The 111,717-nt window shown below is 57.4% G+C and carries 114 protein-coding genes, 3 tRNA genes and 1 pseudogene (1 of these 118 running past the window's edge); 59 read left to right on the top strand and 59 right to left on the bottom strand.

Annotation, left to right across the window (positions count from 1 at the left end):
• A protein-coding gene (locus BM352_RS14260; protein ID WP_090218081.1) for an Lrp/AsnC family transcriptional regulator crosses the window boundary here: on the top strand, positions 1-356 show its 3' portion. 100 nt of this gene lie to the left of the window's left edge; only the last 356 of its 456 coding nucleotides appear in the window; its start codon lies off the left edge, out of view; it ends in the stop codon at positions 354-356.
• Entirely contained in the window at positions 353-805 is a 453-nt protein-coding gene (locus BM352_RS14255; RefSeq protein WP_090218079.1) for an Lrp/AsnC family transcriptional regulator, read from the top strand. The genes BM352_RS14260 and BM352_RS14255 overlap by 4 nt, the downstream gene beginning before the upstream one ends.
• Here the strand turns inward: BM352_RS14255 and BM352_RS14250 are convergent.
• Complete coding sequence (locus BM352_RS14250) at positions 802-1,158, bottom strand: hypothetical protein (protein WP_090218076.1); 357 nt, start codon at positions 1,156-1,158, stop codon at positions 802-804. The genes BM352_RS14255 and BM352_RS14250 overlap by 4 nt on opposite strands.
• A 230-nt stretch (positions 1,159-1,388) precedes the next feature.
• Here BM352_RS14250 and BM352_RS14245 point away from each other — a divergent pair, with 230 nt between their 5' ends.
• Positions 1,389-2,516 carry an aminotransferase class V-fold PLP-dependent enzyme gene (locus BM352_RS14245; RefSeq protein ID WP_090218075.1) on the top strand — a complete coding sequence of 376 codons (1,128 nt, stop codon included), beginning with the start codon at positions 1,389-1,391 and terminating at the stop codon, positions 2,514-2,516.
• Positions 2,517-2,521: 5 nt separating this feature from the next.
• On the opposite strand, the gene BM352_RS14240 is transcribed toward BM352_RS14245, so the two are convergent.
• Together BM352_RS14240 and BM352_RS14235 are read right to left on the bottom strand one after the other, a co-directional pair.
• Positions 2,522-3,706: a UbiH/UbiF family hydroxylase gene (locus BM352_RS14240; protein ID WP_175500698.1), complete on the bottom strand. Its 1,185-nt coding sequence runs from the start codon at positions 3,704-3,706 to the stop codon at positions 2,522-2,524.
• Between the two features lie 39 nt (positions 3,707-3,745).
• Positions 3,746-4,393 (bottom strand): pyrimidine 5'-nucleotidase, encoded by a 648-nt coding sequence (locus tag BM352_RS14235; protein WP_090218071.1) that lies wholly within the window; start codon positions 4,391-4,393, stop codon positions 3,746-3,748.
• Positions 4,394-4,507: 114 nt separating this feature from the next.
• Here BM352_RS14235 and BM352_RS14230 point away from each other — a divergent pair, with 114 nt between their 5' ends.
• A complete protein-coding gene (locus BM352_RS14230; protein ID WP_090218068.1) occupies positions 4,508-5,158 on the top strand; it encodes a GntR family transcriptional regulator in 651 nt (216 codons plus the stop codon).
• On the opposite strand, the gene BM352_RS14225 is transcribed toward BM352_RS14230, so the two are convergent.
• Both BM352_RS14225 and carA read right to left on the bottom strand, forming a co-directional pair.
• Positions 5,078-7,066, bottom strand: a complete 1,989-nt coding sequence (locus tag BM352_RS14225) for a glycosyltransferase (RefSeq protein ID WP_090218066.1) — start codon at positions 7,064-7,066, stop codon at positions 5,078-5,080. The two genes, BM352_RS14230 and BM352_RS14225, sit on opposite strands and share 81 nt — an antisense overlap.
• 60 nt (positions 7,067-7,126) lie before the next feature.
• Complete coding sequence (carA, locus tag BM352_RS14220) at positions 7,127-8,281, bottom strand: glutamine-hydrolyzing carbamoyl-phosphate synthase small subunit (protein WP_090218064.1); 1,155 nt, start codon at positions 8,279-8,281, stop codon at positions 7,127-7,129.
• A gap of 168 nt (positions 8,282-8,449) precedes the next feature.
• On the opposite strand from carA, the gene BM352_RS14215 reads away from it, so the two are divergent.
• Entirely contained in the window at positions 8,450-8,908 is a 459-nt protein-coding gene (locus tag BM352_RS14215) for a GatB/YqeY domain-containing protein (RefSeq protein ID WP_090218062.1), read from the top strand.
• Between the two features lie 94 nt (positions 8,909-9,002).
• Here BM352_RS14215 and BM352_RS14210 read toward each other — a convergent pair whose 3' ends face one another.
• The 5 genes and pseudogenes from BM352_RS14210 to lipB form a co-directional block, all read right to left on the bottom strand.
• Positions 9,003-9,383: a VOC family protein gene (locus BM352_RS14210; protein ID WP_090218059.1), complete on the bottom strand. Its 381-nt coding sequence runs from the start codon at positions 9,381-9,383 to the stop codon at positions 9,003-9,005.
• Between the two features lie 68 nt (positions 9,384-9,451).
• Positions 9,452-10,192, bottom strand: coding sequence for a helix-turn-helix domain-containing protein (locus tag BM352_RS14205; protein WP_090218057.1), 741 nt, complete (start codon positions 10,190-10,192; stop codon positions 9,452-9,454).
• Positions 10,193-10,285: 93 nt separating this feature from the next.
• A complete protein-coding gene (locus BM352_RS14200; RefSeq protein WP_090218055.1) occupies positions 10,286-10,825 on the bottom strand; it encodes a DUF2244 domain-containing protein in 540 nt (179 codons plus the stop codon).
• A gap of 6 nt (positions 10,826-10,831) precedes the next feature.
• The gene (ctaD, locus tag BM352_RS14195) at positions 10,832-12,502 is read right to left on the bottom strand and encodes a cytochrome c oxidase subunit I (RefSeq protein ID WP_090218052.1); all 1,671 of its coding nucleotides are present in this window, start codon (positions 12,500-12,502) and stop codon (positions 10,832-10,834) included.
• A 333-nt stretch (positions 12,503-12,835) separates the two neighbouring features.
• Positions 12,836-13,498, bottom strand: a pseudogene (lipB, locus tag BM352_RS14190) (lipoyl(octanoyl) transferase LipB); the annotation flags it as partial.
• A gap of 110 nt (positions 13,499-13,608) precedes the next feature.
• Between lipB and BM352_RS14185 the strand changes: the two are divergent.
• From BM352_RS14185 to BM352_RS19310, 3 genes are all read left to right on the top strand, one after another.
• Positions 13,609-14,973, top strand: coding sequence for a peptidoglycan-binding domain-containing protein (locus tag BM352_RS14185; protein WP_175500697.1), 1,365 nt, complete (start codon positions 13,609-13,611; stop codon positions 14,971-14,973).
• 129 nt (positions 14,974-15,102) lie between these two features.
• Positions 15,103-15,189: transfer RNA gene (locus BM352_RS14180), tRNA-Leu, on the top strand.
• 187 nt (positions 15,190-15,376) lie between these two features.
• Positions 15,377-15,871: an integrase core domain-containing protein gene (locus BM352_RS19310; protein WP_090218045.1), complete on the top strand. Its 495-nt coding sequence runs from the start codon at positions 15,377-15,379 to the stop codon at positions 15,869-15,871.
• A gap of 47 nt (positions 15,872-15,918) precedes the next feature.
• Here the strand turns inward: BM352_RS19310 and BM352_RS14170 are convergent, their stop codons facing one another.
• Both BM352_RS14170 and BM352_RS14165 read right to left on the bottom strand, forming a co-directional pair.
• Entirely contained in the window at positions 15,919-16,488 is a 570-nt protein-coding gene (locus BM352_RS14170; RefSeq protein WP_090218043.1) for a helix-turn-helix transcriptional regulator, read from the bottom strand.
• Between the two features lie 73 nt (positions 16,489-16,561).
• Positions 16,562-17,077, bottom strand: coding sequence for a hypothetical protein (locus BM352_RS14165; protein ID WP_090218040.1), 516 nt, complete (start codon positions 17,075-17,077; stop codon positions 16,562-16,564).
• Between the two features lie 344 nt (positions 17,078-17,421).
• Between BM352_RS14165 and BM352_RS14160 the strand changes: the two genes are divergently transcribed.
• The gene (locus tag BM352_RS14160) at positions 17,422-17,688 is read left to right on the top strand and encodes a hypothetical protein (protein ID WP_090218038.1); all 267 of its coding nucleotides are present in this window, start codon (positions 17,422-17,424) and stop codon (positions 17,686-17,688) included.
• Positions 17,689-17,917: 229 nt separating this feature from the next.
• Here the strand turns inward: BM352_RS14160 and BM352_RS14155 are convergent, their stop codons facing one another.
• Entirely contained in the window at positions 17,918-18,574 is a 657-nt protein-coding gene (locus tag BM352_RS14155) for a hypothetical protein (protein ID WP_139229838.1), read from the bottom strand.
• A 403-nt stretch (positions 18,575-18,977) separates the two neighbouring features.
• On the opposite strand from BM352_RS14155, the gene BM352_RS14150 reads away from it, so the two are divergent.
• On the top strand, positions 18,978-19,481 hold the full coding sequence (locus BM352_RS14150) for a helix-turn-helix transcriptional regulator (protein WP_090218032.1): 504 nt from the start codon (positions 18,978-18,980) through the stop codon (positions 19,479-19,481).
• 261 nt (positions 19,482-19,742) lie between these two features.
• On the opposite strand, the gene BM352_RS19305 is transcribed toward BM352_RS14150, so the two are convergent.
• From BM352_RS19305 to BM352_RS14140, 3 genes are all read right to left on the bottom strand, one after another.
• Positions 19,743-20,351: a phage integrase central domain-containing protein gene (locus tag BM352_RS19305; protein WP_425434558.1), complete on the bottom strand. Its 609-nt coding sequence runs from the start codon at positions 20,349-20,351 to the stop codon at positions 19,743-19,745.
• Positions 20,352-20,470: 119 nt separating this feature from the next.
• Positions 20,471-20,620: a hypothetical protein gene (locus BM352_RS19300; protein WP_425434537.1), complete on the bottom strand. Its 150-nt coding sequence runs from the start codon at positions 20,618-20,620 to the stop codon at positions 20,471-20,473.
• A gap of 221 nt (positions 20,621-20,841) precedes the next feature.
• Positions 20,842-21,822, bottom strand: a complete 981-nt coding sequence (locus tag BM352_RS14140) for an autotransporter outer membrane beta-barrel domain-containing protein (RefSeq protein WP_090218030.1) — start codon at positions 21,820-21,822, stop codon at positions 20,842-20,844.
• A 280-nt stretch (positions 21,823-22,102) separates the two neighbouring features.
• Between BM352_RS14140 and BM352_RS14135 the strand changes: the two genes are divergently transcribed.
• The gene (locus tag BM352_RS14135) at positions 22,103-22,711 is read left to right on the top strand and encodes a Hint domain-containing protein (RefSeq protein WP_175500695.1); all 609 of its coding nucleotides are present in this window, start codon (positions 22,103-22,105) and stop codon (positions 22,709-22,711) included.
• On the opposite strand, the gene BM352_RS14130 is transcribed toward BM352_RS14135, so the two are convergent.
• Genes BM352_RS14130 through BM352_RS14100 form a run of 7 tightly spaced genes read right to left on the bottom strand, consistent with a single transcriptional unit; the run spans position 22,677 to position 29,016 of the window.
• A complete protein-coding gene (locus BM352_RS14130; protein WP_090218027.1) occupies positions 22,677-23,606 on the bottom strand; it encodes an AEC family transporter in 930 nt (309 codons plus the stop codon). The genes BM352_RS14135 and BM352_RS14130 overlap by 35 nt on opposite strands.
• Positions 23,607-24,401, bottom strand: a complete 795-nt coding sequence (locus BM352_RS14125; protein WP_090218024.1) for an MBL fold metallo-hydrolase — start codon at positions 24,399-24,401, stop codon at positions 23,607-23,609. It abuts the gene before it with no gap.
• Positions 24,398-25,183, bottom strand: a complete 786-nt coding sequence (locus BM352_RS14120; protein ID WP_090218022.1) for a TatD family hydrolase — start codon at positions 25,181-25,183, stop codon at positions 24,398-24,400. Before BM352_RS14120 ends, BM352_RS14125 begins: the two co-directional genes overlap by 4 nt.
• Positions 25,184-25,194: 11 nt before the next feature.
• Positions 25,195-26,319, bottom strand: a complete 1,125-nt coding sequence (locus BM352_RS14115) for a DNA polymerase III subunit delta' (protein WP_090218019.1) — start codon at positions 26,317-26,319, stop codon at positions 25,195-25,197.
• On the bottom strand, positions 26,316-26,945 hold the full coding sequence (gene tmk, locus BM352_RS14110) for a dTMP kinase (protein WP_090218016.1): 630 nt from the start codon (positions 26,943-26,945) through the stop codon (positions 26,316-26,318). The genes BM352_RS14115 and tmk overlap by 4 nt, the downstream gene beginning before the upstream one ends.
• Complete coding sequence (locus BM352_RS14105) at positions 26,942-28,111, bottom strand: D-alanyl-D-alanine carboxypeptidase family protein (RefSeq protein WP_090218013.1); 1,170 nt, start codon at positions 28,109-28,111, stop codon at positions 26,942-26,944. The genes tmk and BM352_RS14105 overlap by 4 nt, the downstream gene beginning before the upstream one ends.
• A gap of 20 nt (positions 28,112-28,131) precedes the next feature.
• Positions 28,132-29,016: an SPOR domain-containing protein gene (locus BM352_RS14100; protein WP_090220283.1), complete on the bottom strand. Its 885-nt coding sequence runs from the start codon at positions 29,014-29,016 to the stop codon at positions 28,132-28,134.
• A 240-nt stretch (positions 29,017-29,256) separates the two neighbouring features.
• On the opposite strand from BM352_RS14100, the gene BM352_RS14095 reads away from it, so the two are divergent.
• The 10 genes from BM352_RS14095 (at position 29,257) to BM352_RS14050 (ending at position 39,825) form a co-directional block, all read left to right on the top strand.
• Positions 29,257-29,346 (top strand) — tRNA-Ser (locus BM352_RS14095).
• Between the two features lie 396 nt (positions 29,347-29,742).
• Positions 29,743-30,984, top strand: a complete 1,242-nt coding sequence (locus tag BM352_RS14090) for an MFS transporter (RefSeq protein WP_090218011.1) — start codon at positions 29,743-29,745, stop codon at positions 30,982-30,984.
• A gap of 270 nt (positions 30,985-31,254) precedes the next feature.
• Positions 31,255-33,321 carry a type VI secretion system Vgr family protein gene (locus BM352_RS14085; protein ID WP_090218009.1) on the top strand — a complete coding sequence of 689 codons (2,067 nt, stop codon included), beginning with the start codon at positions 31,255-31,257 and terminating at the stop codon, positions 33,319-33,321.
• A gap of 17 nt (positions 33,322-33,338) precedes the next feature.
• Positions 33,339-33,713 (top strand): PAAR domain-containing protein, encoded by a 375-nt coding sequence (locus BM352_RS14080; RefSeq protein WP_090218005.1) that lies wholly within the window; start codon positions 33,339-33,341, stop codon positions 33,711-33,713.
• 3 nt (positions 33,714-33,716) lie between these two features.
• Positions 33,717-34,622 (top strand): hypothetical protein, encoded by a 906-nt coding sequence (locus tag BM352_RS18815; RefSeq protein WP_139229837.1) that lies wholly within the window; start codon positions 33,717-33,719, stop codon positions 34,620-34,622.
• 13 nt (positions 34,623-34,635) lie between these two features.
• A complete protein-coding gene (locus tag BM352_RS14070; RefSeq protein WP_090218001.1) occupies positions 34,636-35,127 on the top strand; it encodes a hypothetical protein in 492 nt (163 codons plus the stop codon).
• 12 nt (positions 35,128-35,139) lie between these two features.
• Positions 35,140-36,225: a DUF4123 domain-containing protein gene (locus BM352_RS14065; protein WP_090217999.1), complete on the top strand. Its 1,086-nt coding sequence runs from the start codon at positions 35,140-35,142 to the stop codon at positions 36,223-36,225.
• A gap of 138 nt (positions 36,226-36,363) precedes the next feature.
• A complete protein-coding gene (locus tag BM352_RS14060) occupies positions 36,364-37,296 on the top strand; it encodes a TAXI family TRAP transporter solute-binding subunit (RefSeq protein WP_217643022.1) in 933 nt (310 codons plus the stop codon).
• A gap of 57 nt (positions 37,297-37,353) precedes the next feature.
• Positions 37,354-39,234 carry a TRAP transporter permease gene (locus tag BM352_RS14055; RefSeq protein ID WP_090217996.1) on the top strand — a complete coding sequence of 627 codons (1,881 nt, stop codon included), beginning with the start codon at positions 37,354-37,356 and terminating at the stop codon, positions 39,232-39,234.
• Positions 39,235-39,243: 9 nt separating this feature from the next.
• Positions 39,244-39,825, top strand: coding sequence for a cupin domain-containing protein (locus BM352_RS14050; protein WP_139229836.1), 582 nt, complete (start codon positions 39,244-39,246; stop codon positions 39,823-39,825).
• Here the strand turns inward: BM352_RS14050 and BM352_RS14045 are convergent.
• Positions 39,822-41,186 carry a hypothetical protein gene (locus BM352_RS14045; protein WP_090217994.1) on the bottom strand — a complete coding sequence of 455 codons (1,365 nt, stop codon included), beginning with the start codon at positions 41,184-41,186 and terminating at the stop codon, positions 39,822-39,824. The genes BM352_RS14050 and BM352_RS14045 overlap by 4 nt on opposite strands.
• A 59-nt stretch (positions 41,187-41,245) precedes the next feature.
• On the opposite strand from BM352_RS14045, the gene BM352_RS14040 reads away from it, so the two are divergent.
• A complete protein-coding gene (locus BM352_RS14040; protein WP_217643021.1) occupies positions 41,246-41,812 on the top strand; it encodes a cupin domain-containing protein in 567 nt (188 codons plus the stop codon).
• Here the strand turns inward: BM352_RS14040 and BM352_RS14035 are convergent.
• The 8 genes from BM352_RS14035 to BM352_RS14000 form a co-directional block, all read right to left on the bottom strand.
• A complete protein-coding gene (locus tag BM352_RS14035) occupies positions 41,794-42,291 on the bottom strand; it encodes a GlcG/HbpS family heme-binding protein (RefSeq protein WP_090217990.1) in 498 nt (165 codons plus the stop codon). The genes BM352_RS14040 and BM352_RS14035 overlap by 19 nt on opposite strands.
• An 11-nt stretch (positions 42,292-42,302) precedes the next feature.
• The gene (locus tag BM352_RS14030) at positions 42,303-43,658 is read right to left on the bottom strand and encodes a TRAP transporter large permease (protein WP_090217988.1); all 1,356 of its coding nucleotides are present in this window, start codon (positions 43,656-43,658) and stop codon (positions 42,303-42,305) included.
• Entirely contained in the window at positions 43,655-44,290 is a 636-nt protein-coding gene (locus BM352_RS14025) for a TRAP transporter small permease (RefSeq protein ID WP_090217985.1), read from the bottom strand. Before BM352_RS14025 ends, BM352_RS14030 begins: the two co-directional genes overlap by 4 nt.
• Positions 44,291-44,358: 68 nt before the next feature.
• Positions 44,359-45,384, bottom strand: a complete 1,026-nt coding sequence (locus BM352_RS14020) for a type 2 periplasmic-binding domain-containing protein (RefSeq protein WP_090217982.1) — start codon at positions 45,382-45,384, stop codon at positions 44,359-44,361.
• A 69-nt stretch (positions 45,385-45,453) separates the two neighbouring features.
• Positions 45,454-46,956: a malonate--CoA ligase gene (locus BM352_RS14015; protein ID WP_090217980.1), complete on the bottom strand. Its 1,503-nt coding sequence runs from the start codon at positions 46,954-46,956 to the stop codon at positions 45,454-45,456.
• Positions 46,953-48,257, bottom strand: a complete 1,305-nt coding sequence (locus BM352_RS14010; RefSeq protein WP_090217978.1) for a malonyl-CoA decarboxylase domain-containing protein — start codon at positions 48,255-48,257, stop codon at positions 46,953-46,955. Before BM352_RS14010 ends, BM352_RS14015 begins: the two co-directional genes overlap by 4 nt.
• Positions 48,258-48,337: 80 nt before the next feature.
• Positions 48,338-48,997 carry a GntR family transcriptional regulator gene (locus tag BM352_RS14005; protein WP_245780996.1) on the bottom strand — a complete coding sequence of 220 codons (660 nt, stop codon included), beginning with the start codon at positions 48,995-48,997 and terminating at the stop codon, positions 48,338-48,340.
• A gap of 26 nt (positions 48,998-49,023) precedes the next feature.
• On the bottom strand, positions 49,024-49,410 hold the full coding sequence (locus BM352_RS14000; RefSeq protein ID WP_090217973.1) for a YciI family protein: 387 nt from the start codon (positions 49,408-49,410) through the stop codon (positions 49,024-49,026).
• 86 nt (positions 49,411-49,496) lie between these two features.
• Between BM352_RS14000 and BM352_RS13995 the strand changes: the two genes are divergently transcribed.
• From BM352_RS13995 to BM352_RS13960, 8 genes are all read left to right on the top strand, one after another.
• The gene (locus BM352_RS13995; protein WP_090217970.1) at positions 49,497-50,381 is read left to right on the top strand and encodes a fumarylacetoacetate hydrolase family protein; all 885 of its coding nucleotides are present in this window, start codon (positions 49,497-49,499) and stop codon (positions 50,379-50,381) included.
• Entirely contained in the window at positions 50,378-51,043 is a 666-nt protein-coding gene (locus BM352_RS13990; protein WP_090217967.1) for a malonic semialdehyde reductase, read from the top strand. Before BM352_RS13995 ends, BM352_RS13990 begins: the two co-directional genes overlap by 4 nt.
• Before the next feature lie 24 nt (positions 51,044-51,067).
• The gene (locus BM352_RS13985) at positions 51,068-51,514 is read left to right on the top strand and encodes an OsmC family protein (RefSeq protein WP_245780995.1); all 447 of its coding nucleotides are present in this window, start codon (positions 51,068-51,070) and stop codon (positions 51,512-51,514) included.
• 44 nt (positions 51,515-51,558) lie between these two features.
• Entirely contained in the window at positions 51,559-52,632 is a 1,074-nt protein-coding gene (locus BM352_RS13980; protein WP_090217962.1) for a C4-dicarboxylate TRAP transporter substrate-binding protein, read from the top strand.
• Between the two features lie 28 nt (positions 52,633-52,660).
• Complete coding sequence (locus BM352_RS13975) at positions 52,661-53,209, top strand: TRAP transporter small permease subunit (protein ID WP_090217960.1); 549 nt, start codon at positions 52,661-52,663, stop codon at positions 53,207-53,209.
• Positions 53,209-54,513 carry a TRAP transporter large permease gene (locus tag BM352_RS13970; protein WP_090217957.1) on the top strand — a complete coding sequence of 435 codons (1,305 nt, stop codon included), beginning with the start codon at positions 53,209-53,211 and terminating at the stop codon, positions 54,511-54,513. The genes BM352_RS13975 and BM352_RS13970 overlap by 1 nt, the downstream gene beginning before the upstream one ends.
• Positions 54,514-54,524: 11 nt before the next feature.
• Positions 54,525-55,391 carry a dioxygenase family protein gene (locus BM352_RS13965; protein WP_090217955.1) on the top strand — a complete coding sequence of 289 codons (867 nt, stop codon included), beginning with the start codon at positions 54,525-54,527 and terminating at the stop codon, positions 55,389-55,391.
• Positions 55,392-55,518: 127 nt separating this feature from the next.
• The gene (locus tag BM352_RS13960; RefSeq protein ID WP_090217952.1) at positions 55,519-55,797 is read left to right on the top strand and encodes a hypothetical protein; all 279 of its coding nucleotides are present in this window, start codon (positions 55,519-55,521) and stop codon (positions 55,795-55,797) included.
• A gap of 3 nt (positions 55,798-55,800) precedes the next feature.
• Here BM352_RS13960 and BM352_RS13955 read toward each other — a convergent pair whose 3' ends face one another.
• A complete protein-coding gene (locus BM352_RS13955) occupies positions 55,801-56,697 on the bottom strand; it encodes a hydrogen peroxide-inducible genes activator (RefSeq protein ID WP_090217950.1) in 897 nt (298 codons plus the stop codon).
• A gap of 168 nt (positions 56,698-56,865) precedes the next feature.
• Between BM352_RS13955 and katG the strand changes: the two genes are divergently transcribed.
• Positions 56,866-59,040, top strand: a complete 2,175-nt coding sequence (gene katG, locus BM352_RS13950) for a catalase/peroxidase HPI (protein WP_090217948.1) — start codon at positions 56,866-56,868, stop codon at positions 59,038-59,040.
• A gap of 62 nt (positions 59,041-59,102) precedes the next feature.
• Here the strand turns inward: katG and BM352_RS13945 are convergent, their stop codons facing one another.
• On the bottom strand, positions 59,103-59,957 hold the full coding sequence (locus tag BM352_RS13945) for a universal stress protein (protein ID WP_090217946.1): 855 nt from the start codon (positions 59,955-59,957) through the stop codon (positions 59,103-59,105).
• Between the two features lie 137 nt (positions 59,958-60,094).
• Between BM352_RS13945 and BM352_RS13940 the strand changes: the two genes are divergently transcribed.
• Together BM352_RS13940 and BM352_RS13935 are read left to right on the top strand one after the other, a co-directional pair.
• A complete protein-coding gene (locus tag BM352_RS13940) occupies positions 60,095-61,051 on the top strand; it encodes a DnaJ C-terminal domain-containing protein (RefSeq protein ID WP_090217944.1) in 957 nt (318 codons plus the stop codon).
• A complete protein-coding gene (locus tag BM352_RS13935) occupies positions 61,048-61,350 on the top strand; it encodes a chaperone modulator CbpM (RefSeq protein ID WP_090217941.1) in 303 nt (100 codons plus the stop codon). Before BM352_RS13940 ends, BM352_RS13935 begins: the two co-directional genes overlap by 4 nt.
• A gap of 5 nt (positions 61,351-61,355) precedes the next feature.
• Here BM352_RS13935 and BM352_RS13930 read toward each other — a convergent pair whose 3' ends face one another.
• Positions 61,356-62,012, bottom strand: coding sequence for a DUF2238 domain-containing protein (locus BM352_RS13930; protein WP_245780994.1), 657 nt, complete (start codon positions 62,010-62,012; stop codon positions 61,356-61,358).
• A gap of 52 nt (positions 62,013-62,064) precedes the next feature.
• On the opposite strand from BM352_RS13930, the gene BM352_RS13925 reads away from it, so the two are divergent.
• The gene (locus tag BM352_RS13925) at positions 62,065-62,769 is read left to right on the top strand and encodes an endonuclease/exonuclease/phosphatase family protein (RefSeq protein ID WP_090217939.1); all 705 of its coding nucleotides are present in this window, start codon (positions 62,065-62,067) and stop codon (positions 62,767-62,769) included.
• A 12-nt stretch (positions 62,770-62,781) separates the two neighbouring features.
• Here BM352_RS13925 and BM352_RS13920 read toward each other — a convergent pair whose 3' ends face one another.
• The gene (locus tag BM352_RS13920) at positions 62,782-63,492 is read right to left on the bottom strand and encodes a VIT1/CCC1 transporter family protein (RefSeq protein WP_090217937.1); all 711 of its coding nucleotides are present in this window, start codon (positions 63,490-63,492) and stop codon (positions 62,782-62,784) included.
• A gap of 122 nt (positions 63,493-63,614) precedes the next feature.
• Between BM352_RS13920 and BM352_RS13915 the strand changes: the two genes are divergently transcribed.
• The 3 genes from BM352_RS13915 (at position 63,615) to BM352_RS13905 (ending at position 65,028) form a co-directional block, all read left to right on the top strand.
• Complete coding sequence (locus tag BM352_RS13915; RefSeq protein WP_090217933.1) at positions 63,615-63,971, top strand: phasin family protein; 357 nt, start codon at positions 63,615-63,617, stop codon at positions 63,969-63,971.
• A gap of 206 nt (positions 63,972-64,177) precedes the next feature.
• A complete protein-coding gene (locus BM352_RS13910) occupies positions 64,178-64,519 on the top strand; it encodes a protein tyrosine phosphatase family protein (protein ID WP_090217930.1) in 342 nt (113 codons plus the stop codon).
• Positions 64,520-64,605: 86 nt separating this feature from the next.
• Positions 64,606-65,028 (top strand): potassium channel family protein, encoded by a 423-nt coding sequence (locus BM352_RS13905; RefSeq protein WP_245780993.1) that lies wholly within the window; start codon positions 64,606-64,608, stop codon positions 65,026-65,028.
• 81 nt (positions 65,029-65,109) lie between these two features.
• On the opposite strand, the gene BM352_RS13900 is transcribed toward BM352_RS13905, so the two are convergent.
• The 5 genes from BM352_RS13900 to BM352_RS13880 all read right to left on the bottom strand — a co-directional run bounded on the left by BM352_RS13900 (position 65,110) and on the right by BM352_RS13880 (position 70,683).
• Positions 65,110-66,477 carry a TRAP transporter large permease gene (locus BM352_RS13900; RefSeq protein ID WP_245780992.1) on the bottom strand — a complete coding sequence of 456 codons (1,368 nt, stop codon included), beginning with the start codon at positions 66,475-66,477 and terminating at the stop codon, positions 65,110-65,112.
• Positions 66,441-67,070, bottom strand: a complete 630-nt coding sequence (locus tag BM352_RS19170; RefSeq protein WP_090217925.1) for a TRAP transporter small permease subunit — start codon at positions 67,068-67,070, stop codon at positions 66,441-66,443. Before BM352_RS19170 ends, BM352_RS13900 begins: the two co-directional genes overlap by 37 nt.
• Positions 67,071-67,178: 108 nt before the next feature.
• Positions 67,179-68,279, bottom strand: coding sequence for a TRAP transporter substrate-binding protein (locus BM352_RS13890; protein WP_090217923.1), 1,101 nt, complete (start codon positions 68,277-68,279; stop codon positions 67,179-67,181).
• A 137-nt stretch (positions 68,280-68,416) separates the two neighbouring features.
• Positions 68,417-69,085, bottom strand: a complete 669-nt coding sequence (locus BM352_RS13885) for a TerC family protein (RefSeq protein ID WP_090217921.1) — start codon at positions 69,083-69,085, stop codon at positions 68,417-68,419.
• The gene (locus BM352_RS13880; protein ID WP_090217918.1) at positions 69,082-70,683 is read right to left on the bottom strand and encodes a GMC family oxidoreductase; all 1,602 of its coding nucleotides are present in this window, start codon (positions 70,681-70,683) and stop codon (positions 69,082-69,084) included. The genes BM352_RS13885 and BM352_RS13880 overlap by 4 nt, the downstream gene beginning before the upstream one ends.
• Before the next feature lie 145 nt (positions 70,684-70,828).
• Here BM352_RS13880 and BM352_RS13875 point away from each other — a divergent pair, with 145 nt between their 5' ends.
• The 5 genes from BM352_RS13875 (at position 70,829) to BM352_RS13855 (ending at position 80,726) form a co-directional block, all read left to right on the top strand.
• On the top strand, positions 70,829-71,602 hold the full coding sequence (locus BM352_RS13875; RefSeq protein ID WP_090220270.1) for an IclR family transcriptional regulator: 774 nt from the start codon (positions 70,829-70,831) through the stop codon (positions 71,600-71,602).
• A 523-nt stretch (positions 71,603-72,125) separates the two neighbouring features.
• Positions 72,126-75,692: an Ig-like domain-containing protein gene (locus tag BM352_RS13870; protein ID WP_090217915.1), complete on the top strand. Its 3,567-nt coding sequence runs from the start codon at positions 72,126-72,128 to the stop codon at positions 75,690-75,692.
• A gap of 71 nt (positions 75,693-75,763) precedes the next feature.
• Complete coding sequence (locus BM352_RS13865; protein ID WP_090217913.1) at positions 75,764-77,257, top strand: TolC family protein; 1,494 nt, start codon at positions 75,764-75,766, stop codon at positions 77,255-77,257.
• A complete protein-coding gene (locus BM352_RS13860) occupies positions 77,254-79,557 on the top strand; it encodes an ATP-binding cassette domain-containing protein (RefSeq protein WP_090217910.1) in 2,304 nt (767 codons plus the stop codon). Before BM352_RS13865 ends, BM352_RS13860 begins: the two co-directional genes overlap by 4 nt.
• The gene (locus BM352_RS13855; RefSeq protein WP_090217909.1) at positions 79,557-80,726 is read left to right on the top strand and encodes an HlyD family type I secretion periplasmic adaptor subunit; all 1,170 of its coding nucleotides are present in this window, start codon (positions 79,557-79,559) and stop codon (positions 80,724-80,726) included. Before BM352_RS13860 ends, BM352_RS13855 begins: the two co-directional genes overlap by 1 nt.
• A 9-nt stretch (positions 80,727-80,735) precedes the next feature.
• Here the strand turns inward: BM352_RS13855 and BM352_RS13850 are convergent, their stop codons facing one another.
• Positions 80,736-81,980, bottom strand: coding sequence for a glycerate kinase type-2 family protein (locus BM352_RS13850; RefSeq protein WP_090217907.1), 1,245 nt, complete (start codon positions 81,978-81,980; stop codon positions 80,736-80,738).
• Between the two features lie 365 nt (positions 81,981-82,345).
• Between BM352_RS13850 and BM352_RS13845 the strand changes: the two genes are divergently transcribed.
• From BM352_RS13845 to BM352_RS13820, 6 genes are all read left to right on the top strand, one after another.
• Positions 82,346-82,972: an ATP-dependent Clp protease proteolytic subunit gene (locus tag BM352_RS13845; RefSeq protein WP_090217905.1), complete on the top strand. Its 627-nt coding sequence runs from the start codon at positions 82,346-82,348 to the stop codon at positions 82,970-82,972.
• A 156-nt stretch (positions 82,973-83,128) separates the two neighbouring features.
• A complete protein-coding gene (gene clpX, locus BM352_RS13840; protein WP_090217902.1) occupies positions 83,129-84,394 on the top strand; it encodes an ATP-dependent Clp protease ATP-binding subunit ClpX in 1,266 nt (421 codons plus the stop codon).
• Positions 84,394-84,783 (top strand): RidA family protein, encoded by a 390-nt coding sequence (locus tag BM352_RS13835; RefSeq protein ID WP_090217900.1) that lies wholly within the window; start codon positions 84,394-84,396, stop codon positions 84,781-84,783. Before clpX ends, BM352_RS13835 begins: the two co-directional genes overlap by 1 nt.
• Before the next feature lie 70 nt (positions 84,784-84,853).
• A complete protein-coding gene (locus BM352_RS13830; protein WP_090217898.1) occupies positions 84,854-85,237 on the top strand; it encodes an NADH:ubiquinone oxidoreductase subunit NDUFA12 in 384 nt (127 codons plus the stop codon).
• A gap of 25 nt (positions 85,238-85,262) precedes the next feature.
• Entirely contained in the window at positions 85,263-85,712 is a 450-nt protein-coding gene (gene mlaD, locus BM352_RS13825; protein ID WP_090217895.1) for an outer membrane lipid asymmetry maintenance protein MlaD, read from the top strand.
• Positions 85,709-86,209, top strand: coding sequence for a DUF2155 domain-containing protein (locus BM352_RS13820; protein WP_090217892.1), 501 nt, complete (start codon positions 85,709-85,711; stop codon positions 86,207-86,209). Before mlaD ends, BM352_RS13820 begins: the two co-directional genes overlap by 4 nt.
• Here BM352_RS13820 and aat read toward each other — a convergent pair.
• The 9 genes from aat to BM352_RS13775 form a co-directional block, all read right to left on the bottom strand.
• On the bottom strand, positions 86,115-86,753 hold the full coding sequence (aat, locus tag BM352_RS13815; protein ID WP_090217890.1) for a leucyl/phenylalanyl-tRNA--protein transferase: 639 nt from the start codon (positions 86,751-86,753) through the stop codon (positions 86,115-86,117). The two genes, BM352_RS13820 and aat, sit on opposite strands and share 95 nt — an antisense overlap.
• Positions 86,754-86,793: 40 nt before the next feature.
• The gene (gene accC, locus BM352_RS13810) at positions 86,794-88,137 is read right to left on the bottom strand and encodes an acetyl-CoA carboxylase biotin carboxylase subunit (protein WP_090217887.1); all 1,344 of its coding nucleotides are present in this window, start codon (positions 88,135-88,137) and stop codon (positions 86,794-86,796) included.
• Positions 88,138-88,143: 6 nt separating this feature from the next.
• A complete protein-coding gene (gene accB / locus BM352_RS13805) occupies positions 88,144-88,644 on the bottom strand; it encodes an acetyl-CoA carboxylase biotin carboxyl carrier protein (RefSeq protein ID WP_090217884.1) in 501 nt (166 codons plus the stop codon).
• 127 nt (positions 88,645-88,771) lie between these two features.
• A complete protein-coding gene (locus tag BM352_RS13800; protein ID WP_090217881.1) occupies positions 88,772-89,107 on the bottom strand; it encodes a hypothetical protein in 336 nt (111 codons plus the stop codon).
• A 138-nt stretch (positions 89,108-89,245) separates the two neighbouring features.
• Positions 89,246-90,001: an ABC transporter ATP-binding protein gene (locus BM352_RS13795; RefSeq protein WP_090217879.1), complete on the bottom strand. Its 756-nt coding sequence runs from the start codon at positions 89,999-90,001 to the stop codon at positions 89,246-89,248.
• 11 nt (positions 90,002-90,012) lie between these two features.
• Complete coding sequence (locus tag BM352_RS13790) at positions 90,013-90,771, bottom strand: ABC transporter ATP-binding protein (RefSeq protein WP_090217876.1); 759 nt, start codon at positions 90,769-90,771, stop codon at positions 90,013-90,015.
• 12 nt (positions 90,772-90,783) lie between these two features.
• A complete protein-coding gene (locus BM352_RS13785) occupies positions 90,784-91,977 on the bottom strand; it encodes a branched-chain amino acid ABC transporter permease (protein ID WP_090217873.1) in 1,194 nt (397 codons plus the stop codon).
• 4 nt (positions 91,978-91,981) lie between these two features.
• Positions 91,982-93,013 carry a branched-chain amino acid ABC transporter permease gene (locus BM352_RS13780; RefSeq protein ID WP_090217871.1) on the bottom strand — a complete coding sequence of 344 codons (1,032 nt, stop codon included), beginning with the start codon at positions 93,011-93,013 and terminating at the stop codon, positions 91,982-91,984.
• A gap of 130 nt (positions 93,014-93,143) precedes the next feature.
• Positions 93,144-94,502, bottom strand: coding sequence for a substrate-binding protein (locus BM352_RS13775; RefSeq protein ID WP_090217867.1), 1,359 nt, complete (start codon positions 94,500-94,502; stop codon positions 93,144-93,146).
• Between the two features lie 250 nt (positions 94,503-94,752).
• Here BM352_RS13775 and BM352_RS13770 point away from each other — a divergent pair, with 250 nt between their 5' ends.
• The 5 genes from BM352_RS13770 to BM352_RS13750 all read left to right on the top strand — a co-directional run bounded on the left by BM352_RS13770 (position 94,753) and on the right by BM352_RS13750 (position 100,672).
• Positions 94,753-96,081: a short-chain fatty acyl-CoA regulator family protein gene (locus tag BM352_RS13770; RefSeq protein ID WP_090217864.1), complete on the top strand. Its 1,329-nt coding sequence runs from the start codon at positions 94,753-94,755 to the stop codon at positions 96,079-96,081.
• Positions 96,082-96,119: 38 nt separating this feature from the next.
• On the top strand, positions 96,120-96,503 hold the full coding sequence (locus BM352_RS13765; protein WP_090217862.1) for a response regulator transcription factor: 384 nt from the start codon (positions 96,120-96,122) through the stop codon (positions 96,501-96,503).
• Positions 96,504-96,511: 8 nt separating this feature from the next.
• Complete coding sequence (locus BM352_RS13760; protein ID WP_090217859.1) at positions 96,512-96,862, top strand: hypothetical protein; 351 nt, start codon at positions 96,512-96,514, stop codon at positions 96,860-96,862.
• On the top strand, positions 96,862-99,546 hold the full coding sequence (locus BM352_RS13755; protein WP_090217857.1) for an ATP-binding protein: 2,685 nt from the start codon (positions 96,862-96,864) through the stop codon (positions 99,544-99,546). The genes BM352_RS13760 and BM352_RS13755 overlap by 1 nt, the downstream gene beginning before the upstream one ends.
• A gap of 97 nt (positions 99,547-99,643) precedes the next feature.
• Positions 99,644-100,672: a FliM/FliN family flagellar motor C-terminal domain-containing protein gene (locus BM352_RS13750; RefSeq protein ID WP_090217855.1), complete on the top strand. Its 1,029-nt coding sequence runs from the start codon at positions 99,644-99,646 to the stop codon at positions 100,670-100,672.
• Positions 100,673-100,761: 89 nt separating this feature from the next.
• Here BM352_RS13750 and glnA read toward each other — a convergent pair whose 3' ends face one another.
• Together glnA and BM352_RS13740 are read right to left on the bottom strand one after the other, a co-directional pair.
• A complete protein-coding gene (glnA, locus tag BM352_RS13745) occupies positions 100,762-102,168 on the bottom strand; it encodes a type I glutamate--ammonia ligase (protein ID WP_090217852.1) in 1,407 nt (468 codons plus the stop codon).
• Between the two features lie 37 nt (positions 102,169-102,205).
• On the bottom strand, positions 102,206-102,544 hold the full coding sequence (locus BM352_RS13740; RefSeq protein WP_073139156.1) for a P-II family nitrogen regulator: 339 nt from the start codon (positions 102,542-102,544) through the stop codon (positions 102,206-102,208).
• 166 nt (positions 102,545-102,710) lie between these two features.
• On the opposite strand from BM352_RS13740, the gene BM352_RS19275 reads away from it, so the two are divergent.
• Both BM352_RS19275 and BM352_RS19270 read left to right on the top strand, forming a co-directional pair.
• Entirely contained in the window at positions 102,711-103,508 is a 798-nt protein-coding gene (locus BM352_RS19275) for an NAD(P)H-hydrate epimerase (protein WP_175500694.1), read from the top strand.
• Complete coding sequence (locus BM352_RS19270; RefSeq protein WP_175500693.1) at positions 103,505-104,362, top strand: NAD(P)H-hydrate dehydratase; 858 nt, start codon at positions 103,505-103,507, stop codon at positions 104,360-104,362. Before BM352_RS19275 ends, BM352_RS19270 begins: the two co-directional genes overlap by 4 nt.
• A gap of 77 nt (positions 104,363-104,439) precedes the next feature.
• On the opposite strand, the gene BM352_RS13730 is transcribed toward BM352_RS19270, so the two are convergent.
• Positions 104,440-104,949 (bottom strand): Hint domain-containing protein, encoded by a 510-nt coding sequence (locus tag BM352_RS13730; protein WP_175500692.1) that lies wholly within the window; start codon positions 104,947-104,949, stop codon positions 104,440-104,442.
• Between the two features lie 252 nt (positions 104,950-105,201).
• On the opposite strand from BM352_RS13730, the gene BM352_RS13725 reads away from it, so the two are divergent.
• From BM352_RS13725 to BM352_RS13715, 3 genes are all read left to right on the top strand, one after another.
• Positions 105,202-105,286 (top strand) — tRNA-Leu (locus BM352_RS13725).
• Between the two features lie 21 nt (positions 105,287-105,307).
• Positions 105,308-106,645 carry a trigger factor gene (tig, locus tag BM352_RS13720; RefSeq protein WP_090217848.1) on the top strand — a complete coding sequence of 446 codons (1,338 nt, stop codon included), beginning with the start codon at positions 105,308-105,310 and terminating at the stop codon, positions 106,643-106,645.
• Between the two features lie 163 nt (positions 106,646-106,808).
• Positions 106,809-107,390: a hypothetical protein gene (locus tag BM352_RS13715; protein WP_090217846.1), complete on the top strand. Its 582-nt coding sequence runs from the start codon at positions 106,809-106,811 to the stop codon at positions 107,388-107,390.
• Positions 107,391-107,565: 175 nt separating this feature from the next.
• Here the strand turns inward: BM352_RS13715 and rplI are convergent, their stop codons facing one another.
• The 4 genes from rplI to BM352_RS13695 all read right to left on the bottom strand — a co-directional run bounded on the left by rplI (position 107,566) and on the right by BM352_RS13695 (position 109,690).
• Positions 107,566-108,192, bottom strand: a complete 627-nt coding sequence (gene rplI / locus BM352_RS13710; protein WP_090217844.1) for a 50S ribosomal protein L9 — start codon at positions 108,190-108,192, stop codon at positions 107,566-107,568.
• 13 nt (positions 108,193-108,205) lie between these two features.
• Complete coding sequence (rpsR, locus tag BM352_RS13705; protein WP_085865547.1) at positions 108,206-108,433, bottom strand: 30S ribosomal protein S18; 228 nt, start codon at positions 108,431-108,433, stop codon at positions 108,206-108,208.
• Between the two features lie 30 nt (positions 108,434-108,463).
• Positions 108,464-108,814, bottom strand: coding sequence for a 30S ribosomal protein S6 (gene rpsF / locus BM352_RS13700; RefSeq protein ID WP_090217842.1), 351 nt, complete (start codon positions 108,812-108,814; stop codon positions 108,464-108,466).
• A gap of 153 nt (positions 108,815-108,967) precedes the next feature.
• Complete coding sequence (locus BM352_RS13695; RefSeq protein WP_090217840.1) at positions 108,968-109,690, bottom strand: hypothetical protein; 723 nt, start codon at positions 109,688-109,690, stop codon at positions 108,968-108,970.
• A 164-nt stretch (positions 109,691-109,854) separates the two neighbouring features.
• On the opposite strand from BM352_RS13695, the gene BM352_RS13690 reads away from it, so the two are divergent.
• Positions 109,855-110,424 (top strand): YceI family protein, encoded by a 570-nt coding sequence (locus tag BM352_RS13690; protein ID WP_090217838.1) that lies wholly within the window; start codon positions 109,855-109,857, stop codon positions 110,422-110,424.
• A 78-nt stretch (positions 110,425-110,502) separates the two neighbouring features.
• On the opposite strand, the gene BM352_RS13685 is transcribed toward BM352_RS13690, so the two are convergent.
• Positions 110,503-111,699, bottom strand: coding sequence for a cytochrome b/b6 domain-containing protein (locus tag BM352_RS13685; RefSeq protein WP_090217835.1), 1,197 nt, complete (start codon positions 111,697-111,699; stop codon positions 110,503-110,505).
• Positions 111,700-111,717: the final 18 nt, after the last annotated feature.

Raw genomic sequence — 111,717 nt, 5'->3', positions numbered from 1 at the left:
CTGCCGCGCGGCGGTTGGAGAAGCTTAGCGCGAAGGGGATCCTCAAGGGGCAAAATGCGGTGATCGACTGGACGAAGCTGGGTTTCGCGGTGGAGGTCTCGTTGCGCTTCACGCTGGATAAAACTGCGCCGCGCGCCTTTGACGAATTCCAACACGCCGCGCGGAAAATCCCTGAAATCATCGCCATTCAGACTTTCCTCGGGCGTGTGGACCTGCGCCTGTCGGTGATTGCCCGCGATATGGGGCATTACCAGAGCCTGTACCGCAACCAGATCCTGACCCTGCCGCATATCGCGGAGGTGGAGGCACTGATGCATGTGGCCACCATCAAGACGACAGAGACGCTACCGATATGAGTTGGGACGCCACCGATTTCGCCATCCTGCGCGCGCTGAGTACGGATGCCACGTTGAGTGCTGGCGCGTTGGGGCGTGACCTTGGCCTCAGCCAGCCCGCTACATGGCGGCGTATCAAGCGGTTGCAGGACGAGGGTGTGCTGGCAGGTCGCCGCGTTGATCTGGATGCGGAAGCGTTGGGGTTTGGGGTGACGGTGTTCCTAGGCGTGAAGCTCGCCACAAAGGGGCGCGTCAGCCTTGAGGATTTCGAGCGCGCGGTGACGGCCATCCCAGAAGTGCAAACCGTGCAGCACGTGCTGGGGCTGTATGATTACCGCCTGCGCGTGGTCGCCCGCGACCTGTCCGACTTCGAGCGCGTGTTGCGCCGCCGGATCATGACCTTGCCGGGGGTCGGGGATGTGGAGGCCAACGTACTGCTGAGCGAGGAGCGGTTGGCGGGGCCGCTTTAGCAGACAGGATTCCACTTGCAGTACCACTTAACCTCATTGGCGGTGGCATCTTGAACGGCTTTGTCTGCGCCCCAGTTGAACCAACCTTGCTGTTGGGGTTCTACTGCGACCTCGGCCGCATTGTTGAAAGGCCAAAAATCGAACCAACTGCCAAACCAGCCTGTCATGCTGTCTATAATATAAGTTGAGATGAGCAGCACGATTATCCCGAGAATAATGTAGAACGCTACGCGACCCAAAGACTTGCCACCTTCGCTCGCTGCATTGAAAGTGAATAGCTTGAGCGACCGCGCTAAGACTTCGCCCCAAGGCTTTTTGGATACGCAATCGTCATTTTGATTAGTGTGGGCCATGCGGTTAGCTTTCAGTCGATGATGTCATCACCCGATATATTCAGGGGAATACGGCATTATTGTGCGCCAAATGCTGCTAAACGTAGATATTGCTTCATTTGAATCCTTGATGATCTTCAGGTTTCGATCTGCTGGTTTGCCATGAAGATCGGTCTAAGATTCGAGAAATTAACCCGTGCATCCCCCTACAATCCCCCCTAATTTCCTCCTGAAACTCAGGAGGCTTACCCATGTCCGCATTGCTCGAAAACGTCGATCCAGAAGGTCTGCGCGAATTTTCGGTGGTGTTCACCGATCGCTCGCTCAACTCTATGTCCAAGGCCTTCCAGAAGGTGATGACAGACATTTCGGGGATATTGAAAGAGGTTTACAACGCCGATAGCGTTGCCCTTGTTCCCGGTGGCGGCACCTACGCGATGGAGGCTGTGGCCCGTCAGTTTGCCCGCGACCAGCGGGCGCTGGTGGTGCGCAACGGTTGGTTCTCTTACCGCTGGAGCCAGATCATGGAAGCGGGCGGCTTGCCGTCCGAGGCGACCGTGATGAAGGCCCGCCAGACCGGCAACGACACCCGCGCGCCCTTCGCGCCGTGCCCGATTGACGATGTGGTGACCCGCATCCGCGACGAAAAACCCGCCGTGGTCTTCGCGCCGCATGTGGAAACCTCCGCCGGGGTGATCCTGCCCGACGACTACATCAAGGCCATGGCCGACGCCGCCCACGAGGTTGGCGCGTTGATGGTGCTGGACTGCATCGCGTCGGGCTGCGCTTGGGTCGATATGAAGGCGACGGGCGTGGACGTGTTGATCTCGGCGCCGCAAAAGGGCTGGTCGGCGACGCCTTGCGCAGGCTTGGTGATGATGTCGGAGCGCGCGCGCAAGAAGATCGACGAGACCACCTCCGATAGCTTTGCGATTGATCTGAAGAAGTGGCTGACCATCATGGAAACGTATGAGGGCGGTGGGCATGCCTACCACGCGACCATGCCAACAGACGGCTTGCGCGCCTTCCGTGACACGATGATCGAGACTCAAGACTACGGCTTCGAGCGCTTGCGCGAGGCACAGTGGAAATTGGGCAATGGCGTGCGCCAGATATTGAAGGCCAAAGGCGTCACCTCGGTGGCGGCAGATGGCTTCGGCGCACCGGGTGTCGTGGTCAGCTACACGGATGATCCCGCGGTGCAAAACGGCTCCAAATTCGCAGCGATTGGGGTGCAGATTGCCGCTGGCGTTCCGCTACAATGCGACGAGCCCGATGACTTCCGCACCTTCCGCATCGGATTGTTCGGGCTTGATAAACTTTATGATGTCGATGGCACCCTTGCGGCGTTGCAAGAGATCATGGACGAAGTTCTCTAACGTCATTATCGGGCGCCAAGTCCCAGTTTCATAAGAGATTTCCGGATCGGGGCGGCGTCATGGATCGCCCCGATCCCCGCTGAACGCAGGCTTCTGATCCATTCGGTCTGCGACATGGATGTTCGGTTGAGCAGGTCAATTCCTGCGACCCTCGCACGCACGGCCAAGCGCCGTTTTTTGTCATAGGCGTCCAGCATGTCTTTGCTGCCCAGCGGGTGCAGGTGGCTCAACTCCAGCAATTCTGACAGGTCGGTTAAAGACATGTTCAGCCCCTGCGCGCCAATCGGTGGGGCGACATGGGCAGCTTCGGCGACCAAGGCCACGCGTTCCGCGCTAAAGCGGTCCGCGATTTGTGCAATAATCGGCCAGATGGTGCGTTTGGACGCCAGCGCGAGCGGGCCGAACAGGTGGCAGGACCGCTCCGACATTTCCGCGTTGAAGGCGTCATCTGGCAGTGCGTTTAGACGCGCGGCTTCGGGGCCTTTCTCCATCCACACCACGGCGGAGCTTGGCAGGCCGTTAAAGTCGGGTAATGGAACCAAGGTGAACGGTCCGCCTGTGCGGTGAATTTCGGTCGAGACATTGGCGTGCGGGATCGGGTGGGTCACGGCAAAAGCCAGCGCCTTTTGCCCGTAACGCGTTGTTTTCACGCCGATCCCGACACTTTCGCGGATCAGAGAAGTGCGTCCGTCAGCGGCAATCACTAGGTGCGCCATGCGGGTTGTCCCGTCGCTGAGCCAAAGTTTGGCAGAGGCGGAACGCGTGAAGATCTTTGTGCAGGCGGTGCCGGGCAAGAACTCGACATTTGGCAGTTCTGTCAGCCGTGCGACCAGTTCGCGGCGGATGAGCCAGTTGGGCAGGTTCCAGCCAAATGGCAGATCCGATATGTCGGAGGCGTTGAAATCGCGCGTGGAACGCGGCTCCGCCGTTTCGCCGCCCGCATCGACAATCCGCATCGTTTGTAGCGGCATCGCGTGGGGGCTGAGCTTGTGCCAGACACCTGCCATTTCAAGCACAGGAATTGCCGGTTGCAGAAACGCGGTTGAGCGCAGGTCTGCCCCGTCGGCATCGCGTTCAGTTACGGGCGGGGCAGGGTCCACGCAGGTCACGCTGAAGCCTTGGCTGCCAAACAGGCAAGCTGCGGTCAGACCCGCGACGCCCCCCCCGGAAATGAATATCTCTGTGCTCATATCTTTCAATCTAGGTGTGGCGCGGGCGCAGGCCAAGTGTCAGCGGATCAGCTGGGTCAGAAAGCCGCGCAAATCGTCGGTGTGGTGGTGGATGTGGTCGTGCACCAGCGGGGCGGGTGCCACATGCACCGTGCGCATCCCCATGGCGTGCGGGATCGCGAGGTTGCGTGGATCGTCCTCAAACATCGCGGATTCAGAAGGGTTCAGGCCGTCGGTTTTGAAGACTTGTTCGAACGCGGCACGGTCGGGTTTAGGGTGAAAATCTGCATGTTCCACTCCATAAATTGCATCAAATATGCCTGACAACCCTCTGGCCTGTATCACATTTTCTGCGTAGGGCGCCGTGCCGTTTGTGTAGATGATCTTGCGACCGGGAAGCTCTGATATGGCCTCGCGAAGTTCGGGGTCCGGGGCCAAAACGGAAAAGTCGATGTCATGCACGTCGATCAAATACTGATCCGGCGCCACCCCGTGCACTCGCATCAACCCCGCTAGTGTTGTGCCGTGCTCGCGCCAGTATTTGGCTCGTAGTCGGTCGGCCTCTGCGCGGTCTACGCCAAGCTCCGTCATCACCCAATTGATCATGCGGATTTCGATCTGGGCGAAAAGCTGCATCTCGGGCGGATAAAGGGTGTGGTCTAGGTCAAAGACCCAAGTGCGGACGTGGGAGAAGTGTTCAGCAGGCATGTCCGAGAACCTAGCGTGACTGCGGCAATGCGCAACCACGAAAGCCCTGTCAATAACTTGCACCAAAGAGGGGGGGCGGCTAGCGTGTTGGGACGAAATTGGAAACGGTGAAGAATGTCGATTGAATTGCCTGCGACCAACGATGCTTACGGTTTGATCCTGCACGCGATCGACACCGGCATTTACAAACCTGGTAACCGATTGGTGGAAAGCGAATTGGCGGACAGGTTCGGAGTATCGCGCACCCCGATCCGCGAGGCGCTGCAGCGGCTGGAAACCCAATCCATGCTTACCCGCGACGGGCGATCGTTGATCGTGGCATCTCTGGATCACAACCAGATGGCAGAGCTTTACACCGTGCGCACCGCGCTGGAAGGTCTGGCGGCGGAACTCGCCGCGCAACATGCCGCCGTGGAAGAGGTTAAGGTGCTGTACGCCATGGTCGAGGAAGACCACGCGTTCCTGTCCGACCCGTCAAAGCTGTCGCAAGCAAACCGGCGGTTTCACCGGCAAATCCATCTGGCGTCGCATAACCAGTTTCTGGTGCAGCAGTTGGACCTTGTTTACCGCTCCATGGCGCTGCTTGCCACGACGTCGCTGGCGGCCGAAGGGCGCGGCGAAGTGGCTTTGGCGGAACATCTGGCGATTGTGCAAGCCATCGAGGCGCGGGACGGGGCTGCGGCGTCAAAGGCGCTGCGGGACCATTTGTCCATCGCCTTCCAGACGCGGCTGCGGATCGACGCCGGGGCGATCAATGCCGAGTGACGCTTCGCTGGCCCCGCCGAACATGCCGTGTTCGGTTTTGTCCCAGTAGAACGGGTTGAACAGCAGCTCTGCTAGTCCTTTATATGCGGCTACCGTGCCGAAGATGAAGTACACGGGCAGGGTTAGAATCCATCCGATATGTGGACGTTTTGCGATACTTGCGGTGGCTGTGACAAAGACCGCCAAAGTCACGAGTTCTGCCAGCAAAAAGAACCCAGATGCCCCCACAACCAAGGCTTTGGGCATCGGATCGAACACGGGGTTCGGCCAGTTGAACAGAAACGTCAGCAAGCTCCACCACAAAACGGGGGCCAAGAAGAACGACATGAGCGTACTGAGAAACAGGATTTGAAACCCGATGAACTTCCACGTCCCCAACTCGCGCCACAACAAGACAGGCTTGCGCATGTGGACGCACCACGTCACCGCATAACCTTTGAGCCAGCGGGAGCGTTGTTTGACCCATGGCCAGACATGGCTGTTTGCCTCTTCTTGAGTGACCGACTGCATCATTTCACACCGGTATCCGCGCCGAGCGAGACGCATGCCCAGATCGGCGTCCTCGGTCACGTTATGGGCGTCCCATGCACCGAGTTTGACCAATACGTCTCGGCGGAAAAACAGCGTGGTGCCACCAAGCGGGATGGCGAAGCCAAGTTTTTGCAACCCCGCTAGCATGACCCGAAACCAGCCCGCATATTCGAAGAAAAAACAACGCGATAGCCAGTTTGTTTTGGCGTTGTAGAAGCTGAGGATACCTTGCACGCAGGCCAGATCCGCACCACCTTCGGCAAATTTTCGGGCGACCTGATGAAGCTGGTCGGCATCCGGCGCGTCTTCTGCGTCATAGACCCCCACAAGCGAGCCGGAGGTGAAATCCAGCGCGTAATTTAAGGCGCGGGGCTTGGTTTGAACACCACCTTTTGGCACCCGCACGACCCGCATCCAGCGGGGCAAGCCGCCTTTGGTGAGAGCGTTTTCGGTGACCGTGTCTGAGGCCTCCACCACCAGACAGATTTCCAACAGTTCGTGCGGATAGGACAAGCGGGCGAGGCGTTTGACCAAGGCACCGGCAATGTCGCGCTCGCGAAACAGCGGCACGAGAATGGAAATTTTAGGGAGGCGGAGCGCGGGGCGAGGTCCCTCCGCCGGAGCAGGGTACGGGCGCTTTTTCAGCGCGATAACGGCACAGGCAGCTTTGAGCGTGCTGTTGAGGGCCAGCGCCAGACTTGCGGCCCCGAAGACGGACCAGATGAGCCATACCGGCGCGAAAAGCGCGCCTGCAACCGAAAGTGCCGCCACCGTCAACAACACGAGCCGCATCGCGCCTGTTGACCAGTTTCGGCAGCTGTCTTGCGGCGCTGTGCGGTGCTCGGCTTGCGCGGCGAGGGTGTCGCCGTATTGGGTGTGGATTGCATTCTGGACATCGCTATGGGCGGCCAGCACGAATTTAGCATCGCTCATCTCGGGCGGCAGCTTCACGCGAATGCTGGCAATCCGTTCGGGATGGGCTGTGGCGATCACCACGCGGTCGCCGCGTCTTCGCCACGGCATGAAGCCCAGCCGCAAACAGTCCTCTGCAACAAGGAGCGCCGCAAGCCTTGGGTCAGGTGGGGAAGCTTCGATATTTACCAGATGGGTGCCGTGCTGTTTGGCAAGAATGCGCAGGATGTCCTCTTCCGCGACATGGCCTTGCGCGATCAGGATTTCGCCCAAGGGCACGTTTTGGCGCGCTTGCAGGGCAAGGGCGATGAGCAGCTGCGGAGGAGTTATAAGCCCTTGATCTACCAGCAATTTGCCCAGCAGGGGATGGCTGCTATCACCCCCGTCAGGAAGGGTCGCGTCAAGAAAGACCCGCTGATCGGAATGCGCGTCGATCCGAACAGGGGCTTTGAGTGGCGCATTCATCTCGCGGTCTCCGGCGCAGCATATACACCGGAACTCTGGATGATCTAGGTTAAGGGTCGGTTAAGCGGAGACGTTGGCCTTTTCCGCCATGGCCGCTGCGAACCGCTCGAACAGGTAGTAGCTGTCTTGCGGTCCGGGGGAGGCCTCGGGGTGGTATTGCACCGAAAATACCGGACGATCAGCCATGCGGATACCACAGTTTGACCCGTCGAAAAGCGAGATATGGGTCTCCAGCACACCTTCGGGCAGGGTCTGGCTGTCCACAGTAAAGCCGTGGTTCATCGAGGTGATTTCAACCTTGCCAGTTTCCAGATCCTTGACAGGGTGGTTGGCGCCGTGGTGGCCGTGGTTCATCTTGATGGTTTTCGCGCCAAGGGCCAAAGCCAGCATTTGGTGGCCAAGGCAGATGCCAAACACGGGCAGATCTTTTTCCAGAACACCCTTGATCATTGGCACGGCATAAGTGCCTGTCGCCGCCGGATCACCGGGGCCGTTCGACAGAAACACACCGTCAGGGTTAAGGGCCAGAACATCTTCTGCCGTTGCAGTCGCGGGCAAAACGGTGACGTCACACCCAGCGGAGGCGAGACAGCGCAAGATATTGCGTTTCGCGCCGTAATCGATGGCGACAACCTTGTGGCCCGGTGTTGAGCGTTTGGTAAAGCCTTCGGGCCATGCCCAACGTTGCTCGTCCCATGTGTAGGATTGCGCGCAGGTGACTTCCTTGGCGAGGTCCAGACCTTCCAGCCCAGCGAAGCTACGCGCCGCGGCAACGAGCGCTTCCAGATCGAAATTGCCCTCAGGGTCATGCGCCATCGCCACATGCGGCGCACCTTGGGCGCGGATGGCGCGGGTCAGGCGGCGGGTATCGACGCCTCCCAATCCGATGCGACCGCGTTTCGCTAGCCAGTCGGTTAGCTCACCCGTGGCGCGCCAGTTGGACGGCTGGGTCGGGTCCCATTTGACCACCATGCCTGCAGCAACGGGGTCGGCGGTTTCGTCATCTTCGTCAGTCACGCCTGTATTGCCAATATGGGGGAAGGTGAATGTCACGATCTGCCCCGCGTAGGACGGATCGGTCATGATTTCCTGATAACCAGTCATCGCGGTGTTAAAGCAAAGCTCGGCGGTGGTCTGGCCGGTTGCCCCAAAACCGTGGCCGTAGAACACGGTGCCATCGGCCAGAACAAGACAGGCTGTCGGTTTGGAGGTCATGGCAGCGTCTCCCACAAAGCTGATTTTAAACTCGCCGATATCTACGGGGGGGCGCGGGGGGCGTCAACCACAGCGGGGGCCTTTTTTGCAACGCGCAAAGCGGCGGTTGTGATGTGACGGCGATTTGGGTAAAAGACGCGCCTCACAAGGTTTCAGGGAAGGCACCTTATGTCCAATGATTTGCGCGCACGCATTACAGACGCGCTTAAAGAAGCGATGAAAGCCAAGGACGCCGCGCGTCTGGGCACATTGCGTCTGATTAATGCTGCGATCAAAGACCAAGATATCGCCCTGCGGGTCGACGGCAAAAGCGTCGGCGACCCCGAGATTCTGGCGATTCTTGGCAAGATGGTGAAGCAGCGCCAAGAAAGCGCACGGGCCTACGAAGAAGGTGGGCGGCTGGAGCTCGCCGAACGCGAACTGGCCGAGGTTAAAGTGATCGAGGATTTCCTGCCAGCTCAACTGAGTGAAAAAGAAGCGGAAGCAGCAGTGGCTGCGGCGATCAAAGATGTCGGTGCCGAAAGCATCCGCGACATGGGGCGCGTCATGGGCGTGCTGAAGGGTAAATACACCGGCCAGATGGATTTCGGTGCGGTTGGCCCGATCGTAAAGGCACGACTGGGTTAGGGGCTTGGCCCTTCTGACATCCACAAAACGCGTCACGGGCAACTGTTGGTGTTGCCCGTGATCTTGAGGCTCAGGCTTGATGCGGCCCTCCGATCTATTTCAGTGAGTTAATGCCGAACATGTTGCCTTCGCTGTCTTGGCACAGGGCGACAAAGCCGAACTCCCCGATCGAGAACTTCGGCTTGATGACCACGCCGCCAGCTCCGGCCACGCGTGCTTCAGGCTCGGCGCAATCGTCAGCCATAAAATAGACGATCGTGCCGCCGACTCCCGGGCCTGCGTGAGGGGATTTCGTCAAAGCGCCCGCCGCACCGTAAGCGCTCATGTCGGCGGGGAAGGCCATCATTTGGGTTTCGCCGGTCGGGTCACCCATCTGCTCCAGCTTTGCGCCCAACACTGTTTCGTAAAAGGCGACCGCCCGATCAAGGTCGTCTACAAAGATGTCGAACCATCCAACTGCATTCATTTTTGACATATTCAGCTCCATTGCTTGTCGTTATGCCAATCACCTAACAAGCAGCAGGTGGTCCTGTATTGTAGATTTCAGACATCGAACTTTCGCGCGTATTTTCCGGGGGTGTATCCTGTCGCTTTTCGGAAGGAATGGATGAAATGGGACTGATCTGCATAAGACCATGTGTCATTCCCGTTCAGCGACTGCTGTAAACGAAGAATCTTGAGGAAATCATGCGGTGCAAAACCGGTGGTGCGCTTGAGCGTTCGTTGCAACTGGCGCGGTGATAGATGCGAAATCTCCGCCATGTCTGCCACGGACTGAATGTCGTCGAGATGCTGGAATATCTTCTCGGTTACGGGGTTCACATCGACTAGTTTGCGGTTGATCAGCTCTTCGACGAGTGTGGTTAGGGTGTTTTGCTGGTCGGCGAAGTCGCGACCTGCAAGCTCTTGGTTTACCTCGATCAAGGGCAGTTCGCCTGTGTAGGCCGCATCAACCATGCCGTGGGACACCGGCTCGACACTGCTTTGCCAGACACCAGGCAGGAACCGGATGTTCACGAAATGGAAAGAGCGTCCAAGGTTGAATTCCTCGGATGTGGCCCGCAACTTGGAGACGCCGGTGATATTGCGGTCGCGCTGGTCGAAAACGACATAGGCGCAGGCGTCGGGCAGGGCGTGGAAGCGGTAGTCTTCGGGCAGCACTCCGTCAGTCTTCAGTTCCAGATACCGATGCACAATTCCGCGCAAGTGGCTCGGTGGTTCGGCCTCGACGAAGTGGACTGTTTGGACGGCCTTGTCTTTGCCGTTGCCTTTGGGATCGTACATACCTGCGGTGCTTCTCGTATAGTCAGTCTGGGCCGGTAAGTCGTTGTAGCGAGACAATGTGGTTTGGCAAAGCGAAGGCTTGGCTTTGAGCCGTCAACGCGGCTCGACCGCGAGAAAGCGCAGTTTGTCTTCCAGCTCTTCCTTAAGCTCTATGCGTTCCTCAGGAGTTAGGAAGGCACCCATTTCCACTTCGCGCGGCCCGCCGCGCAGGGTCAGATACGCTTCAACAGGTTTGTCGTGGGATATGACTTCGACCCAGTACGGGTTTGCCTCCCAGTCTTGGCGCGTACCATCAGGGTTGCGGCGCACCAAAGTCATGTGGTCTGGCCAAAGGCTAAGTTCCTCCACCAACTGGCCCGAGCGGTAGCTGCGCATGATGAACACCCAAAGCAGGGCGACGGTGAGCACCAGAAACGGCAGCAAGACCCAGATAGCGGCGGTGCCGATCAGGGGAAGCAGCGGGAAGGTGAGCATGATGCAGGTGATCGCGATGAAGAATACGAAACCGCCGCGGGGTAGGGAGCGGTGCGGCCAAAGGAGCACGCGATACATCGGTGCTTTGCCTTCGTAAGAAGAAAGGGCCTCGGGATAGTCCGAGGCCCCTTTCGATAGGTTTATATGCTGGATTGGCATGGCCGGTTAATGGCTATGGCCTTTGTCCCAGTCCGACTGCTTAGGCAGGATCTCGAACGTGTGTTCCGGTGGAGGGCAGGGCAGGGTCCATTCCAGCGTGTCAGCATATTCGTTCCATGGGTTTGCTTCTGTCACGCGGCGACCTTTGGTTAGCGTGTAGAACAGAACACCGATGAAGAAGATGAACGATGCAAAGGACAAGAAGGCGCCCCAGCTCGACACGTAGTTCCAGTAGGCGAAGGCCTCCGGGTAGTCGATATAACGACGTGGCATACCTTGGCGGCCCAGGAAGTGCTGTGGGAAGAACGTCAGGTTGGCCCCGATGAACATTGCCCAGAAGTGCAGCTTGCCAGCCCATTCAGGATACATGCGGCCCGAGAACTTCGGCAGGTAGAAGTAGATGCCTGCGAAGATACAGAACACAGCGCCCAAGCTCATCACGTAGTGGAAGTGTGCCACAACGTAGTAGGTGTCGTGATAGGCTCGGTCGATGCCAGCTTGCGACAGCACGATGCCGGTCACGCCGCCCACGGTGAAGAGGAACAGGAAGCCGAAGGCCCAGAGCATTGGCGTTTTCATCTCGATTGAGCCGCCCCACATGGTGGCGATCCACGAGAAGATCTTGATGCCTGTTGGCACCGCGATCACCATCGTGGCCATCATGAAGTAGGACTGCTGCGACAGGCTCATGCCAACTGTGTACATGTGGTGCGCCCACACGACGAAGCCAAGCGCGCCGATTGCAACCATTGCATAGACCATCGGCAGATAGCCAAAGATCGGCTTCTTGGAGAAGGTCGCGATGATGTGGCTGATGATGCCGAAGCCCGGAACGATGATGATATACACCTCGGGGTGACCGAAGAACCAAAGCAAGTGTTGGTACAGGATCGGGTCGCCGCCGCCTTCAGGTTGGAAGAAGGTGGTGCCGAAGTTCCGGTCTGTCAGTAGCATGGTGATGGCGCCAGCCAGCACAGGCAGGGACAGCAGGATCAGCCACGAGGTGACGAAGATCGACCAGCCGAACAGTGGCACTTTGTGCAGGGTCATCCCCGGCGCGCGCATGTTCAGGAAAGTGGTGATCATGTTGATCGCGCCCAAGATGGACGATGCGCCGGACATGTGGACTGCGAAAATCGCGAAGTCCATCGACATGCCTGCCTCGGAAGTGGACAGCGGCGCGTACAGCACCCAGCCAACGCCGGAGCCAAGCTGGTCGTTGCCACCCGGGGTCAGCAGGGAAGCCACCGCCAGCGAACAGCCAGCGACATACATCCAGTAAGACAGGTTATTCATCCGAGGGAACGCCATGTCTGGTGCGCCGATTTGCAATGGCATCAAGTAGTTACCAAAGCCGCCGAACAGGGCAGGGATCACGACGAAGAACATCATCAAGATGCCGTGGCCGGTGATCAGCACGTTCCAGAGGTGGCCGTTCGGGGTACAATCCGCAACGGCTGCTGCCGTCAGGCGTGCGCCCTCAAGGCACATGTATTGAACGCCGGGCTCCATCAGCTCCATCCGCATGTAGACGGTGAAGATGACGGATACCAAGCCCATCAGGCCGGCGGTGAAGAGATACAAGATCCCGATATCTTTATGGTTCGTGGACATGAACCAGCGGGTGAAGAATCCCCGCTCGTCGTGGTCGTGCCCTTGGATGGCTGCGTCGGCCATGCGATTCTCCCGTTTCCACTCGTTTTTGCACAGAGCTGTTGGTCCCTGCACGAAGATCGGGGCAGAGTCGCCCCGTTATTGTTCATCTGTTTTAGAGACGATAGGCGGGCGGGGCAATGTTTCAACCGCCTGTTATACGCGCAAAATGTCGCATTTTCTGCGAATGTCAGGTGGCTGCCCAGCCTTTGAGATCCGTTATCTGTTAGCCAGGCCGCAACCTGTCAAGTTGGCGGCTGTGCAAATGGTCCTTAGACATCAGTTGGGGCAGAGCACCAAAGACACAAGCCTATCGCCAATCAGCAGGCGGGTTCTGCGGGAGCTGGCGTTAAACAGCTAGTCGTCCATGCCGAATGCCGTGTCGAACTGGGTCCGGAGCGCGACATCAAGATCGGCCATGGTCACGGGCAAACCCAAATCGATCAGGGAGGTCACTCCGTGTTCCGAGATGCCGCAGGGGACGATGCCGCTGAAATGTTCCAGATTGGGTTCGACATTAATCGACAGCCCGTGAAACGTCACCCATTTGCGGACCCGAACGCCGATCGCGGCGATTTTGTCCTCGGCCAATTCACCGCTGGGCTGGAGCGGTTTGTCCGGCCGTTCGACCCAGACACCAACGCGACCTTCGCGAATGTGACCCGTGACGTTGAACTCTGCCAGAGTGGCAATCACCCAATGCTCAAGTTGCTGGACGTATTTGCGCACGTCGCGTCCGCGCCGGTTCAGGTCCAACATCGCATAGGCCACCCGCTGGCCGGGCCCGTGATACGTGTATTGCCCGCCACGTCGTGTCTCGTGGACAGGGAAACGGTCGGGTGCAACCAGATCGGCGACATTGGCGGAGGTTCCGGCAGTGTAAAGCGGCGGATGCTCGACCAACCAGATGCACTCTGAGGCTTCGCCGCGATGGATCGCGTCAGCGCGGTTTTCCATGAACGCGACTGCTTCCGCATAGTCGGTTAAGCCGTCGGTTGTGATCCAGTCCACCATGGTTTGTGCCTTTGTTTCAAAGGGCTCTCGCCAGACGTTGCATGTTTTTTCTAGGCCCGAATTCGCTCGGCGTGCTACGCTGTGAGGGTATTTAGCTGTGTTTAAGGATGAATTGCATGTTTTTTAAAAATATTACAATGGCTTGTGCTGCGGCGGCAATGCTGACCGTTCCAGCGACTCGTGTTTCGGCAGATAGTGGAGACTTCGCTGCGGGTATCGTGGCGGGCGTTGTCGGTTCCGCAATTGTTCGGAACGCAGGCAAACAAAAACGCGTTGTGCGGAAAAGAACTTACACCCCGAAAAAAGCGGCTGTGCCGTCTTACATCCGGCAAGAGCGCCGTGAAATCCAGACCTCTTTGAACTACTTCGGTTTCCCGGCTGGTACGCCAGATGGCGTTTTGGGGCGCAATTCGCGGGCTGCCATTTCCAACTATCAGGCCCATATGGGCTATCCTGCCACGGGGCAGCTAACGGATTACGAAAAGAACTTCTTACTGCAAAGCTATAACCGCGCACTTGCTGGCGGAGCGGCCACAAGTCAGCTGATCGCGGCCAGCCCAACTGGTCCACGCGGTCTTCTGACCCGCTACCGGAACGAGGCCGCTGGCGTCGCCACGGCTGGTGCCGTGGCATCTGCGCCTGCAACGACCGTTGTCGTGGCACCGCAGCCGCAAGTTTTGCAGCCTCAGGTTCTTGGCGGAACGACCACGACAACTACCACTGTGACGGCCTTGGCCGGAGCCGGGGCGGCTGCATTGGGCACACCGCAGACGGGCTCGCTTCCAAGCTTCATGGCGCAGACCGCTGACGTCTCTTTGGCCTCGCACTGCAATCAGGTGTCGTTGCTGACGTCGACGAATGGCGGCTTCATGACCACTGAGACCATGGTGGACAGCAATCTGGCCCTGAATGAGCAATTCTGCCTTGCGCGGACCTACGCCATCGCCGAAGGCGAGCAACTGGCATCGAAAATCCAAGGCTTCACACCGGCGCAGATCGCGCAGCAATGTGAAGGCTTCGGCCCTGCTTTGAAAGAGCATGTCGCCGCCATGTCACTGAAACCGCACACCGCCGTGTTGCAAGACGTTTCCGGCTTCGTTTTGGGCACAGGCATGTCGCCGGTCCAACTGGCTGGCACTGCAAAGATCTGCCTCTCGGTCGGGTATCGCACGGATAACATGGATGTGGCCGTCGGCTCTGCCTTGCTCTTGGCGGTGCTGGGTGAGCAGGTCTATGCCGAGCTCATGGGCCACCATTTGGCGCAAGGGTTTGGCGTGTCCAAGCGGACCGATCTGGCGCTGGCATGGTACGACATGGGTCTCACGGCAATCGAGAACGGCGCAACACCGGTCTTCGCACCCGGTCAGCCAGAGCGTAACGCGCTTTTGCGCAAGGCGTCCTTCTCGCTGGGAAGCAACGCGGCAATCGTTCCGCAGGTGCAGCCCGCATCGGCCCTGCCAATCTTTAAGGTCGAGCCATAAGCGACCCGACACGCAACAAATTGAAGGCCGGAGATGGACACCATCTCCGGCCTTTTTCAATCCATGCGTTTTTGCGCTTCACAAGGGCGGGGGGGCAGGCTAGAACGCCGCCCACATCCCTATGATTTTGCGGTCGTGGCGGAATTGGTAGACGCGCAGCGTTGAGGTCGCTGTTCTGTAACAAGAGTGAGGGTTCGAGTCCCTCCGACCGCACCAAATCTTCCAAAGTTATTAATTTAATTCAATGAATTGAGCGGATTTACTTTAGCCTAGGCCACCCTTTTAGCTCCAATCAGTTGAAATTTTGGGGGTGCCAATTGAAGCGTGGTAAGCGCGCTCTGAGGGTTATGCCTGATCTCAGAAGTGCTTTGCAGGATGTTCTTGCAATGTTCTATTTTGAGCTATGCCAGCAGCGCGCCCATCAGCTAACCCACTCCGAAATCACCGAATGCGAGAAGCGGCGAACCCGAACCGATTGCTCGCGGTCCGGTGCAACCTATGCCGCCGAACTGTCATTTTTTGGGCGGGCGACTTGGTTCAGGTGGTTGGGCGTGACCACCAAGTGCATTTGCCACCATTCCCCTATTCCCAATGCAGAACAGGTGAATACCTCAATGTCGTTTGTACAATCCCGTCAGCGTCAGAGCTAGAAATCTTGTCCGTTCGTCGTCCAGTGAAGAGGATTGGCACGTGGATTTGGCGAAACGAGAAGGGGCTCTTTCTTGACAACATCTTTGTCGAGCGACTGTGGCGGTCTTTGAAATGCGAGTGCGACTATCTGCATGCTTGGCAGATCAGGCCAAAAGCTAAAGCTGGCGTCAGAAAGTGGATCGAGTTTGATAATCACAAGCGACCGCTATCTGCCTTTGGCAGTCAACCACCTGCCGTGTTCGATTGACAGAGAAACGAAACAACCAGCCCCGATCAGCAGGTGCAAAGAGTAGCTTAATTTACGCCAGATACCGTCCAACTAATGGGGGGTAGCTCAGCTGCATTGGTTTTCTTTTCTTCAACCGTGACACCCGCCAGCAACTCTTCGACGAGAAATGAAATGATCTGTTGACGGTTCATGAAGTTCGATTTGCGATAAATCGCAGTCATTTGGCTTTTGACCGTGGAGGCCGATGTGCCGCGCAGATCTGCGATCTCGGAATTCGAAAAGCCCTTCATTGCAAAAATTGCGATCTCGCGCTCAGAGTCTGAAAGACCCCAGTTGATAAACTGCGTCTCCAAGTAGGCGCGATAGTTGCCTGATACATTCGCAATCTGCTGGTCGAGTGCCGAAATACGCTGTTGGCTACGACGTAGAAAGACAGAGGTTACAACAACTCCCGTGATCAGTCCGACACTAGCCGATATTTGGATAATTTCCTGGATGTTCCACGGCAAAGGCCGCGACCTCAACCCAAGGACTTCTCCCCAGAGCTCACCAAGAAAGAACAAAGCGCTGACTGATTGAAAAATCAGTGCGACATAAATGAAAAGCAGAGAGGGTCGTACATTGTTCAAGCTCATATGCCTTCCTACCTTTACAACTCAACGATTTGACAAAATAACCGGCATGAAACTCATACTCTTTCGTTAGATTTCAGAGCCCAAGCCCATCAATAGCGCTCTCGATTGCGCCACCGACATTTCCGACAACACCGCCTGCTGTCCCGGTAAGGCCCCCCGAAGTGCCGACAGAGGCTCCAATACCGTTACCAACACCTACCGAAACTTCAGAATTCAAGCTTGCTCCAGAAGAAGACGAACTAGAGTTGGTCTGGCTCTCTTCTACTTGGGTCGAACCGCTACTAGAGATAATAGCGTCTCGTTTAATCTCTCCCGTAGAACGGCTGATGATGATCTCGCGTAGGTTGTTGTTTTTGAGAGCCAATACCCGGATGCGACCGAGCAAGGATTTTTTGACAGAGACGATCTTAAAACCCTCACTGCGCAGTTTCTGAACTGTATGTTGGTAGCTTTTGCCAGCGACCTCAGTCCTGACCACCTGCGATCCAATAGCGTCAAGGCTTTGCGATTGGGCGACCGAGGCCCCAGAGATACTCACAGCAAGGGCCGTACCAAGCACTGCAATGCACCGAGAGTTGAATGCTATCATAATTGCTACCTTTCAAGGAACATGAGTAGCCACCCTTTCAGGCAGAGATGTGACCGTAATCTGACGTAATTTATGCTTTAGATGAATCCACCCTTGGGTAGCTACTCGCATTCTACTACCAACGTATGATGCCAGGTTTTTGAACGATAGCTAAGGCCCAAAGGTGGACTGGATCAGATCTTCACAGGGCTGGATTAGAGAGATCTAAAGATCATCCTCCTTTGGGTGGAAACGCTGATTTTCCACCCTCGAGGGCGTGTTACGAACGGGAGATTTGTTCAACGATTAACTCAGCTGGCCGCTGCGGCCGCGCGTTAAATTCTGAGTTACCGTGAGGAACCATCATGTACCATGACCGTTACAACGAACTTGATGATAGCACGCCAATTGGCATCACTGGCCCCACTCTAAGTAAGACTGAGGTTATCAGCCTATTCGCAAAAGACCTTGCGGCGCATGCCTTGGTAAGGCCTGCCGATAGACGTCGACTTGGGCTGGTCGCCACTCAACCTTCCTACCGGAACTTCGACAAAGTCATGCGTCGCGGTCGTTTAGCGGCACTAAAATCGAATATCGATGCCCGTAACCCGGTGCCGAACCAGCTATCATGATTTTTGTCTGATTTCAGATTGATCATGAACACTGTCCAGGCCGGCAATCAGGTATCGCGATTTTGAAGCCAGTTCTGGGGAGGTATTCGAAAGAACACTGGGTGACCAAACACGCGCTGAGCCTACGGTGTCCGCTTGCCCAAGGTTACTGTCAAATGGGAAAAGCTGACCAGACGGTTGTTCCATCCGGTCAGCTTCAAAAAGTGTAGCTGCTAGTCTTCAAATCCAATCACAGCGATCTTCGGATTTTTCTTACGCTGGTATTCAAGCTTATCCCACTTGAACTCACGTTGGACATCGGGAGCTTCATCCGGATCTCAGCCACTTCGTCGAACAACCCAGCATCGAGCGCAATTGTAATGTCGACGTAACGCTTATCAAAGGAATTTACAGCCTTGACGACACCGACAGCCTTGTTGCCTCGTGCGACCACTTCCATACCGACGAGGTCGCTAGCAACCAACCTCACCAATTTCTTGGCTTGCCCACCGCTAGCTGCGCGTGTTGCCAAGCGGGCCACTGGTGCTTGAGAAGTTGCCTGTTGCGAACATGAAGCGCTTCCAACGCACACTTCCGCCGTCACATTTGTGGGGGTCGTGCCGTTGCCGATTGTTGCATTTACGGTTTCGGTTGCGACAGTCCCGCCTCCTAAACTGACATTGCCAGTTTCGCTAACGCTGGCAACACTATCGCTGCCACCTAAGCTGCCAGAAACCGACTCTGTTGCGCTGCCTACGCCGCCGACGCTTGCGCTGGCAGTTTCCGTAACGCCACCAGAAACACCACCAACAGCGCCGCCCAATCCACCGCCGCCTCCTAAATCGATTGCGGCTGCTGGCGATGCGAGCAGGGCTAGCGTCACGGCCAGCGACTTGGTGTTCTTCAAATGAAACATGACAATCTCCTGTTTTTTCTAATTCTATCTGCGACTCCATGAACCCAGAGAATGGAGGCCATGATTTGGTGTAAATACGGCAAAAATTTGAGCTTTTTGACTGGTTGGTAAACTATCGGTTTAAAGTCCTTTGATGCCATCATCTTAGCGGCCGAAGGACTTGCAAAACTGTTTGATAAATTGTTGATTGCTTAGATGGTTTCGACATACAGTGCGGAACTCACAAGTTTCGACACACTTTTTCAAAGATGCGACTCGTTTGTGAAAACCAAGAAGTTTGGAAATGCATTACCTTTTCTTAGCGATGGCGAAGAAAAGGTGCGCAGCTTGATCGTTTGACCGCTATCGCGTCGAAGATTAGGCCTTACTGATAATATTTGAGGTCAACATACTCATGCTACGTATCTGGTTTTCAGGGATAGTATTGGTGACAGTAGTTGGGATTGTTGGAACTTTTAGCGTCTTGTACTTTGTTTTCCCGTTAGCCGCGATTGGCCTAACGAGAGTATTCGGGCTTTTTGCTCTGTTCTTCGGGCTATCAGGAGTCGTAGCGTGCGTCAGCTTCGCTTTGTCCAAGGCCTACTCAGACAATCATTTCAAGCAGCGATTAGCGCCTAGAGTAGAAGAACCAGAGGAGAAAACGGCAGTCATTTTACGCAACGCACTCAAGTGGGGTCTGTCACGGGCAGAAGCTGACGTCGCTATTTTTGTGGCCAAGGGGTTTTCCAATAGCGAGATCGCTGACATGCGGGGCTGCGCGGTTGCGACAGTGAAATCTCAGCTTGGTAAAATCTACCAGAAATCGGGCCTCGGTTCACGCTATCAACTCATTACTTTTGTCGCCGATGAAGTCTACATTTCGCATGGCGAACCGAAAGACAGTAAATCAGAATTATAAACCCGTGACGCGCTTCCACTGGCTGGAAGTGTCAAGGGAGCTCCATGAAGTGGGGTTGAGGTTTGCTAACTGCTACCTCAACTTGCGAGTGTCGAGGCTTAGATCGTTGTCGCACCACGACCGGCTTGAGCTTGATTATAGGTCCGGTTCAGGCCGATTTTTATGGGTTGCTTCCTAGACTTTCCGATGCCCGAAATTCACTGGGAGGCGAAAATTCCGTAAAGTGGGTTCGAAGCGGGCTTTCGTTGCACGTCCAGAGTTTCACGTTACAACTTCAATAGTGTCTCGCACTTTCCTGCCAAGAAGCGACGTCAAACGACGAACGTTTTCCATCTCTTTTGTACGCATCCCGTGCCGGTAGTTGGGATGCGCAGTACCAAACGGCGCGCCACCTTCAGCGCCATGCAGGCGGCAAACGTTCCATCCTCGCTTAGAGGGGCACTTGCATCGTTGCCGTGTGCTCTTTGCCGTAAGCAAGCGCAAGGCCAGCTCTGTCACCGTTCCCTCCGAGAGCGATTGATAAAACGTCGGTACGTCGCGCCAATGCAAAGAGGGAATGTGCTTAACGGTGTGGCGCTGTTTACCCAGCAAGGCCTTGGCCTTGTCAGTGGCTTGCATATCAACGTCCAAGCCCAGCGCCGCCGCGTGACGTAGGCATATGCCCAAACGGTCCATCGCCTTTTTGGCGGTATCCGCTTTCGTGTGCCAGATCGGCGCGAGGGTATCCCGGATGTCGCGTTGGTCTATGTCTGAAACGGGTACCTTTCCCAGCTTTGGGAGGACGTGAAGTTGCAAGGGGGAGAACCAACGACCCGCTTTGCCATCACCTTTCAGTTCTGCCTTGCGGCTTTCAAAGGCATCAAGCGCCACGTCTTGCAACAGGTGCATGTCGCGGGCCGCGTCTCGGTTCTGCTTGTCTCGTAGCTTGATCGGGTCTTGGCCCTGCCTGACAACTCCACGCCATTTTTCAGCATTAAGCCGAGCTTCTTTCAACGATACACTGGGATAGGCACCCAAGCCCATTTCGCGACGCCGCCCTCGTCATTCTTCGCAAGCCATAGCCCGCCGCCATCGGAATATTTGCCCGCCTTAGCTGTCTTGGCTGTCTGCGCTGATAGCTTGTTCAATGCTCTCGTCATAAAGCCCACCTTCTGGTCCACCCTCTACATATAGTATAGGGTGGTGCCCCGTGGAGCACCCTAATACAACAAACTCCTTTAAAATATGAAGTTATAGCGCTGGGTGATGCACCGTGAAACACTAAGGTATAGGACTACAATGCCTCCGACCGCACCATTCTCTGACATTTCAAACTGATGGAGACGAAGCCCGCAGGCTTCGCCTTTAACCGTGTCAGACCTTAGAACTGGAAATAGTAGCCGGCACTCGCGCCGACGGTGGTTGTCCCCTCGGACGTGCGCGCGATGTTTGCGCCAAGGTTCAAAGCGCCTGTGTCGCTGATGATCGTCACACCGCCGCTCAGGCGCGGGGTGGTGAAGCTGTCGACATTGCCAAATCCGTCATCATTGCGGACGTAATCAATCTCGAACCCTGCGGTTGGCAGATAGGTCAGATTGCCTTTGTCGATCGGGTTGTAGTTCACGTTTGTGCCGATCGTGGCCACGAAGCTTTTGATCTCGGTTGCGCCATAGGGGACGATTGGCAGCACGCTGGTAAAAGCGGGCAGCTTTTCACGCACTGAGGCGACGCTGATGAAGGGGGATAGCTGTGCGCGTTGTAATGGAATGCTGCCGGTCAGAGTCAGATTGCCAAAGGTCTTCTCGCCGGAGAATTGCCCGCCATCAATGTTGTAGTCGGGCTTGCCGAAGCCGATGAAGCCATCGAGGCTGAGCGAGTCTGACAGTCTGGCGGAAAAATAGGGTCCCACGGAAAACCCGTCAGCCTTTACCCGCTGCCCGCTCGGGAGGTCCACGGAAGAGCGGTTATAGCCGCCGATCAGCCCCACAATCAGGGAATTGCCCACGATGGCGTCCGCCCCGAACACAAGGTTAGACGAGTTGCCCGAGTAGGTGCCGCTCAGACGTTTTGTATCGACCGACGCCCAAGCAGAAGAGATGCCACCCCAAGATGGGCTGCTTGAGCCTGTTAGGCTGGTGTCGTCCTGACGCACTGAAGGCTGGCCCGTCTGGCCGCGCCGCTGAGCAATCGCGTCACGGAAAGTCTTGAGATCGGAGCCGACGATGGCACCGAGCGCTTCGGCGCGCGGATCACGACCATATGTCGGATAGCCTTGGGCGCTTGCCGCGATCGGCGCGATCAAAGACGAAAATAAGATTGGCAGAGCCAAGTAAACTTGGCGGGAAATGGGGGAATTGGTCATGAAATTACCTTAGCGTTAAGAGCGGTTCATCATACCTCAATGCAGTGGTTTCACCTATAGCCTCCGCATGGGAATGCTCAGATGATCTGTTCATCGGCAACAGACCGCTCACCCGCTGCATTGCGCGCCGCCACTTTTGAGATACCCAACTATGGAAACACATCGTTTCTGTGATGGCGGGATTTGCCCCTGATTTGACATGCTTGACGGCTGTTCTGTCAGGTTTGAGACAAAGTTTGATCTTACGCTTCGGGCTGACAGTATTTTTCGGATTAATTTTATGTCTCGCCATCAGGTTTATATTTCGCCGCAGTCTGAACTTTCTGTTTCGCGCAGACGTGCGTTGAAGCCGTGTTTCGCACTTGGCACGCATATTCTGACGCCGCTGGGGGACCGTTTGGTGCAGGACCTCAAGGTCGGCGATCTGGTCGAGACGCTTGATCACGGCGCACAACCCATCCGCGCTACAGGTGTCCGCCGGTTCGAGGCGTTGGACGACGACGCCCCGATCCGGTTCAAAGCGGGCACACTGAACAATGAACACGATCTTTGTGTCACCGCAGGCCACCGTATCCGCTTTGCCGGATGGCAGGCCGATTTGCTGTTTGGTGAATGGGAGGTGCTGGTAGCGGCCCGCGATTTCGTCAACGGTGTCGACGTGACCCGCGATATTGGCGGTATGGTAGGCTATGCCTATCTGGGCTTTGACGCCCATCACATCATCTTTGCCGAACGCGTTCCGGTAGAAAGTGCGCAAACCGATCCGAAGGCGGCGGTCTCGGGACCGAGCAAGGACAAGCTCGCTTTCCCGCCGCTTCAAGATCACGAAGCGCAAGTGTTGCTGCGGTCTTATGCTAAGGCAAAAGAGCCAGCCAAACCCATAGCGTAAGAACCGACAGCGCGGTCGAGATTAGCACCGCCGAGGCCGCGACCCGTTTTGCGACGCCATACATGTTGGCGAAGACATATGCGTTCACGCCGGGTGCCATCGCCGCTGTCAGAATTACCGAACGCGACGCACCTGTCGTTAGGCCTACCGCGCCCGCGATTAGCCATGTCAGGCCGGGTTGAACCACAAGCATCAGTGCGCAGATCATGATAACGGGGCCTGTGTCGCCCTCCAATTTGTAACGGGCGAGAACGCCGCCCAGTCCGAAGATCGCCGCAGGCAACGCCGCGCGGATCATCAGATCAATCGCATCCGTCAGCACGCCGGGCAAGGGCAGGGAGGTGATGTTGACCACAAAGCCCAACGCAATGCCGATGATGAGCGCGTTATGGGTGATCGCCCGCCAAACCGCCTTTGCGGTGTGCCACAACCCGCCACCCTTGTTGCGCACAACTTCCATCGCGGTGATGCCGATGCCGTAGCAAATCGGCGCATTGACTGCGATGATCGCGTAGTTGGGTGACAAAGAGTCGGGGCCGTAGGCGCGCTCTGTGATCGGCAAACCAAGCAGCACCGCGTTGGAGAACAGGCAGCAAAAACCGATTGCGATGCTGTCCTCCCAAGGCCGCTCGAAGATCAGCCGTGCGCCCAAGGTGCCAAGGCTGAAGCCAGCAATTGCAGGAACATAGTATGAGGTCAGCAGGCGTGGCTCGAAATAGGCACCTAGCTCCAGTTCCGAGATGCCGCGAAACAGAAGGCAGGGAATTGCAAAGCTCTGGGTGAACTTCATAAGTGCATCCGCGCCCTCGTTGGAAAACAGATCACGTTTGACGGCGACGTACCCCGCACCGATAACCAGAAAAACCGGAAGAATGACGTCGAGCAACGCGCCCATCTAGACGTCGAACTCGATCGTCATTCCGTCATAGGCAGGTGTGATGTGTTCCGGCGTCTCGGCCTCCAGTGTCGCGTAGTCGAGGTCGATATGCATGTTGGTGATCACGGCCTTCTTCGGCGAAAGCTTTTCGATCCAAGCAAGCGTGTTGGCCAGATGCGAATGGCTTGGATGAGGCGTGCGGCGCAGCGCGTCGATGATAAAGCAGTCCAGGCCCTGTAATGCGGCCCATGTCTCGTCATAGAAATCTGCGACGTCGGGCAAGTAAGCCAACCCGCCAATGCGAAAGCCGAGAGAATCAATGGTGCCGTGATTGGCCTTGAACGGTGCCAGCGGGATGGTTCCACCGGGGCCTTTCACTTCGATGAGCCCCTTAATCGACTTCAGGGTCAGGATCGGCGGGTAGGGGGAGCCTTCAGGCTGCACGAAAGCATAGCCAAAGCGCGAGATCAGATTGTCGGTTGTGTCACCGTCAGCCCAGACCTTCAGCCGTTCCTTCATGTTGAACACGATCATTCGCAAGTCATCGATGCCATGCACATGGTCGGCATGGGAATGGGTGTAAACCACCCCGTCCAAGCGGCCAACATTGGCGTCCAGAAGCTGTGAACGCAGGTCGGGAGACGTGTCGATCAGCACAGTGGTTGTTCCGTCAGGGCCGATCTGTTCGATCAGAAGGGAGCAGCGGCGGCGGCGGTTCTTCGGGTTCATTGGATCACAATCGCCCCAGTGTCCGCCAAGGCGCGGAACCCCGCCGGACGAGCCGCAGCCCAATATGGTGAACCGGCGCTTCATGCGGCTTTCCAGAACAGGCGTTCGAAATTGGCCTGCGTTTGGGCGGCGAATTCGGCATAGTCGAGGCCAAAGACCTCCGCGCCGACTTTGGCGGTATGGGCCGTATAACCCGGCTCATTGCGCTTGCCGCGATAGGGCGGCGGGGCAAGGTAGGGGCTGTCTGTTTCCACAAGAACGCGATCAAGCGGTGCAGCGGCGAAGATGTCGCGCAGCTCTTGGCTTTTTGGGAAGGCGGCAATGCCGGACATGGACAGGTAGAAGCCCAGATCAAGCGCGGCCAATGCCAGCTCTTTCGACGAAGAGAAGCAGTGCATCACGCAGGAATACGCGCCCTTGGCATGTTCGTCGGTCAGAATGCGGGCCATGTCGTCATCCGCAGCGCGGGCGTGGATGATCAGCGGCAGCTTGGTTTGCCGCGCGGCTTCGATGTGCACCAGCAGGCTTTCTTGCTGAATATCTTTGCTTTCAGCGGTATAGTGGTAATCCAAACCGGTCTCGCCAATGCCCACAAACTTGGGATGTTCGGCCAGCTTAATCAGCTCTTCTATCGTCGCCAGAGGCTCGTCCGCGGCGCTCATTGGATGGGTGCCTGCGGCATAATAGATGGACGGGTGGGCTTCTGCGATGGCGCGGACTTGGGGTTCCAGCCGCAGACGCGTGCAGATGGTGACCATGCGCGTCACTCCGGCCTCATGTGCGCGGGAGATGATGTCTGGAAGCTCGCCGTCGAAATCAGGGAAATCGAGATGGCAGTGGCTGTCGGTAATCTGGGGCGTGCTCATTCTCGGCCTCTTTAGGCCGCGGTTTTCGCAGCCACCTCGTTCATTGCCAGAACCATATCAATGACCAGCGCGGAAGGGTCAAGGTTCACCGCACGCCCGTGTTGCGCCCGCGCGGAGATATTTGCCGACACGGAGGCCCATGCGCGCGCAGCGTTCGCATCAGGTGACAGGCGGGCAAGCATCGCCAATTCGCCCGGTGCGGCTTCGCTTTGGGATTGGCCCAGCCCCGCCCGCGCAAGTCGGGCCAGCAATACATCTGCAAGGCGCAGCATCAATTCGTAGCGCGCTTCCTGACCGCGTGCGGCGGCTTTGTCGCCAAGCATGATCATGAGGGTGCGGTCGAGCTTGGGGAAGCTGGCAGCGAGGGCGACAAGGTCCGCGTAGACCTCTAGCCCGCCAAGGTTTAGCATCCGCAGCGCTTCTCCGACGGATCCACCGGAGAGTTCTGCCAGCGCCGCGCTGTGGGGGCCAACATTCGCGCCGGTGGCAACCAGTGCCGCTGACATGTGGTCGGCATCCAACGTGACGCAGCGCAATTCGCGGCAGCGCGACCGGATCGTGGGCAGCAAGCGCGAAGGCTGGTGGCTGATCAGGAACAACAGCGCGTCGGCCGGCGGCTCTTCCAACACTTTCAACAGCGCGTTTGCGGCGGAGACGTTCATGTCGTCAGCGGCATCGACGATAACGATGCGTCGGCCGCCCTCAGTGGCAGATAACGAGAAGAAGCCCTTCAGCTTGCGAACCTCATCCACGGTGATCTGCTGTTTGAACTTTTTCTTGTCCTCGTCATAGGGGCGTTTGAGCACGAACAGCCCCGGCTCGCTTCCGGCGGCCATTCGGGCAGCGATGGGGTGGTTCGGGTCCGTGTCCAGCGTGGTGGGGGCAGGCGGGGCACCGAACATGTCGTTGTCATCGACTGGCGGGTTGGCCAGCAAAAATTTGGCGAGCTTCCACGCCAGCGTGGCCTTACCCACACCGCGCGGGCCGGTAATCATCCAAGCATGATGCAACCGGTCGCCATTGAAGGCTTCGAGAAAGTTTTCCTCTGCCAAATGCTGGCCTACCAGTGTCGCGGTTTCCCGTGGATGGGGGGCACCGTCGATCTGGTCTGATTGCGGCAGGGCGTCGTCGGTCATGACTGTGCCGCCAGATATGCATCGACGATAGACGCGATCTCCTTTGCGACGTCGAGCGCACCCTTGGTGCCATCAATGACACGGGTGCGGTCTGGGAAATCCTGCACCAACCCAAGGAAGCCAGCGCGTAGCTTGTGTTGGAACTCAGCGCCAAAATCTTCAAACCTGTCTTCGCCAGAGCCACGGGCTAGCCCGCGTTCCAGTGCAATGTCTGGATCCATGTCGATGATCAGCGTCAGATCCGGCTCGCGACCGATCATTCGGGCATGCAGCGCATCAACCGTTGCGCGCAGGTCGCCGCGGGTTGCGCCTTGATAGACACGGGTGCTGTCGGCGAAGCGGTCGCAGATAACGATTTTACCAGCCTCTAGGGCTGGGCTGATCAGCCGTTCCAGATGATCGCGGCGGGCGGCGGTGAATAACAGGATTTCGGTTTCGGCGGACCAGCGGCCTGGCTCACCTTCGACGAGGAGGCGGCGAATGTCTTCCGCACCGGGGGAGCCACCCGGCTCGCGAGTGAGCACGACCTCGTTTCCTGCGGCCTCCAAATGGCCAGCCAAGAGCCGCGACTGGGTGGATTTGCCCGAGCCGTCAATGCCCTCGAATGTTAGAAACAGCCCGGTCAAAAGAGGGTCGCTGCCTGACCGGTGAGCTGGCGGAACAGCACAGTAGCGGCGGTTCGAATGCGCACCATAAATCCGCCGGAGCTGATCGTTTCTGTGGCCACCAGATCGTGAGTAGCGTCGCCAATTCCGGGAACACTTACGATGAGTTCGGCGACTTTGTCACCCGCGTTGATCGGGGCTTCCAGCGGGCCTTGATAGGTAATTTTTGCGGTGACGCCGTCTTTCTTTAGCACTGGCACCAGCACTTTGATGTCTGTGGTCGCGGCCATGCCAACCTTGGCAGCAGAGCCCATCCAGACTTCGGCTTCAGCCATGATCACGCCTTCTTCGGCGAGTTGCTGTTCTGCAAATTGACGGAAGGCCCAGTTGGTGATGCGTTCGCTCTCTGAGGCGCGTTCTTGCTGCGTGCCAAGGCCAGACATCACAAAGACGATCCGACGGCTGCCCTGCTTGGCAGAGCCGACCAACCCGTAGCCTGCCTCGGATGTATGGCCGGTTTTCAACCCGTCCGCACCGATGTTGAGTTTTAGCAGCGGGTTGCGGTTGAAACGGTTGTCAGGCGCACGGTTGTCGAACGCGAATTCGGTTTCAGCAAAATAGCCGTAATACTGCGGAAAAACGACGATCAGACGCTTTGCCAGTACGGCCAAGTCCCGCATGGACATCCGTTGGGCCGGCGCGGGCCAGCCATTGGAATTGGCAAAGGTGGAATTGGTCATTCCCAGATCCAGCGCGCGCTCGGTCATCATCTGGGCAAAGCCCCGCTCCGTGCCATCGGGGGAGATCGCCTCGGCCAACACCGCGGACGCGTCATTGCCAGACAAAACGATGACACCGCGAATAAGGTCCTCGACCGACACGCGATCGCGGGTGTTCAGGAACATGGTTGAGCCGCCATATTGCTGCGCGTGTTCTGACACAGGTAAAAGCTGGTCCAGCGACAGGCGGCCGTCCTCGAGTGCCTCAAATGTCATGTTAAGCGTCATCAGCTTGGACATGGACGCAGGAGGCAGTGCCATATCCGCGTTCTTTTCCATCAAGGTCAGATCGGTGCCAAGATCGAGAACAATGGCAGATTTCGCAGAAGTTTCAAATGCATGTGCGGCGAAGCTCATGCATATGGCAGAGGTGATGGCGGCAAAAAGCGTGGCAGCGCGGATGCCCATGGCGGCTCCTTTGATCTTTTCTAGTTGGTCACGAAATAGGCGTCGTTGAAGCCCAGATCTTTGACCTTTTTAAGTAGTGTGGCGCGTTCGGAAGACGAGCCCGATGGGCCAACGATGACCCGCCAGAATTTCTTGCCCTGGCTTGAGCCTTCTTTTACCGACGGCAAAATCCCGATACCGCGCAGCGAGGTCGCGGTGTTGTCGGCATTTGCCTTGACCGAGAAGATGCCAATCTGAATGAACGGTTTGGACAGGCTCGATGACTTGCGCGCAGGCGCTGCGGCAACCTGAGTTGGCTTCGGCGCCGGGGCTGCCGCGGGGGCAGAGGCTGATGGTTTCGCGGATTTGTCGAGCGCAGCTTTGGCTTTGCTGATCGGGTCAAGCGGTTGCGCTTCGATGGCGTCAGGGGCGGGCAGGCTTTCGGTGCCGTCTGGTTTCGAGATTGTAGGCTTCGCCACCGGAACGCTTTCAGTCCGCAAGGCCACGACGCTCATCTTGGTCGGCTGGCCTGCGATCATGCCCAAGGTTTGGGCGGCATCAGAGGATAGCTGCAATTTTGGTCCGGGATTATCGCGTTCACGGCGGAAGAGGGCTCCGATCACCGTCTTGTTGTTCGACAAGTTGCGGATCACAACCCGTTCCGGGTCTTTTACTCCGGGATAGGCGACCCAGACGCCGCCAAGTGACGGCCGTCCGTCCCAAAGCCCGTCTTCACTCGCTTGGAATACGTCGGGGGCTTCCACCTCTCGCTCGATCGTCTCGACGCCCTCAGCGGCTGGCGCTTCTGCGAGCGCTGCCTCGCTGGTGTCTTTTTTCTTCAGAAAGTCAAAGCCTTGACTATCCTCGCACGCGGCCAGTGCCGCAGTCGCTCCCAATAGAAGCGCAATCCGCCATGCTCGTGTCATTAGTTGATGATGACCCATTTTGTTGCCCTCTGCCCGCAGCGCCCTTTGGGCGTATTTGCCGTCGCTTGGCGCGACTTTATCAAGGACCGGCCCGGTGAGGGCGTCCCATTGAGCGCACCCTAGTAAATAAACTCCATTTTGCAAAGTGGTCCATTGCGAGGTCGGCAATATTTGGCGCGGCAAGATAGGCCGCGCGAGGGGCTTCCAGAATCGAACTCGCGCAGTTAAGTCGTGTGCGTCGGAGGAGTGGCAGAGTGGTCGAATGCACCGGTCTTGAAAACCGACGAGGGTGAAAGTCCTCCGTGGGTTCGAATCCCACCTCCTCCGCCACTTGGCGAAATCGAAGAACTGGCCGTGAACGTCAGCAGATTTGGACTGCCGCTTACCGTTGGCGAGAGTGCCGAGGCCTAGATCGATAAGGCGGCACTTTATTCCTAGGGTGCAAATGGCTTCAACGTTTGGGACTGCTGACATATTTCGCCTAACCGTCCCCTGCCGCCAGCTTCATTGTAACCACCGAGACATATTTCACGGCTCAGTGTTATGGCGTCGCTCGTCGGGTCCGACGGCCCGCATCACAACACTTTGGGTTTAGGGCGCTGCGATGCATCTGAAATCTGCGCTAAGTCGAAATTAAGAACTGGCTAGAAACGACATCGCGTCGCTGCCGGGCAATTTCAGCGGCCTCATTTGGTTAGTGTTACGGCACAGAACCCGAGTTTTTAAATGCATGAGCGGCGCATACCTGAATGGCTTCGTCATGCCCCTGCGCCTAGTGTGCGGGGGTTTGCACTGCTTGCGGGGGCCGAAGCCATGGCGCGGGGCATCCTGATCTCTGTCTTCCCCTTAGCGATGTATCAGGCCTTGCAAGATGCGGCAGTGGTTTCAAAAGCCTATTTCGGCATTGGCATTTGTTCCCTGATCGCAGGGCTTATGGTGCCATTTGTGTCGCGGTTTTTCCCCCGCCGTTGGGTCTACATCCTCGGAGCCAGCTTTTTCGTAACAGGAGCATTGTTGGCCATCAAAGGCTCGCCCGAGGCGACCGTTTTGGGCTTACTTTTGACCACGATCTCTACGGTCATCACCTTCGTGTGCTTCAATGCCTATGTGCTGGATTACATCGCTCGGATCGAGCTTGGCAGGTGCGAGACATCGCGGATGTTTTACAGCGCATTGGGGTGGACGATTGGTCCAGCGCTTGGCGTTATCTTGATGAGCTGGTGGAGACCGGCCCCCTTTATTGTCGCTGCAGTCGCGTCATCGCTGATGCTTGGATTGTTCCTGTTTATGCGACTTGGGAATGGAAAACTCATCACAAAAAGCCGCAAACCTCCGACCAATCCGCTGGCGTTTTTGCCCAGATTCTGGTCGCAGCCGAGATTGGTTGCAGGCTGGTTGTTTGCCGTTATCCGATCATGTGGGTGGTGGGTCTACGTTGTGTATCTACCGATCTTTGCAATTGAGAACGGGTTGGGCGATCAGACGAGCGGCATTGCACTTTCAATCTCAAACGGTGCGCTTTTCTTGACACCTCTTATGCTGAGATGGATGCAACGGCGGTCGATAAAACGCGCCGTTCGCACAGGGTTCTTCGTCGCGTCTACTTTGTTTGTCCTCAGCGCCTTGTTTTCGGGGCTGCCTTGGGTGTCATTGCTCTGCCTTATGTTCGGGTCATTCTTTCTGATATTGCTCGATGTTTCGGCTGGCCTTCCATTTCTTCTAGCTGTCAAACCGTCGGAAAGGACCGAGATGTCCGCCGTCTATGCCAGCTACCGCGATGTGTCGGGCATCATAACACCTGGGGTTGCATGGCTGATCTTACTGGTCACCCCCGTTGCCGGCCTCTTTGCGGCCGGAGGGGCAGGCCTGTTAGGTGCTTGGGTACTATCTGGTCGACTGAACCCAAGGCTTGGGCAAAATCGAGCTGGCGCGCCTGATATCCAGAGTCCAAAAGCCGGCAGAGCGTAGAAGCTCGGACCCAACGATAAAGTCTCGGCACGTCGGTTCGGTTCGAAAGCACTAACTGGTGCTTGCGCAGAGGGCGCTGACGGCGCGATGGCAGGCAAGGCGCTGTAAGGAATTCCCCTTAGAGCGCCGTGACGGGGACGCCGTGAGAGGTCGAGCGCTCGCAGGGCGGCACGGTAAGCCAATAAGCCCAAATGATGCTTGTCGTTGTTTTTGATTAAGAATCGGTTAGTCTTAATCTAATTTATTAACGTCGATTATTTTGGTGACCTCATGAATATTCAACTGCTTCAGGCAGACCGTGCGGGCATTTTGCATACTGACCTTGGCAAGGACGAACTTGTCTTGATGCGCTTTCGGGGCGCAGAACATGTCAATTCACTGTTCGAATTCGAGGTCGATGCACTTTCGCTGAACGACAACGCTGATTTCAACGCTTTGGTGGGGACCCATGCGAGCTTGGAATTCGACGTGCAAGGCACAGGCAATAAACGCTTTTTCGATGGCATCGTCACTCAGGCGCGTTGGCTTGGGCCTGCTGAAGGCGGGTTTCGCTATCGTATGTCGCTGCGCTCGTGGTTCTCGCTTCTAGATCAGCGTCGGGACCAGCGGATTTTCCACAAGATGACCGTGGTGCAAATTCTGGAGGAGGTGTTTGCACCTTATCTTGGGCTTGGTGATCCGGCGGTGAAGTTTGACGTGGTTCAGAGCTACCGTGAGCTGGAATACACGGTTCAATACCGCGAAAGCGATATGGATTTTGCGATGCGCCAGATGGAGCGGTTCGGCATTTCCTATCATTTCGAACACAAACGAGGTTCGCATTGTCTGGTGCTGACCGATGCCGTCGACAGCCACGCCAAAATTGAAGGCGGGACGCGGGATTTCTGGCAGGTTGACGGTCAAAACCGCCCACCGGGAGAGCATTTCTGGCAATGGGAGCCGGAGCGCAACATGACTGTCGGGGCCATCCGGCTCACCGACTACAACTTCAAGAAGCCGCGCGCCGCGATGGAAGCGGACCAATTGGGCGACGCACAATATGCGCAAGGGCAGATGGAAAGTTACGACTATCCCGGCGACTACCTTGAGCAGGGGATAGGAAAAGGCGTTGCCGCGCTGCGGGTCATTCAGGAACGCGGTCACGATATACGTCACCGCGCTGTGGGCGACTGCATTTCGCTTGGGGCTGGCATGCGGCTTGGGCTGACGGGTGATCCGCTTTCGGCGGTGTCCGACAAGGACTTCATCTGCCTGAGTGCGACGCATAATTACACGTCGAACGCGTTCGCAACCGGCGACACAGGAAACGACAATTATTCCTACACTGGCGACTACACGCTGATGCCTGAAACCGCGCCGCTTGCGCCGGAACGCAAAACGCACATACCCGTCGTTGAAGGCCCGCAAACCGCGGCTGTCGTGGGCGACGGGGAGATCGATTGCGATGAGTATGGCCGTATCTTGGTGCATTTCCATTGGGACTTGCTCAAGCGCCATTCCATGCGCTGCCGAGTGTCGCAAAACTGGGCCCATAAAGGGTGGGGCGGCATGGTCATCCCGCGCATCGGGATGGAGGTTGTCGTCGAATTCTTGGAGGGCGATCCAGACAAGCCCTTGGTGACTGGATGCGTCTATAACGGCCAGAACGATCCGCCCTATACGTTGCCTGCCTATAAGGCGCGCTCGACCTTCAAGACCGACACCCACAGGGGCACGGGCTATAACGAGTTGCGGTTTGAGGACGAGAGCGACGAGGAAGAGGTTTATCTTCAGGCCGAGAAATACCTGAACGCCTATATCAAAGATAACGAGACATGGCTGACGCAAGGCTCGCGCCACCGCCGTGTTGATGGCTCACAGTCACAATCAGTCGGGGGCGACAAGGACATGGAGGTTCAAGGCGACCACCGAGAGCACATCAAGGGCAGCCAACACATGCAACTTGATGGCAGCCGCGTGGATGCAATCAAGATTTGCGACTATCTCAAAGTGACCGGCGACCGCGTGATTGAAGTTGAACGCAACGCCGACACCTATGTCGATAAGGACATGCGCACCGAAACTGGCGGCAAGCAGTACAACAAGGTGGGGACCACCCAGTTTGTCGACGCAGGCACGGATATTGTGCTGACTGCCGGTTCGACCATTTCATTCAATGTCGGTGGCAATTTCGTCAAGATCGACGGCTCCGGGGTGACGATCAATGGCACGCTCACGCGGATCAACTCTGGCGGTTCTGCAAAGAAGGGTAAGAAGATCGACCGAATGAAACCGTTGAAGCCGAAAAAATATGCTGGGCCACATGCGACGCGCTACGCGCGGTCGTTCAAGAAGTAACGAAGGGAGCATTCGATATGTCAGGAAAACCCGCAGCCCGTTTGGGCGATATCGGTTCCGGCCACGGGTGCCATTACCCGCCCACGCCTGCAATTTCTGGGTCGGGCGACGTGCTGATTAACTACCGCCCGGCATTTCGCCAAGGCGATGCGTATGTGCCGCACCCTTGCCCCGTTTGCCCTGCGCCGCCGCATCCGCGCAACCTTAGCCAAGGGTCGCCTACGGTTCTGGTGAACAACAAACAGGCGGGACGGGTGGGCGATCCGATCTCCTGCGGTGGTGCGCATTCCACCGGCTCCGGTGATGTGCTGATCGGTGGCAATTCGCCCCCCGGACTCACGCGAGAGGCGTTCTGCGAGACCTGCGAAGACGAAGCGACCGGGGCCAGCTAGCTTATGGGGCGCGGACCTTTTCCCACGTCCCCCGGCGGCGGCAGTGCTGCGGACGATCTGGCGCGTGCGCTGCGGGACCTTTACCGTCGGCTCAACCCACCGATGCCACGGCCTGTGCCACCACCTCCGATCCCTGTGCCAGTCCCTGTGCCGGGCAATCCGCCAGCCCCGGCTCCGGGAACAGTGCCCGGAACAACGCCGGGTGCCCAAGCCCCCCCTGCAATTCCAGAGTCTTTGACGGGCGAGGGGTATGAGGCGCCGCCATTCACGGGCACCAACACCCAAACACGGCTTGGGGAAACTGTGCGGGCCGAAAACCGGATCCGGCGGCGTACGAAAAGCTGCTGTCATCCGGTGCAATTCCGCACGGTATGGCTCAGGCGCGGCAATGTTCCCGTGTCGAACCGGATGCGGTTCCGTCCGACTTTTGACGAAAGCGATTTTTTGCGTGGCAGCGGCGGCCAAGTTGCGATCCAGCGCGGGCATCAGTATCAAATCGATACCTGTGGGAACTGGGAATATACGTGCCGTGGCGGCGGCAGAATTGCCCAGCCCGATGGGGAGCGATCCGCAAGCTGTTGGATGCGCGAGGCCAAATACCAGATGCCGCGCCCCACGCGCGGCTTCGGGGATAACGACTACACACCGCCCCATGATGCCTCCCGTATCCAGCGGCAATTCCAGACATACGGGGTTGTCGCAAACAATCCCGATCCGCCTGCGCGCCCGTGTTGGCATATCGGGCTGGACGTCAATTGCAGCCAAGCGGGTGGGCCGATAGTCTATTACTACGGTCTCCTCGTCGCAAATCGGCTTGCGGGCATCGTGCGTCACTTACCCGCAATTGTTGAGGCGTATAACGAGATCAACCGAGCGAACGAAGCCCTTCGAAACCGAGACGCTGAATAGGTAAGCACCCAAGATGGTCACAACATCCGATGACGAACGCGAATGGCTGAAAACCCAGTTTGATGTTCCCTATCATTTTCTGTTCGCCGGTCAGCAGGCCGGAAAGCCAGAAGGCATGCTTGATTATCTCGAAGAGGATCTGATGCTCTGGCTGAGTGACACCATTGGCGTTTTGGGGGTGGAGCGCGCCGAGTTCGACGGCTTCGAGATGCTGCTCACCAGCGTTCCTGACCCGAGTGCCGACGATCTCGCGGACCTGCCGCAGGTCGATTTCAAACGACCCGACGGCACGATCTTTTTCGAGAACGCAACGCCAAGATTTGGGATCCGCTTTATTCATGCTTTCCTCTCCCGGTTCCGGCAGGCCCGTCCGCTTTTTACCGTTTACGGCGGCGTAGCCCTGAACAAGTTCGACCCTTCGCTTTCCGAAGAGGAAGCGATGATCCAGCTCATGCTCGACGATCCCGACTTCGCACGAGAGCTTGGCTTCCCGGAAGAGCGATAGGGCCTACCTCATATGATCTCCCCCGAAGAACGCAGCGCCAATTTGCAATTGGCTTTAGAGCATTGGAGTGCCGGAGCTGCCGCTGACGGCACTCACGCGTATCTGGTCATCGACGGGAGCTGGCAGGAAGATCTTGTAAAGTTGACCCGCGCCAAGCCGCACGGCTGGGAGCCGCTTTTCGGCCAGCCAAACCTGCCGCGCGACGAGGCGCATGCGCGCTCCCCGCTGCTCATTGATCTCGCTCAGCGACCGGAGCTGATTCCGTTCTGGATTGAAGACGGCTTTCCACGCAGGCTGGGAATTGTGGTGTTCATGGCGCATGATCTATCCGCTGCCCGAACGCGGTTGAAACGGTTCCAATCCGTGCTGATCCCCAGCCAAGACGAGCCTGCCTATTTTCGCTTTTTCGATGGCCGGACGCTAAGCTGCTTTCTGTCCACCGGCTTTTCAGAGCAGTGGGAAGACTTCATGAGCGGCATTGATACTGTCGCTGCGCCAACAGATTTGACACAAGGGTGGACGCTGTATCGCATGGAGGAGGGCGCGTTGCTGCGTGGGATCGAAACCTCGCCAGGCGCGGAATATGAATGGACGCCAATTGAGCCGCAGCCCACGGATGAAGGCTATCATATGGCGCAACCATTCCGCCGCATTGATGCGCCTCAGTTCGAGGCCCTGACGGCTTGCGTTCAACGCGGCTTTTACACAGAAATTACCGTGTTCATCGCGGACGCTTTTCCAGACCTGCCGCGCGCTCAGGAGCATGATAACGTGTATCAACTTGTCGTCGCAGCCGCCGAAACTGCCCGTGGCAAAGGTCATGAGGAAGAAGACGAGATTTACTATTGGGCCGTGCTGACCTTTCTGCTGGGGCCGGACTTTGATCAAGAGCCGAAAGTGGCCAAGCATTTGGCGAAACGGCATCTGGATATGGCGGGCAAACTTGAGCAGCTCCTGTCGATTCTGAACGAAACGATTGGGTCGCCCGCCTTGACAGAGCTCATTGACACCGAAGAGTCGCATTTCGAGTATTCAGATGGATCTAAACTCAGTTTCCGCCGCAGGAGTGGCAAGGTGCTTGAGGATTCCCGTAAATAACAAGGGTAGGTCTGTCGCGTAAGACATGGAATTCGGCGAACGGCGCTGGCGATTTTCGGGCTCATCAGCAATAAATATCGATTTTTTTTGCAATCTAGCAGAAGGGCGGTAAACTGACCTCAATCTAGGGAGGATTCTATGTTTACATCTATCAAAACATTTATGGGTGCTGCTGCGCTCACTGTTGCTGCCTCAACTGCGTCCGCTGAGGAGCTGAGAATTGGCACCGCATCACTTGGCGGCGCGTTCTACCCGATGGGGCAGAGCATCTCGAACGTTGTGACCAAACATGCTGGAAACGGGATCTCCATGGTTCCGATTGTGACAGGCGGATCGGTGCAGAACCCCAACTTGATCGCCGCGGGGGAGGTCGAGATCGCAATTACCAACAACAACCTCGCTGTGCTGGCTGTGAAGGGCAAAGGCCCCTACACCAAAGCCGGCCCGATCGACATCGGCGCAGTGGCGGCGCTGCATCCGTCGGTTTTGCATATGATGGTGCTGGAAGACAGCGACATCCAGACATTCGAGGACTTGGCTGGCAAGCGCGTGGCAGTTGGCCCCGCGGGCGGGGGCACGCTGGGCTTTGTCAACTTCCTGATGCCTCTGCACGGAATGGCGATTGAGGATATTACACCAAGCTTCGTGTCCTACTCTGACGGGTTCAGCCAGTTAACGGACGGCACGGTTGACGCCGCATTGGCACTGTCGGGCTATCCGGCTGGGGCTGTCATGCAAGCGACAGCGGGGGCGAAGCTGCGGTTCATAAAGTTCTCTGACGGCAAACTGGATGAGGCACTTGAAGCAAACGGTGCCTATCTTCCGGTTGAGATCGGGACAGACGTTTACGGCACCGCCGATAGCGGCATGGTGATCGGGGTGAACAACATGCTTGTCGCGCCGAATTCATTGGATGCGGCGACCGTGCAAGCGGTGACGGCTGCAATCTTCGACAATCTGGACGAGTTGAAAGAAGAAAATGCGAACGCGCGTCAGATCGACCCTGCGATGTCTTTGAAACTGGCGATCCCGTTGCACGCTGGTGCTCAGGCCTATTTCGACTCGAAGTAAAGCCAATAACGGGGGGCATTCCGCCCCCCGTTCCCTTTGATCGTTGGGTCCACTTACATGACAGTCTCTAAGCGCCTGTTCACGCTCCAAAATGCGATCCTTCTTGCTGGCTTCGGCTTGGGCGCGTATCACCTATTGATCGTCTCGGGCGTTGTGGCGATATCGACCATGCCGATGCGCGTTACACATGTCATGTTGGCATTGTCCTTGCTGTTTGTGATCAAGCCCGCGTCGGCGCGGCTGGCGGGGACTGTGGCGAATAGCTTGGTGTCGGCGGCGCTGGTTGCCGCGACCCTTGGTGCAAGCCTCTGGCTGCTTAGCCGGTGGAAAACCATCGCTTTCAGCGGCGGGATCACATCAGAAGGGGACTACATCGCAGGTCTTGTCTTGTTGCTGGTGGTGTTTGAGGCCGCCCGCCGGGGGATCGGGTTGATCCTCGCGGGCATCACGCTGGTGTTTTTTCTCTATCCCTTTGCCGCGCCGTATCTGCCCGGTGTTTTGGAGGGACGTGGCTCCAGCCTCGAGCGGATCGTGCTGGTTCTGACCACTGACACTCAAGGCATATACGGCATACCTGTCGGAGTGGCTGCGACTTACATTATCGTCTTCACTATCTTTGGCGCGCTCTTGTCAAACTTCGGCGCAGGCGACTTCTTTTTCGAGTTGTCCACGCGGTGCACACGTGGGCTTCGGGCCGCCAGTGCTAAATCCGCCGTGCTGTTTTCGACGCTGATCGGCATGGTATCCGGCTCCGCGGCAGGCAACGTTGCGGTGACGGGCACTGTAACGATCCCCATTATGAAGCGCGAAGGTTACAAACCGCATCAGGCGGCGGCGATCGAGGCTGTGGCGTCGACCGGTGGGCAGATCATGCCGCCAGTGATGGGCGCTGCCGCCTTCATCATGGCCGAGATTGTGGGCGTGCCCTACACCTCGATCATGGTGACGGCTCTGTTGCCCGCATTGCTGTTCTTTGGTTCAGCTTTTGTTGTGGTGCATTTGCAGGCAGTTCGCATGGGCATCGCACCGAACACCGCAGAGGCGGGGGAGGAAGTACCGCTTCTCCATGTTCTTATCAAAGGCGGTCCGTTCATTTTCGCTTTCGGCACGCTGATTACCATGATGCTGATGGGCTACTCACCCTTCATGGCGTCGCTTTGGGCGATGGTGGCTCTGATCGGGTTAGATGTGGTCTGGAACCGCAAGATTGATGGGGCGTTCTTTGCAAAGATCTTCAACAGCGTTTCCGAGGGTGCGCGGAGCGTTGTGACCATCTCGGCGGCCTGTGCGGCGGCGGGGATCATTGCAGGCGTATTGGGCGTCACCGGCTTGGGCTCCAAGATCGCCACGCTGATTGACGTCGCGTCCGGCGGCTACCTGTTCTTGGCGCTGTTCTTCACCATGCTGACGTCGATCGTGCTAGGCATGGGGCTGCCGACCACGGCGGCCTATCTGATCCTTGCGACGGTTGTGGCTCCGGCTTTGGTGCGCCTTGATGTGCCTGTGTTGACGGCGCATTTCTTCGTCTTCTACTACGGTTGTATTTCGACAATTACACCCCCTGTGGCGCTGGCCTCATACGTGGCTGGGGGGATCGCGGGGGCGGATGTCAACAAGGTCGGCTGGACGGCTGCAAGTTACGCGGCCACAAGCTTTGTGCTGCCGTTTGCCTTTGTCTACGGCCCCGGAATTTTGATGCAGGGCAGCATGGTTGAAAATGTGCTCGCCGTCGTTACCGCAGCTTTGGGCACCGGTGCGATTGCCGTCGCAATCATCGGCTGCCTGACACAACGCCTGACGCCGCTTGTGCGCTGCTTGGCGGCTGCGGCGGGGCTCGCGCTGCTGTTTCAAGGATGGCAGAGCGCCATTATCGGCCTGATCCTGATTGCCACGGTTATTGTCTTGGACCGTGCGAAACCCAAACCCATCACGACCTGAGGAAGTCCCATGCATAAAGAATACAGACGCGTTGTTACCGGCCACGACGAAAAAGGTGTCGCGATCATTGAAAGCGACCAAGTCGCGACGCAAATTCTGGAGCGGCCCAATCGCCCCGGCGTGCGTCTGACGAACTTCTGGCTGACGGATCAGACCCCCGCCGAATATGACGGTCCGACGGAGACCTGCACGGGGCCATTCATCCTGCACCCGCCTGCCAATGGGTCGGTCTTTCGCTGTGTCGAATTCATGCCCGAAGACCCAGAGGTGATGGCAAAGCTGTCCAGCGAAGACGGCGCTGCGGCCTTTGCAGAGATGGGGGCGGGGGCCAATGTCGTGCAAGGCGGGCGGCACCCTTGGATGCACCGCACGGACTCGGTCGACTACGGCATCGTCATGAATGGCGAAATCTGGATGCTAATGGACAATGAAGAGGACGACGTTCTGCTTAAGGCAGGCGACGTGGTCGTTCAGCGCGGCACCAACCACGCATGGGCCAATCGCGGAACCGAGCCTTGCACGATCATGTTCGTGCTGATCGACGGCGTGACGACGGCTGGTAACGGCAAAGGGCTCCCGCCGCGCGACTAGGCCTCGAGCCATGCGAAGATGGCGACCAGAACCAGATAACAGATCAAGCCGTAACGAAAGTTCCACCGCCATGTCAGCGTGGTCGGTGGAATATTCGATGTGGCCGAGATGAGCAGCGTCGCTGTGGCATTGGGCGAGGCAAACATGCTGATTGCCCAACCCGCGCTGAGCGCAAAGACGATGTTCGTCGGATCGGCGGGAAGAGCAGGGATCGTCTGAATGACCTGCCCGATGAATACGACAAGGATGATCGGGCTGAGTGCCACCTGACCGCCTAGGGTGATCAGGATAGGCAAGACAGCAAGGAACACCCATCCTGGGATCGTGCTGAGGTCAAGCCCGGAGGTCAGCGCGTCGATGGGCAGCACCTCGGCCAAGACGCGTCCAATGAAGCCTGATAATCCCAAAGCCATGGCGCTGCGGGCCAACCCTGACGCGTTTGCATCGAAAGCGGGCCAGAACCGTTTGCACTGGGAGGAAAGCGCGATCCCCTCCGGCTTTTGCAGCACGAACCAGATGAGCGTGATCACGGGGGCCACGAACATCAACGACAGCGCTGTTGTATAGCCTGCCGAAACCTGCAAAATCGCAACTAAGCCGATGAGCGAGACACACACTACGCACAGCACCAAAAGCGCGCGTTGCGGGCAGATCGGAGCTTCGCCTTCGGTCTTGGGAGGCAGGCGCCGCCATTCAAATCGATCATAGAGATAGCCGATCAGCATCATCAACACAGATGTCGCTGTCCCCATCAGTACGATCCGCGTCAGGTCAATCTCGGTAAATAGCGTCAACAGAACTGCTTGCGTCAATGTGGTGGGCGCCCAGAGCAGGATCCACGCAAACCCACGCATCAGTGCGGACAACTGCCTGCGTTCCAGATCAACGTCGGTACTGCCATCTGGGTGCTTTGTGGCGGACTGGATCAGCGGGGCCATGAGGCTGACAGCGCCGAAGTTCAGGAAAACCCCGAGGATGTGTCCGCCGGAAGCGGTTGCGAAAAATCGTCGCCCGGTCGGCTGCCTGATTAGATAGCGCCCGACCGCCAGCACGGATCTTGACCGCTCGGCGGCGATTTTCAGCGCCGTAAGCAGCACGATGAAGGCCGCGAAATAGGCGGCAAGATCCAGCGCAGTCAGCAGATTTGTCCAGCCATCTGGCTTGGTCATGACCAACAAGGCGAGGAGGACTGCGACGGCAAGCAATATCGTTTCACGGATCGATCGGGCTGCTAGGCCGAGCACGCAAAGCGTGCAGAACAAGAGACGCACCAGATGTTCGGACAACGCACCGCCGACCGTGTTGGTCCACAGCACACCCGCCGACAATGCAATCAACGTTATCGCAAGGAGCGTCTTCATCGAGTGCCCGCAATCATGCTAGCCTTGATCTGATCTAAAGGAGAGGCCGCGCCATGTTCATGTCCATCATCAAAGGTCGCGACGATCAGCCAGGTGGCGATATCCAACTTGCCATGAGCTGGAGTGCATCGGGGGAGGATGGGGCACACCCCGCAGGGCACGCGCAGGTCGGACTGATGCCGGATGCGGATTTGGTTTTTGCATTGTCGTTGACCCCCCTGAGCGGTGCCGGCGTCTTGGCGACCAATCAGATCTTGGGCATGACGGGACCAGCGCTGCTGCGGGTGGACGAGGTGTGCTTTCCTGTTGGCGCGGTCGCGCATCGCCACACTCATGCGGGCACAGGATTTCGCCATTTGGTGCGCGGCTCGCTTCGTGTAGAGGCTGTTGCCCACACACAAACCATGACTGCGGGCGACAGCTGGTTCGAACCTTCGGACACGCCGGTGAGGGCTGTTTCGCTGCAAAGCAAAGGCGTGACCAGCTTTGTGCGGTGTATGGTCGTGCCGCCGGAGTTTGAGGGAAAATCGACCTTCTCGCTCGTCAATCCGGCGGATGGCGATCTTCCACGCCTTCAGATGACCCACCGCCATATCGATCACGCCATCTATTTGGACGCGGGGTAGTGATCTGACAGAGACGATGTGCGCCACTCCGAATTCGGCTCAGCTGGCTCTGGAAAAAATGCTGCGGCTTTTATCGCTTCGATCGCGCAATACTCGTCCTTGTCCGACGTATCACCACTGATGCCGACTGCGCCTAAAGTGATGCCGTCTGAGGTCTCGACCAGCACGCCACCCGGCACGGGGATCAGTTTGCCGCCGGACGCTGTAGCGAGCGCGGCTTGAAACGTCGGCCGCTCGGACAAGCGGTCGCGGATCAGGCGGCTGGAAATCCCCATGCCCAAGGCGCCGTAGGCCTTTCCGAACGCGATCTCGAGCCGGATCAGACCGGAGCCGTCTTCCGACTGCATTGCGACCATTTTCCCTCCTGCATCAAGGACAACGACGGTAAGCGGCAACAGCCCAGCCTTGCGGCCAAGACGTAAAGCCTCTGCAACAATCAGGTTGGCTTTTTCCAGCGGGAGAGAGGTTTGCAAGCGCATCTAATTGGTCCTTATGTCGAGGCTGCCCAAAGGCCGTTCCACCAAACTTCAAACTCGAAATTTGGGAGCCATGTAACGATCTCTGGGAACATCAAAAGCACGGCGATGGTGATCACATCTGCGATGAAAAACAAGGCCACGCCGCGAAACACTTGGCCCAAGGGTATGTCGGGGCGCACGCCGTTTACAACAAAGCAGTTGAGGCCGATTGGCGGCGTGATCAGACAAATCTCGGCCATTTTAACTGCGATGATCCCGAACCAGATCGGGTCAAACCCAAGAGCCATCACCGCAGGATAGACCACAGGCAGGGTCAGAAGCAGCATACCGATGGCGTCCATGAACATGCCCAAGACAGCATAGGCCAAAAGGATGCAGATCATGATGGTCATGGGGGCGGCATCGAGGCCAACGACCCATTCGGTAAACGCGCCCGGAATGCCGGAGAAGCCGAGGAACCGAACGAAGATCAGCACGCCCCAGATCAGCGAGAAAATCATCACCGTTAGCTTGGCCGACTCCATAAGGGAGTTCTTGATCGCCGATAATGGCGTGCCGCGCACAAGGGCAAGAACAAAGACGACTGCCGCGCCCAAAGCACCTGCCTCGGTCGGGGTGGCCCAACCACCATAGATGGAGGTCATGATGATCAGCACGACCAGCATGATGGGCGAGATGCCGGGTAGGGTCCGCATCCGCTCGCCCCAGGTGAACCCAGACACCGAAGGCGCATCGCCGGGCTTGAGCAACGCCCAGACCACGATGATACCGGCGTAGATCAGCGCGGACACGATGCCCGGCAAGAACCCTGCCAGAAGCAATTTGCCGACGGATTGCTCCACAATGATTGCGTAGATCACGAGGATTGCGGAGGGCGGAATCAGCGTGGCGAGCGTGCCAGCAGAGGCCACGACACCTGCTGCCATCTTGCGATCATAGCCATGTTTTAGCATTTCGGGGATTGCGACGCGGCTGAACACGGCGGCTGTCGCAGTAGATGCGCCTGACACCGCTGCAAAACCCGCAGTCGCAAACACTGTCGCCACGGCCAAGCCGCCCGGAAGCCAGCCGAGCCATTTGCGCGCCGCATCGAAAAGCTGTTGCGTCATGCCCGCGTGGAACGCGAGGAAGCCGATGAAGATGAACATTGGCAACACACTCAGCGCGTAGGTAGAGGCCTTGGAGTGCGGGATCGTTCCGACGATACCCGCAGCAGGACCCCAGCCGCGAAGTTCTACTAGCCCCAGAAGGCCGACGATGGCTGCCGCGAAGACCACGCGCACCCCGATCAGGATGAGCGCCAGAAGTAAGCAAAGCGTTATAATCCCCACCAAAAACGGGTTGGACATTCCGATGCCGAGGATCATGATCGCCCCTCCTGACCGGCAGGGTCGACATCGTCACCCATGACTTCGTGGATTTCATCCTGCGCCTGTTGCGCCACCGCTTTGGCCGTGACAACGGCGACCGGAACCGCATCAGGGTTCAGAACCAGGCGCATTGATCCTGCGAACTGCAAGGCGAGCCGAACGAACCAGATCGAAAAGGCCACGGGGACCAGCAGTTTTGACGGCCAGATCGGATACTCGGCGTCCATTGTTGTGTCGCCCAACGTGTAAGCACGCAGGAAGTGGCCAAAGCTGTAATAGATTAACACCCCGATTATGAAGAGCGCCAGCGCCGCGCCCAAGCCCTCTAGCAGCCAGAGCGAGCGCCCCTTGAGGCGGCCGACAAGCAATTCCATCCGGATGTGGCTGCCCAATCTCTGGCAATAGGCCGCGCCGAGGAACGCCATGCTCGCCATCGAAAGCTCGACAAGGTCGATATAGCCCGAGATAGGCGTGTTGAAGACAGTCCGAAGAACGATCTGCAAAACTCCCAGTACCATCAGCATCATAATGGCGAAGGCTGCCAGAAGGTTGGCGAGGTCCTCGACAGGGATGAACGCGCGGTGCAGGCGGCCTAACAGGCTCCCATCAGCGTTTGCTTGGTGTGCCATGGGTGATCCTTACATGGAATGGGGGCGTCGTGGTCCGGCCCAGAGGGGCCGAACCCTGTGCAAGCGCCTTACTTGGCGGCTTCTTCAGCGTAGGTGAAGATCGCGTCAAACACGCCTTGCGCATCGAACTTGTCTTTGTTCGCCTCGATCCATGCGTCCCAAACCGGTTGCCCTGCGACCTTGCGGAATTCGGCCAGCTGTTCTTCGGAATAGACAATTTCCTGCATCGTCTCGCGGAATACCGGCAGGTTTTTGGCGTCTTGCGTGGCGTAGGCCTCTTGCTCGACATCCATGCCCATGTCGCGCAGATCCATCAGCAAGGTCTGGTATTGCTCTGGCAGGGCGTCATAGGCGGTTTTGTTGAGGACCCAGCCGCATTCCGACGTGCCCGGAGCGAGGTTGGAGGTGAACCAGTCGGCCTCCTCCGAGATACCGAAGGACACATGTGCATAGGTGTAAGGGAAGGCCGCGGCATCCAGCGCACCACGTTGGAACGCGGTGGAGGTCTCGCCGGCAGGCAGGGTTTGCTTGGTCGCGCCAAGCGCTTCCATTGCGTCACCCAAACCGCCGCCTGCACGCACGCGCAGACCGTTCCAGCCGGACAGCTCCGTTGGGGCGGGGCCTTTACCAAGAACTTCATACTGCGGCAGTAGTCCCGTCAGGTAAGGCATCGCATTCCATGCAGCCATATCGGCTACGATGGCGGGATGTTCGAACATTCTGGAGCGCACTTGCTTGTCGATTTTTGGGTCGCCCAACGGCAGGAACGGCAAAGAGAACACCATCCAAGCAGGGTTCTTGCCGGGGTGGTAGAAATTGCAAATCGCAGCGCCTTCGAAAGCGTTTAGCAGGATACCGTCAAGGTTTTCACGAGAGCTGGACAGCTGCCCGCCATAGAAAACCTCGATCTTGAATTTGCCGCCGGTGGCTTCTTCGACGCGGTCAGAAATTGCTTCAATGCCAGCCGACAAAGCGCGTGGGTTGCCCCACATGGACAGGCTCCAGTTCACTTCGGGCCCGTCGACTTGCTGCGCCATTGCTGAAGTTGAGGCCAGCATCAGGCCAAGAACGGCCGTCCGTTTAAAGTAAGTCATGTCATCCTCCCAGATGGTTGTGGCTTTTCGCCGGTTGTTATGCCGCCTTTTCCCCAAGGCGGTCGTAGATCAGGTGCTGTATTCCTCTCGCAGAACATTCTTTTGCACCTTGCCCATTGTGTTGCGCGGAAGCGCATCGATCAGGATGTAGCGGCGCGGATGTTTGAAGCGTGCCAGAAGAGGCTCGACCTTTTCAGCGATGCAATCGCTGTCGAGCGACGCGCCTGCTTCAAGAATAACCGCGGCCAGAACGCTTTCGCCGAAGTCGGGATGCGGCACGCCAAACACGGCACTTTCAAGCACACCGTCCACGTCGTTGATGACGTCCTCGATTTCCTTGGGGTAAATGTTGTATCCGCCTGAAATGATCAGGTCTTTCTGACGGCCCACGATGCTGATCCGCCCGTCTTCGGTCTTTACGCCCAGATCGCCGGTGATGAAGAAGCCCGTGTCACGAAGCTCTTCCGCGGTTTTCTCGGGCATCTTCCAATAGCCTTGGAAGACATTATCGCCGCGGACCTCGATCATGCCGATTTCGCCAGTAGGGATGGGCAATCCGGTATCGGGGTTGGTGATTTCAACCTCGGTTCCGGGCAGGGCGTACCCAACGGTGCCCTCGATCCGATCCCCGGAATATGGATTGGAAGTGATCATGTTGGTTTCAGTCATTCCATACCGTTCCAGAATGCGGTGACCAGTTCTGTCGCTAAAAGCTGTATGCGTTTCAGATAGTAGCGGCGCGGAGCCGGAGACGAACAGCCGCATATGGGCGCAAAGCTCTTTCGTCAGTCGTGGATCGTCGAGCAGTCGCGTATAGAACGTCGGCACGCCCATCAGCATGGTGGATTTGGGGAGCTCTTCGATAATCACATCCGGTTTGAAAGCCGCCATAAATCGCAGCCTAGCTCCAGCCAGAAGGCACGTGTTCATGGCTACAAACAGCCCATGAGTGTGGAAGATCGGCAAAGCGTGGATCAGCCGGTCCTTATTGGTAATCTCCCAAAGGTTAGTCAGCGACTGCGCGTTTGATAGCAAGTTCTTATGCGACAGCATCGCACCCTTGGACCGTCCAGTTGTCCCAGAAGTGTAGAGCAGGGCAGCCAGGTCATCAGGGCCGCGCGCTATAGTATCAAATTGCTCAGGGGCTGCGTCAGCTGCTGAGGCAAGGCTGCCGGTGCCGTCAGAAACGAGCGTTAGGACCGTCGCTTTGACGTCTGTCTGAATGCCGGATATCGCGGCTTCATCCTTGCTGTCGCACACAATGACTTTGGGTTCCGCATCCTCCAGAAAATACGACATCTCTGCCTGCGTGTAAGCAGTGTTGAGGGGCAGGTAGACGGCCCCCGATTGTACCGCGGCACCGTAAAGCGCGATAGTGTCGGCCAGCTTGGGGGCCTGCACCACGATGCGATCTCCCGGAGCCACACCTGCGTCTTTCAGAACGTTGGCCAGCTGCGCGACGCGGCGCACGAAGCCCGCATAGCTGAGCGTCGTGCCGTCGTCGCATTCCAGAAACGGGCCGTTATTGCTGGCGTGGGGGGCAATCAGCGCGTCATAGAGCGTATTCGTCACGTTGTCGGTTCCTTGGGTTTTGTCACGAGGGTCGCCGTGGACAATGCCTGAACCGAGCGCGAGGCCGCAACCGTGTACGCCGTCGCGAAGTCTTCGTGGTTCCGTTCGGCATGGGTCAAGTCATAGAGGTAATTGACCATGGCACCGCTGGATTGCGCGCTGCCATTCGCAGAGGTGTCAGCACCCGCATGGATGTCGTGCACCTCGGCCCCGTTGCCCAAATGAAAGCGGGCCACAGGATCGCGTGGAAGGCCATCGCTCCGTTTCGCGCCCAGCAGATACCGAGCGGCCATCGCACGCACATCTTCGGGGACGGCATCGCCCGAAAGAACCGATTGCGCAGCGGCCCCATGATCAGGGTCATCGGTCTGGGTTTCCAGCCAACGGTTTAGTCCTGGAATAGGTGAGAGCGTGACAAAGGACTCCAGCTGCGGGCATTCCAGAGAAAGCTCCGACACCACTTGTTTGATTAACAGGTTGCCAAAGCTGATCCCGGTTAGGCCTTTCTGGCAGTTGGAGATCGAATAGAAAACGGCCACCTTTGCCTGATCTGCCTCCAGCGGTGTGCGGCTGTCGGAAAGCACGGCGTCGATGGAGTTCGGGATGATCTCGGTCAGCGCGACTTCTACGAAGATCAGCGGTTCATCCGGCATGGCAGGGTGGAAGAATGCAAAGCAGCGGCGATCCGGCGGATATAGTCTGCGGCGCAGATCGTCCCAGTCGTTGATTTGATGCACTGCCTCGTAGGCCACGATCTTGTCGAGAATCCGCGCGGGCGTGTCCCAACTGATCTGCTGAAGCACGAGAAAGCCGCGATTGAACCAGCTGCGCAACAAGTGCACAAAATCCTGGTTTGTGCGGGCAAGGTCAGGCTCGTTTTTCAAGTGCTTGAGCAGGTCGACCCGCATCGCCACAAGTCCTGCAGTTGCACCAACAGGCTGGTTCAGACGGCGGAGAAACTCTTGTCTTTTGGGCTCTGCCGCCTCGCACAAGTCGTGAAAGAGCTCGGGCGTCGGGGCGGCGGCATAGGCCGTGGCAAGCTGGGCCACGTCTTCGGGGTTGATCTCAAGTTCGGTGTTCAAAAACAGGAAGAACGCGAGCCTTTCTCCCATATCAAGTGCCGCATAGCGCGCCATGATGGTCGACGCGAGACGGAGGCCGGAGACTTCACCTTCTGCAGAAAGCAGCGCATGGGAAAGCTCGTAAATATCGCGCGTATCGTCTTTGCCGCGCACGGATCCGCGCCGGACGAGAAGCTGGGACAACAAGTCCCCGAGGAAGCGATTGCGCTGCACTGTCATCTCCGAGTGAAAGAGAGTCGTTGCAAATTTAATATCGATATTTTTTAAGTCAGTCCAATTAAATCGTCAAAAAATTGACCTCAACCCTCGATCGTCCGCGACAAATACTTGCCTGTGAGGCGGTAATGGTTGAGCAAACTGGAGGATGCACGGTCGGCATCCCGCTGAACAGTTGCTTCCAGTATCTCTTCGTGCTCGGCAGGGATATCGCGGTTCTGATACCGGCTGCTGCCCGCAGCGAGATAGCGATACCGGATATTGAGATCGTAAAGCTGATCGCAGAGGCGTTCCAGCATAGGGGAGCCGCTATTTGCCAGAAGTGCCATGTGGAAGGTTTTATGGGCCGCTTCAAAAACAGCCGTTTCTTTGCCGGTGGCTTTCTTCATGTGGTGATGGGTGAGCACCAAGCGTTCTTCCCAATCTGACGTCGCGTTCGCAATGGACTGGCGCAGGGCCATATCCTCAAGCGAGCAGCGCAGGGCCAAAATCTCTTCGAAATTTGCCTTACTGGCCGGGGCCGCTCGAAAGCCGCGCTGGTCGATGCGTTCTACAAGCATGTCAGATGTCAGCAGGCTAAGGGCTTCCCGCACCGGCGACGCGCCGGTGTTCAGAAGTCCGCGCAACTCTTCGATCTTGAGCTTCTGACCCGCAGGTAGCCGACCCGTCAGGATCATGTCACGCAGGGCAAGATAGGCACCATGGGTGGCCGAGGTTTCCTTGCCGCTGGTGGCATCGATCATGTTCATGGTCCGCACCCCTGTTCTGGTTATGTCAAGCTGATGGTCTTGGTAGATAGGCCGACCGAAAGGGTCAGCGATCCCTCGTTTATCATCCAGCGGCGCAATGTGAAACTACGCGCGCCGCTTTTGTGCATCGGGTCATCTTCGGCGAGTGCGCGCGCGGTTTCGAGGGACTCTGCGCGGTAAATGATCAAGCCCATCCCTTGCATATGGTCGCCGCTTTCGTCCGACATAGGTCCGGCAAAAGCAAGCTTTCCTTCCGCTTCAAGCCGCGCTTGATAAGCGAGATGGTCGGGCAGGGAGGCTTTGACGTCTTCCGGGGCCTTCGCTGGTGTGCTGTGCGCGACGTAAAGTTCTAGCGCCAGAGCGCCGCGTTTCTTGGCCTCTGCTTTATAGTCCGCCCATGCAACCATTTCCGTGCTCCGTAAAAAAATCGATATTTATTGACATTAAGGGTGATTGTAGTCAGAATTTTTCCAAACTGACAAGGACAGCATTCATGAAATATTTGGTAGGCGAGACAAAAAGTGGAACTGCGGTGTTCGCAGTTAACGGCGAAAAAGCCGTTAATCTTACGGCTTTGAATGCCGAGATCGGTGACGATCTCATGGCGCTCATTCAGACACCTTCGATGCTAGAATCGGTCGCTGGCAAGATTGCCGGAGCACCTTCCGTTGACGTCTCCTCGATCACGCCAGCCCTGCCAGTGGCCAAGCCCGGCACGATCATTTGTCTTGGGTTAAACTATACCGACCACATCAAAGAAGGCGGCTATGAAATCCCGGACTATCCGGCTCTTTTCATGCGTGGAAAGAACTCGATCATGGCCGCCGGTGCGCCTCTGGTCCGCCCGACCTGTTCCGAAAAGTTGGACTACGAAGCCGAACTGATGATGATCATCGGCAAGGGAGGGCGTCACATTTCCGAAGCTGACGCTCTGGACCATGTGTTTGGCTACACCGTGTTCAATGACGGGTCGGTGCGGGACTACCAACGCAAGACCCACCAGTGGACGCCGGGCAAGAATTTCGATGACACCGGCGCGATTGGGCCGTTTGTAGTGACACCGGACGAAGTGCCAGCAGGGGCCAGTGGGCTTAAAATTGAAAGCCGTGTGGGCGATGAAATTTTGCAGTCCTCCAACACCGCCAACATGATCTGGTCCGTGGCGCAAACCATCGCGACCATCTCTGAGTACACAACCCTAGAGCCGGGCGATCTGATCGCGATGGGCACGCCTCCGGGTGTGGGCCACGCCAAGAAGCCGAACCCGCGCTGGTTGGTTCCGGGCGAAGTCGTGGACATCGAGATCGAGGGCATCGGCATCTGCTCCAACCCGATTGTGGACGAGAAAGACCACGCAGCATCGGTGGCCGCGGAATGAATGCACCGACCGGCAAAGAGCTTGAACAGGCACGAAGTTCGGCGCAGGAAAACCACCGCGCGTTGCACAGACGTATCAGTCGGCTGTCGGATGATGCGATCGACCTGATCTTGCGCGATGCGCGATCTCATTATGCGTGGAAAGACCAACCGATCGCCGACAGCGTCTTGCATGAGTTATATGACATCACGATCAACGGCCCGACGAGCATGAACACCTTGCCCGCGCGGTTTGTCTTCGTGAAGACTCCCGAAGGAAAGGCGCGGTTGGCCAAATCGCTGAAGCCGCAAAACGTCCCTAAGATGATGGGCGCGCCTGTGACTGCGATTATCGCCCATGACATGGATTTCTGGAAAGAGCTTCCGTTCCTGTTCCCGCACGAGGATCGTCGTCACCTCTTTGACGGAAACCCCGAATATTGCGCCGATACCGCGTATCGAAACGGTACCCTGCAGGGCGCTTACTTCATGATCGCAGCGCGCGCTTTGGGTCTTGATGTAGGTGCGATGTCGGGCTTCTCGAACGCGATCGTGGACGAGGAGTTCTTCGCCGGAACGACGCTGAAATCCAACTTCCTGTGCAATATCGGCTACGCTGACGAGACCGCATTGTTTCAGAAACTGCCGCGGTTTCCGTTCGACAAAGTCTGTAGTTTCGCCTGAAAGGAACGTCCCATCGCAATCAAGATGAAATCCGTCGTGACCTATCGAGCAACCGCCAGTTGCCCGACACATGCGCGCACAGAGATTCCCGTGCGCGATGTAAAGGTCATCATCGACGAGCCAATAGAGCGCGGGGGCACCAACATGGGCCCCTCACCAACCGAGACAGCGATGACGGCGCTTATCGCCTGCACCAATGTCATCGGACACAAAAATGCACATCGCCTGGGTGTTGATTTGGGGGAAATCAGCATCGATGCGGCGTGTCAATTCGACCGGCGTGGCGTTCTCATGGAGGAAGAGATCGACGTGCCATTTCCTGCAATCACCCTGACGGTGAATTGCACCACACCCGCCAGCCAAGAGGAGTTGGAAAACGTAGGCCGCGAGACTGCGAAATACTGCGCAATTGCCAAGCTGTTTGAGGCGGCGGGCACGGATTTAACGGTCAACTGGGTGAAGCTTAACTAACTATAATTTAGGCAAAATGCCAAACTTTCTGGGAGGAAGACAAAATGAACAATTGGACACGACGTAGCCTTATGGGGGCGGCCCTCGCGACGATGACGGCGCTGCCGCTTGCCGCTCAAGAACGGATTTCTGCAGTCGTTATCGACGGCTATCCAGCCCGCGCCTTGTGGGTGAAAGAATTTACCGACTTCTTCATTCCTGAGGTCGACAAACGCCTTGCCGAAAGCGGAAAATACGCGATGGACTGGCAGGAAAACTATGGCGGCTCCATCGTGAAACCCAAAGGCGTGCTTGAAGGCGTGCAACTGGGCTTGGGTGATATCGGTATCGTCACCACGATCTTCCACTCGTCCAAATTGCCGAGCCAAGGTCTGGCGGCTGTCACACCATTCGTTTCGTCAGACGCGCGGGCTGTTGCCAAGGCCATTGACGAAATCGCCCGCGAATATCCGGCCATGCAAAACGAGTTCGCCGCCCAGAACCAAGTGTATCTGGCCACGGGGGTCGTGCTCGACAGCTATCAGGTGTTCTCAACCAAGGAAGTGGCCAGCATATCTGAACTGGAAGGCTTCAAAGTTGCGGGCGCGGGCATGAACCTGCGCTATCTTGAGGGCATCAAGGACGCCGCAGGCGTGCGCGGCGGGCTGACCGATTTCTACAACATGATGCAGACCGGTCTGGTCGATGCGAGCATGCTGTGGCCGGAAGCAGCCAAGACTTTCAAGATTGCAGAAGTCGCACCTTACATGCTGCGCGCTGATCTTGGCGCGGTGAACTCTAAAACCATCACGGTCAACGCGGATTACTGGAAGGGTCTGCCTGACGAGGTCAAAGAGGTTCTGAAAGCTGTGGCAATCGACTATCGCGACCATGTTGCCGGCATTGCAATGGACCGCGCCAAAGCGTCCGAGGACGCTTACGTCGCGGGCGGTGGCAAGATCATTGATGTCTCTGTCGAAGACCGCGCGGCATGGGCTGCTGCGATGCCAAACATCGCGCAAGAGTGGGCCGAACAGTTGAACGCCAATGGCGAGCCGGGCACCGAAATGCTTGAGGCCTATCTTGCCAAGCTTGCGGCTGCAGGTTTTACCGGCGCCCGCGACTGGTCCAAGCCTTAAATCCTACGATCCGAGAGGGGCCAACACTATGCTTAAGCCTGCACTGGCTGGCCTCACTCGGGTCACCAACACCCTTGCGATTGTCGCCAATGTCGCCGGAACCATCGCTGTTCTGGGGCTGGTGACGATCCTCAATGTCGATGTCGTTGCGCGGGGCGTGTTCAATGCCCCGCTCAAAGGCACCTACGAAATCGTCCAGATGGCGGTGGTTTTCATTGTGTTTTTGCAGCTCGCAGATGTTGTGCGAGTGGACCGGCTAACACGGTCGGACGGCTTCCTGCTTATTCTGGATCGCACGCGCCCGCGGCTCACGGCGAACCTGCGTCGCATCATCAACGCGGTCTCTGCGATCTTTATGGGGCTTATTGCCTACATCATGTTCCCCGAGTTCCTTCATATGTGGGAAACGCAGGACTTTTTCGGCGTTCCGGGACTGTTCACCGCTCCGTGGTGGCCGGTCAAACTGGTGATCGCGTCGGGATGCGCGCTGTCATGCGTCATCTTCGTTCTCAAGGTAATTACCGCGCAGGATCGCCCGCAGCTGATCCGCGCCCCAGAACATGACGAGTCCAACTGATGACACCTATTGAGATTGGCCTGATCTCGGTCGTCGCGATCGTTTTCTTGATCTACGCTGGCGTCTACATTCCCGTAGCCCTTGGTACGGTGTCGTTCATCTCGATCTGGCTCATGCGTGACAACTTCACGTTGGCGCTGAACCTGCTGAAGGTTGCCGTCGGAGACAGCGCGATGGAATACAGCTTCGCCACAATTCCGCTGTTCACGTTTATGGGGCTGATAGTTTCGAAGGCAGGGCTGGGGCGAGATATTTACGAGGTTATGACCATGCGGTTTCGCAAGGTCAAAGGCGGCATCGGGATGGCAACGGTCGGGGCGAATGCAGTTTTTGCGGCCGTGACCGGATCCTCCATTGCGTCAGCCTCGGTGTTCACCAAGGTCTCCGTTCCGCAGATGATGGCGCAGGGGTATAACCCGCGCTTTGCTGTGGGCGTTGTGGCGGGCAGCTCGGTCTTGGGCATGATCATTCCGCCTTCCGCGATGTTGATCATATATTCCTTCGTGGCGGAGCAATCGGTGGGCGATATGTTTCTTGCGGGCGTCATTCCCGGCATCTTGCTGGCGCTGGCCTATGTCGCAGCGATCTGGTTTATGGGGCGCTTCACCCCGGACTTCATTGGTGGCCGCGCGATTGAAGACACCGAATGGATGTCAACGCGCGAAGTGGCCTCCAAGACGTTGCCAACACTCGGACTTATCACGGTCGTTTTGGGCGGGATCTACACCGGCTGGCTGACAGCAGTAGAGGCGGGCGCCGCTGGCGGGCTGGTCGCGTTGGTCATCGCGGTTGTGCGGCGGTCCATGAGCCTAAAGAATTTCTGGGATGCGTTGCTTGAGACCGGCCACATCACCGCCGCGATCCTGTTCCTGATCACCGCCGCTTCGATCTACAGCCGGATGCTGGGCATGGCCGGGTTGCCAAACCAGTTGGAAGATATGCTGGCGGGCAACTCGGCCTCATTCTGGACCATTATGCTGATCTTCGTTTTGCTGATGTTGTTCTTAGGAACGTTGCTGGACACCGCGTCGATCATTTTGATCGTGGTGCCGCTGTTCTTGCCGATGATCGAGACGATGAACCTGTCGTTGATCTGGTTCGGCATCATTACCGTTGTCGGCGCAGAGATCGGGTTGCTGACGCCGCCGCTGGGCATATCCTGCTTCGTTATCAAATCGACGATCAATGATGATCGCATATCGCTTCGCGACGTGTTCATGGGCGCGCTGCCCTTCGCGTTCGTGATGCTAATCGTGCTGCTGCTGTTGATCCAGTTCCCAATTCTTAGCCTTGCCCTAATGTAGGAGGCCACCCCATGCGCACAGTTACCAAAGAGAACATCACCGACGTTTTCGCAGCCTATTTCGGCGAGGATACCGATCCTCGAACCCGCGAAGTGCTTGTCGCGATGGCGCGGCATTTGCATGACTTCGCACGCGAGGTGAACCTGACCCATGCAGAATGGCGCAAGGGGTTGTCCATGTTGGAACATGCGGGCCGGATCACCTCGCCAGAGCGCAACGAGTTTGTGCTGTTTTCGGACGTGCTGGGGCTATCTTCGCTGGTTGACATGATGCATTCAAACCCTCGCGCCACCAGCTCGTCGGTGTTGGGGCCATTCCACGTCTCGAACCCGCCAAAGCTAGAGATTGGCGGCGACATGAAGCGCGACTTCGAGGGGCCGGTCCTATGTGTGGAGGGGCAGGTGCGCGATCTTGATGGCAACCCGATCCCGCATGCCGAGATCGATATTTGGCAAACCGCGCCCAACGGGCTCTATTCTAGTCAGGACCCCGATCAGGATATCCATTCCTTCCACGGATTGATGACCGCCGATGACAGCGGTCATTTCCGGTTCACCACTGTGCGTCCGGTTGAGTATACCGTGCCCTCTGATGGCCCGGTCGGTGAACTGCTGGATGCTGCCGGACGCCACCCGTGGCGTCCGTCGCATCTGCATTACATTATCAAAGCTCCGGGTTTTATCTCTTTGGTGACGGAGGTCTTCCCCGACGATGATCCGTATCTGGATCAGGACACAGTCTTTGGCGTCCGCGATGATTTGGTGATGTCCTATGTGGAAAAACCCGCCAGCGAGTTCCCCGATGGGATGGCGCTGTCGGCCCAAATCACCGATCCGTTTTTGTATGTGAAGTTCGACGTCATTCTGGCACCTGAGTAATCCGTAGATCGCGCTGCCTCTCGTGAGCGTTCGTAGAGACAGTTAGGGCCACGCGTCGTCATTCTTTTGCCGCCTTTTTGTAGGAGATTACGCCTGAATTCTTCGGACGTTTTGAAGGGATAGCGCGATGGCATTTGAGGCAATTGCAGCGTGTGAGACAACTGTCAGCTTGTTGCGCGCCGTCACATTGGGGGCGGGCGATGCATGTGTTTCGCTTGATCTATGGTCGCTTGCAGCGTTTGGGGCCGTGTTCATCGGTGCCGTTATCGCATTACAGTTCGGCGCGCACCGCGCGCTAGGCTTGCGTAAGTCGCGCAAACCCATGGCACCACCAGCGAAGGTCGATGCGTTTGACGTCAAATATGATGGCGGTCCGATCAAATCGACTGAGGGATGGCGGAGCTAAAAATCAGGCTGCGTCGACGCCAACTTCGCGAAACAACTCAGCAATCGCGGTTAAATGCTCCGCCAGAGGATTGGTGTTACGCCAAACCATTCCGACAGTTCGGGACGGTTGCGGATTAGGCAGATGTGCAATCGACACGGCCGCCGAGCGTGTCTCGATCCGAACCGCCATTTCAGGGATCAACGTCACACCAATTCCCGCGCCCACCATTTGAACCAGCGTCGAAAGAGAACTGGCCTCCATCAAGTCGCGCGGCAAAGACGATGACAGGTTGCAGTAGGAGATCGCCTGATCTCGAAAACAGTGACCTTCTTCCAAAAGCAGAAGCCGCATTTCGCGCAGTTTGTCCGAACTGGGCACAGGCTTGCCCGCGTCTTCTTCGGATCGCACCAGAACAAAATCTTCTTCGAACAGAGCGACTTCGGTCAAGGATGGCTCGGACACGGGCAGCGCCACAATCGCCGCGTCGATGCGCCCGTCGAGCAACTCGTCAATCAGTGTCTGAGTGACAGCCTCACGCGGGTGCGGGTCAAGATCGGGGTGGCGCAAGGACAGCCGTTTCACAAAAGCGGGTAGCAGGTAGGGCGCAATCGTCGGGATGATGCCGATCCGGAACGGGCCGGACAGGTCATTGCGGGAGGCGCGGGCAAGGTCGCTCAACTCGTCTACCGACCGTAACACCTCGCGGGCGCGGGCGGAAAACTCCTCTCCCAAGCGGGTGAGGCGGATACGCCGGGCTCCACGCTCGATCAAGGGCGCGCCAAGGATCCGCTCCAATTCTTGCATTTGGACCGACAAGGCGGGCTGCGAGATGGCACAAACATCTGCGGCCCTGCCAAAATGGCCGTGATGGGCTAGCGCTTCGAAATATCTGAGGTGTTTCAGGGTGATCTGGCTCATAGTCTTAGATTATCGATATGATTAGAAAATACAAATTTTAACTATCGCATCTTGGGCTTACACTAACTCCGTAAGCCGTAGGTGCCCCGTGGGGGATTCTTTCTTAAGCCGACCCTTCAGAAACGTCATCAGACGCACCACGCCACGAAACAACAAGCGGAGAGTATTATGGACGGAAACAAGATCAATGGCGCGGGCGGATGTCCGGTAATGCACGGGGCCCATACTGATATGGCGTCGTCGGTGATGGACTGGTGGCCGAACGCTCTGAACCTGGACATTTTGCACCAACATGACTCCAAGACCAACCCGATGGGGGCAGACTTCGACTATCGCGAAGAGGTCAAGACACTCGACTTCGACGCGGTAAAGAAAGACCTGCACGCGTTCATGACCGACAGCCAAGACTGGTGGCCGGCTGACTGGGGTCACTATGGTGGCCTGATGATCCGGATGGCATGGCACTCCGCAGGGTCCTACCGCTTGGCCGATGGTCGTGGCGGCGGCGGCACGGGCAACCAGCGCTTCGCCCCTTTGAACTCTTGGCCGGACAACGTGAACCTTGATAAGGCCCGCCGTCTGCTGTGGCCGATCAAGAAGAAATACGGCAACAAGCTGAGCTGGGCCGATCTTATGATCCTGGCGGGCAATGTCGCTTACGAATCCATGGGCCTGAAAACATACGGCTTTGCCTTTGGTCGTCCTGACATCTGGCATCCAGAAATTGACGTCTACTGGGGGGCAGAGAAGGAATGGCTTGCCCCAAGTGACGAGCGGTATGATGACGTGAATGATCCGTCGACGATGGAAAACCCTTTGGCCGCCGTCCAGATGGGCCTGATCTACGTCAACCCCGAAGGGGTAAACGGAAGCCCGGATCCACTGAAAACCGCACAGCAGGTTCGCGAAACCTTCGCCCGTATGGCGATGGACGACGAAGAAACCGTGGCCTTGGCCGCAGGCGGGCACACTGTCGGGAAGTGCCACGGCAACGGCAGCGCGGACGTGCTGGGCGAGGCGCCAGAAGCTGGTGGCGTCGAAGAAATGGGTCTCGGGTGGAATAACCCGCAAGGCTCTGGCGCGGGGGGTGACACAGTTTCGAGCGGTCTCGAAGGCGCTTGGACCACAAACCCGACCAAATGGGATAACGGCTACTTCTACCTGCTGTTCACCTATGACTGGGAGCTGAAGAAGAGCCCAGCCGGTGCTTGGCAGTGGGAGCCAATCAACATCAAGGAAGAAGACAAGCCTGTCGATTCCGCAGACCCGTCGGTGCGTCGCAATCCGATCATGACCGATGCGGATATGGCCATGAAGATGGATCCGATCTACCGCGAGATTTCCGAGAAGTTCTACAAGAACCCTGACTACTTCTCTGAGGTGTTCGCGCGCGCTTGGTTCAAACTGACCCACCGCGATATGGGCCCGAAGGTTCGCTATATCGGGCCAGAAGCGCCGCAAGAGGATCTGATCTGGCAAGACCCGATCCCGAATGGCAACACAGGCTACGACATTGACGCAGTCAAAGCCAAGATCGCGGCAAGCGGGTTGAGCATCAGCGAGATGGTCTCGACCGCTTGGGACAGCGCGCGGACCTATCGCGGGTCTGACATGCGGGGTGGTGCGAACGGTGCCCGCATTCGTCTGGCCCCGCAAAAAGACTGGGAGGGCAACGAGCCGGACCGTTTGGCCAAAGTGCTTGATGTGCTAGGCGCTATCGCCGCTGATACAGGTGCAAGCGTTGCGGACGTGATCGTGCTGGCGGGGAACCTTGGGGTAGAGCAGGCGGCCAAGGCGGCTGGGTTCGACATCTCGGTGCCTTTTGCGGCGGGTCGTGGTGATGCGGCGGACGAGATGACAGATGCTGAGTCATTCGAGCCGCTGGAGCCGGTACATGATGGCTACCGCAACTGGCTGAAAAAGGACTACGCAGTCAGCGCTGAGGAGCTTTTGCTGGACCGCACGCAGCTTATGGGGCTGACCGCGCATGAGATGACTGCACTGGTCGGAGGCATGCGCGTTATCGGCACCAACCACGGTGGCACAAAACATGGTGTGTTCACCGATCGGGAAGGGGCACTGACGACGGACTTCTTCGTCAACCTGACCGATATCGCGAATGTGTGGAAACCGGCAGCTGGTAACCTTTACGAAATCCGTGATCGCAAGTCTGACGCGGTAAAGTGGACGGCAACGCGGGTTGATCTGGTGTTCGGTTCGAACTCCATCCTGCGGGCCTATGCCGAAGTTTACGCCCAAGATGACAACGCCGAGAAGTTTGTGAACGATTTTGTCGCCGCTTGGACAAAGGTCATGAACGCGGATCGTTTCGACATCGCCTAAAAAATTCCCCGCGCGGCCCATGGGCAGCGCGGGGACGTTTCTTTCTTCGCTGGCGGTAAGGGTCAGTGGGCCATGAACACTGCGACACCGCGTTGCTCTACAAGGCTGGCTGTGGTGCCGCCGAACAAGGTTTCCCTTAATCTCGAATGGCCATAGGCGCCCGCGACGATCAGGTCCGCGCCCAGTTCTTCAGCACGTTCCAGCAAGCACTCCGAGATCGCCCTGCCGCCACTTGGATGCTGCTCCACCGTGACGTTGCAGCCGTGATGGCTTAGCCATTTACCCAAGTCGGAGCCGGGGTTGTCCCCATCCGCCATTTCGCTCATCACTGGATCGACGCATACAATCGTGACGGTTTCCGCCTGTTTAAGCAGCGGCAAGGCGCGCTTGACCGCACGAGCGGCAGGAAGGCTTGTGTTCCACGCGATAAGAATATGCTTAGCGCCGAGCGCTTTGGTTCCGTCCAAGTCGTTGAGCACGACGGGCGCAGCGGAGCCGAAAAGCAAGCCGTCCAACACATTTTTGAATGTGTGAGGTTCGTCTCTCAACCCATTGCAAACCAATGCTAAATCGCAAAGCTTAGCGCGACGAGCGACAAGGTCGGTGAGACCTGTCGGCTCCGCACAGGCGGATTTCACATCACCTGACAGGCCTTCCTTGGACAGGAAATCTTCGATCTCGTCCAGTTTGATCTTCAGGTCGGCCCCAACCTGCTGAACCGAGTCTTGCCACGTATCAGGGACAACGGGCGTCCCGTAGGGAAGCATCCCAACGCCGTAGTTCGGGAACTGGGGAATTGCCCCGACAGCCAGATAGGCCAAGTGGATATTCTTTGCGCGGGCAATGTCGGCGATAGGGGCGAGTACGTCATTTGGGCATTTCGCACCAATGACGGTCAGGATCGTTGAATTTTCCATGTCATGCACCTTGTTGCTATTTGAGTCGATTATAGCAGATGACGCATCGCTCTGCTTGAGATAGCTCAAAGGCAGGCGGCCTATTTCGTGATACACTAGGTGCTAATTGGCTTATTCGGCCGGAGTGTGAACCGACTATGGACTACAAAGACTATTACAAGGCGCTTGGGGTAGACCGCACAGCGTCTCAAGACGAAATCAAGCGAGCGTATCGCAAACTTGCGCGCAAATATCACCCAGACGTCAACCCAGACGAAGAGGCGGATGCCAAATTCAAAGAAGCGGGCGAAGCCTTCGCTGTTCTGGGCGACGCCGAAAAACGGGCGGCCTATGACTCGCTAGGGTCCGAGCCTGCAGGCGGTGGGCAGGGCTTCCGTCCGCCCCCCAACTGGGATCAAGGCTACGAATTCTCCAACGCCCGAGGTGGAGCGGGCGGACCGGATGACGCGGCGTTCAGCGACTTCTTTGAAAACCTGTTCCGCTCAGGTCGTAGGACTGAGGGCTTTTCGTCTGGCATGAAAGCGCCGGGGCAAGACCAACATGCCCGCGTCACGCTGGATATCGACGATGCCTTCAAAGGCACGAGTCGTGTTTTGACGATGCGGGTGCCGGAAATGGATGGCTCGGGGCGCATGTTTTTGAAAGACCGCAGCGTGTCGGTCAAAATCCCCAAAGGTGTGCGCGAAGGGCAGCATATAAGGCTGAAAGGCAAGGGCTCTCCCGGCATCGGTGGCGGACCTGCAGGGGACTTGTTCCTTGAAGTGGCCTTCGCACCGCATCCGATTTACCGGCTTGATGGGCGCGACATACACGTCGACCTGCCTGTGGCCCCGTGGGAGGCCGCACTCGGTGGCAAAGTGACTATGCCGACGCCAAGCGGGGAGGTCGGTGTGACGATCCCGAAAAACGCGCGGTCGGGTCAAAAGCTGCGCCTGAAGGGCCGGGGGCTTCCGGGCAAAACGGCGGGCGATCTCTACGCGGTTCTGAAAATCGTGAACCCGCCAGTGACGACGGACAACGCACGGGCGCTTTACGAGCAAATGGCCAAAGATTTAAATTTTGATCCACGAGCAAACATGGAGGGCAAACCATGAAGTTACATAGCGAAGAGGGCGAACCCCTCGGAGAACTGACATTGCGCGAGCTTTGCCGGTTTTGTGATGCTGATGAAGCGTGGGTGGTTGAGCTGATTGAACACGGCGTGGTGGAGCCTTATGGCGCAGCCGTGCGGGAATATAGCTTCAGTCAGGTCAGCGTGCTCCGTGCGAAAAAGGCGCGACGACTGGAACGCGATCTTGGCATCAACATGCCGGGGATAGCCTTGGCGCTGGACTTGTTGGAAGAACGCGACCGTCTGCGTCGAATGTTAGGACGCTTCGATCTGGCATCATAACGGGGTTATTTTTTTAGCCGGTTCCGCGATTTTTGGTAGAGCCTTCGGTTGAGGGCGACGAACTGCTGGATTGGGCGTACCAGCACGCCTGTTTCGGTGCCAGTCAGGTACAGATACCCGACCAAAGCGCCGATGGCGCCGCCGACGGCGTTGAGAATTAAGTCCAGCATAGTGTCGTTTAGGCCTGACTTTTGCATGTTCAGGCCAAAGGCGTTGTCCATAGAAAACTCGAATACTTCCCACAATGCGCCTGTGGTCATTGCCACGGAAAATGCAATCAGGCACAGCGCCCAATGTGGCGCTGCAAACCTGTCGCCCTCGAATAGCATGAAGGCGAACAGGAACCCCGTCAGGCCGAATCCGACTGCCGATGCTGCGTGTAAGGCCAAATCCCACCACCAGAAGCGTTCGTAAAAACCGAAGGCCTCGCCCAGAAATACCGTGGCGAAGGCGAAGACGATGATGGTTGCCACAAAAGGCACGGGCAAAGTGATCTTCAAACGCGAGGCCAGCATACTTGGAGCAAGAGACAGGCCAAGCGTAGCCAGCGCAACAAAGGCCATCGACCATCTGCCGAGACCCAATGCAATCAGCGTTAGCAAGAAGAGCAGGCCCCATAAGGCAAGAAGCAACGGGCTTTGGTTTTTCAGGTTTATAGCCAAGCTCTGGTCCTCCTTCCTTCAAACGTGGGGTTAGTGGCCCTATCTATCAACCATGAACCAGCCCAAGTCACCCGCTTCGCTACGCATTGCCAGCTACAACATTCGCAAGGCGCGTGGTCTGGATCAGCGCCGCAACCCTTCGCGCATTCTCCAAGTCATAAACGAATTGCAGGCTGATGTGGTCGCCTTGCAGGAAGCGGACCTGCGTCTTGGCGCGCGCCCTGCGGCCATCTCACGTGGCCTGATCGAGCGGGAAACCGACTTTGCGGTGGCACCTATAGCTCGAAACGACGTCGGGCTGGGCTGGCATGGTAACGCCGTTTTGGTGCGGAAAGGGATATCGGTGGGCAAGGTCACGCATCTTGACTTGCCGGGGCTGGAGCCGCGCGGTGCGGTGCATTTGGCGCTGAGCGGGCCGTTCGAGGTCGATTTGATCGCAGCGCATTTGGGTTTGATCCGACGCCACCGCGTACAGCAGTTTGAAGCGATCCTGAAAGCGGTGGCATCGGATCGGCCAACAGTCGTGGCGGGCGACTTCAATGAATGGTCTACCAATCGCGGTATGGAGCCACTTGCAGGCCGGTTCGAGGTTCATGTGCCGGGACTGTCCTTTCATGCACGCCGACAGATCGCATCGCTGGACCGCATCGCATTGAGCGCGGGGTTGCAATTACGCCATGCCGGCGTGGAGGAAGGCCCCCTTGCGCGTCGCGCGTCAGACCATTTGCCGATCTGGGGCGACATCGCGCTGGCTTAGGTGCAGACTCGTTCAGGCATGGAACATTGTTCCGACAACATAGGCAATCGCCGCCGCGGTCGAGCCGATGGCCAACGTCTCTAATCCGGACCGCCACCATGGTGACAAGGACCAGCGGCTTTTGCCGGTGCCGATGGCAAAGAACACCAAAGCAGTCGCGCAAGTCGCGATCAGAAACGGATCAGGAAGGCCGAACAGAAACGGCAGGAGCGGCACGATCCCAGCAACAAGGAACGCTAGAAAAGTCGCAATGGCCGCAGCCATTGGGGCAGGCGGGGTGGGTGATAGGCCGTATTCATCGGTCAGCATCATCTCCACCCATTTTTCGGGGCGCTTCGCGATGGCGTCGGTGGCATCGTCCAGCAAAGGGCCGCTTAGACCCTTCAGTTCAAGGATTTGCCGAAGTTCTTCCCGCTCTCCTGTCGGGTATTCCTTGATATGGCGGTATTCGATCGCGCTCAGGCGGTTGCGATCATCAAGGTCAGCCTTGGTGCCCGAGTAGTTCCCCGCCGCCATCGAAAATCCGTCAGCCAGCACGTTAGCGATGCCCAAAGCTATGATCACCGTCGTGGGCAGGCCTGCCCCCTGAACGCCCGCGACAATGGCAAAGGTCGTCACTGCACCATCGATCCCGCCATAGATCATGTCGCGCAAGTGTGTGCCTTGCCCGCCGCCCGCAATGCGCTTGGCTATCTCTTCTGTGCTGTGCCCGTGGTCTATCATATGTGCGCCTTTCACTTGGACAAGATTACGAGCTGACGGGTGCTTGCGTCTTGACCACGATCAAGTCGGGCGGTCGGATCTGTGATATAGTTCTGGAGTAGAAGCATCAGGAGAATTTCGACATGACCGAGAAAACCACAGCAAAACCCCAGAATTTCTTTGGAATGCCAAGTTTGGATGCACTGAAAGATGTGCACTCCGCTGGATCGACCACCTACGCTGCAATCGGCACGGCATGGGCAGAGGCGCTTAGCGATATGGGAGCAGAGGTTTTGGGATTCGTTGCGGAACGCGTCAAAGAAGACGTGCAAACGCAGCACCAGTTGATGCACGCCAAATCCTTGCAAGATATCCACCATATTCAGAACGAGTTCGTGCAAAAAGCGCTGGACCAATACTCTGCCGAAACCGGAAAGCTGGTTGAGATGAGTCAATCTGCAATGGCAAAAATTCCCGGCGCGAAGCTCATGCCGGACTGATCCTTTCGGGCGAGCGGTGCCTTGACCTCGATCAAGGCACTTCCGACCGATTGACCTTAGGGTATCCATAATCCTGCACAACAGCCTGTCGCGAGTGTCGTTGTAAAAGCTGCTGTTTGAAGGGCGCAACGCGATGGCTTGCGGGCCCGTTCTGGGCTGGTTTCGCCACGCGGCACGCATTGCGTGCCATAGGAAGGAACAGGACAATGATTCAACCTAAGAAGATGACGCCGGATATCAGCGTGAGTGCGCAACCCTCTGCAAAGGACTTGGCTTTGATCCATACGCTTGGGTTCAAGTCGATTGTCAGCAATCGACCGGACGGCGAAGCTATTGACCAAAGCCTGTATAATGAGATGAAGCAGGCCGCGAGCTATGCGGGTCTGGAAGCCGCATATCTGCCGATCGAAGCCGCTGGCCCTACCGATGAAGACGTCGACAAAATGGCCGAGCTTTTGAAAACACTGCCCCGCCCAATTCTGGCTTACTGCGAGACTGGCGCGCGCTGCGAGAAGCTGGTCAACGCGCTCATGGCGAAAGAAGTTTGAGACCGAATTGCGGTGGTAACTCGGCGGCGTGATGGGTATCTTGGTCTTCGTTCGTCAGAAATCGAAAGACATAAGGGCCTCGACTGTTGATTAAAGCTCTCTTTGTGGGGTCCGTGGTCATTGTGATTACGATGCTCGCTGCCGCAATGCTGTTCGAAATTGCGGGCCGCGCGCTACGTCGTGTGGATGCTGCTTTGGAACGCAAAAGCCGCGCGCTGCAAACGCTGGCTGTCCTGGTGATCGCACTGTTCTGGATATTGCTGGTTTTGACGCTTTCCATCTGGGGATGGGCGGGCGTGTTCATGTATATCGGGCTCTTCGATCGCCTTGAAACTGCGCTTTATTTCGCCATCGTGTCCTTTACCACTGTCGGTTATGGCGATGTGGTGATCGATGAAAATTGGCGGTTGCTTGCAGGGATGACGGCCACCAATGGTCTTTTGGTGTTCGGGTTATTCACCGCATTTCTTGTCGAGATTTTGGATGTCGTCCGGTTCCGCCAGCGTTAACGCTGAAAACAGGATTGCTGCTCCACAGAAAAGGGCGCGCCGATCATCTCGGCGCGCCCTTTTTTGTGTGATGCTATAGCGTTAGCCGCCGCCGTAGAAATAGACTGGCAACCAAGTTGCTATGGCAGGGAAGGCGAAGACCATCGCAAGGCCGATCAACTGGATGACCATGAACTGCATCATCCCCAGATAGATGTCCTTGAGGTCCCATTCTGGCACCACGCCTTTCAGGAAGTAAGCCGATAGCGCCACGGGCGGACTGAGCCAAGCAGTTTGCAGACAGACCGCGACGAGGATCGCGAACCACAGCATGTCGACCTCCAATTCCAGCAAGACAGGCGCGAGGATTGGCAGGATGATCAGCACAATCGGCACCCACTCCAACGGCCAGCCAAGCACGAAGACCAGCGCAAGGATCAAGATCACCACCATGGACGCGGAGACATCAAGGTTCAGCAGAAGCTCAGTGATCATGGTTGGCGTTCCCAAGCGCGAGAACACCGCACCAAAGAAGTTGGACGCTGCGACGAGGAACAAGATCAGGACCGAGATTTCCAAGGTTTTGATCAATGCGTCGTAGAAGCCCTTAATCGTGAACTTGCGGTAGCCCATCGCGAGCAGGATCGAGCCGAACGCTCCCATGCCTGCGCCCTCGGTCGGGGTGGCAAGGCCAAACAGGATCGAGCCCAGAGCGAACGCAATCAGGATGGTGGGGGGCACAAACCCCCACAGCAATTCCAACGCAATTTTCGATTTGTCTGGCTCGATCAGATCCTCCGGCAGCGGGGGGCCAAGGCTTGGGTTGATCCAGCAGCGGCCAACCGAATAGATCAAATAGAGCGCTGCCATCATGACGCCCGGAATGATCGCGGCGGCAAATAGGTCGGTGACCGGGATTTCCAGCACCGGCCCCATAACGACCAGCATGATCGACGGCGGGATCAGGATACCCAATGTGCCGCCCGCGGTGATGGTACCAGCCGCGAGACGCACGTCATAACCGGAGCGGTTCATCGTTTTGGCGGCCATGATGCCAAGGATCGTGACAGAGGCACCCACGATGCCGGTTGCCGCGCCAAAGACCACGGAAACGAACAGCACTGCGATATAGAGGGAGCCTTTCATGCGGGCCAGCATCATCTGGATCGCCGCGAATAATCGCTCCATCAATCCGGCCTGTTCCATCATAAAGCCCATGAACACGAATAACGGGACAGCCGCGAGCGTCTGCTCCATCATCGAGTTGTAGAATTGCAGGGTCATCAGGAAGATGGTCAGTTTCACACCGAAGCCCCAAGCGCCGAAGACGACGCCAAGGAAGATCAGAGTGAAGGAGATCGGGAAGCCAACAAAGATCGCGAACAGCATGGCTCCGATCATGAACAGGCCGATTATTTCATTCGAGAATTCCATCAGACCGGCCACTTTCCACGGGTCGCGGCGTACCACGATTTGAGAATTTCAGAGACCCCCTGAATGCATAGGAACAGCACGCCGGTTGTCAGCGCAATTTTGACCGGCCACACGATGGGCGCCCATGTGCTGTCGCCCGCGCGCTCGCCTTGAAGGAAGGACTTCAAAGAGAAATCGTAGCCCGCTTTCAGGAAGAACAGCATCGAAGGCATGAACAGCACGATATAGAGGATCAAATCGACGCGGCCTTGGGTGCGTTCGGTGAAGCCGCGATATAGAAAGTCGGCACGGATATGCAGCCCGCGCATCAGCGCATATGCGGCGCCCAGCATGAAGGACACGCCATAAAGGATGCGCGACAGATCGTAAGCCCAAAGGGTCGGCGCGGTGAAGAAGCTGCGTGCGATGACCTCGTAGAACATCCCGAAGATGATCGGCACCACCAGCAGACAGGCGATCCGGCCTTGCCAGTTCGAAAAATTGTCGATCGCGTAGATGGCCTTGCGGGCCAGCGGGTGCATGTCGTCGGGCAGTGTTTTGCCAACCGCACCGCCTGCGTCCGCAAGAAGCTCGTCGCCGATGTTCTCGTATTCCGAGAAGTCGATCTTGTCTTGATCTTCGTTGATCATGGGGAATGTCCCTATCTGGCGAAATGACGCCCCGGTTACAGTGCTTTGGGGGCGGTTATTTGTCCTGCCCACATCCGTATCGGACGCGGGCAGGCCAAGCCTTGAGGCTTACTTCTTCGCAAGCTCAGCCGCATATGCGCGGCCTAGATTGGCGTTGGAGGTTTGCGCACCGGCCCAGAATGGAATTGCCGTACGGGCGAATTCTTTCTGGCTGTCCCAGACTTCCTTGAAGAAAGCGTTTTCCGCAGCGTTGGTTTCCAGCGCTTTGTTCGCGGCAGCCATATACTCGGTGAAGTAGTCGGCTGGAGTGTCATGAAGGATGACGCCGTCTTCGTTCACCAGCTTGTCCAGTGCCAGACCGTTTTCACGGATGCGGTAGGCCATAGACTTCATCAGCGAAGCGTTCGCTGCGACTTCAATGGCTTTCTGCTGGAGTGGGGTCAGCGCGTTATAAACGTCTCCGTTGATATAAAGGTCAGCGTTCACAACGACTTGGTGCAAGCCTTGAAGGTAGTAGTGCTTCAGAACTTTTTGGAAGCCAAAGACCGAGTCAGGCTTCGGGCAGCACCATTCCGCCGCGTCGATTGTGCCTTTTTCAAGCGCGGGCAAGATGTCCCCGCCGCCCATAGCGACCGAAGCCACGCCGATGTCCTTATAGGTCTGGCCCGGAATGCCCGGAGGTGTCCGGAAGCGGTACTTGCGGAAATCGGCCATGGTTTCGATCGGCTCTTTGAACCAACCCAAAGCCTCTGGGCCAACCGGTTGCAGCATGAAGCCTTTGACATTCACGCCCATCTCTTTCCACAGCTGGTCATACAACTCTTTGCCGCCGGCATTCAGGAACCACGACATAAACGCGATGTTGTCGATGCCGACACCGGCACCGGCCACGGGCGAGCCGAACAGCATGGCGGCAGGGTGTTTGCCGGACCAGTAGTGTGTCCACGCAAAGCCCCCTTCGATCAGGCCCGCGTCAACCGCATCAAGCGTTTCCTGCACACCCACGACGGAGCCTGCGGGCAGCACTTCGATGACGACTTCACCGTCCGTGAGGGCTTTCACATCCTCGGCGAAGTCTTTCAGCATGACAATCTCGTCCGCAGAGGACGGGATCACAGACTGTACGCGAATTGTGGTCTCAGCAAGTGCTGCCGAGGCCAACATCGACAAGCCAAGTGCGCCTGCCGTTATAGTTTTCAAGTTCAACATAAGGTCCTCCCTTAAGGTCCAAGCCTCCTGTTATCCTTAAAGCCAACGGGGGAAGGCATCCCCGGTGGCGGTTTCTTCAACGGGTCACCGCGCGTCCTCCTCCAAGGTTGCGGTGGTTGAATATCGTGAGCAGGGAGCTAGTGCCCCTTGCTTAAATTGTAGCCCTCGAACCAGCCCATCATCGGACCAATTCCGGTGTGCATGTCAAACACGCCGCGGTAGAACATCTCGCCGGCCACATAGAGCAGCACGATCAGGCCCAACCAGCTGATCCAAGGATAGTGGGTCAGAAGTTTCATGATCATTGTCGCGGCGAAGGCCATCAGCACGATCGCAAGGACCAGCCCGAAGATAAGCATGTTCGTGTCACCATCCGCGATTGCCGCAACGGCCAGAACATTGTCCAGCGACATAGACACGTCAGCGATGGTGATTGAGAGAAGGGCGGATCCCATCGTGCGGGTCGGCTTGCCGGTATAGCCCCGCTCGGGGTCTTCCGCGCGTTCAAGCGCGCGCTCCGCTTGCTCGTCCACATTGTCGCGGATTTCCGTATAGAGCCGCCAGCAGACCCAGAACAGCAACAGCGACCCGACAAAAAGAATTCCCGGAATGCCCAGAAGTTTCGTTGCCACGACCGCGAATACGATGCGCAAGGCTGCGGCAATTACCATACCATAAAGGATGGCCTTTTTGCGCAGTTGAGGCGCAAGACCCGCAGCGGCCATGCCGATAATTAGAGCGTTGTCTCCGGACAGGATCAAATCCGCGATGACGATCTTGGAGAAATCTAGAAGAGTGTCAATCATGCTACGGCGTCCTCAAGGATCATGTCTGAAGCTTTCTCGCCGATCATAATCGCTGGAGCGTTGGTGTTTCCGCTCACGATGCTCGGCATAATCGAACAATCCGCGACGCGAAGCCCCTCGACCCCTCGAACCCGCAGGCGTTCATCGACAACTGACATGTCGTCTTGCCCCATCTTGCAGGTGCCAGTGGGGTGGTAGATCGTTACAGCCGTATTGCGAGCCCAGTCGAGCGTTCCCTCGTAATCATCAAAGGCGACCTCGCGTCCTGGGGCAAATTCTTCAAGAATATGTTCTTTCAACGGGCTGAACTGAGCGATCCGGCGCGCCACCTGTATGCCTTTGACAATGGTGCGCTGGTCGGTTTCCGTCGCCAGATAATTCGGATGAATGGCCGGATGGTCCTGCCAGTTTGCGGATTTCAGTTCCAAATGCCCCGCGCTTTCAGGGCGCAGTTGCAGAACCGAAGCGGTGAAGGCCGAGAACTTGTGCGGCCCTTCTGCCGGATGCGAGGCCGAGAAGGGCTGGATATGGAACTGGATGTCAGGAACGTCCATGTGCTCTTCGGTTTTCAGGAACCCCGTGCCAAGGCTCGCGGCCATCGCCATCGGACCCGAGCGCTTCAGCGCATATTCCAGCGCGATCAACCCTTGTTTTAGGTAGTTCGACACCTCGACATTTATGGTCGACAGATCGGTCTTGAACACAGGTCTGGCTTGCAGATGGTCCTGGAGGTTGCGCCCGACGCCTTTCAGCTCGTGAGCCATATCGATGCCATGGCGCTTTATCCCATCAATGTCACCAATGCCCGACAACATGAGGATTTGCGGAGAACCTATTGAACCTGCTGATAAAATGACTTCCTTTTGCGCACGGATTTCAGTGTGCGTCCCCTTAAGATCAACCTCGACCCCCACGATGCGTTTGCCTTCCATGATCAGGCGCTTGGTTTGGGCATGGGTGATGATGGCGAGGTTCTTGCGGGACCGCGCTGGCTTCAGGTAAGCCACCGCGCTGGAGCATCTGCGCCCGTTGGACATGGTCAATTGGAAATAGCCGACGCCTTCCTGATCGCCATTGTTGTAATCGGTGTTACGCTTGTAGCCGGCGGCGACTGCAGCATCGATCCATTTGTCGACAATATCGCGTTTCAACCGCGTCGGAGAAACTTGCAACGGGCCGTTCTGCCCACGTTCTTCCCCGACCACGTCACCTTGCCAATTCTCCGACTTCTTGAAATAGGGCAGGACGCTGTCCCAGCTCCAGCCGGAATTTCCTAGTTGCGCCCAGTGGTCGTAGTCTTGCGATTGTCCGCGGACATAGAGCAGCCCGTTGATCGATGACGATCCGCCCAAAACACGCCCGCGCGGCCACGGGATAGACCTGCCATTGAGGCCCGGGTCGCTGGCAGCTTTGTAGCGCCAGTCGGTATTGGGGTTGTCCATGGTTTTGAAGTAGCCGACGGGGATATGGATCCACGGATTAGAGTCACGGCCGCCCGCTTCAAGCACGGCGACAGTATACTTACCGCTTTCGGAAAGACGGTTCGCAATGGCGCATCCGGCAGAGCCTGCACCGACAATTACGTAGTCAAATTCCAAAAAACCCCTCCGATATCAAAAATTGAGACTTTTAGTCTCGTTTTTGATAGGAATAACCTACAGCGATTCGTGGTTTGGGCAAGGGGATTCCGATTGTCCTATCCGCGGCTGCGGTGCATTTTCAGAGGACGCGATGCCAAATACCATGACCGCCCAAGACGATTTAGATGCACGTATCCCGACTAATATGCGCACGCTGCTACTGCTGGAGGCACTGGGCCATAGCGATAGGGCCATGACGCCAACGGAGATGAATGCATTCGTCGGGCTACCCAAGCAAACGGTCCACCGGCTTTGCGCGACGCTCGAAGCCGAAGGGTTCTTGGTGCGCGATGGCGACGGCAAAGGGTTCCGGGCCGCTCGGCGCACCCGGCTGATGGCGTCAGGTCTGCTTCACGCCGGTTGGGCCAATATCGCTCGTCACCATATTCTGGCCGAGGTAGCTGGCGCTGTCGGCGAAACGGTGAACTATGTCGTCCCCGAAGAGGCGGGGATGCGGTATCTGGATCGGGTCGATACGCGATGGTCATTTCGTATCCAGCTGCCAGTGGGGACAAATGTGCCGTTCCATTGCACAGCATCCGGCAAGGTTTTCATGGCCTCGCTGGCTCCCAAATCGCGCGCTGCTTTCGTCAACACGCTGGAGTTGAACCAGAAAACCGCAAAAACCCATGTCAGCGCCGAGGCGTTGATGCTTGAGCTTAAGCGTATTGCCAAGCAAGGTTATGCGGAAGATGACGAGGAATTTCTTGACGACATGGTCGCTGTTGCAGTGCCAGTCCGCGACCATTTCGGGCGATATGTTGCGTCCCTGGCGGTTCACGGCCCGTCACAGCGTATGACCATGCCGAATGCGCGTGAGATGGTGCCAACGCTCCAGTCCGCCGCGGAAAAACTACGCGAAACCTTGTTTAGCTAAGAGTAAAAGCTAACCCTCTCATTCCGTTGTGGTCCCACTTTGCTCAATGGGAACTTGCTTCGGGGTTTTCTGATGAGGTGGCGGATCCTAGGTCGAATATTCGACATTAATCTAAAGATAAATAATATATTTCAATTCAGTAATGGGCGTTCTTCAAGTTATGAACAGGCCCGAAAATCGGCTTCCCGTCCAGAGATCTTTGGGCGAGTTCCTGCGGAATGATCCATGTGTGTGTACACGTACCAGATCGCACCGACGACCGAAGGGCACGCTTTGTTACATGTTTGGCATGTTTCTAAACCCCTGATCGCAGGAAAACAGGCAGCATGTTGAAAATCGCGGGTTGTGGTGGGTGATTTGCCCGCGAATCTCTTGCCGTAACGTCAAGGAAAACCACTACATATGGAAATTGATCGAATATATCGGCATTTCCCCTTGGATAAATCGAACATTTCTGGTTAAAGATAGTCACAATAATCGAGGCGCTGAAGCGCCCGTAGATGCCAGAGGCGGAGTAGTAACTATGGAAGCGATTGAATTCGTTGTTCGCGATCGTGCGGGTAACATTAGGCGTGGTGTGCTCGCAAAGGCGGACGCAGCAGACACAATTTTCATCAACAGTGGCGACGATATCTCCCTGAACCTGCGTAGGTTTCAGGTCGCAGGATATGAGCGGGCAGGGGATGCGGTTATCGTAACTCTTGCTGATGGCCGCAAAATCCGGCTGGAAGGATACTTTAGCGCGGATGCTGATCTTTACCTCAGTGCGGACGGGTTGCTGACCGAAGTTGACTTGGCGGGCGCGCAAGAAGGTCTTGTGAGTGCTGACTATGCTGAAGCGCAGGTTTTTGGCAAATGGAGTCCGGATGATGCGCTCTTCTACGTGGGGGGCTCTGAAGTTGACACCATTATAGCTGCCGACGCTGTGGCTTCTGAGGAAACGGCAACAATGTTGGCCGCTCCGATCCTTGCTGGTTTGGGCGGTGCAGGTGCGACCGGCTTGGGCGCTGCGGCAGCGGTTGTCGGTGGCGCGGCTGTCATTGGCGGTGCTGGCGGGGGTGGCGGGTCCACTCCTGATACAGTGGCGCCAGAAATTTCGCTTGATCAAGGCGTTGTCTCAGTCGATCACGTTTTTGACGCGGATGACCATGCGGATGGCATCGAGATTGGCGGCACTGGCGAGCCCGGAGTTGAGGTTGTCGTTGAGATTGATGGCGAGACTCAAGAGGCTGTCGTCGACGAAGACGGTGTCTGGGGTGTTGTTTTTGATCCGACGCAAGTCCCAGAGGGCGAGTATGATGTCGACGTGACGATCACGGCGACTGACGATGCGGGCAACGTGACCACTATCACTGACGTCGTGCGTATTGATACTGTCACGACAGTTGATGTGCTGACAATTGACGGCGCGGCCACAGGGTCGGGCGACGTGATTAACGCTGTAGAGCACGCGGACGGCGTGACGCTGACCGGCACTGGTGAAATCGGCGCAAATGTAGTCGTCACTCTTGACGAAAACGGCGCAACTGCGACGGCGGTTGTCGATGCGGATGGCAACTGGTCTGTGGAGTTCAGCTCTGATCAAGTGGCGACCGGCGAATACACAAGCTCAGTAACGGTGACCAGCACCGACGCCTACGGAAACTCCGCCACTGCAACGGCGCAGATGGTTGTCGATACGGTGACGGATGTTGCCATCACCGGCAACAATTCCGGTATCGACGGCATCTATAATGGCTCCGAAGTTGGTAGCGCAACGACTATGTCAGGGACGGCTCAGGCGGGTTCCAGTGTTGTTGTAACGCTGACAGGTCCGAACGGACAAGTTCTTGGAACTCAGACGGTTACAGCAACTTCTTCAGGTGAGTGGTCCGCAGAATTTGCGGGCGGCACGCTTCCTGGTGGCGAGTATGATGCGACCGTGACGGCAGTCGCCACTGACACTGCAGGTAACACGGCGTCGACCAGTTCCACCTTCCCAGTTGATACGATCACCAACGTGGAGATCACCGCGAACAACGCTGGCGTGGACGGTGTCTATAACAATGCAGAGGCGGCAAGTGTTGCTGTTCTGAACGGCACTGCGCAAGCGGGGGCTTCGGTTGTTGTGACGCTAACCGGACCAACGGGCCAAACGCTGGGCGTTCAAACGGTCACAGCAACGGCTGGAGGAACATGGACCGTGGAATATCCGTCGAATTCCCTGCCGCAGGGCGAATATGATGTGACTGTGAGTGCAGTGGCAACAGATGCGTCGGGCAACTCCGAAACAACCTCCGCCACGGTCCCAGTGGATACGATCACTCACGTAGAAATCGGCCAGATCGAAGGTCAGCCTGCCGGGACCGGCGTTGTGAACGCGGTGGCTCATGCCGATGGTGTCGTGATGTCCGGCACAGGCGAGCCTGGTGGTCAGATCACGGTCGCTGTTGCCGGTGGCGGCAGTGTGAACAGCGTCGTTGGCGCGGATGGGACGTGGCAGGTCAACTTCTTGTCCTCACAGATTCCAACTGGCGAGCTTGCCCCAACCGTCACGGTGTCCATCACCGACGCAGTGGGTAACACGGACTCTGCCACGGCGATTATGAACATCGATACCGTCACAGATGTTGCCATAACCGGCAACAATACCGGCATCGACAATGTTATGAACCTTGTGGAAAGCGCCAGCGGCACTGCTTTGAACGGCACCGCGCAAGCGGGGGCATCTGTAGCAGTCACCTTGACGTCGCAAGCGGGCGTTGTTCTGGGCACCCAGACGGTTATCGCGAATTCCAACGGCACTTGGACAACCAACTTCCCGGCCAGCACGCTGCCTGGTGGTGAGTATGATGTAAACGTCTCCGCCGTTGCGACGGATGGGGCGGGCAACACTGCGACTGCGTCGTCCACTTTCGCGGTGGACACGGTCGCTAATGTGTCGGTGAACACGCTCAATGTTGAAGGCGACAACGTCATCAATATCCAAGAGGCCAGCGACGGGGTGATCATCACCGGTACCGCCGAGGCGAATGCGCGGGTCGAAGTCGATTTCGGCGGCGCGTTGCGCACTGTGGTCGCTGACGGAAGCGGCAACTGGCAGGCCTCATTCGGCCCGGGCGATGTTCCGGCCGGCGTCGAGACGACCATTCCGGTTCAGGCAACCTTCACGGATGCCGCAGGTAACACTGCAGTGGCCAACGGGACGGTCGAGGTTGACACAATCGTGCGCAATCTGGGTGTGAACGAGGTTACAGGTGACGGCGTCGTTGACGCGGGCGAGGCCGGAACCGGCTTCACCCTGACGGGCACCACCGAGCCGGGTGCGCAAAGTGTCATGGTCACCTTCCACAACCTGCCAGCACGCGCTGCAACGGTTGGTGCGAATGGTAGCTGGTCGGTCACCTTTGGCCCGAATGAAATTCCGACAGGGGAATACACCTCTAACGTGACCGTCACGACGGTTGATCGCAACGGGAACCCCGATAGCGTATCGACCCCAGTGACTGTGGATACTGAAGTGCCAGACGCACCGGTCGTGATCTCCTACACGGAGTACACCCGCGGCGATCCGGGTGTGTCAGGTATCGGCACCGAGTTGACGGATGACATTGTGGCCATCAGCCAAGTGAGCGAGACCGGTCAGGTCAGCAACGTGGCCTATGACACGCGCACAGTGTCCGAAATCCCAGGTGTCCGCGATGGTGAGCTGCAGTTCACCTTCAACGAACGTATCCCGGACGGCTCCAACCTTGTGGTCAACTCGGAAGATGCTGTTGGCAACGAAAACGCGACACTCGTGGTGCTCGACGACAATGCGGCAGGGGCGGTCAACGTCTCGCTGGCAGGGTTGTCCAGCTTCGATGTCGGCGCAATCGATCTGTCCATCGTGGCTGAAAGCCAGCTGACGCTCAGCGAAGCTGATCTGCTTGGACTGTCGGATGACACCAACTCACTTATCATCCACGGCGATAACTCCGACGTGGTTAACGTGGCAGGCGCGCAGGCGACCGGACAGACCGAGGTAATCGGCGGGCGGGTCTACGATGTCTACACATTGGGCGACGACGGCAGCCTGATTATCGATCAGACAGTCACAGTAAACTACTAAAAGCGGGCGGGGGCGTATTCACGAGGATACGCCCTTTTCCAACCTCTCGATGTAATAAGAAGGGGCTCCGCATGGGACAGGGTAAAAGTAATCGCGCAGTTATGCGCATGGTGCTGGCAGGCACCACAGCAGTTTCACTAATGGGCTGCATGGGCGACGAGGCAACGCGGGGGACATTCTCCGGGACGCGGCCCGCATTGACCGAAAAGGTGAAAACCACAGGTCGATTTGCCGAAAGCGTTCAACTGGAGCGTGAGGGCAAAGAGACCACACCAATTTTCGGGTTTCTGAAACGTAGATCCACAGACGAGACCGCGACGCGTAATGCGTCGGACATTCAAGTGGGGGAGAACCTCTCGGCGGCAAACTCGCAGGCGCAACCCGCGCTTGCCGGTGGCACCGGCGGCAAGGAAAGCTCCGTCCTGATCGAAACCTTGCTGGAACGCCAATCAGTTCTAGACGCACGCTCGCCTTACGGCAAAGTTGCAGGCGCGGTTCTAGCGGCAAACTCCCGCGCGGCAGAGGCAGAGCTACGCTCCGCCAAATTGCGCGCAGAAGCGGCCTCCAAGAACTGGCTGCCTACCATTGGACCATCGCTTTCGCTGTCCTCTTTGGGGGAAGTCGTAGCGTCTTTGGTGATCGACCAAGTGCTGTTCGACAACGGACGTAAGAAAGCCGAGCGCAGCTTCGCCAAGTCCGACGTCGAAGTCGCAGCGGTTGCATTGGCGCAAGACACCAATGACCGCGTCTACGCTGCGCTTGAGCTGTATATCACTGCCGAGCAAGGTCGCGCACAGGCCGAAGCAGGCAGCCGCGCTGCCAGCCGTTTGGGCGAATTCGCGTGGATCATGGATCAGCGCGTGCGGGGCGGGGTGTCCAACCCTGCGGACTTGCAAGTGGTAAACCAGAAGCTGGCAGAGGCCGAGAACCAGAGGAATTCCGATCTGGAAACGGCGCGCACCGCGGTTGCAGAACTCAACGCGATGTCCTTCAAGCCTTTGTCTGACGTGCGCGGGTTGGCGTCGATCTCGAACGCGAAGGCCGCCAAGCCTCTGTCGATCCTGAAGGCAGAAGCCGAACGGGACCGCGACATTGCACAAGCCACAATCAGCCGCGCGGGTTTTCTGCCAAGCGTTTCGGCACAAGCTGTCGTTGCGAATGGCGGCTCCGGCGTGGGGCTGAACGCGGGCGCTGCGAACGGTTTCGGGTTTGGTACCAAGGCCAGCCTGAAAGCGATTGAAGCCACCAAAGAGGCCGCAGGGCGTCGTGTATCCCAAGCGTTCGAGGATCAGTCGCGCACGATGCGTCGGCTGGAACAGAACCTGATCTCGCTCAAGCGCCAGCAGGTGCAGGGCAAGGGACTGCTAGAGTCAGCAAACGCCAACCTGTCTCTGTTTGATCGCCAATATAAGGGTGGTCAGCGTCCCGTGATGGATGTCGTGCGCGTCTATGAAACCAAGGTCGCAACGGAGCGCGACCAGATCGGCCTCAAGTATCAGATTGCGTTGGTAGAGTTGCAGATTGCCCATCTTATGGGTGCGTTGGTTGATGGTGAGGATATATGAACACGCCCGTCATTGCGTTTGACATGGCACGGGCCAAGGCCGCCCAAGCATCGAATACTGCAAAGCTAAAACCGGTTCAGACGCCAACCTCCGTCGCAAACGATCCGGGGCTGCGCGTTCCGATGCCACAAACGCCGGATAAGGCGGGCCGGTTTTCCAAGAAGCTGCGCAGCCGTGCTGATCTGGTGTCGGTCTATGCAGGGCTTTTAGGCGTAGATCTGCAACCATCCGACGTTCTTGATGCCGCGGTTGAGCTTCCTTTGGATGCGGGTGGCGTTTCGCCAGAGCTTTTGGCACGGGCGATGAAGTCGCTTGGGCTCGTCTGCTCGGTCCGAAATGTGCGGTTGCGCCCTGACTTGTGGCCCGCATTGGTCGAGATGAAGACGGGCCAGCTGGTTTTGGTTCTGGAGCAGCATGATCAGACGTTGACGATTTTCGATCAAACGATCGGCGACCGCCGTGCGGAAGTCCCGCTCGGTGAGTTCGCAAAGGTGTTTTCCGGCAAGGTCTTGAAGGCCGAAAGCTCTATGGCGCAGGTGGCGGCGAAGCATCGTCTCGAAACCAAGCCAGCCCATTGGTTTTGGGGCGAATTTTCGAAGTATAAGCGCCACTTGATCGAGATCACCGCAGGCTCCTTCGTTGCCAATATCTTGGCCGTCGCAGTCGCGCTGTTTTCGCTTCAGGTTTATGACCGCGTTATCCCGCACCAATCTCACGCTACTCTGTGGGTTCTGGCCATCGGGGCTGTTGGCGCGCTGACGCTGGAGGCATTTTTGAAGATTGCCCGCGCCCGGATGATGGACGGGGCGGGGCGCAAGATCGAACTTGCCGTGCAACAAACCCTGATGAGCCGTCTTCTGGGCATGCGCGCAGGCACCGCAGGGGCGACGCCTTCGGGCACGTTTTCCGCGATGCGCGAGTTCTCATCGATCCGCGAGTTCTTCACCGCTTCAACCATCGGCTCACTGACCGATGTGCCGTTTATTTTCCTGTTTTTGCTGCTCGTCAGCTCAATCGCTGGCAATGTGGTCTGGGTCTTGGTCCTCGGCGGCATCTTGATGCTGCTCCCGGGGTTCTTCCTGCAAAAGCGCATGATGAAGCTGACCGAAGAAACCCAAGGGGCCTCGGTTAAAGCGAACCGTCTGTTGCACGAAGCCATTTACGAAGCCGACACCGTTAAGTCGCATCGCGGTGAAGAGCGGTTCGCGCGTCTTTGGAACGAGCTGAATGCGCTGTCTGCTCTGAAGTCGTCCGAGCAGCGTCGCCTCGCCTCCGCGCTGACCTTCTGGTCGCAGGGGGTGCAGCAGGCAACTTACGTTGGCGCAGTCGTTCTGGGAACATTTCTTGTGTTTTCGGGGGAGTTCACCGTTGGCTCCATCATTGCCGTTGGTATTCTGACCTCACGCACTCTTGCGCCTCTGACGCAACTGGCGGGCACCATGGCGCGGTGGTCCAACGTGAAAACTGCGCTGGTAGGGCTCGATGCGGTCGTTGAAAGCCCGCAGGACTATGACGCAGAGCGCAGCTACCTGCGCCGCGAACGGATCACCGGCCGGTTCGAGCTACGCGATGTGCTCCACCGCTATGACGAGGACGCGGCACCGGTTCTGGATCTGGGCGGTCTGGCTATTCCAGCAGGTCAGCACGTAGCAATCCTTGGCGCCAACGGGTCCGGTAAATCGACACTGATCAAACTGTTGTCGGGCCTATATTCCCCCGACCAAGGCCGCGTCCTGATTGACGGGATCGATATGGGGCAAATCCATCCCAAAGACCTGCGTCGCGGCGTGGGCTACCTGAGCCAAGAAGTGCGCTTGTTCGCGGGCTCCTTGCGCGAGAACCTGAACCTTTCGGGGCTGGAGCGTGATGACGCCCGCCTTCTGGCCGCTCTCGATTTCGCTGGGTTGGGCCGATATGTGCGCGAACACGCCAAAGGGTTGGACCTGCCAATACATGACGGCGGCATGGGGCTTTCCATCGGCCAACGCCAGTCCATCGGTTGGGCGCGGTTATGGTTGCAAGACCCGTCGGTTGTATTGTTGGACGAACCGACCGCTGCGCTTGATCAATCGTTGGAAACGGCGCTTGTCGCCAACCTGAACGGTTGGCTCAAAGGCCGCACGGCCGTGATCGCGACGCACCGGATGCCGATCCTGACACTGACAGAGCGTGTGATGGTCCTCAAAGGCGGGAAACTGTCTGTAGATGGCCCACGCGAGCAAGTGCTCGAGCACCTCAAATCGACGACGGCCTCGGCCAAAGGTTCTGTTCAAATCAATACGCCGAAAGGGGACAAGTGATGGCCACGATCGACGCTGCTTTTGAGGATGACCTGCGTGGCCCGTCTTGGGTGATCCGCCTGATCGGGTTGACCGTTTTCGTCTTTATCGTCTGGGCATCCTTTGCTTGGGTGGACGAGATCGTTCGCTCGGACGGTGAGTTCGTGTCATCCTCCCGACCGCAAATTATCCAGAACCTCGAAGGCGGGATCCTGTCGGAGCTACTGGTGACGGAAGGCGACACCGTGAAGCCTGGCGATATACTCGCCCGCCTGTCCGGCACCAACTTCCAGACCTCCGTTGATGATCTGCAAGACCAGATCGACGCGCTGGAAATTCGCCGGATGCGCCTAGAGGCTGAACTGGCTGGCCAGTTTGATTTCTTCGTGCCAAGTCAACTGGAAGAACGCCAGGCCGACATCGTCGCCTCCGAGCGCGCCTTGCTGAATGCACGCCAGTCCGACTTCGAAGGTCGCACCGAAAGTGCGCGTGCAATCCTCAAGGAAACCAGCCGTGAGGCCGCCTTGATGGAAGATTTGTTGGAGCAGAATATCGTCTCTTTGATCGAAGCGACCCGCGCGCGCAAGTCGAACACTGATGCTCAGGCAAAGTACAAAGAGATCGTGTCCAAGGCCGAGCTGGAGCGCGCATCTGAATATTCCGACACGCTCAAGGAATTGGCGACGCTGCGCCAGAACATGAAGCTGAGCGAAGACCAACTGGCCCGCACCGTGATCCGTTCGCCGATGAAAGGGATCGTGAACAACGTGGCGATTTCGACAATTGGTGGCGTTGTGCGTCCGGGTGAAGAGATTTTTCAGATCATCCCGATGGGCGAGGAACTGTTCGTAGAAGCCAAGGTTAAGCCCAAGGACATCGCCAGCCTGCGCCCCGGTCAAGACGCCACGGTCAAGCTGTCGGCTTATGACTACACGATCTACGGAACTTTGGAGGGCAAGGTTCAAGTGATCTCTGCCGATACGTTCAAGGACGAGCGCGTTGCCGATGGGGATCCACATTACAAAGTGCTGCTGTCTGTCGACATGGCGCATCTGTCGCCGCGTCAGAAAACAGTAGAAATTCGCCCAGGTATGCTGGCTCAGGTCGAGTTGCACACGGGCGAGAAGACCATTTTGCAGTATCTGACCAAGCCGCTATACAAATCCCGCGAAGCGTTTCGCGAGCCTTAGGGCTCGCGCTTAACGTCTAATAAAGATTTGCACGTCGGCGACATTGGTGCCGGTGCCACCTGTCATCAGCAGATCGCCAGAGGCCCCAAGGGCTGCGTAAGCGTCGTTATTTGCCAGAAGCGCCTCTGGGTCGACGCCGGCAGCGCTCATTCGAGTATGAGAGCCGGAATCGACCATCCCGCCTGCGGCATCTGTTGGCCCGTCGCGGCCATCTGTGCCACCCGACAGAAACACCCAATCACCGGGGATATCTTGGAGCGCCATGCGCAGGGCAAGATCCTGATTTCGCCCGCCTTTCCCGTTTCCGGTTATCGTTACAGTGGTTTCCCCACCGAACAGTAAAACAGCCGGTTCGTCCTGTGGAAGCGTGCGAAAGATATCTGCCAATTGGGGCGCTACATCTGCGACATTGCCTTCGAGCCTGTCGTTGAGGATCTGCGCCTCGGGGCAGGCGGCGCGCATAGCGTCGAGGCTTTGGCGGTTTGACGCGATAAGGTGATTTTCAGCGGCGGGAAGGGCGGGCATCGTTGCGTCACGCGCACTCAGATGCGTTTTCACGCTATCAGGCATGTCGTCCCAAATGCGCGCGTTTTCCAGCAGTTTTCTGGCACTGGCCTTGGTGCCAATCGGGCTTACCGTCGGGCCGGATGCAATTGCGCGCAGGTCGTCGCCCACGACGTCTGACAAGATATAGGCCGTGACCGGAGCAGGGGCCGCAGCACGCAGGAACCCGCCGCCTTTAAGCCGAGAAAGTTGTTGGCGGATATGGTTCATGTCATTGATTTCCAACCCTGACCCAAGCAGCAGTTGATTGACGCGGGCTTTCTCTGCCAAGGTCACACCTATGACTGGGGCAGGGAGCAAGGCAGACCCACCGCCAGAAATCAGCGCAATTACGCGGTCCTCGGCTGTGGTGTTCGACAGAATCCGTTCAACCTCGGCCGACGCGGCCTCGCCAGCAGCATCGGGGACAGGGTGACTGGATTGCAAAACGGTGCATCCATCAATCTGCGCGGCATTTTCCGGATTGGTCACGACAAGCGCTTCGACTTGCGCGTGCGGCTTCACGTTGCCGAGCGCCGCGCGCATCATCGGAACGGCAGCTTTTCCCACAGCAATCAGATACAGCGTTCCCTGTGCGCTCAAGGATGCGCCAGCCAAGGCTTTTTGAACAGCCTGAGCTGGCTCCGCGGCGGCGACAGCGATCTTGAACAACTGCTTCGCTTCAGTGCGCATGTCAGATACAGCGCTCATGATTTCACGTTATATATTATTGAAAACATGATCTTACGGTCCAATGTAAATGTAGATTCTCTAGGGCGATCGGCGGAGATGAGAGCGAAGCGCTTGAATTGCGGGACTCGCTCCCAAAAGTTGGGCACAAAAAGCCCGACAGATGCCCTCAAGTCAACCTGAGCCGTGGGGTGCGGTGGCGCTTCCTTGGTTTTATGCGTCTGATTTGTGTCTCGATTGGCCAAGCTTGAACTTCGCTTTCGGCGACCCAATTAACTCTGACACGGATAGCGGGCGAGATGCGCTTGCACCCGTTTTTCTCCGACACTAACCTCGCGTTCATATTTACGCACTACGAACCGCTCAAAAGCAGAAGGCAGGCAGGCATGTACGATCCAGTCGAAACCTATATGAACCTCGTCCCCATGGTGGTCGAACAGACCAGCCGCGGCGAACGGGCTTACGACATTTTCTCGCGCCTGCTGAAGGAGCGTATCATTTTCATCAATGGCCCGATCCATGATGGTATGTCCCATCTGGTGGTCGCGCAGTTGCTGCACCTTGAGGCGGAAAACCCCTCCAAAGAGATCAGCATCTACATCAACTCGCCGGGTGGTGTGGTGACCTCGGGGCTGTCGATCTACGACACCATGCAATACATCAAGCCGAAAGTGTCCACGCTGTGTATCGGGCAGGCGGCGTCCATGGGATCCGTGTTGCTGGCTGGTGGCGAGAAGGGGATGCGGTTCTCGCTTCCGAACTCGCGCATCATGGTTCACCAGCCGTCTGGCGGTTATCAGGGGCAGGCGTCCGACATCATGATCCACGCCGCCGAGACGCAGAAGCTGAAAGACCGCTTGTACGACATCTATGTGAAGCACACCGGCCAGACCAAAAAAGCAGTCGAGAAGGCGTTGGATCGCGACAATTTCATGTCGCCTGAAGAAGCCAAGGAGTGGGGCCATATTGACGAGATCGTCGAAAACCGCGTGAAGGGTGACGACGACAAATAAGGCCTTCCTGCGCCCTGAAACCTTGCGGAAGGCAGGGCGCAGGAAATACGTTTTTGACGTTGTGCCTCCCTTGATGGTGGCCTAACTTGAGACGACAGGCAAAATCGCGACGCTACGCTACATCAAGTGGTGGGCAAAATCAGGATAGGTGGTGCAATGGCAAACAACTCTGGTGACGGCAAAAACACCCTCTATTGCTCGTTCTGTGGGAAGTCCCAGCACGAAGTACGCAAGCTGATTGCAGGCCCGACCGTGTTCATCTGCGATGAATGCGTCGAACTTTGCATGGACATCATCCGCGAGGAAACCAAAACAGCGGGCCTGAAGGCCGCTGATGGGGTCCCGACGCCACAAGAGATTTGCGAAGTTCTGGACGACTATGTTATCGGCCAAAGCCACGCCAAACGCGTGCTGTCCGTGGCTGTCCACAACCACTACAAGCGCCTGAACCATGCTGGAAAATCCGGTGATATCGAGCTGGCCAAATCCAATATCATGCTGATCGGCCCGACCGGCTGCGGTAAGACCTTGCTTGCGCAAACGCTCGCGAGGATCCTTGACGTGCCGTTCACTATGGCTGACGCCACCACGCTGACAGAAGCGGGCTATGTCGGCGAAGATGTCGAGAACATCATCCTGAAGCTGCTTCAGGCCTCCGAATACAATGTCGAGCGCGCGCAGCGCGGGATCGTCTACATAGACGAAGTCGACAAAATCACCCGCAAGTCGGACAATCCCTCGATCACTCGCGACGTATCGGGCGAGGGCGTTCAACAGGCGCTGCTGAAAATCATGGAAGGCACCGTTGCTTCTGTGCCGCCTCAGGGCGGGCGCAAGCACCCGCAGCAAGAATTCCTGCAGGTAGATACCACCAACATTCTGTTTATCTGCGGCGGCGCATTTGCCGGTCTCGACAAAATCATCGCGCAGCGCGGCAAGGGCTCTGCGATGGGCTTTGGTGCCGATGTGCGTGAAGAAAACGAAAAAGGCGTCGGTGACCTGTTCAAAGAGCTGGAGCCCGAAGACTTGCTGAAGTTCGGTTTGATCCCCGAGTTCGTGGGCCGTCTGCCAGTGATTGCAACGCTCGAAGATCTGGATGAGGACGCATTGGTCACCATCCTGACCCAACCCAAGAACGCGCTGATCAAGCAATATCAACGCCTGTTCGAACTCGAAGATGCCAAGCTGACCTTTACCGATGACGCGCTGACCGCCATTTCCAAGCGCGCAATCGAGCGTAAGACAGGTGCACGCGGGCTTCGTTCCATCCTCGAAGACATCCTGCTGGACACCATGTTCGAGTTGCCAGCATTGGACAACGTGGACGAAGTTTTGGTCAACGAAGACGCCGTGGGCCGGACAGCGAAGCCGCTGATCATCTATGGTGAAGCCAAGAAAGAAGCCGGAGCGGAAGCGGGCTAATGTCCATTCGCCGGATTTCTTCAGGCGGCATTTACGAACCGAAAATCGGGTACTGCCGTGCCGTCGTCGCGGGTGATTGGATTCACGTCTCTGGAACCGTTGCTGCTCCTTTGGTTGAAGGAGGCGATCCGCCCGAAGGCGCGCCGGCACAAACTGTTTCTGCCCTTCAAATCATCGAAAAAGCTCTAAAAGAAGCCGGTGCGACGTTCGCGGATGTTGTTCGGGTCAACTACGTCCTTCCGGACGCGCGCGAGTTTGAAGCGTGCTGGCCTGCGCTCAGCGCTGCATTTGCAGGCAATCCGCCCGCGGCGATGATGATAGAGGCGGGACTTATTGACCCCAAATACCGCATCGAGATTGAGGTTACGGCCTACAAACCGGGGCTCTAGCCGCACCCTGCGCTCTGGACTGTAGCGTGGCGATGGTCCATATAAAGCGAGACGAATTTCGGAGGCCGACATGGGCATTCTCAACACTCTTCTTCGCGCAGTGACTTGGTGGAACGGCCAAACGCTGAACACGCAGCTTTTTACATGGCGCAAGGGCGTCAGGGTGGGCGAGGACGAAGGCGGGAACATCTTCTATCAGACCGCAGACGGCAAACGTCGTTGGGTGATCTTCAACGGAGAGGCGGAAGCGTCGCGCGTTAGTCCCGATTGGCATGGCTGGCTGCATCACACTTGGGATGAGCCACCGACCAAAGCCCCAATTGCCCATAAAACTTGGGAAAAACCGCACCAACCGAACCTGACGGGGACGACAATGGCCTACGCGCCACAAGGCTCTCTGCGACGCGCCGAGCCGAAAGTCCGTCAGGATTACGAGGCCTGGTCGCCAGAATAGCAGCGACAGTTTGCTGGGGGCTGATATGTCTGAGAACACAACTGAAGTAATCGTTGGCACGGGTGTCCTGGCCGTGGCGATCGGGTTTCTGGTCTTTGCGACCGGTGCGACCTCATTGGCAACAGGCGGTGACGCGTACCCGTTGGCGGCCAGTTTCCGGTCTGCTGAAGGCGTCAAAGTCGGCACTGATGTGCGCATGGCGGGCGTCAAAGTTGGCACCGTCACGTCACTGGATCTGAACCCACAGACCTTCCGCGCGGATGCGACCTTCACGATGAAGCAGGGGATCGAGGTCCCTGATGACAGTGCCATTTCAATCAGCTCCGAAGGTCTTCTGGGGGGGAACTTCGTAGAGGTGATCCCGGGCGGGTCGCCGTTCAATCTTGAGCCCGGTGGCGAGATTGAGGACACCCAAAGCTCGGTGTCGCTCATCACGCTTCTGATGAAGTTCGTGGCGGGGAACGACGACGAATGAAGCGCTTCATTGCGGCATTGTTGCTGTTGGCAGCGCCAGCAGCCGCGCAGACGACTATTCAGGGCGACGACACGGTGATTAGCCTAGGCAACGCGCCTGTGGCAGAGAGCAAGATGCGCCATGCGGCCTCCAGCGCGGCTCAAGCGGTTATGCGCGGCTTGGACAAGTTGGCAGGGGCCAGCGAGGATATCATCCTCACGACAGGCGAAAACACGCAGTTTGGGCCGCTCACCATCACAATGCAGGATTGCCGCTATCCCAAAGGCAACCCAAGCGGCGATGCTTTTGTCAGCTTGACGATTGTGGACAACAGCACTGGCAAGGTTGCGTTTCAAGGCTGGATGGTCGCCTCAAGCCCTGCGCTGAATGCGATGGATCACCCGCGCTATGACGTTTGGGCGATCAGGTGCAAACTTGATGACCGGACACCGTCAGTGGTTGCCGGAGAAAGTTCGCCTCGACCGATAGAGCGTCCTGAAGGGCTTGGCGGTAACTAGCACGCGGAATTTCGATGCCGCCCAGAGACGCCAGATGCGGGGTCAGGAACTGGGTGTCGAGCAAGAGAAATCCCCCGGCGTTTAGGCGTGAAACCAAATAGGCTAGTGCGATCTTCGAGGCATCTGTGCTCCGTGAGAACATCGATTCACCGAAAAACGCACCGTTGAGCGTGACGCCGTAGACGCCACCGATTAATTCCGCGCCGTCCCACACCTCAACTGAATGGGCATGCCCGGCCTCGAACAGGTCCAGATAAAGCTGGAAGATCGGACCATTGATCCAAGTCTCTTCGCGGTCTGCACAGCCCTCGATCACGCCGGCAAAGTCGCTGTCGACTTTGATCTGGTAGGGCTCGCGCAGAATGGTTTTTCGCAGACTGCGTGAGATATGGAACCCATCCAGCGGGATGATGCCGCGCAACTCCGGGTCAAGCCAGAACAGCCTGTCATCGTCGCGGCTTTCCGCCATTGGAAAGATCCCTTGGGCATACCCGCTCAGGATCAGCGCGGGCGTAAGCTCAAGGGAATGTTCATCTTTAGCCATAGACTTAGAAAAGCAGGGCTGCGCGCAAGGCGCAACTCACTTAGGTGTTTTCTTCGAGCCAATGCTCCAGCCAGTGGATGTTGTAATCACCGGTTTGGACAGCTTCTTCGGCCAGTAGGGCATGGAACAGCGGGGTCGTGGTGTCGATACCGTCCACGATCAACTCGCCCAAAGCCCGATGCAAACGTGCCAATGCGGCAGGGCGATCCGGGGCGTGCACGATCAGTTTGGCGATCAGGCTGTCGTAATAGGGAGGGATCGAATAGCCGTCATAAAGCGCCGAGTCCATCCGAACGCCAAGCCCGCCAGGGGCATGATATTGCGTGATTTTCCCGGGGCAGGGGCTGAAGTTGGGTAGCTTTTCCGCGTTGATCCGCACCTCGATCGCGTGGCCGTTAACGACGAGGTCTTCCTGCTGGAACGACATCGGCAATCCTGCGGCCACGTTGATTTGTTCGCGCACCAGATCGACGCCAAAAATGGCTTCGGTCACGGGATGCTCCACTTGAAGACGGGTGTTCATCTCGATGAAGTAGAACTCGCCGTTTTCATAGAGGAACTCGATCGTGCCTGCGCCAGCGTAGTCGATACCTGCCACCGCATCAGCGCAGATTTTGCCGATTTTTGCGCGGGTTTCAGCGTCGATTGCTGGACCGGGGGCTTCTTCGAACACCTTTTGGTGGCGGCGCTGCAAGGAGCAATCGCGCTCGCCCAAATGTACCGCGCGGCCTTTGCCGTCGCCGAATACCTGAATCTCAATGTGGCGCGGAGTGGTCAGATATTTCTCGATGTAGACTTCATCATTGCCAAAGTTGGCTTTGCCTTCGGAACGCGCAGTTTGGAAGGCGCTTTTCATGCCCTCACGGGATTCCGCGACTTTCATGCCTTTGCCGCCGCCGCCAGCAGTGGCTTTGATGATGACGGGATAGCCGATTTCGTCGCCGATGCTGTAGGCATCCTCAAGCGTGGCTACACCGCCGCCTGATCCGGGCACGCACGGAACGCCCAATTTTTTCATCGTCTCGATGGCGGTGATTTTGTCGCCCATGACGCGAATATGTTCAGCAGTCGGGCCGATGAATTTCAGACCGTGATCTTCCACAATCTGAACAAAGCCCGCGTTTTCCGAAAGAAAGCCGTAACCCGGGTGGATCGCTTCGGCGCCGGTGATTTCGCAGGCCGAGATGATGGCGGGAATAGAGAGGTAGCTTTCGGTGCTGGAGGGCGGCCCGATGCAAATTGCTTCGTCCGCCATACGCACATGCATGGCGTCACTGTCTGCGGTGGAATGCACTGCGACGGACTGGATGCCCATTTCGCGCGCGGCGCGGATCACGCGCAGGGCAATTTCGCCCCGGTTCGCGATAAGGATTTTTTTAAACATGGAGGATTACTCCACGATCATCAGCGGCGCGCCGAATTCCACTGGTGTGCCATCTTCGACCAGCACGCGTTTTACAGTGCCGGATTTGGGGGCAGGGATGTGGTTCATGGTTTTCATCGCTTCGATGATCATCACGGTTTGCCCTTCGGTCACTTTGTCGCCAACGGCGGCGAAGGGGGGCGTGCCCGGCTCGGCCTGCAAATAGCAGGTGCCTACCATAGGTGAGGTGATCGCGCCGGGATGCATCGCTGGATCGTCATTGGCGGAGGCAGCAACAGCAGACGGCGCGGCGGCAGCAGGCGCGCCCGCAACTGGCGCGGCGGCGGCCATGGGAGCGGCAGCAACAGTTTGCTGAACCACGGTAACCTGTTTGGATACGCGAACGTTCAGGCTGTCGTCTTCGCCATATTCACGCTTGACCTCAAGCTCGGTCAGGTCGTTGTCTTTCAAAACCTCGGCCAGTGCTTTCACAAAAGCGACGTCGCCGTCATGGGAGTTCTTTGCCATTTGTCTCTTCCTCGACCCGGGTGCCGTTCTTACGTCCCGGAGATAGGTCCGGTAATGCGGCTTGCTTCGACTGTTCTCCGCTTATAGGCCAAGGCTGTTTAGGTGAAAAGCCGTGAAATATCGCTTCCTAAGTGGGGTTCGGGTCCGGCAAGCTTGGGCGTGGCACCAACAGGTCGACCCTTTCCCCTATGGGGCGAGGCGGCTCGATGCCTTGCATATTGCGGAGCAGAGCTTGCAATTCATGCTCTTGGCGATCGCGAAGCGCTGAAGCCGTTGGGGTATCTGCCGGAAATAACGACGCGATTGCCGTCGCAGCCGGGGCGACGGCCTTCACCCGCGCTTGTGATGCAGGCGGTGCCAAAAGCGGGGTGTCGGGCGACTGCGCCCGAACGGCTGCTGGAGGGGTTACAGGTTTTAAAGGCAGCGGCAACACACTGTTCAGCTGCTGAGAAAGTAAAGCCATCGCAAAGGCCTTTCCAAATAGACGAGGCCCACCCAAGGCCAAGTCTGTGCCGATGCCCTAAAGCCTTTCCTAATAGCAGCCATGAAAAAAGGCGCAGTTTTAGAAAACTACGCCTTCATTCGTGTGTTTTTCGGCGCGCTAGATCGCCAGATATTCGGCCCGCAGCGCGTCATTTTCCAGCACTTCTTCGGCAGAGCCATCAAAGACCACAGAGCCCGTATCCAAGATCACCGCACGGTCGGCCAGCTTCAACGCGGCTACGGCGTTTTGCTCAACGATGATCGTTGTGATGCCTTGGTCGCGGATGATCTGCAGCGTTTTGGCAATTTCCTGCACGATAACTGGGGCAAGGCCTTCATAGGGCTCATCCAGCAGCAGCACTTTAATGTCGCGGCACAGCGCGCGTGCGATGGAAAGCATCTGCTGCTCCCCGCCAGACAGCGTGACGCCCTCTTGCTTGCGACGCTCACCTAGACGTGGGAACAGTTCGTAAACGCGCTCGATTGACCAGCCAATTGGCGGGGCGATTTGTGCGAGTTGCAGGTTCTCTTCAACGGTCAGGCCGGGGATGATGCGGCGGTCTTCCGGAACCAGGGCGATGCCCGCAGCCGATGCTTCGTGGGACGCCATGTTGTGCAGCGGTTGGTGATCCAGCCAGATCTCGCCATGCTTGAGCTGTGGGTCGCCAAGGCGGGCCAATGTGCGCAGTGTCGAGGTTTTGCCAGCGCCGTTGCGGCCCAGAAGGGCGAGGATTTCACCCTCGTGCACGTTGAAGCTGACACCTTGCACGATATAGCTTTCGCCGTAGTAGGCCTCGATGTCCCAGACGGACAGGAAGGCAGGGGCGGTGGCCGCGTTGTTGGCATTCTTGTTGAAGTCGGGTTTTACATTCATGGGGCCAATCCTCAGACTTGGGCTTCACCCAGATACGCTTCGCGCACCTTGGGATGGCCTTTGATGTTTTCAGGCGTTTCTTCAACCAGTGGCGTGCCTTGGGCCAACACTGTGATGCGCTCGGCCAGCGAGAACACAACGTGCATGTCGTGCTCGATGATGGCCATGGTGATGTCGCGCTTCTCTTTGATCTCTTTCAGCAGGTCGATCGTGTTGTTGGTGTCGGCGCGTGCCATGCCAGCGGTCGGCTCGTCGAGCAGCAGCAGTTTGGGCTCTTGGACAAGGCACATGGCCATTTCCAAGCGACGTTTGTCGCCACGTGACAAGCTTGACGCCGTCATGTTGCGTTTGTCGAGCATGCTCACGTCTTCAAGGATGGCTTCGGCCATCTCTTTAATATCGTTTTGCCCGCGGATCGCCGTCAATGCGTTGAGCTGGAACGAGCCGTCCCGTGCCGCAAAGCAGGGGATCATCACGTTTTCGAACACTGTCAATTCGGCGAAGATCTCGGGCGTTTGGAACACCCTCGAAACGCCCATTTGGTTGATCTCATGAGGCTTGCGCCCGAGCAGAGACTGTCCCTGAAAGGTGACAGAACCGGTGTCGGGGATCAGCTTGCCCACAAGGCAGTTCAGCAGGGTGGACTTGCCAGCCCCGTTGGGGCCGATGATGGCGTGGACAGTGTTTTCTGCCACGCTCAGGTTCACATCGGACAGCGCCTGCAACCCGCCAAAGCGTTTGCCGACATTTTTGATCTCTAGGATTCCCATGTCATTCGCTCCTTATTCAGCAGGGGTTGAGTCAGGTGCAGCAGGGGCGTCGTCTTTTGCCTTCTTGCCGCGGAACTTGCTGATGATTTTCTGACCACCTTCGACGAGCCCACCGGGCAGGAAGATCACGATGGCCATGAACAGCAGACCAAGCGTCAGGTGCCAGCCTTTGCCCACGAAGGGGTGGATGACCGCAATCAGGAAGTCCTCAATGCCGTCTGGCAGGAACGCGAACCACTGGTGCAGGACGGTGTCGTTGATCTTCGAGAAGATGTTCTCGAAATATTTGATGAAACCCGCACCCAAGACCGGGCCGATCAGTGTGCCTGCACCGCCGAGGATGGTCATCAGAACGACTTCACCGGACGCGGTCCACTGCATACGCTCTGCACCTGCCAGCGGGTCCATGGAGGCCATCAGACCGCCAGCAAGGCCAGCATACATGCCGGAGATTACGAACGCTGCCAATGTGTAGGGGCGAGGGTTCAGGCCGGTGTAGTTCAGGCGCGTCTGGTTGGTTTTGATCGCCTTCAGCATCAGCCCGAACGGGGAGCGGAAAATGCGGATCGCAATGTAGAACATCACAAGCATGATCACCGCACAGATGTAGTAGCCGAAGTTGAAGTCAAAGCTCCATCCGCCCAGCGACAATTTGAATGTGGACTGCATTTCCTGACCGAACAGATGCGGGATGTTTGGCAACGCGTCGGAGTGGAAATACTGCGGGTCGGAGTTGTAGACCTGCAATCCGGTTTCGCCATTGGTCAGCGGCGTCAGCACCGAATAGGCCAGCGCGAAGGACATCTGCGCAAAAGCCAAGGTCAGGATCGAGAAGTAGATGCCCGAGCGCCGCAGAGAGATGTAGCCGATCAGCAGGGCAAACAAGCCCGAGGTGATCACCGACAAAACGATGCCTGGCAGGATGTTGTAGCCCAAGAGCTTGAACATCCAAACGGCAGAGTAGGAGCCTATCCCGAGGAAGGCCGCGTGGCCAAAGGACAGGTAGCCGGTCAGACCGAACAGGATGTTGAACCCGATGGCAAAGATGCCAAAGATCACAAAGCGTTGCATCAAGTCGGGGTAACCCGCGTTGAACTGCGCCATCGCCGACCCTTCAGGGAAGGGGTTCAGGATGAAGGGGGCACACATCGTCAGAATTGCAACGATGATGAGCAGGGAGGTGTCTTTCTTTTCGAGACCTAGCATTTTCTTAGTCCTCCATCACACCCTTGCGACCCATAAGGCCACGAGGACGAACTAGCAGAATGATGATTGCAACGAGATAGATGATGATTTGGTCGATGCCCGGCAGGATTTGCTTGATTTCATTCATCGAAGAGAAGCTCTCGAGAATGCCCAGCAAGAAGCCTGCGAGAACGGCGCCGGGCAACGAGCCCATGCCGCCGACCACAACCACCACGAAGCTCAGGACAAGGAAGTCCATACCCATATGGTAATTGGGCGAGTTAATCGGCGCATACATGACCCCCGCTAGTCCTGCCACCGCGGCCGCTATCCCGAACATGATGGTAAAGCGGCGGTCGATGTTGATGCCCAGCAGCCCCACGGTTTCGCGGTCCGCCATGCCGGCGCGGACAACCATGCCGAAGGTGGTGAATTGCAGGAAGCCGAAGACGGCGGCGATAATCAGCGCGGCGAAGAAGAAGTAAACCAAGCGCCAGTAGGGGTAGATGACCACATTCGGGTCAAATCCCAGCAGCGAGCCGAAATCGAACGAGCCTTTGAACGCGTCAGGGGCAGGGGTCGGGATCGGGTTCGCACCGTAGAATTGCTTGATGACCTCTTGGATCACGATGGCGAGGCCAAAGGTCACAAGGATCTGGTCCGCGTGTGGACGCTTGTAGAAGTGCTTGATCAGGCCGCGTTCCATAATGTAGCCGACACCGATCATGATCGGGATGGCGAACAGAATGGCGAGCGGCACAGACCAGTCGATGATCGAGCTGCCCAGCTCCGGTCCGAACCAGCTTTCTATATAAGGCGTTTTGATCTTTGCAGGATTGCCAAGGAAGTCGGTCTTGGTGGGGTCAATCGTCTCGAAAGACAATGAAAGGATGCGTTGAAGAGTCACCGCACAAAAGGCACCCAGCATGAACAAGGCCCCGTGGGCAAAGTTCACCACGCCAAGCGTGCCGAAAATCAAGGTCAGACCCAAGGCGATCAACGCGTAAGCGGAGCCTTTGTCCAAGCCGTTCAAAAGTTGAAGAATGATTACGTCCATCGTTCCCGTCTCGCCTGTTGGGGTGATCTTGCCGAAACCAGTGCCGCGCGCGCGGCCCGGGAGGGCAGGGGGGTGCCGAGGCCTTCTCCCTTGGGAAGAAAAGGCCCCGGCGTCGTGTCGTTAGGTCGACTTATGCGCCTGGGTTGCAAGACCCCAGATCGCCACCGGCGAACATTGGGTGATCAACCGCGTACTCAACCTGTGCACGTGGGGTGATTTCCACGATTTCCAGAAGGTCGAACTCGGAAGTCGGGTTGTCTTTACCCTTCACGACCAGAACGTCTTTGAAGCACTGGTGGTCTTCGGCACGGTATTCGGTTGCGCCGTTGCCCAGACCATCGAACTTGAAGCCTTCGAGAGCTTCTACGATGCCACATGGGTTGAACGTGCCAGCACGCTCGGCCGCATCCGCATAGAGCATAGTTTGCACGTAGCATGTGTGCGCCGCCTGCGACGGTGGGAAGCCATACTTTTCGCCGAAGGATTTAACGAATGCTTTGGAGCCTTCGTCGGTCAGCGACCAGTGCCAGTTGGTGGAACCGAAGATGCCCTTAACGTTTTCGCCAGCACCTTTCGCCATCAGGCGGGAGTAGAGCGGAACAACGATTTCGAAGTTCTTGCCGTTTACTTGCTTTTCACGCAGGCCGAACTGAACTGCAGATGTCAGCGAGTTCACCATGTTCCCGCCGTAGTGGTTCAGAACCAGAACGTCGGCGCCGGAGTTCAGAACCGGAGCAACGTAGGATGAGAAGTCGGTTGTTGCCAGCGGTGTCAGGACGTTGTTCGCAGTCTTCCAGCCCATAGCTTCAGTCGCAGCTTGGATGGATTCTTGCTGGGTCCAGCCCCATGTGTAGTCGGCTGTCAGGTGGTAGGCGGTACGGTCGGTGCCGTAGCGGGCTTTCAGCACTGGTGCCAAAGCTGCAGCAGACATGTAGCCGTTAAAGAAGTGACGGAAGCCGTTGGCTTTCTTGTCTTTACCGGTTGTGTCGTTGGAGTGGGTCAGACCCGCCATGAAGATCACGCCAGCTTCTTGGCACAGACCTTGAACAGCAACAGCCACACCGGAGCTTGAGCCGCCAGTGATCATGATTGCGCCGTCTTTTTCGATCATCGACTTTGCCGATGCGCGGGCTGCGTCAGATTTCGTTTGCGTGTCGCCCGTGACGAATTCGACTTTCTTGCCCAAGATGCCGTTGCCTTTCAGGGCTTTGGACGAGAAAGTGTTCATCATGCCGCCGTCGCCGCCACCGTTCAGGTGCTCGACTGCCAGCTCATATGCGCGCAGCTCGTCTGCGCCTTCGTCGGCGTAAGGGCCGGACTGTGGCACGTTGAAGCCCAGAGTTACGGTGGAGCCGGTTGGCGCGTTCAGATAACCGGAGTGAGCGTCGGCCCAGACAGAGCCGTCATAGATGGTAGGCATCGCCAGTGCGCCGCCAGCCATTGCGGACGTCTTGAGCAAGCCACGACGCGTGAAGTTCGATTTGGACATAAAATCCTCCCTAAGTGATTGTGGCCTTCTCCTCCTCCGAGAAAGCCGCAGCCTGATGGTTCTCAAGCCATCGCCAGTATCAGGGACGTTACGTAAATCGCGCAACAAGCCATTGGGTTCGCTTTAAAAATTTGTAAACAAATGGACATTGCGCGTGCAGAAACTGTAAAGTAATTTTCAACGCGGCGCGGAAAGCCGCTGGATTCGTTCGGGAAATCTGACCGGAGCTTCGGAACACTAAGGAGTTGAAATGCCAAAATCTGCCCTGACCGGCTCCAGAATTCGCGAACACCGACTGATGCGGGGCTATAAGCAGGCCGACTTGGCCCGCCAGATCGGAATCTCCGCCAGCTATCTCAATCTAATCGAGCACAACCGCCGAAGAATCGGCGGCAAAACCCTGCTCGCCCTGTCGGAAGTGCTGGGAATTGACCCCTCTACCCTGAGCCAAGGAGCCGAGCGCGCGGTGGTGACGGAGCTTCAAGACGCTGCTGCCACGGATACAAATACAGCAGTGGAGCTTGACCAGATCGACGATCTTGTGGCGCGCTTTCCGGGGTGGGCGGCAAAGATTACCGCCCAACACCGTCGCCTGCGGGCACTGGAACAAACCGTGGGTGGGTTGAACGACCGCCTGACCCATGACCCAGTGCTGTCTGAAAAAATGCACGAGGTTCTGTCGACAGTGTCGGCGATCCGCTCCACCGCGTCGATCCTTGTTGCGACGCCGGACCTCGGGACCGAGTGGCAGGCGCGGTTCTACTCTAACATTGACACCGAAAGCCGACGGCTCGCGGAAAGTTCGGCGTCGATGGCGGCGCATCTGGATCATCTATCGCGCCGCGACACGGGGAGTGCCACCCCGCTGGAGGCGGTCTTCGCCGCGTTTGACGCACGGGGGCATCATTTGGTGGAACTCGAACAAGGCGGGGATCCCGAAAGCCTCACCGCCCAGATGCCAGAGCTCGACAGCGCAGAGGCCAGATCGTTGGCTTTGCATTACTTCGGGGTTTACCTCGCAGACGTTCAGGCGATGCCGCTGGAAGTCTTCGAGGCTGCTGCGCATGAAGTGCGATTTGATCCCGCAGCGTTGGCGGTGCAGTTTGGTGTGCCATTGCAAGCGGCCTTCCGCCGCCTCGCGAGCCTTCAGCGGAGTGCAACCATTCCCGACATCGGTTTGGTCAGCTGCGATGCTTCTGGGGCCTTGCTGGTGCGCAAATCGCCATCGGGACTGGCCTTACCCTGGTTTGGGGCAGGGTGCCCGCTTTGGCCCTTATATGCTGCGTTGAATGCGCCGGGCGTGCCGATCCGACGGAACATCGAAAGCGAGGACGGCACGCAGTTCACCGCGATGGCTTTGGCGCATCCGGCGGGGCCGCTCCGCTTTGATCGCGCCCCGGTCTACCAGTCCATCATGTTGCTGGTCGCGCACGATCGAAACGCGTCGGGCACGCCCCTTTCCGTGGGCAGTTCTTGTCGCGTTTGTGCCCGAGACGGGTGCGATGCCCGTCGAGAACCGACCGTTTTGACGCGTGGTTTAAACAACGGCGTTTTGACAAGCGGTGGAAATCCCGTCTAATTGGGGCACACGGCCAAACTTGGGGAGGGGTACGGCTCATGTCGAAGTCCGTTTTGCTCGTCGAAGATGAGCCGAACATCATTGAGGCCATAAGCTTCCTTCTGGAACGTGACGGCTGGACGGTGCGCATTCATTCGGAGGGGGCTGACGCAGTTGACGCTGTTGCGCGGGTCAAACCGGATGTGCTGGTGCTGGATGTGATGCTCCCCGGTCGCAGCGGTTTCGACATCTTGCGAGACTTGCGCAACGCGGCCGAGACCAAGAACCTTCCTATTTTGATGCTCACAGCGCGTGGGCAAACCAAAGACAGGGAACTGGCGGAAAGCTACGGAGTGAGCCATTTCATGACCAAGCCGTTTTCGAATGAAGAGATGCTTGGCAAAGTGCGCGAACTCTACGCCGCATCCGCGCCGAAGGCCTAAGCTACGCGATGCCTGATTCCGACGAGCCAAAAGGGCAGGGTCGCCGCCGCATCAGGCTGAGCGCTACCAGCCCCAATTCCCGCACTCTATTTCTGGAACGACGCGTCTACCAACGCCGCCGCCTGATTGACGCTGCAAAGTTGTTGCCTTTTGCGGGGCTGTTTTTGTTTGTTGTCCCAGCGTTGATCCTTGGTACGCCCGGGTCAGACAACGCAGCGGGGAGCACATCGCTTCGGCTGATCTACTTCTTTTTTGTCTGGATCTGTCTGATTGCCACCTGCGCCACGATTGCGCGAGGACTGTTTGGGGCCGATTTCCCGAACGATGGCAAACCGGACGATGACGAGGCGTCACGCTGATGGTGAGCTTCAACGTCCTCATCACGGTCGCCGTGATTTACACCATGGTGCTGTTCGGGGTGGCGTTCTACGCGGATCAGCGGGCGCAGCGCGGGCCGTCACGGTGGCTGCGATCTCCTTGGACCTACACGCTTTCGCTAAGCGTGTATTGCACCGCGTGGACGTTTTATGGCGCGGTCGGCAACGCCGCGCGGTCAGGTTTGGAATATTTAACCATCTATTTGGGCCCCACCGTGGTGTTTCTGGCATGGTGGTGGTTGCTGCGAAAGCTGGTGCGGATTGGCAAAGCAGAGCGAATTACCTCGATCGCCGACATGATTTCCAGCCGCTACGGCAAATCCCCAGCTATCGCAGTCATAGTAACCGTGCTCGCCATCGCGGGAACGACGCCTTATATCGCGCTGCAATTGCAGTCCGTGACATTGTCCGTGGCCGTATTTTCGGAATTTCCCGTGTCAGCCGGCGGCGGCTCCGATCTGAATGCTACCGCGTTCTGGCTGTCTGCGGGCTTGGCGTTGTTCACCATTTTCTTCGGTACGCGCAACCTAGACGCGAATGAGCGACACCACGGTGTGGTGACCGCCATCGCGCTGGAAGCCATCGTGAAGCTGGTGGCGCTGCTGGCGGTCGGGATTTTTGTGGTCTGGGGGGCGTCCGGGGGGCTGGCGGATACGCTGCGCGCGATTGAGGCTAGCCCTGTTGCGCGTTGGCAGCCCAGCCCAAGCCGCTGGACGTCGATGATTTTCGTATCGGCGGCGGCGGTGATCTGCTTGCCGCGGATGTTTCAGGTTCTGGTGGTCGAGAACTCGGACGAGCGGCATTTGCGAACCGCTGCATGGGCCTTTCCCGCCTACTTGATGGCGATGAGCCTCTTCGTGCTGCCCATCGCTGTTGTCGGGCTTGCCGTTATGCCCGAAGGTTCCAACCCTGACTTGTTCGTTCTGACCCTTCCGTTGGAATTGGGCCAAGAGGGGTTGGCACTACTGGCATTTTTGGGCGGGTTCTCCTCGGCAACGTCCATGGTGATCGTCGCCTCCATCGCGCTTGCGACGATGGTGTCGAACCATATCGTTGTGCCTATCTGGCTGAACACCCGCTCTACCGGCGCATCGATGTTTGGGGATATGCGTCAGGTGGTGTTGTTGTCGCGGCGCGTCTCAATCGCAGCGGTTTTGGGGCTGGGCTACACCTATTACCGCACCACAGGTGGTTCTGCCGCGCTGTCCGCGATCGGTCTGGTGAGTTTTGCGGGCGTGGCGCAGGTTATTCCAGCCCTGCTTGGCGGATTGTTCTGGCGCGGTGCGACCCGCCGCGGCGCGATTGCGGGGCTGGTCGTCGGGTTCGGGCTGTGGGTTTACACGCTATTCATGCCCGCGATCGGTGTGTTCCCTGCCGCGATGTTGTTGGAAGGTCCGTTTGGTGCGGGCTTGCTGCGGCCTCAGGCCTTGGCGGGGCTAACCGGGATGGACCCGCTGGTCCACTCCATTTTCTGGTCCATCTCGCTTAATACATTGTCGTTTGTCATCGTATCGCTCGTGTCTTTCCCGACGCCGATGGAGCGTCTTCAGGGTGCGGGCTTTGTGAACGTGTTCGAACGCGGGGACGGTGCAGTTGCCCCGTCCGGCGGCCAAGCCGAGACAGAAGATTTTCTGGTGATGGCGCAGCGCTTGCTGGGTGCGCGAGAGGCACAGACATTGTTTCAACGCGAAGCCACACGTCAGGGAAAGGCCGGTTACTTGCCAGATCCGACGCCGGATTTCATATCTCTGCTGGAACGCGAGCTGGCAGGCTCGGTTGGTGGGGCAACGGCACATGCGATGATCGCCCAGATCAACGGGCAAGCCTCGATTTCGGTGCGTGACCTTCTGGCGGTGGCCGACGAGAGTGCGCAGATGCTGGAATATTCCAGCCAGCTCGAGACCCAGTCGCGCGAGCTGGAGCAAACCGCCCGCAAGCTTAGGGAAGCCAACGCCAAACTCACGGCACTATCTGTTCAAAAGGACGCCTTTCTGAGCCAAGTCAGCCACGAGTTGCGCACGCCGATGACGTCAATCCGGTCGTTCTCCGAATTCCTGATGGAAGGCGGCATGGATGAGCAAGCACAGGGTCGCTATGCCGGTATCATTCATGAGGAAAGCATCCGCCTGACCCGCTTGCTCGATGACTTGCTGGACCTGAGTGTTTTGGAAAGCGGCCAGATCGTGCTGAACCGACAATCTGCCGTTTTACGCGATCTTTTGGACCGCGCCGTCTCGTCAGCGGGGTTGGAGACTTTGAAGCCTGATTCTCTGAAAGTTCTACGCAGCGGCGAGGGTGAGGAGGCATTTCTGGAAACCGACACCGACCGGCTGACGCAGGTGTTTATTAATCTGATTTCCAACGCGCAAAAATACTGCGTGGCCGAAGCGCCGCAGTTGCGGATCGCCGTGTCCAAAACGCAAGGCAGCTTGGATATCGACTTTATCGACAACGGTCAGGGGATCGCGCCCAAAGATGCGTCTGTGATCTTCGAGAAATTCGCCCGCCTGAGCGATCAGGCCTCTGCGGGAAGTGCGGGGTTGGGGTTGGCCATCAGCCGCGAGATTATGCACCGGTTGGGCGGAACGCTGGATTACTTGCCAGGGCAGGGTGGCGCTGCGTTTCGGGTGCACCTGCCGCTTTCGGTCGCAGTACGCACCGACTGATAAAAATCCACGCTTAAACTTGTCTGGGTTAATCAATTGGCAGGACCTTGTGGTCAATTCTGCCAAGGAACTAAACAAGAACAGATAGGCCGCAACCGTGACCGGACCCAATACCGCCTTGGCGCTGATGGTGCGCCCAAGAAAACCGACACGCGGCACGAGCCACATTCTGTTGGAGGATATCGCGGACACCTTGTTCCGTGGTCCGGCCAAGACAACTCAGGGCATAGATCTTTTGGTGAAGGCGGCTGAGGCGCAGTGCTTTTCTCAGGCCAACGCCGTTGCATGCATCCCCGATGTCGCGGTGCCCCATCTGTTAGAAGGGCCTGACGGAGCGACAGGGTTGATCGTTTTCGATGGTATTCTGGTCGACGCTTTAATCGAGCAGCAGACCTTGGGGCGCATTTCGGCAGCGCCACGTGTGGATCGTCCGGTGACGGCAATCGACGCGGCGTTGAGCACTGCGTTCGCGTCTGCAGTGGTCGCCAAACTGGCGCAGGTTTGCGCTGACCGCAGAGACGCCAGTGCGTTGGCAGGATTTTCTTGCGGCGCACCGCAAACCGACCGTGCTGCGCTTAGTCTGGCGTTGTCGGACAGGGCGTATGATGTGTTGCAACTTTCTGTCGACTTGGGACCCGGTATCAAGTCAGGGCGGGCGCTTTTGATGTTTCCCGCGGTGGTGACCGTCGCGCAGCCAAAGCCGAAAAGGGTAAACCCTGCAATGGTTGCGATCCTTCAGGATAGCCCGCTTAAACTGGAGGCATTCTTGCCGTCAATTCGACTGCCGGTTTCAACGCTATTGGGATTGGAAACGGACTCGGTAATTTCCCTGCCCAACGATATTCTGACTCGCGCTCAACTGCGCGACAGCCGCAACACGACTTTGGGCAAAGGGCGCTTGGGCCAGTTGAATGGACGACGAGCGTTGCGTCTGGAAACGCCTCATGCGGATCGGGGTAAACTTCCCGTCAGCGCGGCTTCCGATCTGCACATTGATGATTTGGCTGCGACTGGGGCTGATGCTTTGCTTTGCGACGACGCTAAATTAGCGCCAAGCGAAGCGAGCCTGAACGAGCGGGAGATGCCTTCCTCTGAGCCCAAGGAATTGACAGAACAGCCTCACTAGCGCGGCAGAGGTCTCTGGCGTCTTTTCGTGATCGCCAAAAGAAAAAGGCACCCGAAGCGGGTGCCTTTTCCGATAGATTGGCGCTAATCTTAGCAGCTGTAGTACAGCTTGTATTCGATTGGGTGCGGTGTGTGCTCGTAGGCATAAACCTCTTCCCACTTCAGCTCCATATAGCCTTCGATCTGCGACTTGGTGAATACGTCACCAGCCAGCAGGAACTCGTGATCTTCTTCCAGAGCTTGCAGAGCTTCGCGCAGGCTGCCGCACACTGTTGGGATGCCGGCCAGTTCTTCTGGTGGAAGATCGTAGAGGTCTTTGTCGGACGATGGGCCCGGATCGATTTTGTTTTTGATGCCGTCGAGGCCAGCCATCAGAAGGGCTGCGAAGCACAGGTAGGGGTTCGCCGCTGGATCCGGGAAGCGGGCTTCTACGCGCTTGGCCTTGGGGGATTCGGCCCATGGGATACGCACGCAGCCGGAGCGGTTGCGAGCAGAGTAGGCGCGCAGAACCGGAGCCTCAAACCCTGGGATCAGGCGCTTGTAGGAGTTGGTCGACGGGTTGGTGATCGCATTCAGCGCTTTCGCGTGCTTCAGGATGCCACCGATGAAGTACAGGGCTTCCTGAGACAGGTCAGCGTATTTGTCGCCGGAAAACAGTGGCTTGCCGTCTTTGAAGATCGACATGTTCACGTGCATACCGGTGCCGTTGTCACCTGCGATTGGCTTCGGCATGAAGGTTGCCGACTTGCCGTAGGCGTGGGCCACGTTGTGGATCACGTATTTGTACTTTTGCAGCTCGTCCGCTTGGTGCGTCAGCGAGCCAAAGATCAGGCCCAGCTCGTGCTGGCAGGACGCCACTTCGTGGTGGTGCTTGTCGACCTTCATGCCCATGCGCTTCATCGTGGACAGCATTTCCGCACGCAGGTCTTGTGCCGCGTCGGTTGGGTTCACAGGGAAGTAGCCGCCCTTGATGCCAGGACGGTGGCCCATGTTGCCCATTTCGTACTCGGTGTCGGAGTTCCAAGCCGCGTCTTGCGCGTCAACTTCGAAGGACACTTTGTTCATCTGGACCGAGAAGCGAACATCGTCGAACAGGAAGAATTCAGCTTCTGGACCCCAGTAGGAGACGTCACCGATGCCGGAGGTTTTCAGATAAGCTTCAGCCTTCTCTGCGGTGCCACGCGGGTCGCGGTCATAAGGCTCCATGGTGTCGGGCTCGACAACAGAGCAGTGAACGCAGATGGTTTTTTCAGCGTAGAAGGGATCCATATACGCGGATTTCGCGTCTGGCATCAGCTTCATGTCGGACTGGTCGATAGACTTCCAACCCGCGATGGAGGAGCCGTCAAACATGAAGCCCTCTTCCAAGAAATCCTCGTCCACCAAATCGGCGACGACGGTCACGTGCTGCAGCTTGCCGCGTGGGTCGGTGAAACGAATGTCGACGTATTCGACACCCTCGTCCTTGATGGTCTTCAGCAGATCTTTGTTGCTCATCTGACCGTTCCTCTTCTGTCAGTTAAGATAGTGTTAGTTACAATGCGTCGTCGCCAGCTTCGCCAGTCCGGATACGAATGGCTTGCTCTACGGTGGAGACAAAGATTTTGCCGTCACCGATCTTGTCTGTTTTGGCTGCTTCGATGATCGCTTCTATGGCGCCATCTAGCTGGTCATCAGCCAGCACAACCTCGATTTTTACTTTAGGCAGGAAGTCCACAACATATTCCGCACCGCGATAAAGCTCTGTGTGGCCTTTCTGACGACCGAAGCCTTTGACTTCGGTAACGGAGAGGCCTTGAATGCCAAGCTCCTGTAGCGCTTCTTTCACTTCGTCCAGTTTGAACGGCTTAATGATCGCTTCAATCTTTTTCATCGCAGATCGACTCCCTTTGCTCGTCTGTTCGGGTCAGACCACTTTCATTTCCCACGCACAATTGGCAGGGTTGCCGAAAGCAGGTCGCCATGGGTGATTGACTACGCCATGCTTAAATTTTGTGCAAACTGATTAATATGAAGTCGAAAAGTGAAAAGACGGCAAAATGAACACTGCTACCACCCTCACCAGTGACCAGATGCGCGCCTTGGAACAGGCCGCGATTTCATCAGGCGACGCCACTGGGCTTGAACTGATGGAGCGCGCGGGCAGGGGCGTTGTGGAGGCGATTTTTGAGGAATGGCCTGAGTTGGAGCACGCATTTGCTCCAGAGGTTTGGGATGAGACACATGAAGTTCATTGGGGCGACCTATCGATTTGGGCAAAACGTGCCGTAGTTTTTTGCGGGCCGGGCAATAACGGGGGCGACGGATTTGTCGTCGCTCGGCTCCTACGTGAATTGAAGTGGGAGGTCAGTGTATTTTTCTACGGTGATGCGGAACGGCTCGGACCAGATGCGCGTCGGAACTATGATTTATGGGTTGGCGAAAGCAGATGCTACGATCTAGGGTTTCCAAACCTCAACCCAGCTGATGCGGACGAGTTCCTGAAGAGGACGGATAGCCTCACGGGAACGCCTCTAATCGTTGACGCTTTGCTTGGCATCGGACTTAGTCGTCCGTTGGAGGCGTTCCAACCAATCTTCGAGAATATTGAGCACTTTGGTTTTTTGCGTTTTGGCGAGACCCCCATTCGTGCGCCAAGATGTGTCGCGATTGACATCCCCAGTGGGTTGAACAGCGATACTGGCGAGGCACCAATATGCGATCCGATCACATCTCTTTACTTTCTTGCAGTTCATGCTGACCTGACTGTGACGTTTCATAGCAAGAAAATTGGGCACGAGTCGGAGCACGCGAAGGTTCTTTGTGGGAACATTATCGTAAAGGATATCGGCCTATGACTCTGCTCGCCATCAAGCCGGAACAGCTGCTGACCCTGCGCAAGCGCGCTGACCAGCACAAGTTTGACCATGGCTCGGTGTTGGTACTGTCTGGTCCTGCGACCCGCACGGGAGCGGCGCGGCTGGCGGCGATGGCGGCGCTTCGCGTCGGGGCAGGGGTGGTGACGGTCGGCGCGCCGCAGGATGCGTTGCCGGAATGTGCTGCGCAGTTGACGGGGATCATGCTGCGTGAGGTCTCGGAAGCGTTGGACTTGTCGCTGATCTTGGCCGAAGACCAAAGGATCAACGCGATGTGTATCGGGCCTGGCTTCGGATTGGAGGCTGCGAACGGTGCTACCCTGCGTGCGGCACTCGCCACGCAGCGCGCGGTGGTGCTAGATGCGGACGCATTGACCTTGATGGCGCAGGACCGCGAATTGTTCACCCAATTGCATGAGCAGTGCGTGTTAACGCCACATGCGGGAGAGTTCCGACGGCTGTTTCCAGGCTTGGGCGAGGATGACGTGCCGTTCGATCTCAATGAAAAGAAAGACGCCACGATGCGCGCGGCGGATCTGTCGGGTTCTGTGGTGCTTTATAAAGGGGCGCTGACCACCATCGCGGCCCCCGGATGTCCAGTAGCTGTCATGGACACCACGTCCGAGCCAAAGGCAGCATGGTTGGCTACGGCGGGGGCGGGCGATGTGCTTGCGGGCCTCATTGCGGGCCTGCTGGCGAGGGGCAACTCACCAGCGGAGGCCGCTGAGCTAGGCGCGCTGTTGCATGCCCTGGCCGCGAAACTGGCGGGGCCTGGGCTCATCGCCGAGGATTTGCCGAAGCAAATCCCGGTGCTCTATCGCGAATTGGGTGTGTAGGTGTTGGCGGTGTGGGGCCCCTTGTTAAGCGGGGCCCCGCTGCCAATGCGGTGTAGCGGTGCGGTGGTCGGTCGGCCTTAGGCGGCTTCGCGGACCTTGTGGCTGCCTTCGGCTGTCTCTGCCGTGAAGTCGGAGATCACCTCAACGCCGTCTGCGTAGAAGATTTCTTCGCCGTCGAAGCGCAGCTGGTACACGTCGTGCAAAGCCAGCTCTTCCTCTTCGGCAATGTATTTGCCATCTACCATCGTGCTGATGTTGACGATGACCATGTCGCGGCCAAAGAGCATCTCGGCGCGCCAGTCGCGAACCATGACCTCTTGGTCAGGGGCCATGAGCATGTCAGCGTTAGGACGCGAGAAGCCCAGCGTGCCCTGGCCGACGCGGATAGGGCGCATCATGTGACGCTCTACGCGCAACTCTTGCAGTGTGCGCATTCCGTTGCGGGTGATAATGCGGTCGCCGACTTCAAGGCCGGCAATCGGCATGTAGCCGCGCATCGTCAGTACCTGGGCGCCGCCCAGAAGGCCGGTCAGCTTGGTGTTGGTTTCAATTCCCCCACCGAAAGTCTTGTGCATGTTGGCAGACATGTGTTCGCTCCGTGTTATTGGTTGCGTCTTTCGATGGTTAATTAATGCAAAGCAAATAAGGCAGAAAATGGACATGACCCTGTCGAGTCCAAGGCCATGTCGGGATGAATCAGAGGCAACTGGGGCATAAGGTCTGGGTTGCCTTACCTTTTGGTGGCGAATTGAGTGATTTTCGTCTCGCATCCTCTGACGGGCTTTGCTACATGGGCGCGAAGCAGGCTTAGGGGGCGACTCTCAAGCCTACAGAGATATGCGGGTGTGGCGGAATTGGTAGACGCACCAGATTTAGGTTCTGGCGCCGCAAGGCGTGGGGGTTCGAGTCCCTTCACCCGCACCATTATATATAAGGACGACTAATATGAAGGTCACCGAGACCCTGAACGAAGGCCTCAAGCGCGGCTACAACATCGTAGTCACCGCCGCTGAGCTAGAAGAGAAGGTGAATGAAAAACTTCTCGAGGCGCAGCCTGAAGTTGAAATGAAGGGGTTCCGCAAAGGCAAAGTGCCTATGGCACTGCTGAAAAAGCAGTTCGGCGACCGCGTCATGGGCGAAGCAATGCAAGAAAGCATTGATGGCGCCATGTCCAAACATTTTGAAGAAACCGGCGACCGCCCTGCGCTTCAGCCTGAAATCAAGATGACCAACGAAGACTGGAAGCCAGGCGACGACGTTGACGTGTCTGTTGCCTACGAAACCCTGCCAGAAATTCCTGACGTTGATCTGAAGAAGATCAAGCTGGAAAAGCTGGTTGTGAAGGCTGAAGACAAGGACATCGACGAAGCGCTCTCAAATCTGGCGGAAAACGCACAGAACTTTGAAGATCGCAAAAAAGGCGCGAAGTCGAAAGATGGCGATCAAGTGACGATCGACTTCCTCGGCAAGGTTGATGGCGAAGCGTTTGAAGGCGGCGCTGCGGAAGACTATCCGCTGGTGCTAGGCTCCAACTCTTTCATTCCGGGCTTTGAAGGTCAGTTGGTTGGCGCCAAGGTTGGTGACGACGTCGAAGTCAAAGTGGATTTCCCTGCAGAGTATCAAGCAGAGCATCTGGCCGGCAAAGCCGCCGTGTTCGAGTGCAAGATCAAAGCCGTGAAAGAACCCAAAGCCGCTGAAATCAACGACGAGTTGGCAAAACAGTTCGGCGCTGAAGATCTGGCATCTTTGAAAGGCCAAGTGGCCGAGCGCCTTGAAGCCGAGTTCGGCGGGGCTTCCCGCGCGGTTCTGAAGCGCAAGCTTTTGGATGAGCTGGACACTTTGGTGAAATTCGAGCTGCCTCCATCGCTGGTCGATGCGGAAGCGGGCCAGATTGCTCACCAGCTGTGGCACGAGGAAAACCCTGACGTGCAAGGCCACGATCACCCAGAGATCGAAACCACTGACGAGCATAAAAGCTTGGCCGAGCGCCGTGTGCGCCTTGGTCTGCTGCTCGCCGAGATGGGCCGCAAGAACGAGATCGAAGTCACCGACGCCGAGATGACACAAGCGATCATGAACCAAGCCCGCCAATATCCGGGCCAGGAACGCCAGTTCTTCGAGTTCATCCAGCAAAACCAACAGATGCAGCAACAGATGCGCGCGCCGATTTTTGAAGACAAAGTCGTCGACTACATCTTCGAGCTGGCTGAGGTTAAGGAAAAGACAGTCAAGAAAGCCGACCTTGAGAAGGCGGTTGAGGCACTGGAAGACGAAGCTTCCTAAGTCTTTGACTTGTAGGCACTATCTGGGCCGCCCTTCGGGGCGGCCTTTTTCGTTTCGTCAAAACGTCCGGCTAAAGTCTTAGGTTTTACCCAAGTTTGCTTAATTTTCGTCTCATTTGGTCGCCAATGATCATCCAAGGGAAAAGACTAAAAGGACGATCGTTATGACATTGATGGATTTCACGCTAGATACGCCAGATCAGCAACCAACAATCGAAATGAAACGCAACTCATCCGGTTATCGCCTGCGCGAAGCAAAGGCTGATGGATGGCGCGTTCAAGCCGCGCGCGCTCTGACCGCGGTCGTTTGCTTCGGGATGATGGCGGCTGGCGGGATGATCTGGACGTTGACCGACGCGAGCTTCCCCGGTGATCCAGCCATCAGCAAGGCGGTTTTGTCGACTGCCATTTATATCGTTGCTGCTGCTCTGGTGGCCAACGGTGTCTTCACACAGCAACCTGATGAAGTCCAAGTGGACGTCAAAGGCCGCGTGTTGCGTATCACGTCTCGCTCGCCGAATGGCTGGTTCAAAACACGCAAGACGCTCCGCTTTGAAGAAATCACCCGCATTGATCTGGCAGAGACCAGCTTGGTCACCGAGCTGCGCAGCGCCATTTCTCGGCTGGACTACGGACGTATCACCCTCAGCGCCGATGGTGGCCGTCGTTTCAATCTGATTGGCGGGGATATGATGGATCTGGAACCATTGTTGAGCCGTCTGCGCGGCGACACCGGAGTGGCTTAAGCCCCGATCTGGAACGCGCGGAATTATCGTAAGACCTTTTCTACAACTTTTCGGGGCGCCCATGTCATGTGGGCGCCCCTATTAGTGTAAGGGATACCGAAGCCGTTACAGGCCCGCACAACGAAAAAGGCCGCCCCGAAAGGCGGCCTTAAATTGGTGAGGACGGAAGAGGGGCTTACGCCTCGTCTTCAGCTTCCTCAGCGGCAGGGGCTTCAACAGCCTCGGCCAGATTTTCGTCTTCAGAAGCGGCGGCACCGATATCGTCGAACAGTTCGGCGATTTCGAATTCTGCTTCGGCCTCGGCCTCTGCTGCCAGTTCTTGAATGGATTTGCCGGAGGCTTGCAGTTCTGCTTCCTCTACCGAGCGGGCCACGTTCAGCGCGAAGGTGGTTTCCACTTCAGGGTGCAGACGCACGGTCACGTCATGCACGCCGAGATATTTGATCGGGCGTTCCAGCACGATTTGACCACGATCAACAGTGAAGCCTTCAGCAGTTGCGGAGTCAGCAGCGTCACGCGTGGTGACAGAGCCGTACAGCGCGCCTGCGTCAGAGGCCTGACGAATCACGATGAACTGTTGGCCGCCAAGTTTGTCAGCCATTGCTTCGGCTTCTTTCTTGGTTTCCAGGTTGTTGGCTTCGAGTTGCGCTTTTTGCGCTTCGAAGACGGCCATGTTGGCTGCGGTCGAGTTCATCGCCTTGCCTTGTGGCAGGAGATAGTTACGAGCGTAGCCCGGCTTTACGTCTACGATTTCGCCCATTTGGCCGAGTTTCGCGACGCGTTCCAGAAGGATGACTTGCATGTGCTTGAGCTCCTTACTTCACTGCGTAGGGCAGCAGGGCCAAGAAACGTGCGCGTTTGATGGCACGGGCCAGCGCACGCTGGTTCTTGGCGCCCACAGCGGTGATACGCGAGGGTACGATTTTGCCGCGCTCAGAGATGTAGCGTTGCAGGGTGCGGGTGTCTTTGTAGTCGATCTTCGGGGCGTTATCACCCTCGAATGGATCGGACTTACGACGGCGGAAAAATGGTTTAGCAGCCATGGTTTAGCTCCTTGAATTCAGGTCAACAGGTTACGTGCGAGGGCGGCGTTCACGCTCGTCGCGCTTCTGCATCTGGACGGATGGGCCTTCTTCGTGCTCGTCGACCTTGATGGTCAGAACACGCATGACGTCGTCATGCAGGCGCATCAGGCGTTCCATCTCCTGAACGGCGGCGGCTGGCGCATCCGAACGGACGAAGGCGTAGTGGCCCTTGCGGTTTTTGTTGATCTTGTAGGCCATGGTTTTCAGGCCCCAGTACTCGTGCTCGACAACTTTGCCACCATTGTCCGACAGGACGGTGGAGAAGTGCTCGATCAGACCTTCAGCTTGAGTGTTGCTCAGGTCTTGGCGCGAGATAAACACGTGCTCATACATTGGCATGTGTAATTCCTCTATATTTCAGGCGTGCTTCATAGGACGGGCAATCAAGACCTTCGCACCCATCCACGAGAGGCGTCGCGGTTCAAAAAGATTCACGAAGGTTGGGGCGGTATAGCAGGGTTCGGGCAAGGCGCAAGGACTTTGGCAGCACGCCTAGCAGCCGTTGACCAATTGGCCGATTGCGAGGAAAAACACGAAGTCCACCACCAGCAGCACGTGCCAGAACACCAGCGCGAGGATGAACGCCGCTGCGCCGCGCAGTGCGCCCATCGGGAACAGCTGGAAATATAGTCGCAAGGAAGCGATCCAGTAGACGATCAGCGCTAAGAAGATGACCGTCGCCTGAACGTTGTTGAGCATGTTGACCAGCGGATCGCTTGCCACCAGATCGTTCAGCCGCTGGATTTTCGCACCAAGCCCGTCGTCGCAATTGGTCAGCCCGTTATGGTATTCACGGTAAAGCTGCGGCGACAGTGCCTTGAACGCCCCGTAAAACAGCAGCGCCCCGAGGGTTGTGATCGCCACATATATTCCGTTGAAATAGAATCCCAGACGCATGAGCCGTCTGAAATTTCCCCTGTAGCGGCAGATCCTCCAAGCCAGCGCAAAGCTGACGAACCCCAGCAGCGACAGAAAGGCCGCATTAATGCCAAGGATCACCACGCGGCTCATATCGGTCAGGCTTTGCCCCAGCACCAGTGTGATCAAAACCGCATTGGTCAGCAGCGCGGAGCCGAGAAACAGCACCGAATTGCGCATGCCGCTGTCGTGCCGGACCCTGTAAGAAATCTCGTGGATGGGCCGCAGCAGCGCAGCGCCCAGCAACTCCCAAAAGCGCAAATAGTCGTCCCAATACTCTTTGATGAGGCCAATCATCCGCCCATCCCATATGCTGAAATCCCGATGATAGCAGTTTGCGAAGAGTTTTTCGCGGCCATCGTGTATTTGCGCACACAAACTGTTGATCGTCGCCGAATTGCTATCTGAGGGCATTTAGGGACTTTAGCGCCAGAAATTCAGTCTTGAAAGGACGCCCCGAAATGAAAACTCTTACCCTCGCGACAGCCTTCGCACTTGCCACGACTGCCGGCTTTGCCGCCGACACTTACACGCTTGATGCAAGCCACAGCCAAGTTGTGTTCAACTACAGCCACCTCGGCTTTTCCACGACATATGGCATGTTCTCCGGCTTTGAGGGCGAGATTTCATTCGACGAGGCCGATCCGGCAGCGTCTTCCGTTTCCGTCTCGATGCCGGTGAAAAGCATGATCACTGGGTGGGACGCGCGGACAGGGCATTTCATGTCGCCCGATTTCTTTGGCGCCGAAGATGGTGACATGGTTACTTTTACGTCCACGGCAATCGAGGTCACGGGCGACGCGACCGCTTTGATCACCGGTGATCTGACGATGAATGATGTAACCAAATCGGTTGTGCTGGATACTAAGTTGAACAAGGCAGACGTGCATCCGATGGCAGGCAAGCCTTGGCTGGGGTTCGACGCGACGACCACGCTGCTCCGTTCCGACTTTGGCTTGGGTGCGTTCGCGCCAGCCATAAGCGACGAAGTTCAGCTGATGATCTCGGTTGAGGCACAAAAAGCCGAATAATCGCATTCGATTTTTACGAAAAGCCCCGTCTGGCATCTCTGCTGACGGGGCTTTTTTTGTGCGCTGACGTGGGCCTGCTCAATTTCGCGTGGCAGTTAGATTGACCTCCACCGCGACGTCGAAGCCCAAAGAACTTTCGTCGGGATAGCTCTCACCCACGCGGAAGCTCGTACGGTTTAGCCGTGTTTGCCCCTGCATCGTTGCAGTGTCGCCGTCGATACTAAGCGAGAAGGGCAAAAGCACCGGCGCTTCGATGCCTTTCAGGGTCAATGTGCCTTCCGCCTTGTAGTTTTGCGCGTCGGCTAGAATGTCGGCTTTGAACGACGCTGTTCCATGCTCCGCCGCATTCAGAAAATCCGGCCCCATAGCTTGTGCTGTGACCGAGCCGAGGGTGAGGGAGCTGATTGCGATCTGAACCTCCACAGTCCCGTAGACGCCCTCCGCGTTCGGTACCTCGGTGAAGTCGATGGCGGCAGTCCAGTCGGCGAAGCTGCCCTGCACGTCGCTCCCCAATTGTCGCACGGTAATGGCAAGCGTGCCATCCTGAACCGTCCAGCCACTTTCGACGACCTCTAGCGCGGGTTCATTTTCCATCACAGTCGTGTCAGCGAACAGCCCCATGCTTGCGCCGACGACCATGGCCAGAAGGTAGGCGCCAACTGCACTCAGAATGGGTAGGGCCGAACGATGCTGCGCCGGGATTAACTCGGGCTCGGTTGTGCCGGGCAACATGCGCTTCAAGGTGGCATCCTTGTTTATGAAGTGATGCTTCAACGCGCCAGCCACGTGGAGGAAGATCGAGATCGCCAGCACACGCTCGAATATGATGTGCAACGAGCCAAACAGGTGGGCGACACCTTCGTCTTTCGGCACGAAGGGCAAACCTTGGCCAAAGGGCCACCAGATCGGAGCGAACCCTGTAGTGGCTGCGTGATGAATCCAACCGCTCAGCGGGACCAGCACCAATGCGGCATAGAGCGCCCAATGCACCATTTCTGCTAAAGTGGCCTCAAGCCGCTTGTTGGCATTCAACAGCGCGGGCTTTGGTTGCGACACGGCCCAAGCAATGCGGGCCAGCGCGACGAAGAAGATGAACACTCCAAGCGTTTTGTGCAGCGAGAAGACCTGCGCCTTGAAGGCCAGCGCGTCGCCCGTGTCGTAGGGTAGGTCATTGGCGTAGATGCCAAGCGGGATCATAGTGATCACCAAAAGCGCAATCAGCCAGTGAAATCCTTTGGTTACGGTGCCGTAAGTTGTCGTGCTATTGCCACGCATTGGGCGATGCTCCTGAAT

Source organism: Litoreibacter janthinus (genome assembly GCF_900111945.1).
GTDB classification, from domain to species: domain Bacteria; phylum Pseudomonadota; class Alphaproteobacteria; order Rhodobacterales; family Rhodobacteraceae; genus Litoreibacter; species Litoreibacter janthinus.
The sequence above is the reverse complement of the archived record's forward strand: the minus strand, read 5'-3'. Positions and strand labels throughout refer to the sequence as shown.

Bases quoted from the DNA above. Each gene is read 5' to 3' on its own strand.
- rpsR (WP_085865547.1), bottom strand. From the start codon at position 108,433: ATGGCTGCTAAACCATTTTTCCGCCGTCGTAAGTCCGATCCATTCGAG.
- BM352_RS13915 (WP_090217933.1), top strand. From the start codon at position 63,615: ATGACCGAGAAAACCACAGCAAAACCCCAGAATTTCTTTGGAATGCCA.
- BM352_RS13835 (WP_090217900.1), top strand. From the start codon at position 84,394: ATGTCCATTCGCCGGATTTCTTCAGGCGGCATTTACGAACCGAAAATC.
- BM352_RS19300 (WP_425434537.1), bottom strand. From the start codon at position 20,620: ATGACGAGAGCATTGAACAAGCTATCAGCGCAGACAGCCAAGACAGCT.
- BM352_RS13850 (WP_090217907.1), bottom strand. From the start codon at position 81,980: ATGAGCGCTGTATCTGACATGCGCACTGAAGCGAAGCAGTTGTTCAAG.
- BM352_RS19270 (WP_175500693.1), top strand. From the start codon at position 103,505: ATGACTCTGCTCGCCATCAAGCCGGAACAGCTGCTGACCCTGCGCAAG.
- BM352_RS14170 (WP_090218043.1), bottom strand. From the start codon at position 16,488: ATGAGCTTGAACAATGTACGACCCTCTCTGCTTTTCATTTATGTCGCA.
- BM352_RS14080 (WP_090218005.1), top strand. From the start codon at position 33,339: ATGTCAGGAAAACCCGCAGCCCGTTTGGGCGATATCGGTTCCGGCCAC.
- katG (WP_090217948.1), top strand. From the start codon at position 56,866: ATGGACGGAAACAAGATCAATGGCGCGGGCGGATGTCCGGTAATGCAC.
- BM352_RS14150 (WP_090218032.1), top strand. From the start codon at position 18,978: ATGCTACGTATCTGGTTTTCAGGGATAGTATTGGTGACAGTAGTTGGG.
- BM352_RS13945 (WP_090217946.1), bottom strand. From the start codon at position 59,957: ATGGAAAATTCAACGATCCTGACCGTCATTGGTGCGAAATGCCCAAAT.
- BM352_RS14055 (WP_090217996.1), top strand. From the start codon at position 37,354: ATGACAGTCTCTAAGCGCCTGTTCACGCTCCAAAATGCGATCCTTCTT.
- BM352_RS13690 (WP_090217838.1), top strand. From the start codon at position 109,855: ATGAAAACTCTTACCCTCGCGACAGCCTTCGCACTTGCCACGACTGCC.
- aat (WP_090217890.1), bottom strand. From the start codon at position 86,753: ATGGCTAAAGATGAACATTCCCTTGAGCTTACGCCCGCGCTGATCCTG.
- clpX (WP_090217902.1), top strand. From the start codon at position 83,129: ATGGCAAACAACTCTGGTGACGGCAAAAACACCCTCTATTGCTCGTTC.
- BM352_RS14255 (WP_090218079.1), top strand. From the start codon at position 353: ATGAGTTGGGACGCCACCGATTTCGCCATCCTGCGCGCGCTGAGTACG.
- BM352_RS14065 (WP_090217999.1), top strand. From the start codon at position 35,140: ATGATCTCCCCCGAAGAACGCAGCGCCAATTTGCAATTGGCTTTAGAG.
- BM352_RS14185 (WP_175500697.1), top strand. From the start codon at position 13,609: ATGTTTTTTAAAAATATTACAATGGCTTGTGCTGCGGCGGCAATGCTG.
- BM352_RS13790 (WP_090217876.1), bottom strand. From the start codon at position 90,771: ATGGGAATCCTAGAGATCAAAAATGTCGGCAAACGCTTTGGCGGGTTG.
- BM352_RS13970 (WP_090217957.1), top strand. From the start codon at position 53,209: ATGACACCTATTGAGATTGGCCTGATCTCGGTCGTCGCGATCGTTTTC.
- BM352_RS19275 (WP_175500694.1), top strand. From the start codon at position 102,711: ATGAACACTGCTACCACCCTCACCAGTGACCAGATGCGCGCCTTGGAA.
- BM352_RS14010 (WP_090217978.1), bottom strand. From the start codon at position 48,257: ATGACAGTGCAGCGCAATCGCTTCCTCGGGGACTTGTTGTCCCAGCTT.
- BM352_RS19170 (WP_090217925.1), bottom strand. From the start codon at position 67,070: ATGATCAACGAAGATCAAGACAAGATCGACTTCTCGGAATACGAGAAC.
- BM352_RS18815 (WP_139229837.1), top strand. From the start codon at position 33,717: ATGGGGCGCGGACCTTTTCCCACGTCCCCCGGCGGCGGCAGTGCTGCG.
- BM352_RS14245 (WP_090218075.1), top strand. From the start codon at position 1,389: ATGTCCGCATTGCTCGAAAACGTCGATCCAGAAGGTCTGCGCGAATTT.
- BM352_RS14165 (WP_090218040.1), bottom strand. From the start codon at position 17,077: ATGATAGCATTCAACTCTCGGTGCATTGCAGTGCTTGGTACGGCCCTT.
- BM352_RS13740 (WP_073139156.1), bottom strand. From the start codon at position 102,544: ATGAAAAAGATTGAAGCGATCATTAAGCCGTTCAAACTGGACGAAGTG.
- BM352_RS13765 (WP_090217862.1), top strand. From the start codon at position 96,120: ATGTCGAAGTCCGTTTTGCTCGTCGAAGATGAGCCGAACATCATTGAG.
- BM352_RS13775 (WP_090217867.1), bottom strand. From the start codon at position 94,502: ATGTCCAAATCGAACTTCACGCGTCGTGGCTTGCTCAAGACGTCCGCA.
- BM352_RS13965 (WP_090217955.1), top strand. From the start codon at position 54,525: ATGCGCACAGTTACCAAAGAGAACATCACCGACGTTTTCGCAGCCTAT.
- BM352_RS14045 (WP_090217994.1), bottom strand. From the start codon at position 41,186: ATGAAGACGCTCCTTGCGATAACGTTGATTGCATTGTCGGCGGGTGTG.
- BM352_RS14240 (WP_175500698.1), bottom strand. From the start codon at position 3,706: ATGAGCACAGAGATATTCATTTCCGGGGGGGGCGTCGCGGGTCTGACC.
- BM352_RS13890 (WP_090217923.1), bottom strand. From the start codon at position 68,279: ATGTTGAACTTGAAAACTATAACGGCAGGCGCACTTGGCTTGTCGATG.
- glnA (WP_090217852.1), bottom strand. From the start codon at position 102,168: ATGAGCAACAAAGATCTGCTGAAGACCATCAAGGACGAGGGTGTCGAA.
- BM352_RS13975 (WP_090217960.1), top strand. From the start codon at position 52,661: ATGCTTAAGCCTGCACTGGCTGGCCTCACTCGGGTCACCAACACCCTT.
- BM352_RS14130 (WP_090218027.1), bottom strand. From the start codon at position 23,606: ATGGGCGCGTTGCTCGACGTCATTCTTCCGGTTTTTCTGGTTATCGGT.
- BM352_RS14100 (WP_090220283.1), bottom strand. From the start codon at position 29,016: ATGACACGAGCATGGCGGATTGCGCTTCTATTGGGAGCGACTGCGGCA.
- BM352_RS14105 (WP_090218013.1), bottom strand. From the start codon at position 28,111: ATGGGCATCCGCGCTGCCACGCTTTTTGCCGCCATCACCTCTGCCATA.
- BM352_RS13860 (WP_090217910.1), top strand. From the start codon at position 77,254: ATGAACACGCCCGTCATTGCGTTTGACATGGCACGGGCCAAGGCCGCC.
- accC (WP_090217887.1), bottom strand. From the start codon at position 88,137: ATGTTTAAAAAAATCCTTATCGCGAACCGGGGCGAAATTGCCCTGCGC.
- BM352_RS13885 (WP_090217921.1), bottom strand. From the start codon at position 69,085: ATGATTGACACTCTTCTAGATTTCTCCAAGATCGTCATCGCGGATTTG.
- BM352_RS13925 (WP_090217939.1), top strand. From the start codon at position 62,065: ATGAACCAGCCCAAGTCACCCGCTTCGCTACGCATTGCCAGCTACAAC.
- BM352_RS14085 (WP_090218009.1), top strand. From the start codon at position 31,255: ATGAATATTCAACTGCTTCAGGCAGACCGTGCGGGCATTTTGCATACT.
- BM352_RS14210 (WP_090218059.1), bottom strand. From the start codon at position 9,383: ATGTCAAAAATGAATGCAGTTGGATGGTTCGACATCTTTGTAGACGAC.
- BM352_RS13830 (WP_090217898.1), top strand. From the start codon at position 84,854: ATGGGCATTCTCAACACTCTTCTTCGCGCAGTGACTTGGTGGAACGGC.
- BM352_RS14135 (WP_175500695.1), top strand. From the start codon at position 22,103: ATGTCTCGCCATCAGGTTTATATTTCGCCGCAGTCTGAACTTTCTGTT.
- BM352_RS13875 (WP_090220270.1), top strand. From the start codon at position 70,829: ATGACCGCCCAAGACGATTTAGATGCACGTATCCCGACTAATATGCGC.
- BM352_RS14035 (WP_090217990.1), bottom strand. From the start codon at position 42,291: ATGCGCTTGCAAACCTCTCTCCCGCTGGAAAAAGCCAACCTGATTGTT.
- BM352_RS13980 (WP_090217962.1), top strand. From the start codon at position 51,559: ATGAACAATTGGACACGACGTAGCCTTATGGGGGCGGCCCTCGCGACG.
- BM352_RS13865 (WP_090217913.1), top strand. From the start codon at position 75,764: ATGGGACAGGGTAAAAGTAATCGCGCAGTTATGCGCATGGTGCTGGCA.
- BM352_RS13940 (WP_090217944.1), top strand. From the start codon at position 60,095: ATGGACTACAAAGACTATTACAAGGCGCTTGGGGTAGACCGCACAGCG.
- BM352_RS14025 (WP_090217985.1), bottom strand. From the start codon at position 44,290: ATGGCACACCAAGCAAACGCTGATGGGAGCCTGTTAGGCCGCCTGCAC.
- BM352_RS14050 (WP_139229836.1), top strand. From the start codon at position 39,244: ATGCATAAAGAATACAGACGCGTTGTTACCGGCCACGACGAAAAAGGT.
- BM352_RS14200 (WP_090218055.1), bottom strand. From the start codon at position 10,825: ATGCCAATCCAGCATATAAACCTATCGAAAGGGGCCTCGGACTATCCC.
- BM352_RS13695 (WP_090217840.1), bottom strand. From the start codon at position 109,690: ATGATTGGCCTCATCAAAGAGTATTGGGACGACTATTTGCGCTTTTGG.
- mlaD (WP_090217895.1), top strand. From the start codon at position 85,263: ATGTCTGAGAACACAACTGAAGTAATCGTTGGCACGGGTGTCCTGGCC.
- BM352_RS13845 (WP_090217905.1), top strand. From the start codon at position 82,346: ATGTACGATCCAGTCGAAACCTATATGAACCTCGTCCCCATGGTGGTC.
- BM352_RS14225 (WP_090218066.1), bottom strand. From the start codon at position 7,066: ATGAATGCGCCACTCAAAGCCCCTGTTCGGATCGACGCGCATTCCGAT.
- BM352_RS13760 (WP_090217859.1), top strand. From the start codon at position 96,512: ATGCCTGATTCCGACGAGCCAAAAGGGCAGGGTCGCCGCCGCATCAGG.
- BM352_RS13960 (WP_090217952.1), top strand. From the start codon at position 55,519: ATGGCATTTGAGGCAATTGCAGCGTGTGAGACAACTGTCAGCTTGTTG.
- BM352_RS13800 (WP_090217881.1), bottom strand. From the start codon at position 89,107: ATGGCTTTACTTTCTCAGCAGCTGAACAGTGTGTTGCCGCTGCCTTTA.
- ctaD (WP_090218052.1), bottom strand. From the start codon at position 12,502: ATGGCCGACGCAGCCATCCAAGGGCACGACCACGACGAGCGGGGATTC.
- BM352_RS13910 (WP_090217930.1), top strand. From the start codon at position 64,178: ATGATTCAACCTAAGAAGATGACGCCGGATATCAGCGTGAGTGCGCAA.
- BM352_RS14040 (WP_217643021.1), top strand. From the start codon at position 41,246: ATGTCCATCATCAAAGGTCGCGACGATCAGCCAGGTGGCGATATCCAA.
- BM352_RS14020 (WP_090217982.1), bottom strand. From the start codon at position 45,384: ATGACTTACTTTAAACGGACGGCCGTTCTTGGCCTGATGCTGGCCTCA.
- BM352_RS13855 (WP_090217909.1), top strand. From the start codon at position 79,557: ATGGCCACGATCGACGCTGCTTTTGAGGATGACCTGCGTGGCCCGTCT.
- BM352_RS14060 (WP_217643022.1), top strand. From the start codon at position 36,364: ATGTTTACATCTATCAAAACATTTATGGGTGCTGCTGCGCTCACTGTT.
- rpsF (WP_090217842.1), bottom strand. From the start codon at position 108,814: ATGCCAATGTATGAGCACGTGTTTATCTCGCGCCAAGACCTGAGCAAC.
- BM352_RS14215 (WP_090218062.1), top strand. From the start codon at position 8,450: ATGTCCAATGATTTGCGCGCACGCATTACAGACGCGCTTAAAGAAGCG.
- BM352_RS13780 (WP_090217871.1), bottom strand. From the start codon at position 93,013: ATGGACGTAATCATTCTTCAACTTTTGAACGGCTTGGACAAAGGCTCC.
- BM352_RS13785 (WP_090217873.1), bottom strand. From the start codon at position 91,977: ATGCTAGGTCTCGAAAAGAAAGACACCTCCCTGCTCATCATCGTTGCA.
- tig (WP_090217848.1), top strand. From the start codon at position 105,308: ATGAAGGTCACCGAGACCCTGAACGAAGGCCTCAAGCGCGGCTACAAC.
- BM352_RS13730 (WP_175500692.1), bottom strand. From the start codon at position 104,949: ATGTCTGCCAACATGCACAAGACTTTCGGTGGGGGAATTGAAACCAAC.
- BM352_RS14140 (WP_090218030.1), bottom strand. From the start codon at position 21,822: ATGACCAATTCCCCCATTTCCCGCCAAGTTTACTTGGCTCTGCCAATC.
- carA (WP_090218064.1), bottom strand. From the start codon at position 8,281: ATGACCTCCAAACCGACAGCCTGTCTTGTTCTGGCCGATGGCACCGTG.
- BM352_RS14205 (WP_090218057.1), bottom strand. From the start codon at position 10,192: ATGTACGATCCCAAAGGCAACGGCAAAGACAAGGCCGTCCAAACAGTC.
- BM352_RS14235 (WP_090218071.1), bottom strand. From the start codon at position 4,393: ATGCCTGCTGAACACTTCTCCCACGTCCGCACTTGGGTCTTTGACCTA.
- BM352_RS14250 (WP_090218076.1), bottom strand. From the start codon at position 1,158: ATGGCCCACACTAATCAAAATGACGATTGCGTATCCAAAAAGCCTTGG.
- accB (WP_090217884.1), bottom strand. From the start codon at position 88,644: ATGGCAAAGAACTCCCATGACGGCGACGTCGCTTTTGTGAAAGCACTG.
- BM352_RS13920 (WP_090217937.1), bottom strand. From the start codon at position 63,492: ATGATAGACCACGGGCACAGCACAGAAGAGATAGCCAAGCGCATTGCG.
- BM352_RS14125 (WP_090218024.1), bottom strand. From the start codon at position 24,401: ATGAAGCGCCGGTTCACCATATTGGGCTGCGGCTCGTCCGGCGGGGTT.
- BM352_RS13995 (WP_090217970.1), top strand. From the start codon at position 49,497: ATGAAATATTTGGTAGGCGAGACAAAAAGTGGAACTGCGGTGTTCGCA.
- BM352_RS14030 (WP_090217988.1), bottom strand. From the start codon at position 43,658: ATGATCCTCGGCATCGGAATGTCCAACCCGTTTTTGGTGGGGATTATA.
- BM352_RS14090 (WP_090218011.1), top strand. From the start codon at position 29,743: ATGCATGAGCGGCGCATACCTGAATGGCTTCGTCATGCCCCTGCGCCT.
- BM352_RS13870 (WP_090217915.1), top strand. From the start codon at position 72,126: ATGGAAGCGATTGAATTCGTTGTTCGCGATCGTGCGGGTAACATTAGG.
- BM352_RS14230 (WP_090218068.1), top strand. From the start codon at position 4,508: ATGTCGATTGAATTGCCTGCGACCAACGATGCTTACGGTTTGATCCTG.
- BM352_RS13755 (WP_090217857.1), top strand. From the start codon at position 96,862: ATGGTGAGCTTCAACGTCCTCATCACGGTCGCCGTGATTTACACCATG.
- BM352_RS14120 (WP_090218022.1), bottom strand. From the start codon at position 25,183: ATGAGCACGCCCCAGATTACCGACAGCCACTGCCATCTCGATTTCCCT.
- BM352_RS14115 (WP_090218019.1), bottom strand. From the start codon at position 26,319: ATGACCGACGACGCCCTGCCGCAATCAGACCAGATCGACGGTGCCCCC.
- BM352_RS13985 (WP_245780995.1), top strand. From the start codon at position 51,068: ATGAAATCCGTCGTGACCTATCGAGCAACCGCCAGTTGCCCGACACAT.
- BM352_RS13770 (WP_090217864.1), top strand. From the start codon at position 94,753: ATGCCAAAATCTGCCCTGACCGGCTCCAGAATTCGCGAACACCGACTG.
- BM352_RS13990 (WP_090217967.1), top strand. From the start codon at position 50,378: ATGAATGCACCGACCGGCAAAGAGCTTGAACAGGCACGAAGTTCGGCG.
- BM352_RS13685 (WP_090217835.1), bottom strand. From the start codon at position 111,699: ATGCGTGGCAATAGCACGACAACTTACGGCACCGTAACCAAAGGATTT.
- BM352_RS13935 (WP_090217941.1), top strand. From the start codon at position 61,048: ATGAAGTTACATAGCGAAGAGGGCGAACCCCTCGGAGAACTGACATTG.
- BM352_RS13820 (WP_090217892.1), top strand. From the start codon at position 85,709: ATGAAGCGCTTCATTGCGGCATTGTTGCTGTTGGCAGCGCCAGCAGCC.
- BM352_RS13955 (WP_090217950.1), bottom strand. From the start codon at position 56,697: ATGAGCCAGATCACCCTGAAACACCTCAGATATTTCGAAGCGCTAGCC.
- BM352_RS19310 (WP_090218045.1), top strand. From the start codon at position 15,377: ATGCCAGCAGCGCGCCCATCAGCTAACCCACTCCGAAATCACCGAATG.
- BM352_RS14000 (WP_090217973.1), bottom strand. From the start codon at position 49,410: ATGGTTGCATGGGCGGACTATAAAGCAGAGGCCAAGAAACGCGGCGCT.
- BM352_RS13795 (WP_090217879.1), bottom strand. From the start codon at position 90,001: ATGAATGTAAAACCCGACTTCAACAAGAATGCCAACAACGCGGCCACC.
- BM352_RS14070 (WP_090218001.1), top strand. From the start codon at position 34,636: ATGGTCACAACATCCGATGACGAACGCGAATGGCTGAAAACCCAGTTT.
- rplI (WP_090217844.1), bottom strand. From the start codon at position 108,192: ATGCAAGTCATCCTTCTGGAACGCGTCGCGAAACTCGGCCAAATGGGC.
- BM352_RS14005 (WP_245780996.1), bottom strand. From the start codon at position 48,997: ATGATCGATGCCACCAGCGGCAAGGAAACCTCGGCCACCCATGGTGCC.
- BM352_RS13715 (WP_090217846.1), top strand. From the start codon at position 106,809: ATGACATTGATGGATTTCACGCTAGATACGCCAGATCAGCAACCAACA.
- BM352_RS14160 (WP_090218038.1), top strand. From the start codon at position 17,422: ATGTACCATGACCGTTACAACGAACTTGATGATAGCACGCCAATTGGC.